The 111,203-nt window shown below is 70.6% G+C and carries 113 protein-coding genes (2 of these 113 only partly in view); 63 read left to right on the forward strand and 50 right to left on the reverse strand.

The window, feature by feature from the left end; genetic code table 11:
• A protein-coding gene (locus tag ABFJ78_RS29270) for an MFS transporter (protein ID WP_436389795.1) crosses the window boundary here: on the forward strand, positions 1-1,048 show its 3' portion. The gene continues 119 nt to the left of window position 1, outside the view; the window shows 1,048 of its 1,167 coding nt (coding positions 120-1,167); its start codon lies beyond the left edge, outside the window; its stop codon occupies positions 1,046-1,048.
• On the opposite strand, the gene ABFJ78_RS29275 is transcribed toward ABFJ78_RS29270, so the two are convergent.
• A complete protein-coding gene (locus ABFJ78_RS29275; protein WP_034285998.1) occupies positions 1,045-1,233 on the reverse strand; it encodes a DUF1918 domain-containing protein in 189 nt (62 codons plus the stop codon). The two genes, ABFJ78_RS29270 and ABFJ78_RS29275, sit on opposite strands and share 4 nt — an antisense overlap.
• 297 nt (positions 1,234-1,530) lie before the next feature.
• Between ABFJ78_RS29275 and ABFJ78_RS29280 the strand changes: the two genes are divergently transcribed.
• The 3 genes from ABFJ78_RS29280 to ABFJ78_RS29290 are packed head-to-tail and all read left to right on the forward strand — an operon-like array spanning position 1,531 to position 3,143.
• Positions 1,531-1,965, forward strand: coding sequence for a TrmH family RNA methyltransferase (locus tag ABFJ78_RS29280; RefSeq protein ID WP_436389796.1), 435 nt, complete (start codon positions 1,531-1,533; stop codon positions 1,963-1,965).
• A gap of 12 nt (positions 1,966-1,977) precedes the next feature.
• The gene (locus ABFJ78_RS29285; RefSeq protein WP_436389797.1) at positions 1,978-2,610 is read left to right on the forward strand and encodes a spermidine synthase; all 633 of its coding nucleotides are present in this window, start codon (positions 1,978-1,980) and stop codon (positions 2,608-2,610) included.
• Positions 2,592-3,143, forward strand: coding sequence for a hypothetical protein (locus ABFJ78_RS29290; protein WP_436389798.1), 552 nt, complete (start codon positions 2,592-2,594; stop codon positions 3,141-3,143). The genes ABFJ78_RS29285 and ABFJ78_RS29290 overlap by 19 nt, the downstream gene beginning before the upstream one ends.
• Here the strand turns inward: ABFJ78_RS29290 and ABFJ78_RS29295 are convergent.
• Together ABFJ78_RS29295 and ABFJ78_RS29300 are read right to left on the reverse strand one after the other, a co-directional pair.
• Complete coding sequence (locus tag ABFJ78_RS29295) at positions 3,140-3,721, reverse strand: HhH-GPD-type base excision DNA repair protein (protein ID WP_372672394.1); 582 nt, start codon at positions 3,719-3,721, stop codon at positions 3,140-3,142. The genes ABFJ78_RS29290 and ABFJ78_RS29295 overlap by 4 nt on opposite strands.
• Positions 3,722-3,751: 30 nt before the next feature.
• Positions 3,752-4,528 carry an AraC family transcriptional regulator gene (locus tag ABFJ78_RS29300; RefSeq protein WP_436389799.1) on the reverse strand — a complete coding sequence of 259 codons (777 nt, stop codon included), beginning with the start codon at positions 4,526-4,528 and terminating at the stop codon, positions 3,752-3,754.
• A 50-nt stretch (positions 4,529-4,578) separates the two neighbouring features.
• On the opposite strand from ABFJ78_RS29300, the gene ABFJ78_RS29305 reads away from it, so the two are divergent.
• Positions 4,579-4,992 carry a DUF2000 family protein gene (locus tag ABFJ78_RS29305; protein WP_436389800.1) on the forward strand — a complete coding sequence of 138 codons (414 nt, stop codon included), beginning with the start codon at positions 4,579-4,581 and terminating at the stop codon, positions 4,990-4,992.
• A gap of 84 nt (positions 4,993-5,076) precedes the next feature.
• Positions 5,077-5,586 carry a hypothetical protein gene (locus ABFJ78_RS29310; RefSeq protein WP_436389801.1) on the forward strand — a complete coding sequence of 170 codons (510 nt, stop codon included), beginning with the start codon at positions 5,077-5,079 and terminating at the stop codon, positions 5,584-5,586.
• A 1-nt stretch (position 5,587) separates the two neighbouring features.
• On the opposite strand, the gene ABFJ78_RS29315 is transcribed toward ABFJ78_RS29310, so the two are convergent.
• The 3 genes from ABFJ78_RS29315 to ABFJ78_RS29325 are packed head-to-tail and all read right to left on the reverse strand — an operon-like array spanning position 5,588 to position 7,130.
• A complete protein-coding gene (locus ABFJ78_RS29315; RefSeq protein ID WP_436389802.1) occupies positions 5,588-6,205 on the reverse strand; it encodes a class I SAM-dependent methyltransferase in 618 nt (205 codons plus the stop codon).
• Between the two features lie 9 nt (positions 6,206-6,214).
• Positions 6,215-6,595: a DUF2203 domain-containing protein gene (locus tag ABFJ78_RS29320; protein WP_436389803.1), complete on the reverse strand. Its 381-nt coding sequence runs from the start codon at positions 6,593-6,595 to the stop codon at positions 6,215-6,217.
• Between the two features lie 25 nt (positions 6,596-6,620).
• Positions 6,621-7,130, reverse strand: coding sequence for a hypothetical protein (locus ABFJ78_RS29325; RefSeq protein ID WP_372672400.1), 510 nt, complete (start codon positions 7,128-7,130; stop codon positions 6,621-6,623).
• A 255-nt stretch (positions 7,131-7,385) separates the two neighbouring features.
• Here ABFJ78_RS29325 and ABFJ78_RS29330 point away from each other — a divergent pair, with 255 nt between their 5' ends.
• Together ABFJ78_RS29330 and ABFJ78_RS29335 are read left to right on the forward strand one after the other, a co-directional pair.
• Complete coding sequence (locus tag ABFJ78_RS29330; protein ID WP_436389804.1) at positions 7,386-8,609, forward strand: NADP-dependent isocitrate dehydrogenase; 1,224 nt, start codon at positions 7,386-7,388, stop codon at positions 8,607-8,609.
• A gap of 182 nt (positions 8,610-8,791) precedes the next feature.
• Positions 8,792-9,088: an SH3 domain-containing protein gene (locus ABFJ78_RS29335; protein ID WP_436389805.1), complete on the forward strand. Its 297-nt coding sequence runs from the start codon at positions 8,792-8,794 to the stop codon at positions 9,086-9,088.
• Between the two features lie 4 nt (positions 9,089-9,092).
• On the opposite strand, the gene ABFJ78_RS29340 is transcribed toward ABFJ78_RS29335, so the two are convergent.
• From ABFJ78_RS29340 to ABFJ78_RS29350, 3 genes are all read right to left on the reverse strand, one after another.
• Positions 9,093-9,704 (reverse strand): permease, encoded by a 612-nt coding sequence (locus tag ABFJ78_RS29340; RefSeq protein WP_436389806.1) that lies wholly within the window; start codon positions 9,702-9,704, stop codon positions 9,093-9,095.
• A gap of 79 nt (positions 9,705-9,783) precedes the next feature.
• On the reverse strand, positions 9,784-10,365 hold the full coding sequence (locus ABFJ78_RS29345; RefSeq protein ID WP_436389807.1) for a TetR/AcrR family transcriptional regulator: 582 nt from the start codon (positions 10,363-10,365) through the stop codon (positions 9,784-9,786).
• Between the two features lie 383 nt (positions 10,366-10,748).
• Entirely contained in the window at positions 10,749-11,471 is a 723-nt protein-coding gene (locus ABFJ78_RS29350) for an MBL fold metallo-hydrolase (protein WP_436389808.1), read from the reverse strand.
• A 31-nt stretch (positions 11,472-11,502) separates the two neighbouring features.
• Between ABFJ78_RS29350 and ABFJ78_RS29355 the strand changes: the two genes are divergently transcribed.
• Positions 11,503-12,309 carry an exodeoxyribonuclease III gene (locus tag ABFJ78_RS29355; protein ID WP_436389809.1) on the forward strand — a complete coding sequence of 269 codons (807 nt, stop codon included), beginning with the start codon at positions 11,503-11,505 and terminating at the stop codon, positions 12,307-12,309.
• Here ABFJ78_RS29355 and ABFJ78_RS29360 read toward each other — a convergent pair.
• Positions 12,306-12,779 carry a cupin domain-containing protein gene (locus ABFJ78_RS29360; RefSeq protein ID WP_436389810.1) on the reverse strand — a complete coding sequence of 158 codons (474 nt, stop codon included), beginning with the start codon at positions 12,777-12,779 and terminating at the stop codon, positions 12,306-12,308. The two genes, ABFJ78_RS29355 and ABFJ78_RS29360, sit on opposite strands and share 4 nt — an antisense overlap.
• An 81-nt stretch (positions 12,780-12,860) precedes the next feature.
• Between ABFJ78_RS29360 and ABFJ78_RS29365 the strand changes: the two genes are divergently transcribed.
• Entirely contained in the window at positions 12,861-13,361 is a 501-nt protein-coding gene (locus ABFJ78_RS29365) for a MarR family winged helix-turn-helix transcriptional regulator (RefSeq protein WP_436389811.1), read from the forward strand.
• 54 nt (positions 13,362-13,415) lie between these two features.
• Here the strand turns inward: ABFJ78_RS29365 and ABFJ78_RS29370 are convergent, their stop codons facing one another.
• Positions 13,416-14,144, reverse strand: a complete 729-nt coding sequence (locus ABFJ78_RS29370; RefSeq protein WP_436389812.1) for a chitinase — start codon at positions 14,142-14,144, stop codon at positions 13,416-13,418.
• A gap of 455 nt (positions 14,145-14,599) precedes the next feature.
• Here ABFJ78_RS29370 and ABFJ78_RS29375 point away from each other — a divergent pair, with 455 nt between their 5' ends.
• The 6 genes from ABFJ78_RS29375 to ABFJ78_RS29400 all read left to right on the forward strand — a co-directional run bounded on the left by ABFJ78_RS29375 (position 14,600) and on the right by ABFJ78_RS29400 (position 19,869).
• Positions 14,600-14,950, forward strand: coding sequence for a hypothetical protein (locus ABFJ78_RS29375; RefSeq protein WP_436389813.1), 351 nt, complete (start codon positions 14,600-14,602; stop codon positions 14,948-14,950).
• 505 nt (positions 14,951-15,455) lie between these two features.
• Positions 15,456-16,490, forward strand: a complete 1,035-nt coding sequence (trpS, locus tag ABFJ78_RS29380; protein WP_436389814.1) for a tryptophan--tRNA ligase — start codon at positions 15,456-15,458, stop codon at positions 16,488-16,490.
• On the forward strand, positions 16,487-16,990 hold the full coding sequence (locus ABFJ78_RS29385; RefSeq protein ID WP_436389815.1) for an AAA family ATPase: 504 nt from the start codon (positions 16,487-16,489) through the stop codon (positions 16,988-16,990). The genes trpS and ABFJ78_RS29385 overlap by 4 nt, the downstream gene beginning before the upstream one ends.
• A 45-nt stretch (positions 16,991-17,035) precedes the next feature.
• Positions 17,036-18,049 (forward strand): inner membrane protein YhjD, encoded by a 1,014-nt coding sequence (yhjD, locus tag ABFJ78_RS29390; RefSeq protein WP_436389816.1) that lies wholly within the window; start codon positions 17,036-17,038, stop codon positions 18,047-18,049.
• Positions 18,050-18,439: 390 nt separating this feature from the next.
• Positions 18,440-19,435 carry an acyl-CoA dehydrogenase family protein gene (locus ABFJ78_RS29395; RefSeq protein WP_436389817.1) on the forward strand — a complete coding sequence of 332 codons (996 nt, stop codon included), beginning with the start codon at positions 18,440-18,442 and terminating at the stop codon, positions 19,433-19,435.
• Positions 19,432-19,869 carry a winged helix-turn-helix transcriptional regulator gene (locus tag ABFJ78_RS29400; protein WP_436389818.1) on the forward strand — a complete coding sequence of 146 codons (438 nt, stop codon included), beginning with the start codon at positions 19,432-19,434 and terminating at the stop codon, positions 19,867-19,869. Before ABFJ78_RS29395 ends, ABFJ78_RS29400 begins: the two co-directional genes overlap by 4 nt.
• On the opposite strand, the gene ABFJ78_RS29405 is transcribed toward ABFJ78_RS29400, so the two are convergent.
• Entirely contained in the window at positions 19,866-21,110 is a 1,245-nt protein-coding gene (locus tag ABFJ78_RS29405) for a D-alanyl-D-alanine carboxypeptidase family protein (RefSeq protein ID WP_436389819.1), read from the reverse strand. The genes ABFJ78_RS29400 and ABFJ78_RS29405 overlap by 4 nt on opposite strands.
• A gap of 43 nt (positions 21,111-21,153) precedes the next feature.
• On the opposite strand from ABFJ78_RS29405, the gene ABFJ78_RS29410 reads away from it, so the two are divergent.
• Both ABFJ78_RS29410 and ABFJ78_RS29415 read left to right on the forward strand, forming a co-directional pair.
• Positions 21,154-21,393, forward strand: a complete 240-nt coding sequence (locus ABFJ78_RS29410) for an SCO4848 family membrane protein (RefSeq protein ID WP_436389820.1) — start codon at positions 21,154-21,156, stop codon at positions 21,391-21,393.
• A 63-nt stretch (positions 21,394-21,456) separates the two neighbouring features.
• Complete coding sequence (locus ABFJ78_RS29415) at positions 21,457-22,851, forward strand: S8 family peptidase (protein ID WP_436389821.1); 1,395 nt, start codon at positions 21,457-21,459, stop codon at positions 22,849-22,851.
• 411 nt (positions 22,852-23,262) lie between these two features.
• Here ABFJ78_RS29415 and ABFJ78_RS29420 read toward each other — a convergent pair whose 3' ends face one another.
• Genes ABFJ78_RS29420 through sdhC form a run of 4 tightly spaced genes read right to left on the reverse strand, consistent with a single transcriptional unit; the run spans position 23,263 to position 26,666 of the window.
• Positions 23,263-24,033: a succinate dehydrogenase iron-sulfur subunit gene (locus ABFJ78_RS29420; protein ID WP_436389822.1), complete on the reverse strand. Its 771-nt coding sequence runs from the start codon at positions 24,031-24,033 to the stop codon at positions 23,263-23,265.
• Positions 24,033-25,787, reverse strand: coding sequence for a succinate dehydrogenase flavoprotein subunit (gene sdhA / locus ABFJ78_RS29425; RefSeq protein WP_436389823.1), 1,755 nt, complete (start codon positions 25,785-25,787; stop codon positions 24,033-24,035). Before sdhA ends, ABFJ78_RS29420 begins: the two co-directional genes overlap by 1 nt.
• Positions 25,788-25,807: 20 nt before the next feature.
• Entirely contained in the window at positions 25,808-26,221 is a 414-nt protein-coding gene (locus tag ABFJ78_RS29430) for a succinate dehydrogenase hydrophobic membrane anchor subunit (protein WP_372672138.1), read from the reverse strand.
• A 1-nt stretch (position 26,222) separates the two neighbouring features.
• On the reverse strand, positions 26,223-26,666 hold the full coding sequence (gene sdhC, locus ABFJ78_RS29435; RefSeq protein WP_436389824.1) for a succinate dehydrogenase, cytochrome b556 subunit: 444 nt from the start codon (positions 26,664-26,666) through the stop codon (positions 26,223-26,225).
• Between the two features lie 394 nt (positions 26,667-27,060).
• Here sdhC and ABFJ78_RS29440 point away from each other — a divergent pair, with 394 nt between their 5' ends.
• The 7 genes from ABFJ78_RS29440 (at position 27,061) to ABFJ78_RS29470 (ending at position 36,227) form a co-directional block, all read left to right on the forward strand.
• Positions 27,061-29,052: an NPCBM/NEW2 domain-containing protein gene (locus ABFJ78_RS29440; protein ID WP_436389825.1), complete on the forward strand. Its 1,992-nt coding sequence runs from the start codon at positions 27,061-27,063 to the stop codon at positions 29,050-29,052.
• 320 nt (positions 29,053-29,372) lie between these two features.
• A complete protein-coding gene (locus ABFJ78_RS29445) occupies positions 29,373-30,518 on the forward strand; it encodes a BMP family lipoprotein (protein ID WP_436389826.1) in 1,146 nt (381 codons plus the stop codon).
• 78 nt (positions 30,519-30,596) lie between these two features.
• The gene (locus ABFJ78_RS29450; RefSeq protein WP_436389827.1) at positions 30,597-32,180 is read left to right on the forward strand and encodes an ABC transporter ATP-binding protein; all 1,584 of its coding nucleotides are present in this window, start codon (positions 30,597-30,599) and stop codon (positions 32,178-32,180) included.
• Positions 32,177-33,268 (forward strand): ABC transporter permease, encoded by a 1,092-nt coding sequence (locus ABFJ78_RS29455; RefSeq protein ID WP_436389828.1) that lies wholly within the window; start codon positions 32,177-32,179, stop codon positions 33,266-33,268. Before ABFJ78_RS29450 ends, ABFJ78_RS29455 begins: the two co-directional genes overlap by 4 nt.
• Before the next feature lie 32 nt (positions 33,269-33,300).
• The gene (locus ABFJ78_RS29460; RefSeq protein ID WP_436390153.1) at positions 33,301-34,533 is read left to right on the forward strand and encodes an ABC transporter permease; all 1,233 of its coding nucleotides are present in this window, start codon (positions 33,301-33,303) and stop codon (positions 34,531-34,533) included.
• Positions 34,534-34,923, forward strand: a complete 390-nt coding sequence (locus tag ABFJ78_RS29465; protein ID WP_033261417.1) for a cytidine deaminase — start codon at positions 34,534-34,536, stop codon at positions 34,921-34,923. It abuts the gene before it with no gap.
• A 26-nt stretch (positions 34,924-34,949) separates the two neighbouring features.
• Positions 34,950-36,227, forward strand: coding sequence for a thymidine phosphorylase (locus ABFJ78_RS29470; RefSeq protein ID WP_436390154.1), 1,278 nt, complete (start codon positions 34,950-34,952; stop codon positions 36,225-36,227).
• Here ABFJ78_RS29470 and ABFJ78_RS29475 read toward each other — a convergent pair.
• Positions 36,224-36,721: a hypothetical protein gene (locus tag ABFJ78_RS29475; RefSeq protein ID WP_436389829.1), complete on the reverse strand. Its 498-nt coding sequence runs from the start codon at positions 36,719-36,721 to the stop codon at positions 36,224-36,226. The two genes, ABFJ78_RS29470 and ABFJ78_RS29475, sit on opposite strands and share 4 nt — an antisense overlap.
• A 266-nt stretch (positions 36,722-36,987) precedes the next feature.
• The gene (locus ABFJ78_RS29480) at positions 36,988-38,079 is read right to left on the reverse strand and encodes a PA containing protein (RefSeq protein ID WP_436389830.1); all 1,092 of its coding nucleotides are present in this window, start codon (positions 38,077-38,079) and stop codon (positions 36,988-36,990) included.
• Positions 38,080-38,292: 213 nt separating this feature from the next.
• Here ABFJ78_RS29480 and ABFJ78_RS29485 point away from each other — a divergent pair, with 213 nt between their 5' ends.
• Both ABFJ78_RS29485 and ABFJ78_RS29490 read left to right on the forward strand, forming a co-directional pair.
• Complete coding sequence (locus tag ABFJ78_RS29485; protein ID WP_436389831.1) at positions 38,293-39,387, forward strand: adenosine deaminase; 1,095 nt, start codon at positions 38,293-38,295, stop codon at positions 39,385-39,387.
• A gap of 91 nt (positions 39,388-39,478) precedes the next feature.
• On the forward strand, positions 39,479-40,690 hold the full coding sequence (locus tag ABFJ78_RS29490; RefSeq protein WP_436389832.1) for an MFS transporter: 1,212 nt from the start codon (positions 39,479-39,481) through the stop codon (positions 40,688-40,690).
• 475 nt (positions 40,691-41,165) lie between these two features.
• Here ABFJ78_RS29490 and ABFJ78_RS29495 read toward each other — a convergent pair whose 3' ends face one another.
• Positions 41,166-42,422 carry a primosomal protein gene (locus tag ABFJ78_RS29495; RefSeq protein ID WP_436389833.1) on the reverse strand — a complete coding sequence of 419 codons (1,257 nt, stop codon included), beginning with the start codon at positions 42,420-42,422 and terminating at the stop codon, positions 41,166-41,168.
• A gap of 147 nt (positions 42,423-42,569) precedes the next feature.
• Here ABFJ78_RS29495 and ABFJ78_RS29500 point away from each other — a divergent pair, with 147 nt between their 5' ends.
• Together ABFJ78_RS29500 and ABFJ78_RS29505 are read left to right on the forward strand one after the other, a co-directional pair.
• Positions 42,570-45,086 carry a DEAD/DEAH box helicase gene (locus tag ABFJ78_RS29500; RefSeq protein WP_436389834.1) on the forward strand — a complete coding sequence of 839 codons (2,517 nt, stop codon included), beginning with the start codon at positions 42,570-42,572 and terminating at the stop codon, positions 45,084-45,086.
• Positions 45,087-45,124: 38 nt separating this feature from the next.
• Positions 45,125-46,162 (forward strand): C45 family autoproteolytic acyltransferase/hydolase, encoded by a 1,038-nt coding sequence (locus ABFJ78_RS29505; protein WP_436389835.1) that lies wholly within the window; start codon positions 45,125-45,127, stop codon positions 46,160-46,162.
• 223 nt (positions 46,163-46,385) lie between these two features.
• On the opposite strand, the gene ABFJ78_RS29510 is transcribed toward ABFJ78_RS29505, so the two are convergent.
• Positions 46,386-46,931, reverse strand: coding sequence for an NADPH-dependent F420 reductase (locus ABFJ78_RS29510; RefSeq protein WP_436389836.1), 546 nt, complete (start codon positions 46,929-46,931; stop codon positions 46,386-46,388).
• A gap of 66 nt (positions 46,932-46,997) precedes the next feature.
• Here ABFJ78_RS29510 and ABFJ78_RS29515 point away from each other — a divergent pair, with 66 nt between their 5' ends.
• Positions 46,998-47,321 carry a winged helix-turn-helix transcriptional regulator gene (locus tag ABFJ78_RS29515; protein ID WP_436389837.1) on the forward strand — a complete coding sequence of 108 codons (324 nt, stop codon included), beginning with the start codon at positions 46,998-47,000 and terminating at the stop codon, positions 47,319-47,321.
• Here the strand turns inward: ABFJ78_RS29515 and ABFJ78_RS29520 are convergent.
• Entirely contained in the window at positions 47,212-47,862 is a 651-nt protein-coding gene (locus ABFJ78_RS29520) for a hypothetical protein (RefSeq protein ID WP_436389838.1), read from the reverse strand. The genes ABFJ78_RS29515 and ABFJ78_RS29520 overlap by 110 nt on opposite strands.
• A gap of 248 nt (positions 47,863-48,110) precedes the next feature.
• Positions 48,111-49,100 carry a sugar-binding transcriptional regulator gene (locus ABFJ78_RS29525; RefSeq protein WP_436389839.1) on the reverse strand — a complete coding sequence of 330 codons (990 nt, stop codon included), beginning with the start codon at positions 49,098-49,100 and terminating at the stop codon, positions 48,111-48,113.
• A 128-nt stretch (positions 49,101-49,228) separates the two neighbouring features.
• Between ABFJ78_RS29525 and ABFJ78_RS29530 the strand changes: the two genes are divergently transcribed.
• The 5 genes from ABFJ78_RS29530 to ABFJ78_RS29550 are packed head-to-tail and all read left to right on the forward strand — an operon-like array spanning position 49,229 to position 54,398.
• Positions 49,229-50,233, forward strand: coding sequence for a zinc-dependent alcohol dehydrogenase family protein (locus tag ABFJ78_RS29530; RefSeq protein WP_372672119.1), 1,005 nt, complete (start codon positions 49,229-49,231; stop codon positions 50,231-50,233).
• Complete coding sequence (locus ABFJ78_RS29535; RefSeq protein WP_436389840.1) at positions 50,226-51,560, forward strand: ABC transporter substrate-binding protein; 1,335 nt, start codon at positions 50,226-50,228, stop codon at positions 51,558-51,560. The genes ABFJ78_RS29530 and ABFJ78_RS29535 overlap by 8 nt, the downstream gene beginning before the upstream one ends.
• Complete coding sequence (locus ABFJ78_RS29540) at positions 51,560-52,492, forward strand: carbohydrate ABC transporter permease (protein WP_436389841.1); 933 nt, start codon at positions 51,560-51,562, stop codon at positions 52,490-52,492. Before ABFJ78_RS29535 ends, ABFJ78_RS29540 begins: the two co-directional genes overlap by 1 nt.
• Positions 52,489-53,322, forward strand: a complete 834-nt coding sequence (locus ABFJ78_RS29545) for a carbohydrate ABC transporter permease (RefSeq protein WP_436389842.1) — start codon at positions 52,489-52,491, stop codon at positions 53,320-53,322. Before ABFJ78_RS29540 ends, ABFJ78_RS29545 begins: the two co-directional genes overlap by 4 nt.
• 2 nt (positions 53,323-53,324) lie before the next feature.
• Positions 53,325-54,398 (forward strand): ABC transporter ATP-binding protein, encoded by a 1,074-nt coding sequence (locus ABFJ78_RS29550; RefSeq protein WP_436389843.1) that lies wholly within the window; start codon positions 53,325-53,327, stop codon positions 54,396-54,398.
• A gap of 60 nt (positions 54,399-54,458) precedes the next feature.
• Here the strand turns inward: ABFJ78_RS29550 and ABFJ78_RS29555 are convergent, their stop codons facing one another.
• The 3 genes from ABFJ78_RS29555 to ABFJ78_RS29565 are packed head-to-tail and all read right to left on the reverse strand — an operon-like array spanning position 54,459 to position 57,121.
• The gene (locus tag ABFJ78_RS29555; RefSeq protein WP_290056061.1) at positions 54,459-54,653 is read right to left on the reverse strand and encodes a ferredoxin; all 195 of its coding nucleotides are present in this window, start codon (positions 54,651-54,653) and stop codon (positions 54,459-54,461) included.
• A 37-nt stretch (positions 54,654-54,690) separates the two neighbouring features.
• Positions 54,691-55,890: a cytochrome P450 gene (locus ABFJ78_RS29560; RefSeq protein ID WP_436389844.1), complete on the reverse strand. Its 1,200-nt coding sequence runs from the start codon at positions 55,888-55,890 to the stop codon at positions 54,691-54,693.
• Between the two features lie 10 nt (positions 55,891-55,900).
• Positions 55,901-57,121, reverse strand: a complete 1,221-nt coding sequence (locus ABFJ78_RS29565) for a cytochrome P450 (RefSeq protein WP_436389845.1) — start codon at positions 57,119-57,121, stop codon at positions 55,901-55,903.
• A gap of 178 nt (positions 57,122-57,299) precedes the next feature.
• Between ABFJ78_RS29565 and ABFJ78_RS29570 the strand changes: the two genes are divergently transcribed.
• Both ABFJ78_RS29570 and ABFJ78_RS29575 read left to right on the forward strand, forming a co-directional pair.
• Entirely contained in the window at positions 57,300-57,950 is a 651-nt protein-coding gene (locus ABFJ78_RS29570) for a TetR/AcrR family transcriptional regulator (protein ID WP_436389846.1), read from the forward strand.
• A 237-nt stretch (positions 57,951-58,187) separates the two neighbouring features.
• Positions 58,188-58,874, forward strand: coding sequence for a GH12 family glycosyl hydrolase domain-containing protein (locus ABFJ78_RS29575; protein ID WP_436389847.1), 687 nt, complete (start codon positions 58,188-58,190; stop codon positions 58,872-58,874).
• Here the strand turns inward: ABFJ78_RS29575 and ABFJ78_RS29580 are convergent.
• The 5 genes from ABFJ78_RS29580 to ABFJ78_RS29600 all read right to left on the reverse strand — a co-directional run bounded on the left by ABFJ78_RS29580 (position 58,871) and on the right by ABFJ78_RS29600 (position 63,478).
• A complete protein-coding gene (locus ABFJ78_RS29580; protein WP_436389848.1) occupies positions 58,871-59,407 on the reverse strand; it encodes a hypothetical protein in 537 nt (178 codons plus the stop codon). The genes ABFJ78_RS29575 and ABFJ78_RS29580 overlap by 4 nt on opposite strands.
• Positions 59,408-59,512: 105 nt before the next feature.
• Entirely contained in the window at positions 59,513-60,379 is an 867-nt protein-coding gene (locus tag ABFJ78_RS29585) for an aldehyde dehydrogenase family protein (protein ID WP_436389849.1), read from the reverse strand.
• A complete protein-coding gene (locus ABFJ78_RS29590; RefSeq protein ID WP_436389850.1) occupies positions 60,372-61,805 on the reverse strand; it encodes an aldehyde dehydrogenase family protein in 1,434 nt (477 codons plus the stop codon). The genes ABFJ78_RS29585 and ABFJ78_RS29590 overlap by 8 nt, the downstream gene beginning before the upstream one ends.
• Positions 61,805-62,779, reverse strand: a complete 975-nt coding sequence (deoC, locus tag ABFJ78_RS29595) for a deoxyribose-phosphate aldolase (RefSeq protein WP_436389851.1) — start codon at positions 62,777-62,779, stop codon at positions 61,805-61,807. Before deoC ends, ABFJ78_RS29590 begins: the two co-directional genes overlap by 1 nt.
• 84 nt (positions 62,780-62,863) lie before the next feature.
• Positions 62,864-63,478 (reverse strand): DUF1707 SHOCT-like domain-containing protein, encoded by a 615-nt coding sequence (locus tag ABFJ78_RS29600; RefSeq protein WP_436390155.1) that lies wholly within the window; start codon positions 63,476-63,478, stop codon positions 62,864-62,866.
• Between the two features lie 86 nt (positions 63,479-63,564).
• Between ABFJ78_RS29600 and ABFJ78_RS29605 the strand changes: the two genes are divergently transcribed.
• From ABFJ78_RS29605 to ABFJ78_RS29615, 3 genes are read left to right on the forward strand one after another with little or no spacing between them, the layout of a single operon-like run.
• Positions 63,565-63,987, forward strand: a complete 423-nt coding sequence (locus ABFJ78_RS29605; protein WP_436389852.1) for a protein-tyrosine phosphatase family protein — start codon at positions 63,565-63,567, stop codon at positions 63,985-63,987.
• Positions 63,988-63,992: 5 nt separating this feature from the next.
• A complete protein-coding gene (upp, locus tag ABFJ78_RS29610) occupies positions 63,993-64,616 on the forward strand; it encodes a uracil phosphoribosyltransferase (protein ID WP_285455977.1) in 624 nt (207 codons plus the stop codon).
• 3 nt (positions 64,617-64,619) lie between these two features.
• Positions 64,620-65,558: a pentapeptide repeat-containing protein gene (locus tag ABFJ78_RS29615; RefSeq protein WP_436389853.1), complete on the forward strand. Its 939-nt coding sequence runs from the start codon at positions 64,620-64,622 to the stop codon at positions 65,556-65,558.
• Here ABFJ78_RS29615 and ABFJ78_RS29620 read toward each other — a convergent pair.
• Positions 65,540-66,925, reverse strand: a complete 1,386-nt coding sequence (locus ABFJ78_RS29620; RefSeq protein ID WP_436389854.1) for a hypothetical protein — start codon at positions 66,923-66,925, stop codon at positions 65,540-65,542. The two genes, ABFJ78_RS29615 and ABFJ78_RS29620, sit on opposite strands and share 19 nt — an antisense overlap.
• Positions 66,926-66,995: 70 nt before the next feature.
• Between ABFJ78_RS29620 and ABFJ78_RS29625 the strand changes: the two genes are divergently transcribed.
• Together ABFJ78_RS29625 and ABFJ78_RS29630 are read left to right on the forward strand one after the other, a co-directional pair.
• Entirely contained in the window at positions 66,996-67,580 is a 585-nt protein-coding gene (locus tag ABFJ78_RS29625; RefSeq protein ID WP_436389855.1) for an RNA polymerase sigma factor, read from the forward strand.
• Positions 67,577-68,833: a hypothetical protein gene (locus ABFJ78_RS29630; protein WP_436389856.1), complete on the forward strand. Its 1,257-nt coding sequence runs from the start codon at positions 67,577-67,579 to the stop codon at positions 68,831-68,833. The genes ABFJ78_RS29625 and ABFJ78_RS29630 overlap by 4 nt, the downstream gene beginning before the upstream one ends.
• Here ABFJ78_RS29630 and ABFJ78_RS29635 read toward each other — a convergent pair.
• Positions 68,806-69,423 (reverse strand): TetR/AcrR family transcriptional regulator, encoded by a 618-nt coding sequence (locus ABFJ78_RS29635; RefSeq protein WP_436389857.1) that lies wholly within the window; start codon positions 69,421-69,423, stop codon positions 68,806-68,808. The genes ABFJ78_RS29630 and ABFJ78_RS29635 overlap by 28 nt on opposite strands.
• 83 nt (positions 69,424-69,506) lie before the next feature.
• Between ABFJ78_RS29635 and ABFJ78_RS29640 the strand changes: the two genes are divergently transcribed.
• From ABFJ78_RS29640 to ABFJ78_RS29675, 8 genes are all read left to right on the forward strand, one after another.
• Positions 69,507-69,908, forward strand: coding sequence for a MerR family transcriptional regulator (locus ABFJ78_RS29640; RefSeq protein ID WP_436389858.1), 402 nt, complete (start codon positions 69,507-69,509; stop codon positions 69,906-69,908).
• 50 nt (positions 69,909-69,958) lie between these two features.
• Entirely contained in the window at positions 69,959-70,882 is a 924-nt protein-coding gene (locus ABFJ78_RS29645; RefSeq protein WP_436390156.1) for an aldo/keto reductase, read from the forward strand.
• Positions 70,883-71,180: 298 nt separating this feature from the next.
• Entirely contained in the window at positions 71,181-72,722 is a 1,542-nt protein-coding gene (locus ABFJ78_RS29650; RefSeq protein WP_436389859.1) for an NAD(P)-binding domain-containing protein, read from the forward strand.
• The gene (locus tag ABFJ78_RS29655; protein WP_436389860.1) at positions 72,722-73,792 is read left to right on the forward strand and encodes an alpha-hydroxy acid oxidase; all 1,071 of its coding nucleotides are present in this window, start codon (positions 72,722-72,724) and stop codon (positions 73,790-73,792) included. Before ABFJ78_RS29650 ends, ABFJ78_RS29655 begins: the two co-directional genes overlap by 1 nt.
• 17 nt (positions 73,793-73,809) lie before the next feature.
• Positions 73,810-75,075, forward strand: a complete 1,266-nt coding sequence (locus ABFJ78_RS29660; protein WP_436389861.1) for a cytochrome P450 — start codon at positions 73,810-73,812, stop codon at positions 75,073-75,075.
• Positions 75,072-76,352, forward strand: coding sequence for a cation:proton antiporter (locus ABFJ78_RS29665; RefSeq protein ID WP_436389862.1), 1,281 nt, complete (start codon positions 75,072-75,074; stop codon positions 76,350-76,352). Before ABFJ78_RS29660 ends, ABFJ78_RS29665 begins: the two co-directional genes overlap by 4 nt.
• Before the next feature lie 64 nt (positions 76,353-76,416).
• Positions 76,417-77,064 carry a response regulator transcription factor gene (locus ABFJ78_RS29670; protein WP_436390157.1) on the forward strand — a complete coding sequence of 216 codons (648 nt, stop codon included), beginning with the start codon at positions 76,417-76,419 and terminating at the stop codon, positions 77,062-77,064.
• Positions 77,061-78,257 carry a sensor histidine kinase gene (locus ABFJ78_RS29675; RefSeq protein ID WP_436389863.1) on the forward strand — a complete coding sequence of 399 codons (1,197 nt, stop codon included), beginning with the start codon at positions 77,061-77,063 and terminating at the stop codon, positions 78,255-78,257. Before ABFJ78_RS29670 ends, ABFJ78_RS29675 begins: the two co-directional genes overlap by 4 nt.
• On the opposite strand, the gene ABFJ78_RS29680 is transcribed toward ABFJ78_RS29675, so the two are convergent.
• From ABFJ78_RS29680 to ABFJ78_RS29720, 9 genes are all read right to left on the reverse strand, one after another.
• Entirely contained in the window at positions 78,247-79,488 is a 1,242-nt protein-coding gene (locus tag ABFJ78_RS29680; RefSeq protein WP_436389864.1) for a HEAT repeat domain-containing protein, read from the reverse strand. The two genes, ABFJ78_RS29675 and ABFJ78_RS29680, sit on opposite strands and share 11 nt — an antisense overlap.
• Positions 79,489-79,520: 32 nt before the next feature.
• Entirely contained in the window at positions 79,521-80,810 is a 1,290-nt protein-coding gene (hisS, locus tag ABFJ78_RS29685) for a histidine--tRNA ligase (protein WP_436389865.1), read from the reverse strand.
• A 21-nt stretch (positions 80,811-80,831) separates the two neighbouring features.
• The gene (locus ABFJ78_RS29690; RefSeq protein ID WP_436389866.1) at positions 80,832-81,215 is read right to left on the reverse strand and encodes a hypothetical protein; all 384 of its coding nucleotides are present in this window, start codon (positions 81,213-81,215) and stop codon (positions 80,832-80,834) included.
• An 87-nt stretch (positions 81,216-81,302) separates the two neighbouring features.
• Positions 81,303-82,466, reverse strand: a complete 1,164-nt coding sequence (locus ABFJ78_RS29695) for an amidohydrolase family protein (protein ID WP_436389867.1) — start codon at positions 82,464-82,466, stop codon at positions 81,303-81,305.
• Position 82,467: 1 nt separating this feature from the next.
• Positions 82,468-83,589: an MAB_1171c family putative transporter gene (locus ABFJ78_RS29700; RefSeq protein ID WP_436389868.1), complete on the reverse strand. Its 1,122-nt coding sequence runs from the start codon at positions 83,587-83,589 to the stop codon at positions 82,468-82,470.
• A complete protein-coding gene (locus tag ABFJ78_RS29705) occupies positions 83,586-84,107 on the reverse strand; it encodes a hypothetical protein (RefSeq protein ID WP_364460348.1) in 522 nt (173 codons plus the stop codon). The genes ABFJ78_RS29700 and ABFJ78_RS29705 overlap by 4 nt, the downstream gene beginning before the upstream one ends.
• Positions 84,104-84,508, reverse strand: a complete 405-nt coding sequence (locus ABFJ78_RS29710) for an XRE family transcriptional regulator (RefSeq protein ID WP_284748016.1) — start codon at positions 84,506-84,508, stop codon at positions 84,104-84,106. The genes ABFJ78_RS29705 and ABFJ78_RS29710 overlap by 4 nt, the downstream gene beginning before the upstream one ends.
• 311 nt (positions 84,509-84,819) lie before the next feature.
• Positions 84,820-85,272: a flavodoxin family protein gene (locus ABFJ78_RS29715; protein ID WP_436389869.1), complete on the reverse strand. Its 453-nt coding sequence runs from the start codon at positions 85,270-85,272 to the stop codon at positions 84,820-84,822.
• On the reverse strand, positions 85,272-86,906 hold the full coding sequence (locus tag ABFJ78_RS29720; protein ID WP_436389870.1) for a phospho-sugar mutase: 1,635 nt from the start codon (positions 86,904-86,906) through the stop codon (positions 85,272-85,274). Before ABFJ78_RS29720 ends, ABFJ78_RS29715 begins: the two co-directional genes overlap by 1 nt.
• 30 nt (positions 86,907-86,936) lie before the next feature.
• Here ABFJ78_RS29720 and ABFJ78_RS29725 point away from each other — a divergent pair, with 30 nt between their 5' ends.
• Positions 86,937-88,097, forward strand: a complete 1,161-nt coding sequence (locus ABFJ78_RS29725; RefSeq protein ID WP_436389871.1) for a glycosyltransferase — start codon at positions 86,937-86,939, stop codon at positions 88,095-88,097.
• An 88-nt stretch (positions 88,098-88,185) separates the two neighbouring features.
• Here the strand turns inward: ABFJ78_RS29725 and ABFJ78_RS29730 are convergent, their stop codons facing one another.
• From ABFJ78_RS29730 to ABFJ78_RS29740, 3 genes are read right to left on the reverse strand one after another with little or no spacing between them, the layout of a single operon-like run.
• Entirely contained in the window at positions 88,186-88,965 is a 780-nt protein-coding gene (locus tag ABFJ78_RS29730) for a purine-nucleoside phosphorylase (RefSeq protein ID WP_436389872.1), read from the reverse strand.
• Positions 88,962-89,381: an ABA4-like family protein gene (locus tag ABFJ78_RS29735; protein WP_436389873.1), complete on the reverse strand. Its 420-nt coding sequence runs from the start codon at positions 89,379-89,381 to the stop codon at positions 88,962-88,964. The genes ABFJ78_RS29730 and ABFJ78_RS29735 overlap by 4 nt, the downstream gene beginning before the upstream one ends.
• Positions 89,378-90,313: a hypothetical protein gene (locus ABFJ78_RS29740; RefSeq protein WP_436389874.1), complete on the reverse strand. Its 936-nt coding sequence runs from the start codon at positions 90,311-90,313 to the stop codon at positions 89,378-89,380. Before ABFJ78_RS29740 ends, ABFJ78_RS29735 begins: the two co-directional genes overlap by 4 nt.
• Positions 90,314-90,420: 107 nt before the next feature.
• Between ABFJ78_RS29740 and ABFJ78_RS29745 the strand changes: the two genes are divergently transcribed.
• A complete protein-coding gene (locus tag ABFJ78_RS29745; protein WP_436389875.1) occupies positions 90,421-91,059 on the forward strand; it encodes a MerR family transcriptional regulator in 639 nt (212 codons plus the stop codon).
• On the opposite strand, the gene ABFJ78_RS29750 is transcribed toward ABFJ78_RS29745, so the two are convergent.
• Positions 91,056-92,798, reverse strand: a complete 1,743-nt coding sequence (locus ABFJ78_RS29750) for a serine/threonine-protein kinase (protein WP_436390158.1) — start codon at positions 92,796-92,798, stop codon at positions 91,056-91,058. The two genes, ABFJ78_RS29745 and ABFJ78_RS29750, sit on opposite strands and share 4 nt — an antisense overlap.
• 123 nt (positions 92,799-92,921) lie before the next feature.
• On the opposite strand from ABFJ78_RS29750, the gene ABFJ78_RS29755 reads away from it, so the two are divergent.
• The 5 genes from ABFJ78_RS29755 (at position 92,922) to ABFJ78_RS29775 (ending at position 99,781) form a co-directional block, all read left to right on the forward strand.
• On the forward strand, positions 92,922-94,757 hold the full coding sequence (locus ABFJ78_RS29755) for a methylmalonyl-CoA mutase family protein (RefSeq protein ID WP_436389876.1): 1,836 nt from the start codon (positions 92,922-92,924) through the stop codon (positions 94,755-94,757).
• Complete coding sequence (gene scpA / locus ABFJ78_RS29760; RefSeq protein WP_436389877.1) at positions 94,754-96,922, forward strand: methylmalonyl-CoA mutase; 2,169 nt, start codon at positions 94,754-94,756, stop codon at positions 96,920-96,922. Before ABFJ78_RS29755 ends, scpA begins: the two co-directional genes overlap by 4 nt.
• Before the next feature lie 3 nt (positions 96,923-96,925).
• Complete coding sequence (meaB, locus tag ABFJ78_RS29765; RefSeq protein WP_436389878.1) at positions 96,926-97,921, forward strand: methylmalonyl Co-A mutase-associated GTPase MeaB; 996 nt, start codon at positions 96,926-96,928, stop codon at positions 97,919-97,921.
• A 49-nt stretch (positions 97,922-97,970) separates the two neighbouring features.
• Positions 97,971-98,282, forward strand: coding sequence for a hypothetical protein (locus tag ABFJ78_RS29770; protein ID WP_436389879.1), 312 nt, complete (start codon positions 97,971-97,973; stop codon positions 98,280-98,282).
• A gap of 197 nt (positions 98,283-98,479) precedes the next feature.
• The gene (locus ABFJ78_RS29775) at positions 98,480-99,781 is read left to right on the forward strand and encodes an amidohydrolase (RefSeq protein WP_436389880.1); all 1,302 of its coding nucleotides are present in this window, start codon (positions 98,480-98,482) and stop codon (positions 99,779-99,781) included.
• A gap of 436 nt (positions 99,782-100,217) precedes the next feature.
• Here ABFJ78_RS29775 and ABFJ78_RS29780 read toward each other — a convergent pair whose 3' ends face one another.
• Entirely contained in the window at positions 100,218-100,670 is a 453-nt protein-coding gene (locus ABFJ78_RS29780; protein WP_372672076.1) for a gamma-glutamylcyclotransferase, read from the reverse strand.
• Between the two features lie 127 nt (positions 100,671-100,797).
• On the opposite strand from ABFJ78_RS29780, the gene ABFJ78_RS29785 reads away from it, so the two are divergent.
• The 5 genes from ABFJ78_RS29785 (at position 100,798) to ABFJ78_RS29805 (ending at position 105,092) form a co-directional block, all read left to right on the forward strand.
• Positions 100,798-102,198, forward strand: a complete 1,401-nt coding sequence (locus tag ABFJ78_RS29785) for an NAD(P)H-quinone dehydrogenase (protein ID WP_436389881.1) — start codon at positions 100,798-100,800, stop codon at positions 102,196-102,198.
• Between the two features lie 72 nt (positions 102,199-102,270).
• On the forward strand, positions 102,271-102,729 hold the full coding sequence (locus ABFJ78_RS29790; RefSeq protein ID WP_436389882.1) for a hypothetical protein: 459 nt from the start codon (positions 102,271-102,273) through the stop codon (positions 102,727-102,729).
• 185 nt (positions 102,730-102,914) lie between these two features.
• Complete coding sequence (locus ABFJ78_RS29795) at positions 102,915-103,475, forward strand: hypothetical protein (protein WP_436389883.1); 561 nt, start codon at positions 102,915-102,917, stop codon at positions 103,473-103,475.
• A gap of 76 nt (positions 103,476-103,551) precedes the next feature.
• The gene (locus ABFJ78_RS29800) at positions 103,552-104,199 is read left to right on the forward strand and encodes a class F sortase (RefSeq protein WP_436389884.1); all 648 of its coding nucleotides are present in this window, start codon (positions 103,552-103,554) and stop codon (positions 104,197-104,199) included.
• A gap of 89 nt (positions 104,200-104,288) precedes the next feature.
• The gene (locus ABFJ78_RS29805) at positions 104,289-105,092 is read left to right on the forward strand and encodes a VOC family protein (protein ID WP_436389885.1); all 804 of its coding nucleotides are present in this window, start codon (positions 104,289-104,291) and stop codon (positions 105,090-105,092) included.
• A 409-nt stretch (positions 105,093-105,501) separates the two neighbouring features.
• Here ABFJ78_RS29805 and glpK read toward each other — a convergent pair whose 3' ends face one another.
• Positions 105,502-107,016, reverse strand: coding sequence for a glycerol kinase GlpK (gene glpK / locus ABFJ78_RS29810; protein ID WP_436389886.1), 1,515 nt, complete (start codon positions 107,014-107,016; stop codon positions 105,502-105,504).
• Positions 107,017-107,050: 34 nt separating this feature from the next.
• A complete protein-coding gene (locus tag ABFJ78_RS29815) occupies positions 107,051-107,800 on the reverse strand; it encodes an MIP/aquaporin family protein (RefSeq protein WP_436389887.1) in 750 nt (249 codons plus the stop codon).
• Positions 107,801-108,035: 235 nt separating this feature from the next.
• On the opposite strand from ABFJ78_RS29815, the gene ABFJ78_RS29820 reads away from it, so the two are divergent.
• Positions 108,036-109,769 carry a glycerol-3-phosphate dehydrogenase/oxidase gene (locus ABFJ78_RS29820; RefSeq protein ID WP_400863870.1) on the forward strand — a complete coding sequence of 578 codons (1,734 nt, stop codon included), beginning with the start codon at positions 108,036-108,038 and terminating at the stop codon, positions 109,767-109,769.
• A 451-nt stretch (positions 109,770-110,220) separates the two neighbouring features.
• On the opposite strand, the gene ABFJ78_RS29825 is transcribed toward ABFJ78_RS29820, so the two are convergent.
• Together ABFJ78_RS29825 and ABFJ78_RS29830 are read right to left on the reverse strand one after the other, a co-directional pair.
• Entirely contained in the window at positions 110,221-110,751 is a 531-nt protein-coding gene (locus ABFJ78_RS29825; protein WP_436389888.1) for a GNAT family N-acetyltransferase, read from the reverse strand.
• 59 nt (positions 110,752-110,810) lie between these two features.
• On the reverse strand, positions 110,811-111,203 hold the 3' end of the coding sequence (locus ABFJ78_RS29830) for a hypothetical protein (protein WP_436389889.1). 603 nt of this gene lie beyond the right edge of the window; the window shows 393 of its 996 coding nt (coding positions 604-996); its start codon lies off the right edge, out of view; it ends in the stop codon at positions 110,811-110,813.

Below are 111,203 nucleotides of genomic sequence, written 5' to 3' on the forward strand. Positions count from 1 at the left end.
GGCGACCGCCGCGGCGCAGCTCGTCACGGCCTTCGCCATCGCGTACGCGATCGGCTCCCCGATCTTCGCCGCCGTCACCGGCACGTGGGAGCGCCGGACGCTGCTGGTCGCCGCGCTCGTCGTCACCGCCGCCGGCAACTTGTTCGCCGCGCTCGCGCCCGGCTACGGCACGCTCCTGGTGGCCCGGGTGGTGACCGCGATCGGCGCCGCGGTGTTCACCCCCGCGGCGAGCGCCGTCGCGGCGCAGCTGACCGCCCCGGAACGCCGGGGCCGCGCGATCGCGCTCGTGTTCGGCGGCCTGACCGTCGCGCTCATCTTCGGCGTCCCGCTGGGCAGCCTGATCTCGCAGCACCTCGGCTACCGGACGGCGTTCGCGCTGGTCGCGGCGTTCTCGCTGGCGAGCGCGCTGGCCGTGCGGCTGGCACTGCCGTCGGTCGCCGCGCCGCCGCGGGTCACCCTGGCCGAACGGTTCGCCGCCGGCCGCGACCCGCGCGTGCTCGTCATGCTGGCCGTGACGGTCCTCGGCTGCGTCGCCGCGTTCATGGTCTACACGTTCGTGTCGCCGCTGCTGGCCGCGACCGCGGGTCTGCACGGCACGGCGGTCACGATCCTGCTCTTCTGCTACGGCGTCGGCGGCGCGGTCGGCAACTTCGCCGGCGGCCGGGCGGCCGACCGCTGGGGTTCGCGCGCGCCGCTGCTCGTGGTGACGGCCTCGATCACCGTCGTCATGGCGCTGCTGCCGATCGCGACCGCGACTCCGATCGCGGCCGGCGTCGCGCTGTTCGTGTGGGGCATGGCGACGTGGTCGTTCAGCCCGCCGGTGCAGCACCGGCTGATCGAGCTGGCCCCGGGCCACGCCGGTCTGGTGCTCTCGCTCAACGCGTCGGCGATCTACCTCGGCGTCGGCCTGTCCGGCGTGGTCGGGGGCGCGGTGCTCGACTCCGGCGGCCCGCTGGTCCTGCCCGAGGTCGCGGCCGCCCTGACGCTGCTCGCGCTGCTGCTCGTCGGGGCGGCGTGGGGGCGGGTCCGCGAGCCGGTCGCCGCTTAGTCGGCGTGGGCCTGGACTTCGCAGTCGGGCCCGGGGTAGACGAGTCCTTCGTGCCCGTCGGCGAACCGCACCAGGTAGGGCGGGGCGCCGTCGGGCCCGCGGACTTCGAGGATCTCGCCGCGCTGTTCGGCCGATCCGACGGTACGGCCGTGTACCTGGATTTCGTCTCCCACTCCTGCGTGCATGGCCTTCACCTCCGTGTCCAGGGTAAGAGCGCGAATCGCCCGGTGAACCCGGCGAACGGGTTACTAATCCGGCCAAAAGTAGGCCGACCCCCGAGCGGCACGTGACCATGGCTACGAAGTCATTCGGCCGTAACTGTGGTCGGATTAGTAACCGGCGGCACAGTAGAATCCCCGCATGATCGACGAAATCGGAGGCGCCGCGCCTCGGCGCCGGTGAGCCCCGCGGTCCGGGTCCGCACGCCGAGTGAGCTGCGGAAGTCCCGGCGGAGCAAGAAACATCCCTGCTGGGGCCACCTGGTGGCCGCCCCCCTTTGGCCGTTGCACGGCGCGAACCTCGGCACGTTGCTGCGCACGTGCGACGCGGTCGGGGCGTGCCTCGCGGTGCCGCGGTTCCCCTGGGTGCCCGAGGCGTTGCGGCGCGGGAACACGTTGCGGCGTCCCGCGTGTGTCCATTGGGTGCACGACCCGCCGGGCTGGCTGGCGCGGGAACGCGCGGCCGGTACGCGGGTGGTCGGAGTCGAGCTGGCGGAGGAAGCCGTGCGGCTGGGGGACCTCCCGGCTGCCCGCGGCCGCACGATCGCCGTGCTCGGCCACGAGCAGACCGGCATCCCGCCGGAGGTCCTCGACCTTCTCGACACGGTCGTCGAAATCCCGATGGTGGGCACGGGCGCGAGCCTCAACGTCGCGGTGGCGGGGAGCCTGGTCCTGTACAAACTTGCCGGCCTGCTGTGAGAAGGTCGGACCGTGGTCGAAGTGGTGGAGACGATCGCGGGCCGCGGCGGCGAGCTGGTCCTGCGGCGCGACGGCGAAGCGTTCGAAGTGATCGAGAACGGCGTGTTCCTGATGGACACCCGCAACGGCGAGTCCGAGCGCCTCCTGGTGACCGGCGCGCTGACACCGGGAGCGTCGGTGCTGATCGGCGGCCTCGGCGTCGGGTTTTCGCTGCGCGCGGCGCTCGACGCGGGCGCGCGTTCGGTCGTGGTCGTCGAACGCGAGCAGGCGGTGATCGCGTGGAACCGCTCAGGTCCACTTCGGACAGTCCACGGCGACGCGCTCACCGACCCGCGCGTGACGGTGGTGGAGGCGGACCTCGTGTCGTGGCTGGCTTCGACGTCGGACCGCTTCGACGCGCTGTGCCTCGACATCGATAACGGTCCCGAGTGGACGGTCACGGAAGGCAACGCGGAACTGTACTCGTCATCGGGCCTGACGCGGCTGGCGTCGTTGCTGAACCCGGGTGGCGTGCTGGCGGTGTGGAGCGCGGGCGCGGCCCCGTCGTTCGCCGCGCGGCTGCGGGAGCACTTCGCATCGGTGCGCGAGGTGGCGGTGGAAGTCCCGCGCGGGGAGCCGGACGTGCTGTGGTTCGCGCGGAACTAGCGGTCGCGGAGAACGCGGCCTGGTGCGACCTGGTCTGCGGCGGCCGGTTCGGCCGGCGGGCCTGGACGAGCCGCACGCGAACGCCGGAGTACTACCCGGACGCCGTGACGCTCACCCCGGACGCCATGGCCGCCGACGTCCTCCCGTTCGTCGACGGCTCGGCGGGCTGCTCGGTGAAGGACAGCTTCGCGACGCTGGAGCTGCCGGGGTTCTCGCTGCTGTTCGAGGCGACGTGGCTGGCGTGCGGCCCCGGCGTCCCCGAGCCGGGCTGGCAGCGCGCCGCTTCGCCGCTGGGCGAGTCGGTGGCGTTGCTGTCCCACGGCGAGAACGCGGTCGTGGCCCATCGCGGCGACGGCGTCGTCGGGCTGTCGAACTTCGAAGGCCCGGACGCCGGCTGGCCGGGCGCGGTCGCGGCGGTGGCGGCGGCGTTCCCCAGGCACCCGGTGGTCGGCTACGAACACGGCGACGTCCTGCGCGTCGCCTTGGCCCACGGCGCCGAGCCGCTGGGCCCGCTGCGCGTCTGGGTGCGCTAACCCGCCTTGGCCGCGGCCTTCGCCGCCTTCTTGAATGCCCGCACCTCGGCGAGCGTCTCGGCGCTGGTGACGTCGGCGATCGACCGCCGTGACCCGCGATCGCCGTACGCGCCCGCCGCCTCGCGCCAGCCCTTCGGCTGGATGCCGCGCTGCTTGCCCAGCAGCGCCAGGAAGATCTTCGCCTTCTGCTCGCCGAAGCCCGGTAGGGCCCGCAGGCGCTTGAGCACCTCGGGGCCGTCGGGCTTCGGGCGCCCGTCGAGCCAGAGCCCTTCGGTGCGGCCGTCGTAGTTTTCGATGATGTGCTGCGCGAGCGCGTGGACGCGGCGGGCCATCGAGCCGCCGTACCGATGGATGGCGGGCGGCACCACGCACATCTCGACGAACTTCTCGACGTCGGTCGCGGCGATCTTCGCGAGCGAGAAGCCGTCCATCCGGTCGGCGATCTTCCGCGGCCCGGCGAAGGCGTGCTCCATCGGGAACTGCTGGTCGAGAAGCATGCCGACGAGCAGGGCGAACGGATCGTCGTTGAGCAGCTTGTCGGCGGCCGGGTCGCCGGTCAGGTGCAGTTCGCGCAGCATGCGGTCATCTTGACACAACCGGCCGGCAGGTCAACGAGCCTTCGAGTACCGCGACGGCGTCGTCCCGAGGTACCGCTTGAAGTGCCGCGTCAGGTGGGCCTGGTCGGTGAACCCGGTGACCGCCGCGACCTCCGCCGCCGGGGCGCCGGCCAGCAGCAGCCGGCGCGCGCGGTCGACGCGGCGGCCGGTCAGGTAGCGGTGCGGCGGCAACCCGAACCGCGCGCCGAAACTGCGCACGAGGTACGCCGGATGCGCCCCCAGCGTCGACGCCGCTTCGGCGAGGGTCAGGGCGTCGGGCAGGCGGGCGTCGAGGAGGTCCCGCAGGTCGTCGGCCAGGCCGCGCTTCGGCTCGTGGCGGGCCGGCCGGCCCAGGTGGGTGCGCAGCCGGTCGGCGACCAGCGCGAGCCGGCTCTCCGCCTCCAGCGCGTCACCCGGGTGGGCGAGCGACTCGTGCAGCTGGTGGATCCGGGTGCGCAGCACGCCGTCGGCGACGCTCGGCTGGTCGACCGCCGCGCCGATCAGGTCCTCGCCCAGCACCGACGTGTCCAGGTAGAGCACACGCTTGCGGAAGCCGTGGCTCGTGGCTGCCCGCCCGTCGTGCGCGACGTTCGGCGGCAGCAGCGTCACGGCCGGGCCGAGCGCGCCGTGGTGGTGGCGGTCGAGGTCGTAGCGGATGACGCCGTCGTCGACGATCAGCAGCGTCCACGTGTCGTGCGTGTGGAGCGGGTAGGCGTGGGTGGTGAAGCGCGCGTGGAAGACCTCGGCGATCCCCGGGACCGCCGGCCGCCAAGCTTCGACGTGCGCCATGTCAAGAACGTACAAGACGCGCGGGTGGCGGGCGGGTGAGTCTGTCCGGCATGAGTTCCTTCGACACGAAGATCGCCGTTCTGCTCCGCGACGACCTGGCGTCCTGGCAGCGGCTCAACGTCACCGCGTTCCTGGTGAGCGGAATCGCCCACGTGACGCCGGAGCTGATGGGCGCGCCCTACGCGGACGCCGACGGCACCGAGTACCTGCCGATGTTCGGCCAGCCGGTGATGGTGTTCAGCGGTACCGGCGACGTCCTGACGGCGGCGCACGCGCGGGCACTGGGCCGCGGTCTGCGGTTCTCGATCTTCACCGACGAGCTGTTCCACACGGGCAACGACGACGACAACCGGGCGGCGGTCCGCGCGGTGCCGGGGGAGAAGCTGGCGCTGGCCGGGCTGGCGGTGCACGGTCCGAAGAACGCGGTGGACAAGATCCTCAAGGGCGCGTCGCTGCACCGCTGAGCAGAAACCCCCTGTCCGGCCCGCGCCGGCGCCGGCAGCATGATCGGCAGTGCCGCGGAGAGCGGCTCGGACTGGGGAGGTTCCGTGAATTCACTTCGTCGTGCGTGCGTGGTCCTGACGGCGGCGGCCGGGCTGGGCGTGGCGCTCGTGCCGGTCGCGTCGGCGGACCCGGTGCAGACGGTGAGCTACACCTCGGAGGACGGCGCCTGGCCGCTGCAGGGCAGTGCCCACTACGCGGCTCCAGGCGACGAGATCGCCGTCTTCGAGTCCACCAGCGGCAGACTCTGGATCGACGTCTCGTCGGGGCTGAAGTACCTGACCGTCGAGCTGAGCGCACCGGCGGGGGAGACCCTGCACACCGGCACGTACACCGGCGCGCGGTTCCGCGGGCAGAGCGATGAGGCGCAGACCACGCCGGGGATCTTCGTCTACACCATGGGCAACGTCTGCAGTGAGGCGTACGCCGACTTCACGATCGACCGGCTCGACCTGAACGCGGACGGCTGGGCGACCGACGTCGACCTGACGTTCGTCCAGCACTGCGGCAGCCCGGACGGCCCCGCCACCCGCGGCGAGGTCCACTTCCACGTCTGAGTCACGGCGCCGTGGCGTGCACCAGGAAGACGCTCCGGACCCGGTCGCCGCCGTCGACGGTGAACGTCCGGGCCGACACGTCCACGAACCCCGCCGCCGAGGCCAGCGCCCCCGCTCCGGCCTCGTCCAGCGGGAACGACAGGTCCGCCGGCACGAACTCCGCGAACGGGCCGGACGGCTTGAACCGCGAGCCCGACACGACCGAAAACGCCAGCCGCCCACCCGGCCGGAGCACGCGCAGCCAATCCGCGAACGCGACCGCGCCCAGGAAGTGCAGCGAAGACGCGCACAGCACGACGTCGGCCGACCCGTCCGGTGCAGGCATCGGCACCGCCGGCCCGACCCGCCACTCGATGACCCCCGACGGGTCCTGCGAAGCCGCCTTCGCCGTGGCCCGCTCGACCATCGCGGGCGACAAGTCGACAGCCAGCACGCGCGCAGGCTTCAGCCGCAAAGCCGCGTACGCCGCGAAGCCCGTCCCGGTGGCGACGTCGAGAACGAGCCCCGGCCCGGACGGCAGTGGCGAAACCAGCGCGTCGGCCACCAAAGCGTGAAATTCGTCTTCGTCGTAGTGCTCGGCCGTGCTGTCGAAGAGGGCTGCCCTCGAGTCGTGGTCCACAGACCCAACCTAGCCGGGCCGCCCAGCGGTTTTCAGCGGCCGGCGGCCGGCGAAGCCCAGGTCGGCGCGGTGGTACCAGCCCAGCTCGTGGTCGCCTTCGAGCCAGCACAGCAGCACGCCGGTGCCGTCGAGCTCGGCCGGGAAGTCGACCAGCAGTGGCGCGAACCCCTTGAGCTCGGCGCCGGTGTGCTGGACCGTCGTCATCAGGTCGTCGAGCCGCGCCTGCGCGGCCTTCCACTCCGGCAACCCGCCCAGCTCGGTGGCCCGGCCGCCGGGGCGCAGCGACGCCGCGAGCTCGGCCGCGTCGGCGCGGACGCGCACCAGTTCGTCGAGGACCGGCCGCAGCCGCGCCAGTTCGTCGCGTGCCTCCGCGACGGTGAACAAACCCATCGCCCGATGATCCCACCGGCCCGGTTCAGGCCTCGCGGCGCCGCCGGACCAGCGCGTTGGCCAGCCCGCTGCCGACCAGCAGGAAGCCCACGCCGAGCAGGCCGCCGATGAAGAGGAAGTCCATGACGCCGTACGCGATGTCGCTCTTCGGCATCAGGTTGACCAGCTTGAAGCCCCACTCCGGCACGGCCATCGCGGCCACCCCGGGCAGCACGCCGTAGATCAGGCCGCCGAGGATCGGGCCCGCCGCCGACAGCGCCCCGAGCGCGGCGACGACCAGCAGCAGGATCGCCCCGCCGGCCAGCAGCGCGATGCCCAGCGGGTCGCGGTTGGTGCTCAGCGTCGCCTGGATCAGCTGCTGCTGGCGCAGCCCGCCCCAGCTCAGCAGCCCCAGCGCGACCGGGGTGAGCAGCAGCCCGCCCAGCGCGCTGACCAGGTGGGCGACGCCGCGGCGCGGCCGTTCGTCGAGCGCTTCCGTCGTGTCGTCGTAGTCCTCGTAGTCGTCTTCGTACTCGGCGTACCGATGGGTCGACATGGCCGTCACCTCCCGCATGATGAGTTCACGGGTGGCATCGTGCCTTGGTTCACCCCGTAGCGCGACGGTCGCTCGGCGAGCGGTCGAATCGGGCGAACGGCGGTACCGCCCAGTGAGCCGCACCACAACGGGCGGGTGGAGACTTGATACCGGCCACTACTGGAACCATCCAGCTCGGTCAAGCAGTACGCTTGTACCGCTACCGGCGAGACTTAAAGAAGAACGCGAAGATCCGCGGAAGGAGCACCGCTGCTCATGGCCAAGATCAAGGTCCAGGGCACCGTCGTCGAACTCGACGGCGATGAGATGACCCGCATCATCTGGCAGTTCATCAAGGACAAGCTGATCCACCCGTACCTGGACGTGAACCTGGACTACTACGACCTGGGCATCGAGGAGCGGGACCGCACCGACGACCAGGTCACCATCGACTCCGCCAACGCCATCAAGAAGCACGGCGTCGGCGTCAAGTGCGCCACGATCACCCCGGACGAGGCGCGCGTCGAGGAGTTCGGCCTCAAGAAGATGTGGCTGTCCCCGAACGGGACCATCCGCAACATCCTCGGCGGCGTGATCTTCCGCGAGCCCATCGTCATCCAGAACATCCCGCGGCTGGTGCCGACGTGGACCAAGCCGATCATCATCGGCCGCCACGCCCACGGCGACCAGTACCGCGCGACCAACTTCAAGGTGCCGGGCCCGGGCAAGCTGACCGTCACCTACACGCCCGACGACGGCTCCGAGCCGATGGAGTTCCAGGTCGCGCAGTTCCCCGAGGGCGGCGGCGTCGCCATGGGGATGTACAACTTCAAGAAGTCCATCGAGGATTTCGCGCGCGCGTCGCTGCAGTACGGCCTCGACCGCGAGCTGCCGGTGTACCTCTCCACCAAGAACACCATCCTCAAGGCCTACGACGGCCAGTTCAAGGACGTGTTCGAGGAGATCTACCAGAACGAGTTCAAGGCCGACTTCGACGCCAAGGGCATCTCCTACGAGCACCGCCTGATCGACGACATGGTCGCCGCGGCGATGAAGTGGGAGGGCGGCTACGTCTGGGCGTGCAAGAACTACGACGGTGACGTCCAGTCCGACACGGTCGCGCAGGGCTTCGGCTCGCTCGGCCTGATGACGTCGGTGCTGCGCACGCCGGACGGCAAGACCGTCGAGGCCGAGGCCGCGCACGGCACGGTCACCCGGCACTACCGCCAGCACCAGCAGGGCAAGCCGACGTCGACGAACCCGATCGCGTCGATCTACGCCTGGACCCGCGGCCTCGAGCACCGCGGCAAGCTGGACGGCAACCAGGAGCTGATCGGCTTCGCCAACAAGCTGGAGCAGGTCGTCGTCGAGACGGTCGAGGCCGGCCAGATGACGAAGGACCTGGCGCTGCTCATCAGCAAGGACCAGCCGTTCCAGACGACCGAGGAGTTCCTCGCGACGCTGGACGACAACCTGGCGAAGAAGATCGCCCAGGGCTGAGTGGTTGTTCGAAAGGGCCCTCTTCCCGGTTCGCCGGGAAGAGGGCCTTTTTCGTACACCGTGCGTCACCGGTGGGTGATGCGGACTGGCGCCTCCGGGTGGTTGCTGCGTCCGGCGCTGTCCGGGTGGGTAAAGGATTGCCTACCCTTGGCGGGGGACGGGGCTCGCGGTTGGAGGAAGGCATGTCGAAGAAGACTCTGATCATCTTGGGCGCCATCGTCCTGGTCGTCATCGTCTACGTGATGAACACGGACAAGCAGGCCGCCGGGGCCTCGGCCACGGGGTGCAAGGTGACCGTGACCGCGGACGTCCTCAACGCCCGCGAGACGGCCGACGGCAACGCGAAGATCGTCGGCAAGTACCTGCGCGACGCCCAGTTCGACGCGCTGCCGGGCGTGCAGAACGGCTTCCGGAAGGTGGCCGACGACAAGTGGGTGGCCGCCGCGTTCACCGAGCCGGTCGCCGGGTCCGCCTGCTGATCCGTCACACGCCGAGCAGGTCCGCCGCGAGGGTGACGACGCCGAAGGCCGCGGCCGACAGGCCGAGCGTCCGGGCGCGCTTCGGGTCGCGTTTCGCGGCGGCCCGCCAGTAGAGGCCGATGCCGACCGCCAGCATCAGCAGTTCGACGACGGCCGAGACGGCGGACAGCCGCCACAGCCCGAATCCGAAGGTGGGCAGGTCACCGGCGTTGCCGGGCAGGATCGGCAGGTCGGCGCGGTGCACGACGAGGTCGAGCAGCCAGTGCGAGAAGACGACCCCGCTCAGGACCAGCCCGATTTCTTTTCGGGGGTTCCGGGTGGCGGAGCCCCCGGCCTCGGGCGAAGCCCGGGATGTCACAGCTTCGCGGCCGAGCCAGTGTGCGGCGACCGCCCCGAAGAGCGCGGCGAGGACGAGTGCGCCGACGAGGGAGTGCGTGTAGTCGGCGTGGATGACGCCGCCGCCATACCCCTCGCCATCGACGGTTTCGATGCCGCTGAGGTAGAGCGGCACGAAGACGACGTCGAGCCAGGCGGTGGCGAGCATGAGCGTCCAAACGGGAATCGCGGGCCGGCCGGCCTTGACGGCGGCGGCGAGCCCGAAGTGCCCGGCGATCATCTGCGGGCCTCCGTCCAGGGGAAGCGGGCGTCGAGCACGCCGAGCCCGACGGTGAAGAGGAGGACGGCGAGGATGAAGCTCATTTCTGCTCCTGCTCCGAGTAGGTGGCCAGGCCTTGGACGAGCATGGTTTTGAGGACTTCGAAGCTCTGGTCGACGTCCTCGGGGCGCCCGAAGCCGCCGGAGGCTTCGAGCCCGGCGAACCCGTGCACGGCGGCGCGGAGGGAGCGGGTGGCGTGCACGGCTCGGGCGTGATCGAAGCCGTAGGGGCGCAGGACGGCGAAGACGACTTCGGCGACGGCGTGGGTGGCTTTGCTGAGTTCGGTGTCGGTTTCGTCGGGGGCGGTGACGAGTGCGTGGGCGCGGTGCGGATGGTGTCGCAGGTAGCCCCGGTAGGCATCGGCGACGGCCCGCACGGCGTCGGCACCTTCGCGCCCGGTGGCGGCTTTCGTCAGGGCCTCGGCCATTTCCCGCACGACCCGGAGGTCGATCAGGCGTCGCAGGTCGGCGAGGTTCTTGACGTGCTTGTAGAGGGAGGGCGCGGCGACGTTGGCGCGTTCGGCGACCTTGGCGAGGGTCAGGGCTTCGGGGCCGGACGCGTCGATTTCGGTCAGGGCCAGGTCGACCACGGCGTCCGTGGTCAGGCCGGCTCTAGGAGACATGGTGGCTACTTGGCATAGCTTTAAAGCTAATGGTCGTAGCTTCGGGGGTCAAGGGCCGGTTTTTGTCGGTGGTGGGTGTTAGAACTTCGGTAGGTCGAAGATCGGAGGTGAGCCGACGCCCGGGGCCGGGCGACAACTGAATGCGGCATGGGTTTCGAGGTGTGCGTCCGCGGGGTCTCCAGGGGGAGTTCCGCGGGCAGGGGCTTCGGGGCTGTGCGGCGGGGCCGGAGGGGTCGAGCCTGGGGAACGCGCTTGGACGGGGGTCCGGGTGCGAGGTGAAGGTCCCTTCGGACCCGCTGGACGGCGGCCTGTGAGGCGAAGGCGGTTGAGGCTTCGGGCCGGGCCGGGCCGCGCCGGCGGCACCCCGCGGGCCGAGCCGGGCGTCACAGCTCGATCGTGAGGCCTTCCTCCGCGACCAGCACCTCGCCGCCGAACTCCGCGCGTGCCTCCGCGGCCGCCGCCGAGCGATCGGTGGCCGGCCAAAAGTGCGTCAGCAGCAACCGGCGCGCTCCGGCCGCGGCCGCCCACTCGCCCGCCTCCGCGGCCGTCATCAAGTACCGCGGTTCGTCCCCCGGGGGCGGCGTCCGGTAGGTGGCGTCGCAGATGAGCAGGTCGGCATCGCGCCCCAACTCGGCCAGCACCGGCGAGGGCCCCGTGTCACCTGTGTAAGCCACGGTCAGCCCGGGCGCGGCCAATCGCACGCCGAAGTTCGGCACGTGGTGCGGCAACGCGAACGTCGTCAGCCGGAACGGCCCGACCGAGGTCGCCGACTCGAGGTCGCGCACCTCGAACACCTCCGTCGGGTGCGGCCGCGGCTCCATCGCCGCGAGCCGGCCGACCGTGCCGGGCGTGCAGTACAACGGCAGCCGCGGACCGTCGCCGTAGTACGAGGCCCGCCCGAGCGCGCTCACGTCCGCGCAGTGGTCCGGGTGCTCGTGCGTCACCACCACCGCGTCCGGCAGCCCGTGGCCGAACAGGCGTGAGGCGGCGCCGTACCCGAGGTCGAGGACCACACGGAACCCGTTGTGCGACAACAGGAACCCGGCACACGCCCGCCCGGCCTCGGGGAACGCGCCGCAACTCCCGAGCACCGTCAGCTCACCCATGCCCGGCAGTCTGGCAGAGCGAACCGGTAGCGTGCGGGACGTGCTGACCGTCTCCACCGTGAACGTCAACGGACTCCGCGCCGCCGCCAAGAAGGGCTTCGTCGAGTGGCTCGCCACCACGAAGGCCGACGTCGTCGCCTGCCAGGAGGTGCGCGCCGAGGCGAGCCAGCTCCCCGCGAACGTCGTCGAGCCCGACGGCTGGTTCTCGGTGCACGCCCCCTCGGCCGTCAAGGGACGCAACGGCGTCGCCATCTACAGCCGCGAAGAGCCCGAAGAAGTCCGGATCGGCTTCGGCGAACCCGAGTTCGAAGACAGCGGCCGCTACCTCGAAGTCCACTTCGCGAAGGTCGTCGTCGCCAGCCTCTACCTCCCCAGCGGCGACGTCGGCACCGAGCGCCAGGACGAGAAGGAACGCTTCATGGCCGCGTTCCTGCCCTACCTCGTCGAGCTGCGGGCCAAGGCCGCCGCGGCCGGGCGCGAGGTCGTCGTCGTGGGAGACTGGAACATCGCCTACGACACCGTCGACCTCAAGAACTGGCGCGGCAACCGCAAGAACTCGGGCTTCCTGCCCGAAGAGCGCGCCTGGCTCGGCCGCGTCTACACCGAGGCCGGCTACACCGACGTCCAGCGCCGCCTCGATCCCGAAGGCCCCGGCCCCTACACCTGGTGGTCCTACCGCGGCCAGGCCTTCGACAACGACTCCGGCTGGCGCATCGACTGCCAGCTCGCCACCCCGGGCCTCGCCGAGAAGGTCGTCGACGTGGTCGTCGAGCGCGCCGCCGCCTACGACCAGCGCTGGTCCGACCACGCGCCGGTCACCGCCACCTACGACATCTAGGCCGCGCGGGCCGCGCGCCAGGCCGCGCTGTCCACGAAGTGGTTGTCGAACCGGTCCTGCGACGCCAGGATCTCCGCCGGCGACGCCTCGCCCCGCCGGATCCGGTCGATCATCCGGAAGTACTCGAAGCGCTCGACGCCGGGCGTGAACACGATCAGCACGTCCGCGCCGGAACGCGAAGTCGCCCCGAACGCGTGATTCGTGTGCGGTGGCACGAACAGCATGTCACCCGTCCGGACCGTCACGACGTCGTCGCCGTTCAGGACCTCGAGCTCGCCGTCCAGCATGAAGAACATCTCGGCCGACGAGGTGTGGAAGTGGGGCGTCGCGCCGTCGCGCCCGCGGCCCAGTGAGGCGCGGTTCGTGCTCAGGTGCCCGCCGGTCTGGGAGACGTCGGCGAGCAGGGTCATCGTGTCGGGGGTCGAGCCGAGCTGCTCGGCTTCGTCGTGGCGTACCAGCAATGTCGTCATGCCCAGGATGGTTCCACGCCTGATAGTTCGTTGTCAAACTATCAAGCGGCGAATAGTGCTGGCGTCGAATAGGGTGACGCGGTGACTGATGAAGACGCCGTCGACGCCGTCGTGTCGGCGTGGCACCGCGAACGCCCCGACCTCGACCTGACCGCCATCGGCGTCGCCGGCCGGATGGGGCGGCTCGCGCTCGTGCTCGGCCCGGCGCAGGAGCGGGTGTTCGGGAAGTTCGGCCTGCAGCGCGGGGAGTTCGACGTCCTGGCCGCGCTCCGCCGGTCCGGGCGGCCCTACACGCTGATCCCGTCGGAGCTGTCCGCGACGCTGATGATGTCCCGCGCCGGCATGACGAGCCGCCTCGACCGGCTGGAGAAGGCCGGGTTCGTCGAGCGCACGCTGGACCCGAACGACCGCCGCAGCTTCCGCATCCGCCTGACGGCCAGTGGTTTCGACGCCGTCGACGCCGCGATGACCGAGCACACCGCGAACGTCTCCGAGCTGCTGTCGGGGTTGTCCAAAAAGGAACTGGGGCTGCTCGACGACGTCCTGCGCAAGCTGCTCGGCCACCTCGATCCCCAGGCGTAGCACCAAAAAGGGCCTCCCCGAGTGGCCGGGGAGGCCCTTCTCGCCGCGCCCGGCTCAGCAGGACAGGTTGTCTCCGGTGGGAACGCCGAGGATCCCGGTGATCTGCGTGTACTTGTCGATCCGGCTCTGCACCTGGGCGGGGTTGCCGCCGTTGCACTCGATCGAGCCGTTGATGCTGCGGATCGTCTCGCCGAAGCCGCGCTGGTTGACCATCGCGTCGTGCGGCGTCATCGTGCCCGGGCCGGTCTGGGTGTTCCAGTACCAGAGGCCGGTCTTCCAGGCCACGGCGGCGTTCTGCTCGACCTGGTAGGGGTTGCCGAGCAGGTCGATGCCGAGCGCGTCGCCGGCGGCCTTGTAGTTGAAGTTCCAGCTGAGCTGGATCGGGCCGCGGCCGTAGTAGGCGGCCTGGCCGGCCGGGCAGCCGTAGGGCTGGCTCGCGTCGCAGTAGTGCGGGTAGTTCGCGGTGTTCTGCTCGACGATGTAGACGAGGCCGCCGGTTTCGTGGTTGACGTTCGCGAGGAACGCGGCGGCTTCCTGCTTCTTCACGGTGTCGTCGCCGGTGTTCGCGAAGCCGGGGTACGCGGAGAGCGCGTCGGTCAGGCCGCTGTAGGTGTAGAAACTGTTGCGGCCGGGGAAGATCTGGTCGAACTGGGCTTCGCTGACGACGAAGGAGGCGTCCGCGGCGGCGGACGCGGTGGTGGCCGGCAGCACGACGGCGGCGCTCGCCGCGGCGAGCGCGCTCACCGCCACTCCGGCGCGCTTCAGGAACCGGGCAATCGACATTCGGGACTCCTCTTGATCACGCCGGTCGTGCGCGGTCCGACCGAGCCGAATGGGCTACTCCAAGAGGTATAGACCAATCACTATCGAGTGAAAAGTTTTCCGAATAAGACGACGCGATCGGACCAGTCCGTGCTGCGACGAATGGCAGAGCGTGAGCCGAATTTGCGATGAACGAGTGATGACCAGCCGGACACGGATCGGTCACGCTCTACTTTGGGTATGAGCGTTCCGCTCTGCGCAACACCCGCTTGGGCGGTTGGAGTGAACCGTGGGGGTGGCCGGAACGTGTTCTCGGTTGGGCGCTAGTCTCGGCCCCCGAGTTGATCGGGACGACAGGTCTTGACACGCTCGGTAGTTTTTTGACCAGTAGCACGCAGCGTCTCACTCGGATGGGTGAGCATTTAGGTGAGTCACTCGCGGGAGGCACTCCGGTGCGCAACCCAGGTCAAACCCTGATGCGATCCACACTGCGCGGATTCCGCGCGGCGGCGGTGGTCGCGCTCGTCCCGGCGGCCCTGCTGCTGGCCGGCGGCGCAAGCGCGTTCGCCGACGTGACGACGGCGCAGGCCGAGACGAACGCGGAGAGCTTCGGCGTCCTCGGCCCGGTCGGCCTGGTCGCGGTGGCGCTCGGCATCGTCGGGATGACGCTCGGTGTGCTGCGCCAGCGCCGCAAGGCCCGGGTGGCGGAGGCGGCTCCGGCGGTCCCCGAGGCCCCGGGCCCGATGACGGCGATGGCCGAAGCGGTGCTCGGTGAGCCCGACGCCACGCCGACCCGCCCGTTTTTGACGCAGCACCCGCACGCCTGAGCCCACGCAGCGCGGGTGGCTGGTTTCCCGCGTCGGCTCGCCCCGCTCCCACGCTCTGAATCGTCCGCGCCGGCCATAGCCGATCCAGCGGCGGTTCGCCCCAGCCCCTCACACCTGTGTCCCCAGTGTGGCCCGGAGCCGAAGGCTCCCCGGCCACCCTGGCACGTGAGCCCGCGCGGCGCCGGCGGCGGCCGATACCGCGCCGGCTTGCCCCGCTGCCTGGGCGGCCTGCCCCGGGCCCGGCTGTGGCCGAAGCCGCGGCCGCCCCGGCCACGCAAGCTTGAGCCTGCCGTGTGGCCGGAGCCGAAGGATCCAGGCTGCCTGCGCGCGTGAGCCCCGCGCCCGCCGGGGCGCCGTTCCGCCCTCAGCACCGCAAGCCTGAGCCGTCCCGTCGCCTGGGAAGCCCGCGTCCCGGCGCCCACCTCGCTAGCCCGCGGCCTGGAAGAATCCCCAGCTCCAACCCCCTCCGCGCCCACCACGGGGCCCGGCCTGGAAGAATCCTCCCGTGTCCGAAGAGCAGACCGTCGCCGCTGAACGTCGTCCGCGGGTCCTTTCCGGGATCCAGCCCACCGCCGACTCGTTCCACCTCGGCAACTACCTCGGTGCGCTGCGCCAGTGGGTGCGGCTGCAGGACACGCACGAGCCGTTCTACTGCGTCGTCGACCTGCACGCCATCACCGTCGAGCAGGACCCGAAGGTGCTCCGGCAGCGCACCCGCGTCTCGGCCGCGCAGCTGCTCGCCATCGGCATCGACCCCGAGCGCAGCGCCCTGTTCGTGCAGAGCCACGTCCCGGAGCACGCCCAGCTGAGCTGGGTCCTCGAATGCCAGACCGGCTTCGGCGAGGCCGGCCGGATGACGCAGTTCAAGGACAAGTCGGCCAAGCAGGGCTCCGACCGCTCCAGCGTCGGCCTCTTCACCTACCCGATTCTGCAGGCCGCCGACATCCTGCTCTACCGCGCGGACGCCGTCCCGGTCGGCGAGGACCAGCGCCAGCACCTGGAGCTCACGCGCGACCTCGCGCAGCGCTTCAACAACCGGCTCGGCAAGACGTTCGTCGTGCCCGAGCCGTACATCATCAAGGACACGGCCAAGATCTACGACCTGCAGGAACCGACGGCCAAGATGAGCAAGTCGGCCTCCAGCGCCAACGGCATCGTCGAGCTGCTCGAAGACCCGAAGCGTTCGGCGAAGAAGATCCGTTCGGCGGTCACCGACACCGGCCGCGAGGTCAAGTTCGACGCGGAGAACAAGGCCGGCGTCTCGAACCTGCTGACCATCTACTCGGCTCTGACCGAACGCACGATCCCGGACCTCGAAGCGGCGTACGAGGGCAAGGGCTACGGCGATCTGAAGAAGGACCTCGGCGAGGTGTTCGTCGAATGGGTCACGCCGATCCAGGAGCGGGCGAAGTCCTATTTGGACGACGTCGCCGAGCTGGACAAGATCCTCGCCGCGGGCGCGGAGCGGGCGCGCGAGGTGGCGTCGAAGACGCTGGCCAAGACGTACCAGCGGATCGGGTTCCTGCCGCCGGTGCGGTGAAGCTGATCCTGCTGAACGGCCCGCCGGGCAGCGGCAAGTCGACGCTGGCCCGCCGCTACGCCGACGACCACCCGCCGGCGCTGGCTTTGGACGTCGACCGGGTCCGGGCGATGATCGGCGGCTGGCGAACGGAGCCGGGCCAGGCGGGGTTGCTGGCGCGAGAGATAGCGTTGGCGGCAGCGCGTACCCACCTGTCGGCGGGGCATGACGTCGTCGTGCCGCAGCTCCTGGCCCGCCCGGGTTTCGCCGAGCGGCTGGAGGCGCTGGCCGGCGAGACCGGCGCGAGCTTCCACGAGGTCGTGCTGCTGCCGGGCATCGAGGAGACGTGCCGGCGCTTCGCCGGGCGCGGGGAATCGGAAGTCGAGACGGCGCGACCGCTCACCGAGGAAGACCTGGCCACGGCATACGAGCGAGTCGCCGAGTACGCGTCGACGCGGCCCCGGGCGTCGATCCTCGGCGGGACCGCCGCTTACCAGGACTTCCTCGCCTCCCTCACCTGAGCCGCTCGCGTTGCGGGAGTCACTGGGCGTGGTTAGCGTTTCACGGTGGCGAACGAAGAAACGAAGGAAAAGCTCCTGCCGCGGCTGCGGCGGAAGTACCCGTGGCTCGATCACCTGATCCGCGCCAACGACGCCTTCACCGAGCGGTACGGCAACCACTACGCCGCCGCCATCACCTACTTCAGCGTGCTGTCCGTCTTCCCGCTCTTCATGGTCGCCTTCGCCGTGGTCGGGCTCGTCGTCAACCACGACCAGACCATCATCACCAAGATCACCGACGGCATCAACAACTCCGTGCCCGAGGGCCTCAAGGACCTCGTCAACGGCATCGTCAAGGGCGCGCTCGACTCCGGGGGCGGCATCGGGGTCTTCGGTCTGCTCATCGCCCTCTACTCCGGCATCGGCTGGATGTCGAACCTCCGCGACGCGCTCACCGCGCAGTGGGGCCAGGAAAAGCAGTCGCAGCCGATCGTCAAGCAGACGCTCAAGGACCTCGTCGCGCTGATCGGACTCGGGGTCGCGCTCGTCGTCTCCTTCGCGCTGACCGCCGTCGGCGGTGGGGTCGGGCAGTTCCTGCTCGAGCTCGTCGGGCTCGAACACGAGACCTGGGCGATCGTCCTGCTGCGCGGGGCGACCATCGTGCTCGGGCTGGCCGCGAACACCCTCGTCTTCATCTGGGTCATCGCGCGGCTGCCGCGGGAGAGGGTCGCGCTGCGCAGCGCCGTCAAGGGGGCCATCGTCGCCGCCATCGGGTTCGTCATCCTGCAGCAGGTCGGCTCGATCTACCTCGCCAGCGTCACGAAGTCGCCGTCGGCCGCACTGTTCGGGCCGGTCATCGGGCTGCTCGTGTTCGCCAACCTCGTCTCGCGCTTCCTCCTGCTCATCACGGCGTGGACCGCGACGGCCAAGGAGAACGAGCGCAAGGTCGTCGCGCCCCCGCCGCCGGTCCGGCTCGAGCAGAGCGTCACCGTGCAGCGCGGGCCCGGGCTCGGCGCCGTCGCGGGTGCCTTCGGCGCCGGGGCGCTGCTCGCGTGGCTCGGGGGCCGCCGCAAGCCTTGACACCGATCCGCCCAGTAAAGAAACTGAACCGGTAAGAAATCTGAACCGGAGGTTTCATGCTGGACGCCGCCCGCGAGTGCGCCGACCTCGCCAAGTCGCTCGCGCCCGTCACCGAACGGCACCGCGCGCTACCGGCCGAGCTGGTCGCCAAGCTGACCGACGCCCAGCTCCTGCGCAGCGGCGTCCCGCGCCACCTGGGCGGCCCCGAAGCACCGCCCGCGCTCAGCCTCGAAACCGCGGAGACGGTCGCACGCGGGGACGCCTCGGCCGGCTGGTGCGTCTCGATCGCCGTGACGAGCAGCCTGCTCTCGGCCTACGCCCCGCGGAAGTGCGCGGAAGAGGTCTTCGGCGACCCGAGGACCGTCGCCGCCGGAGTCTGGGCGCCGCGCGGTGTCGGTCAGAAGGTCGACGGCGGCTACGTCGTGTCCGGCCGCTGGGCCTTCTGCAGCGGCATCCCGCACTGCGACTGGCTCTTCGCCGGGTTCGTGCACGAAAGCGCTCTCTACGTCGGAGCGTTCCCGAAGACCGAGATCCAAGTACTCGACACCTGGCACACGAACGGCCTGCGCGGCACCGGCAGCCACGACTGCGTGGCCGACGAGCTGTTCGTCCCCGAGCACCGCGTCTTCTCGGTCATGGGCGGCCCGCCCGCGGACGCCGTCGCGCTGCACCGCTTCCCGCTCTTCGGCTACTTCGCGCTGTCGGTCGCGGCCGCGGCGCTGGGCAACGCGCGCGGCGCGATCGACGACCTCGTCGAGCTCGCTTCGACGCGCAAGCCGCTCGGCTCCAGCCGGTCGCGGGCCGCCCGCGCGGCAGCCCAGGCCCCCCCGCGCGCGGCGCGATCCACGACCTCTTCGAGCTCGCTTCGACGCGCAAGCCGCTCGGCTCCCGCCGGTCGCTCGCCGAGCGCTCGGCGACGCCGGCCGCCCGCGCGGCAGCCCAGGCCCCCCCGCGCGCGGCGCGATCGCCGACCTCGTCGAGCTCGCTTCGACGCGCAAGCCGCTCGGCTCCAGCCGGTCGCTCGCCGAGCGCTCGGCGACGCAGGCCGCCGTCGCGGAAGCCGAGGCCGCCCTGCGCGCGGCGCGGCTGCTCTACTACACGAGCATCGACGACGCCTGGCAGGCCGCGCAGGGCACCGAGCCGGTGCCGGACGCGCTCAAGCTGGGCCTGCGGCTGGCCGCCACGCACGTCACGCGCACCGCCGCGAAGGTCGCCGAAAGCATGTACGACCTGGGCGGCGGCGCGGCGATCTACGAGACTTCGCCGCTGCAGCGCCGGTTCCGCGACGCCCACACCGCGACCGCCCACTTCCAGGTCAACCCGGCCAGCTTCGAGCTGCCCGGGAAGCTCCTGCTGGGCGTCCCGGCTCGCACGGAGCAGCTGTGACCGACCTGACGCACCGGTTCACGAACGACTCGGTCGGCCGCGCGCTCGACCTGGTCGGGGAGCGGTGGAGCCTGCTCATCCTGCGCGAAGCCTTCTTCGGCGTGCGCCGCTACGGCGAGTTCGCGCGCAACCTCTCGATCCCGCGCCCGACGTTGTCCGCGCGGCTCAAGACCCTCGTCGACGCCCGCGTGCTCGACCGCGTCGACCCGGTGCCCGAGTACGTGCTGACCCAGGCCGGACGGGACCTCTTCGGTGCCGTCGTCACGCTGATGCAGTGGGGCGACGAGCACCTCGCCGGGCCGGACGGGCCGCCGATCCGGTTGCGGCACAACGACTGCGGCGAGATCGGTGGCACGTTCGTCGCTTGTGGACACTGCGGCGGCGAGATCGCCACCGGCAACGTGACCCCGGAGCCCGGACCCGGGTTCCGCTAGCTCGCGGCCTTCTTGCGCTGGTGCCCGACGACGAACGCGCCGACGATGATGAGGAACACGACGAGCGTGATGATCCAGCCGGTGACGCCGAACGGGTCTTCCTTGGCGCCGGCCGCGGCCGAGGACGTCCCGCTGTTGCCGGTGCCGCCGTCGGCGAGCACGGACGGGTCGGTGCCCGACGGCGTGGCCGCCGGCGCCTGGTAGCTGATCTGGCCGACCGGCGCGGCGCGGTCGGCCTCCAGCGCGAAGCCGTAGTCGAGCAGCTTCGCCGCCTGGTCGACGACCTTCGTCGGCTTCTGCTCGGCACGCAGCATCACGACCGCGAGCCGCTTGCCCTTCTGCTGCGCCGCGCCGACGTAGGTGTGGCGGGCGTCGTCGGTGAAGCCGGTCTTGCCGCCGAGGAAGCCCGGGTAGACGCCGAGCAGCTTGTTGTCGTTGTAGATCGGGATGACCGGTTTGCCGCCGGTCGCCGGGATCTCGAAGTTCTTCGTCGAGACGACCCGCGCGAACTCCGGCTGCTTCATCGCGTAGTGGAAGATCAGGCTGAGGTCGTAGGCCGAGGTCGACATGCCCGGCCCGTCGAGCCCCGACGGCGTCGCGGCGCGCGTGTCCTCCGCGCCGATGCGGGCCGCCAGCGCGTTCATCTTGGCCACCGCGGCGTCGACACCGCCGAGCGCCGTGGCGAACGCGTGCGCGACGTCGTTGCCCGAGTGCATCAGCAGGCCGTGCAGCAGCTGGTCGACGGTGTACTGGCCGCCCGCGACCAGGCCGACGCAGGTGCACTCCTGCTCGGCGTCCTCCTTCGTCGCGACGATCACCTGCTGCGGGTTCAGCTGGGTGACGACGACGAGCGCGAGCAGCGTCTTGATCAGCGACGCGGGCCGCTGGCGGGCGTGCGGGTCCTTCGCCGCGATCACCGCGCCGGTGTCGAGGTCCTGCACCAGCCACGACGCCGCGGTGTTGCCCTCCGGCGGGTTCAGCGCGCCGTCCGGGGTGATCAGGCCGCACTCGGCCATCCGCGGGCCGCCGACCGGGTCGGCGGGCACGGCCAGCGGCGGCGGGGCCGGCTTGCCGGGCGCGGGCTTCTCCGACGTGTCGACCGGGGCCGGCGGGGCCTGGCGGTTCGCGCACTGGCCCTGCTGCGGCGCCGCGGCCGCGAGGGCCGGGGTGCTCAGGGCCAGGAGGGCGGCGGCGAGCGTCGTCGTGAAGACCTTGAGCGACCGGGAGACAGCGGAGTGCACCCACGCAATCTAGCGCCGAGGCGCGCGTCGCATACTCAGGGGCATGCGCATTTCGCGAGGCACCTCGCTGTTCCTGCTGGCCTTCGGCGTCTGGTCGTGGATCATCTGGATCACGTTCGCCAAGAACCTGTGGGACAGCGACCGCGCCTGGGCCCCCGACGGCTCGCCGACGGCGTACTTCATCGTGCACGCGGTGCTGACGGTCGTGTCGTTCGTGCTGGGCACGATCATCGGCGTGCTGGGGTGGCGCGGGGTACGCGCCTCTTCGCGGGTCTCCTCCTGACTTTGGTCGGTGGCGCGGTCTTCCGGGCCGGTTTAGGTTGACGCCACCGACTCTGGAGGTGGAATGTCCCGTTTACGCCGAATGGCGGCCCCGCTCGTGCTGGCCGTCGGGGGCGGCCTGTTCGCCGCGGCCCCGGCCGCCGAGGCCGCGCCGGTCACGTGCGACACGACGAGCACGCCGTACACGTACGTGGTGACGTACCAGCCGGGCACGCGCGCGTCGGCCGTCGACCGCGAGCTGGCGGCCAAATGCGGCACGAAGGTGGCGTACTACGGCGAGATCGGCGTCGCGATCGCCAGCTCGCGCAACGCGGACTTCCAGCAGAAGATCGGCGTCTACCGGGCGTATTCGGGCGGCAAGGACGTGGCTTCCGCGGCTTCGGCCCGCTCTTCGCTGGGTGCGGTGAAGACGCTGGAGGACACGCGGACGTTCGCCGCTTCCGGTGATCTTTCGGCGCAGCAGTGGGACATGAAGGCGATCCACGCGCCCGAGGCGAACAAGATCTCCCAGGGCAGCCGCGCGGTGACGGTCGGCGTGCTCGACTCGGGCATCGACGCGACGCACCCGGCCCTTCGCGCGGCCGTTTCTCCCGCTTCCTCGGCGGGCTGCGTCACGGGCGCGCCGGATCTGACGCCGGCGTCGTGGGCGCCGACGACGTCCGACCACGGGACGCACGTGGCGGGCACGATCGCGGGCAAGGACCCGGCGGCGGGCTTCACGGGCATCGCGCCGGGCGTGCGGCTGGCCTCGGTGAAGGTCGTCAACGACGACGGCTACATCTTCCCGGAGTCGGCGGTGTGCGGGTTCGTCTGGGCGGCCAAGCACGGCTTCCAGGTGACGAACAACAGCTACTACGTCGACCCGGGGATGTTCTTCTGCTCCCGCGAGCCGGGCGACGCGGCGGCGTACGAGGCGGTCCGCCGCGCGATCGAGTTCTCGACGCGCCACGGAGTGCTGAACGTGTCGGCGGCGGGCAACTCGGGCTTCGACACGACGACGCAGACAACGGACCCGAACCGCCCGCACCCGGTGGACTCGTCGTGCGGCATCCTCCCGAAGGCGATCGACGGCGTGGTGACGGTGTCGTCGGTGGGCTACGCGGGCACGAAGTCGTCGTTCAGCAACTACGGCGCAATCGACGTGACGGCCCCGGGTGGCGACTTCTCGCAGCTGCCGCCGTCCGGCGAGGGCCCGTCGTGCCCGCTGTCGACAACGGTGTTCGGCGGGCAGTACGGGTCGAAGTGCGGAACGTCGATGGCATCCCCGCACGCGGCGGGCGTCGCGGCGCTGCTGGCTTCGCGGTTCCGGGGAGCACCGCCGTCGTTCATCGCGCGGCTGCTCGAGGGCGAGGCCGACGTGGTGAAGTGCGCGTCGGCGGAGACGGAGTGCACGGGCCCGGCGAAGAACAACTCGTACTACGGCCACGGCCTGGTCAACGCCCTGGACGCGGTCCGCTGACCCCAGCAAAAGGAGCTGGGTGGTCATCCCGTCGCCTGAGGCCGTGAAATCACTTTGAGCCGGGCCCGCAACGGACTGCCCAAGGTAAGGGAGCATGCCAGGCTTGCGGGCCCGGCTCAAAGTGATAGGCCTCGTTCAGGCGACGGGATGACCACCCAGCGACCCACCCGAGAAGGCGAGACGAAGAGCAGAACTCAAGGCCATCCCGGAGCCTGCCCGTCCGGCGAGGACAGTCTTTTGCTTTTTGCCGCAGCAGCGGTCTGTCGCGACTGGGGTGCCATCGCTCTCCCGCGGCTTGGCGGGTCTGGTGACGCCGTGCTCTCGTTGCGCTGCCGGCCGGCGGTTGCTTACCCTTGCACCACAAAAGGGCCCCCGCTCAGCTGAGCGGGGGCCCTTTTGTCGTTGCGAACGTCAGACGCGCTTGAAGAGCAGTGCGCGCTTCACTTCCTGGATCGCCTTCGTCACCTGGATGCCTCGCGGGCAGGCGTCCGTGCAGTTGAACGTCGTGCGGCAGCGCCACACGCCCTCGCCGTCGTTCAGGATGTCCAGCCGCTCCTCCGCTCCCTCGTCGCGGGAGTCGAAGATGAACCGGTGGGCGTTCACGATTGCCGCCGGGCCGAAGTACGAGCCGTCGTTCCAGTACACCGGGCACGACGACGTGCAGCACGCGCACAGGATGCACTTCGTCGTGTCGTCGAACCGGTCGCGGTCCGCCTGGGACTGGATCCGCTCGCGCGTCGGCTCGTTGCCGTACGTGATCAGGTACGGCTTGATCGCGCGGTACGCCTCGAAGAACGGGTCCATGTCGACGTACAGGTCCTTCAACGTCGTCAGGCCCTTGATCGGCGCGATCGTGATCACCGTCTTCTTGCCGCCCGACTCGAGGAGGTCCTTCATCAGGACCTTGCACGCCAGGCGGTTGATGCCGTTGATCTGCATCGCGTCGGACCCGCACACGCCGTGCGCGCACGAACGGCGGAACGAGAACGTCCCGTCGATGTAGTCCTTCACGTAGAACAGCAGGTTCAGCAGCCGGTCGGTGCGCTGCGCCGGGACGTCGTAGGACTCCCAGTGCGGCTCCGAATCCACCTCCGGGTTGAACCGGAGGATCTTCAGCGTGACCGTGATCGGGGTGTGCTCGTCCGAAGCGGCGGTGGCCGAATCGGCAGTAGCCGTAGTCATCAGTACTTCCGCTCCATCGGCTCGTAGCGGGTGAAGGTGACCGGCTTGTAGTCCAGCCGGATGTCGGACGACAGACCCGAGCCCTGCTTGTAGGCCATGGTGTGCCGCATGAAGTTCGTGTCGTCGCGGGTCGGGTAGTCCTCGCGCGCGTGGCCGCCGCGGGACTCCTTGCGCGCCAGCGCGCCCACGACCAGGACCTCGGCCAGCTCCAGCAGGAAGCCCAGCTCGACGGCCTCGAGCAGGTCGGTGTTGTACCGTTTGCCCTTGTCCGCCACCGTGATCCGCTGGTACCGCGCCTTCAGCGCCTGGACGTCGGTCAGCGCCTGCTTCAGCGTGTCCTCGGTCCGGTACACCGACGCGTGCGAGTCCATCGTCTGCTGCATTTCCTTGCGGATGTCGGCGACGCGCTCGTCGCCGTGCTCCGACAGCAGGCCCGCCAGCTGGTCCTCGACCAGCTTGGTCGGGTTCTCCGGCAGCTCGACGTGCTCGTGCGCCAGCGCGTACTCCGCCGCGGCGATGCCGGCGCGGCGGCCGAACACGTTGATGTCCAGCAGCGAGTTCGTGCCCAGGCGGTTCGACCCGTGCACGGACACGCACGCGACCTCGCCCGCCGCGTACAGGCCGGGGATGACGTTCTCGTTGTCGCGCAACGCTTCGCCGTGCACGTTGGTCGGGATCCCGCCCATCACGTAGTGGCACGTCGGGAACACCGGCACCGGCTCCTTCACCGGGTCGACGCCCAGGTAGGTGCGCGAGAACTCGGTGATGTCCGGCAGCTTGGTCTCGAGGACCTCGACCGGCAGGTGCGTGACGTCGAGGACGACGTAGTCCTTGTTCGGGCCGCAACCCCGGCCTTGCAGCACTTCCTGCACCATCGAGCGCGCCACGATGTCGCGCGGCGCGAGGTCCTTGATGGTGGGGGCGTAGCGCTCCATGAACCGCTCGCCGTCGGCGTTGCGCAGGATCCCGCCCTCGCCGCGGACGGCTTCGGAAATGAGAATCCCCAGGCCCGCGAGGCCGGTCGGGTGGAACTGGAAGAACTCCATGTCCTCCAGCGGGAGGCCCTTGCGGAAGATGATGCCGAGGCCGTCACCGGTGAGGGTGTGCGCGTTCGACGTCGTCTTGAAGATCTTGCCCGCGCCGCCGGTGGCGAACACGATCGACTTCGCCTGGAAGACGTGCAGCTCGCCGGTGGCCAGCTCGTAGGCGACGACGCCCGACGCGACGGGGTTCCCGCTCTCGTCCTCGGACAGGATCAGGTCGAGCACGTAGAACTCGTTGAAGAACTCCGTGCCGTACTTGACGCAGTTCTGGTACAGCGTCTGCAGGATCATGTGGCCGGTGCGGTCCGCGGCGTAGCAGGCGCGGCGCACCGCTGCCTTGCCGTGGTCACGCGTGTGCCCGCCGAAGCGGCGCTGGTCGATCTTGCCTTCGGGCGTCCGGTTGAACGGCAGGCCCATCTTCTCCAGGTCGAGCACCGCGTCGATGGCCTCCTTGGCCATGATCTCCGCGGCGTCCTGGTCGACGAGGTAGTCGCCGCCCTTGACCGTGTCGAAGGTGTGCCACTCCCAGTTGTCCTCTTCGACGTTCGCCAGCGCGGCGCACATGCCGCCCTGGGCCGCGCCGGTGTGGGACCGGGTCGGGTAGAGCTTGGTGAGGACCGCGGTGCGGGCGCGCTGGCCGGACTCGATGGCCGCGCGCATGCCGGCGCCGCCGGCGCCGACGATCACCACGTCGTACTTGTGGAACTGCATGGTGGGAGAACTCCGTGGCGTTAGTTCGCGGGCATGTTCGGGTCGAACGTGAAGATCACCATCGTGCCGACGGCCAGGATCAGCACCATCGAGACGTACAGCAGGATCTTCAGCCAGAACCGCGTGCTGTCCTTGCGCGCGTAGTCGTCGATGATGGTGCGCAGGCCGTTCCCGCCGTGGATCTCGGCGAGCCAGAGCATGGCCAGGTCCCAGAACTGCCAGAACGGCGAGGCCCAGCGGCCGGCGACGAAGCCCCAGTTGATCCGGTGCACGCCGCCGTCGAGGATGTTCATGATCAACAGGTGGCCGAGCACCAGGATGATCAGCGCGAGGCCGGAGATCCGCATGAACAGCCAGCTGTAGAGCTCGAAGTTGCTGCGGCGGGCGGCGGGGCGCTTGGGCGTGCGGGGGTTCGCGAGCGCGAGGTCGGCCATGTCAGTTACCCCCGAAGAGCGTCTCGGCGGTGCGCTTCAGCATGAAGAACGCACCGGGGACCATCACGACGACCCAGACCACGCCGATGACCCACAGCATCGCCTTCTGCAGCTTCGGGCCCTTCGACCAGAAGTCGACCAGCATGACGCGGATGCCGTTGAGCGCGTGGAACAGCACCGCGCCGACGAGGCCGACCTCCAGCAGGTTCACGATCGGCGTCTTGTAGGTCTCGATGACCTGGTCGTACGTGTTCGGCGACACGCGCACCAGCGCGGTGTCGAGCACGTGCACGAACAGGAAGAAGAATGTGAGCACGCCGGTGATGCGGTGCAGCACCCAGGACCACATGCCGGGGTCACCCCGGTAGAAGGTCCCTTGCCGGCGTGAGGCACCCGCCCGATCGCTCGCGCCTGCCTCGGGGGCAGTGCTCGCCGTGGTGGACATCGGTGAACGGCCTCCAACGTCTGACTGTGCGCCCGGTGGCCGTGAGGTCCGCTGTCGCCGCGGGAACGGCGGCTGTGCCGAGATCAACGTCATCGAGCCTGGATGAATCGGATGCTAGACCCGCACCCGGCACCCGGCTCACCTCCGGGTTCCTGTCTGTGATGGACCAGACACCGGTACCGGCGCACCGCCACCCGGTGGTGTGGCGCAGCGCACTCGGCGGCGCGGCGGTCCCGATCACCGGAAAGCTGTGAGGTCTGACCTCTGAGAAATCTGATATCTGATGCACTACGCCAAAAGGCTGGCGAAGTCCGTCAATTATTGACCATCCTTCATGCTGTTCTTACTGTCGCTCGCACAGACATCGGACCTTTCACGATGGGGTGACGTTCTGGTGAGACGACTCGGCCTGGTGATCGCCGTCGCGGCGCTGCTGCCCGTGGTGGCGGTCACTCCCGCGCAGGCGCTGCCCGACGGACTGGCGCTGACGCCGCCGATGGGCTTCAACAACTGGAACACGACCGGCTGCGCCGTCGACGAGCAGCTCATCCGCGACACCGCAGACCTCTTCGTCGACAAAGGACTCAAGGCGGCCGGCTACCAGTACGTGAACGTCGACGACTGCTGGGCCGAGCCGGCCCGGGACGCCGACGGCCGGATGCAGGCGAACAAGGCGCGCTTCCCCAGCGGGATCAAGGCGCTGGCCGACTACGTCCATTCGAAGGGCCTGAAGTTCGGCATCTACACGAGCGCGGGCACGCTGACCTGCGCGAAGACCATGCCCGGCGCCCTCGATCACGAAGACGTCGACGCGCAGACGTTCGCGGACTGGGGCGTCGACTACCTCAAGTACGACAACTGCAACAACCAGGGCCGCCCCGCGCTCGAGCGCTACACGAAGATGCGTGACGCGCTGAAGAAGACCGGTCGCCCGATCGTGTACTCGCTCTGCGAGTGGGGCGAGAACAAGCCGTGGGAGTGGGGCGCGGACGTCGGGCACCTGTGGCGGACCACCGGCGACATCAAGGACAACTGGGCGAAGGTCGTCCAGATCCTCAAGGCGAACGCGCCGCTCGCGCCGTACGCCGGGCCCGGCCACTGGAACGATCCCGACATGCTCGAAGTCGGCAACGGCGGGATGACGACCGACGAATACAAGTCGCACTTCTCGCTGTGGGCGATGATGGCCGCGCCGCTGCTCATCGGCGCCGATCTGCGCAAGGTGTCGCCGGAGAACTTCGACGTCCTGCGCAACACCGAGGTCATCGCGCTCGACCAGGACCGGCGCGGGGTCCAGGCGCGCGTGCTGTCCAACCAGGACGGTCACTGGGTCTTCGCCAAGCCGCTCGCGAACGGCGACGTCGCGGTCGCCCTCTTCAACGAGACGACGTCGAGCGCCTCGATCGGCACCACCGCGGCCGCCGCCGGCCTGCCGAAGGCCGCCGGCTACACAGCGCGCGACCTCTGGGCCCACCGCGACCTGCAGACCGCCGGCCGGCTCTCCGCGGTCGTCCCGCCGCACTCGACGACGGTCTACCGGGTCCACGCGGGTGGCGCGTGGCTGCGGGCCGAACCCCTGGTGAGCACCGGCCTCGAGCTGGCCGCGCCCGTCCCCGGCGTGCCGGGGGAGATCACCCCGGCCGGGAAACCCTTCGAGGTGACGGTGTCCGCGACCGACGAGGCCCGCGTCCCGGTGTTCGACCCGCGCGTCACGCTGACCGCGCCCGCCGGCTGGCGGGTCGAGGAACTGGCCCGGCCCCGGGAGTTCGTGCTGGGGACCGGTGACACCGCGGCCGGGCGCTGGCGCGTGACACCGCCGGCCGGCACCGAAGGCACGACGGCCGTCCTGCGTGGCGGCGTCACCTACCGGGCGCTCGGGTTCGGGCAGCGGAGCTGGGCCGGCTCCCAGCAGCTGACGGTCCCGTCGGCCCCGCCCACGGCCCCGGCGTGGGCGAGCGATCTGCGCTGGGCGGCGGAGAAGAACGGTTACGGCCCGGTCGAGCGCGACATGTCCAACGGCAGCATCCCGGCGGGCGACGGCAAGCCGCTGACGATCAACGGCGTCGGCTACCCGAAGGGGCTCGGCGCCCACGCGCCCAGCGAAGTCGTCTTCTACCTGGGCGGCCGCTGCACGGCGTTCAGCGCCGACGTCGGCGTCGACGACGAACGCGAGGCGACGAACAAGCAGGGCTCGACGACGTTCGAGGTCTACGCCGACGGCGCGAAGGCGGCCTCGACGGGCCTGCGGACCTGGCAGGACCCGGCACTGCCCCTGAACGCCGACCTGCACGGGGCCCAGTACCTGCGGCTGGTCGTCACCGACGGCGGCGACGGCAACTCCTACGACCGCGCCGACTGGGCCGCCGCGCGGCTCACCTGCGCCTGAACGGCCGTCATCTCACAGAGTGACCGGGCTGGCCCAACCTTCGGTCAGCCCGGCACACTCCGTGACACGCCACGGCCGTTCGGGTGCACGTCACTCGCACTGAATCAGGGAAAGTGCCGTGGAGTCACCGTGATGATCACGTTCGGTGTCCAGTTCGTCGCGCGCAAGACTGCTGAGTAAACGTTTGTGTTACGTAGCGTGCCTTTCCTATGGCGCATTCCTGTCCGGCGGGTACGGTCTGGCGGTCGACCCGGCAGTGGGCCGGGTCGTGCCCTGATCGTCCGCTGGATCAGCGGGGAGGGAGAAACACGTTGCGTCGCATGCGTGGAACCGCGCTGGCCGCCGCGGCCATGGCCGGGGTGCTCGTCCTGGCCGGGTGCGCCAAGGACTCCGGCGGTGGTAACAGCTCGAACAACACCGCGGCCTCGTCGGGTGGCGGCTCGGACTGCGTCACCGCGCAGAAGCCGCCCGCGGCGCCCGCCGCGTCGAGCAGCACGGCCGCCGCCGGTGGCAAGGTCGACGGCAGCAAGCTGAAGATCGGCCTGGCCTTCGACGTCGGCGGCCGGGGTGACGCGTCGTTCAACGACGCCGCCGCCGCGGGTACCGACAAGGCGAAGAGCGAGCTCGGCGTCACGACGGTCAACGAGAGCACCGCCAGCGCCAGCGAGGCCGAGTCGGCCAAGCAGCAGCGCCTCGACCAGATGGCCTCCTCGGGCCTGAACCCGATCGTCGCGGTCGGGTTCGCCTACGCGGACTCGGTCAAGGCCGTCGCCGCCAAGTACCCGAACACCAAGTTCGCGATCGTCGACGACGACTCGATCACGCTGCCGAACGTCACGCCGCTGGTGTTCGCCGAGGAGCAGGGTTCGTTCCTGGCCGGCGTCGCCGCCGCGTACAAGAGCAAGAACTGCCACATCGGCTTCGTCGGCGGTGTCAACACCCCGCTGATCCAGAAGTTCGAGGCCGGCTTCCTGCAGGGCGCGAAGACCGTTTCGTCCAAGATCAAGATCGAGGACGAGTACCTCACCCCGGCCGGTGACTTCTCCGGGTTCCAGGACCCGCCGAAGGGCAACGCGAAGGCCGCGGCCGAGATCGCCAAGGGCGCGGACGTGATCTACCACGCCGCCGGCGCCTCGGGCAAGGGCGTGTTCGACGCGGCGAAGGCGGGCAACGCGCTGGCCATCGGCGTCGACTCCGACCAGTACAACCAGAAGACCGTCGCCGCCGACAAGGACGTCATCATCACGTCCATGCTCAAGCGCGTCGACGTGGCGGTGTTCGACTACATCCAGGCCGTCGCCAAGGGTGACCTGACGGTCCTGCCGAAGCGGTTCGACCTCAAGGTCGACGGCGTCGGCTACGCCACCTCCGGCGGCAAGGTCGACGACATCAAGGACGTCCTCGACGGCTACAAGGCCCAGATCATCTCGGGCGCGATCACCGTTTCGGACAAGCCGCAGAAGTAGCTCACAACGTGTTCGGGGCTCGGAGGAATTTTCCTCCGGGCCCCTCACGCGTTCCAGAGATATGGAATCCTCCCGCCCATGAGCACTGCCGAGGCCCCGGCCGAGGCCGTCCCCGACCGGGGCGCGCCCGCCGTCCAGCTGACCGGGATCACCAAACGGTTCCCGGGTGTGGTGGCCAACTCCGACGTCAACCTCACCGTCGCCGCCGGCGAGGTGCACGCCATCTGTGGCGAGAACGGCGCCGGCAAGTCCACCCTGATGAAGATCCTCTACGGCATGCAGCCGCCGGACGAGGGCACGATCGCTATCAACGGCGAAGAGGTGAAGCTGCGCAACCCGCAGGACGCCATCCGCGCCGGGATCGGCATGGTGCACCAGCACTTCATGCTGGCCGACAACCTCACGGTCGGCGAGAACGTGTTCCTCGGCGCCGAGGCCCTGCACGGCATCGGCCGCGCGGCCCGCGCGCGGCTGGCCGAGCTCGCCGAACGGACCGGCCTGCACGCCAAGCCGGAGACGCTGCTGGAGGAGCTCGGCGTCGCCGACCGCCAGCGCGTCGAGATCGTCAAGGTGCTCTACCGCGGGGCGAAGATCATCATCCTGGACGAGCCGACCGCGGTCCTCGTGCCGCAGGAGGTCGACGCGCTCTTCGCGACCGTCCGGGAGATGAAGGCCGACGGCTACACGTTCCTCTTCATCTCGCACAAGCTCGACGAGGTGCGCGCGATCGCCGACACCGTCACGGTGATCCGGCGCGGCACCACCGTCGGCACCGCCGACCCGAAGACCATCACCTCGCGCCAGCTCGCGGAGATGATGGTCGGCTCGGAGCTGCCCAGCCCGGAGACCCGCGAGTCCACGGTCACCGACCGGGACGTGCTGCGGCTGACCGGGCTGACGCTCGGCGCCGAGGGCTCGGACCGCAACGCGCTCGACGACATCTCCTTCACCGTGCACGCGGGCGAGGTGCTCGGCGTCGCCGGCGTCGAGGGCAACGGCCAGACCGAACTGGTCGAGACCATCATGGGCATGCGCAAGCCGTCCGGCGGCACCATCGAGCTCATTCATGAAACTGGCACAGGCGCCAGCAAGGCGCGCGACATCACCAAGGCCGGCACGCTGGCGCGCCGCGAAGCCGGCATCGGCTACATCGCCGAGGACCGCACCCGGCACAGCCTGCTGCTCACGCAACCGTTGTGGGTCAACCGGATGCTCGGGTACCAGACCCGCGAACCGGTCTCCAAAGGACAGTTGCTCGACATCGCGGGCGCCCGCGCCGACACCGAGCGGATCGTGCGCGACTACGACGTCCGCACGCCCGGCATCGACGTCCCGGCCGCGGCGCTCTCGGGTGGCAACCAGCAGAAGCTGATCGTCGGGCGCGAGCTGTCGGGCGACCCGGTGCTGCTCATCGCGTCGCACCCCACGCGCGGGGTCGACGTCGGTGCGCAGGCGCTGATCTGGGAGAACATCCGCCAGGCCCGGGCGGCCGGCCTCGCCGTGCTGCTCATCTCCGCCGACCTCGACGAGCTGATCGGCCTGTCGGACACGATCCGCGTCATGCTGCGCGGGCGGCTCGTCACCGAGGCCGACCCCGCCACCGTGACGCCGCAGGAACTGGGCTCGGCGATGACCGGCGCCGGAGAGGGTGACGACGAATGACCTCCTGGCGCACGAAACTGCTGCCACCGCTGCTGGCGATCGTCTTCGCCGTGCTGCTGTCGGCGATCGCGCTGATCATCTCCGGCGCCGACCCGCTGCAGGCGTACGGCACGATGGTCGGCCAGATGTTCAAGGGCTCGACCGCGGTCGACACCGTGAACCTCGCGACCGTGTACTACCTGTCCGGGCTCGCCGTCGCCATCGGCTTCCAGATGAACCTGTTCAACATCGGGGTCGAGGGCCAGTACCGCTTCGCCGCCGTCGTCGCCGCCATCGCGGGCGGCGCGATGAAGCTGCCGCCGGTCATCCACGTGCTCGCGATCCTGGTGGTCGCGGTCGTGGCGGGCATGGCCTACGCGGCGGTCCCGGCGATCCTCAAGGTGACCCGCGGGGTCAGCGAGGTCATCTCGACGATCATGCTCAACGCGATCGTCGCCGGGATCATCGCGTTCCTCATCAACGCCGACCAGTTCGGCGTGCAGCGGGGCAACAACATCGGCACCCGCGTGATCGAGCCATCGGGCCGGATCCCCGGCATCCCGCTCGGCTCCGGCACGCTGTTCGGGTTCGTCTTCATCGCCGCGATCGTCGGCGGGGCCTACTGGTTCATGCTCAACCGCACGCGGTTCGGCTTCGAGCTGAAGGCGTCCGGCGAATCCACCACGGCCGCGGCCGCCGGTGGCGTCAACGCCAAGAAGATGACGCTCATCGCGATGCTGCTCTCCGGTGGCGTGGCCGGCCTGGTCGCCATGCCGGAGCTGCTCGGCCGCGACTACAGCTACGGCATCACCGCGACCCAGATGTACGGCTTCACCGGCATCGCGGTCGCGCTGCTGGGCCGCAACCACCCCGGCGGCATCGCGCTCGGCGCGCTGCTGTGGGCGTTCCTCGACACCTCCGCGGTGTCGCTGGAGCAGATCAACGTGTCCAAGGAGATCGCGACGATCATGCAGGGCATCATCGTGCTTTCGGTCGTCGTGGCGTACGAGGTCGTGCGCCGGGCCGACCTCGCGGCCGAACAACGGAGGGTGGGCCGCGCGCTCGCCGGCCGCAAGGGTTCCTCGGTCAGCGAAGGGGGTGCGGTGTGATCACCGACGTCGCTCCCGAATCCGGCTCGACGATGCCGGTCCAGCGCCGGCGCCGGGGCCGGGTCCCCGGCTGGCTGCGCGGCGTGATCTGGGCCGTGATCGCCATCGCCGTCATCTCGACGGCGTCGTACTCCACCGGCGTCGCCGCGCTGACGTCGTCCAACACCGCGCAGACGGCGCTGCGGCTCGCGCTGCCGATCCTGCTTTGTGCTTTGGGTGGTCTGTGGGCCGAACGCGCGGGCGTGGTCAACATCGGCCTCGAGGGCATGATGATCCTCGGGACCTGGGGCGCCGCTTGGGGTTCCTTCTACGGTGGCGTGTGGTCCGGCCTGCTGGCCGCGCTCGCGTTCGGCGCGCTGGGCGGGCTGCTGCACGCGGTCGCGACGGTGACGTTCAACGTCAACCACATCGTCTCCGGTGTCGCGATCAACCTGCTCGGCCTCGGCGTCACGAAGTACCTGGCGAACCTGATCTTCGCGCCGATCTCCGGCAACCCGCGGCAGTCGCCGGTGGTGCCGAAGTTCGACACCTACTCGGCGACGTTCCTCTCGGACTGGCTGGGCGACCTGGAGAAGGAGCAGCGCGTCGGGATCTCCGACGTCGCCGGCATCCTGCGCGGGCTGGTCACCGAGGTGGCGCCGCTGACGATGATCGCGATCATCCTCGTCCCGGTGAGCTTCTGGGTGCTCTGGCGGACCCGGTTCGGCCTGCGGCTGCGCTCGTGCGGCGAGAACCCGGTCGCGGCGGAGTCCCTGGGCGTCAACGTGTACCTGCACAAGTACGTCGCCGTCGTGATCTCCGGCGCGTTCGCCGGCATGGGTGGCGCGTCCCTGGTGCTGCTGCGCGGCGGCGCGGACTATCTGGAGAACCAGACGAACGGCCGCGGGTACATCGGCCTCGCGGCGATGATCTTCGGCAACTGGCGGCCGGGCGGCCTGCTCGGCGGCGCGGCGCTGTTCGGCTACGCGGACGGCCTGCAGCTGGCCGGCGGCGGCGAAGCGGTGCTCGCGCTGCTGTACGGCGCGGTGATCCTGGTCGCCGTGATCGTCGTCGTGCAGCTGTTCCGGCGGCAGTGGATCGCGGCCGGGCTCGGCGTCGTCGGCGCGGGCGTGCTGTACGCGATCTACTGGGCGAACGACACGCTACCGTCCGACCTGATCCCGTACACCGCGCACTTCGTGACGCTGATCGTGCTGGCGGTGGCTTCGCAGCGGCTGCGGCCGCCGAAGGCCGACGGGCAGCCGTACCGGCGGGGTGAGGACTGAGTGTCTACTGTGGATTGGGACGCGCTGCGTTCCCAGGCGATCGAAGCCGCTTCCCATGCGTACGCGCCTTATTCGGGCCTGCACGTGGGAGTCGCCGGGATCGTCGACGACGGCCGGGTCGTGACCGGGTGCAACGTCGAAAACGCTTCCTACGGGCTCGGGCTGTGCGCGGAGTGCACGATGGCCGGGCAGCTGCGGCTGTCCGGCGGCGGTCGCCTGGTCGCGGTGGCCTGCCGGTCCGGCGCCGGTGACCTGCTGATGCCGTGCGGGCGCTGCCGGCAGATCCTGTTCGAACTGGGCGGGTCTTCGTGCCTGGTGGACACGCCCAGCGGGATCCTGCCGATGTCGGACGTCCTGCCGGACGCGTTCGGCCCGGACGACCTGCCGTGAGCGAGCTTGCGAGCGAACCATCGGCACTGCGCGGGTTCGCGGCAGTAGACGTCATCCGGGTGAAGCGGGACGGCGGAACGCTTTCCGACGAGCAGATCGACTGGGTCGTCGACGCGTACACCCGCGGTGTCGTCGCCGAAGAGCAGATGTCGGCGCTGGCCATGGCGATCTTCCTGCGGGGGATGACCGCGGCCGAAATCTCCCGCTGGACGCACGCGATGATCGCGTCGGGGGAGCGGCTGTCTTTGGACGTCTCGCGGCCGACGGTCGACAAGCACTCGACGGGCGGGGTCGGCGACAAGATCACGCTGCCGCTGGCGCCCCTGGTGGCGGCGTGCGGGGCGGCGGTGCCGCAGCTGTCCGGGCGCGGGCTCGGGCACACCGGCGGGACGCTCGACAAGCTGGAGTCGATCCCCGGCTGGCGGGCTTCCCTTTCCACCGCCGAGATCGCCCGTCAACTGGAGGACGTCGGCGCGGTGGTCTGCGCGGCGACGTCCGGGCTCGCGCCGGCGGACAAGAAGCTGTACGCGCTGCGGGACGTCACGTCCACTGTGGAGTCGATTCCGCTGATCGCCAGCTCGATCATGAGCAAGAAGATCGCCGAAGGGGCGTCAGGGCTGGTCCTGGACGTGAAGTTCGGGTCGGGCGCGTTCATGAAGACGCTTTCGCAGGCGCGTGAACTGGCTTCGACGTTGACGTCGATCGGCCGCGACCACGGCGTTCCGACGACGGCGTTGCTGACCGACATGAACGTCCCGCTGGGCCGGGCGGTCGGCAACGCGGTGGAGGTCGCGGAGTCGGTTTCCGTGCTCCAGGGCGGCGGGCCGGCGGACGTCGTTTCGCTGACGGTGGCGTTGGCCCGGGAGATGCTGTCCTTGGCGGGGATCTCGGCCGACCCGGCGGCGGTGCTGGCTTCGGGTGAGGCGTACGAGACGTGGTGCCGGATGATCTCCGCCCAAGGTGGTGACCCTTCGGCGCCGCTGCCGACGCCGTCCCACGTCCACACGGTCGTCGCTCCGGCTTCGGGTGTGCTGGCTTCGCTGGACGCGTACGCGGTGGGCGTCGCGGCTTGGCGGCTCGGCGCGGGCCGGGCGCGGAAGGAAGACCCGGTCCAGGCGGCAGCCGGCATCCTGTGCCTGGCGAAGCCCGGCTCCTCGGTGACCGAGGGCGAGCCGCTGCTGGAACTGCACACGGACACCCCGGACGCGGTCCCGTCGGCGTTGGCGGCGCTCGAAGGCGGGTTCTCGATCGCCGCCGAAGCGCCCGAGCCGGGACCGATCGTCCGGGAGACGATCCGCGGCTAGGACACCTGCGTGGTGGCGGCGACCGGCGTCGCGCCGCCACCGCAGGAGAACCACATCCCGGACGGGGCGAACTGGACGTAGCCCGTCGTCGCGAAGGTGACCTGACCGGCGGCGGGCAGCGTGACTTGTGCGGTGCCGCCGGTCATCCGGAACGGCGCGCCGGCGTCGATCGCGGGGTTGGTCAGGCCGGTGGCGTCGACGTGGCCCGACGCGGCCCCGCCGAGGTCGAGCCCGACCCGGCCGGTGTACTTCCCGGCGGGTTCGGCGGGCCCCCACGGCGTCACGAAGGTGACGTCGGTGTGCACCGTGACAGCCTGCCCGGCGGCGGCGGTCGCGGGCGCGGTCACGGTGATCTCGAAGGTCTTGATCCCGGCGGGACCGCCGAAGGTGCCGCAACCCCAGGTGACGGAGACGGTCTCGGCCTCGGCGACGCCGGGGCCGAGCAGCCCCAGCCCGGCGGCGGCCACGACGACAACGGTCTTCTTGAGCTTCATCCCGGTTCCCCCTCTGATCGGTCCTCCGAGGGTGGCGCGGGCAGCAGGCGGCGAACGTCTCCCAGAATGCGCGCTCGGTTGTGACGACCGTCGCGAAGATGATCACCCGTCCGAGTGACCCACCCTCATCTTTCTCGGCGAAAGCTCAGCCCCGGGGGCCCTCGAAGCCGAACTTTCGCCGAGAAAGTGTTGTGGAGTGGTCACTCCGAAACATGGAGGAGGCCCCCATCGGTGTGGTGATGGGGGCCTCCTTCGTGCGGGGCTGCTTACTCCGTGGCTTCTTCCGAGCCTTCGCCCGTCTTGGCCTTGGCGTCGGCCGGCTTCGGGGCGCGGCCGTTGCGGGAGCTGCGGCGCGGCTGGCGCGGGGCCGGCGGGGGCGGGGCGATCTGCTGGACCGTCGGGCCGCCGCCGAGCATCAGCTCCGCGAACGTCGCCATCGCCTCGTCGAGCTGGCCGCCGATGCGGCGGACGCTCTCGTCGTTGCTCTTGCGGACCAGCGAGTCCACCGAGTCGGAGTCCGGCTGCTTGGCCAGCGTGTCCTCGACCTTCGACAGGCCGCTCTTGAGCGCGCCGTCGAGGTCGCCGATGCTCGAGAGGAAGCCGTCCTCCACCTTGTCGAGGCGGCCGGCCAGCTCGTCGAGGCGGGTGGTGACCGTTTCGAGCCGGTTGCCCAGGTTCTCCAGGCGGTCCGAGGCGTCGATCATCTCGCCGGTCTCGGTCAGCGCCGTCTTGAGCGCCTCGGTGTTCGCGCCGATCCGCTCCTTGGTGGCGCGGTCCAGCTCGTCGACCTTCGCGCGCAGCTCGTGGTCGGCGGTGTCGACGCGCTCGCGCAGCGTCGACTCGGCCTGCTCGATCCGCTCGCGGACCGGGCCGTGCACCGCCTGCGGCAGCGAGTCGAGCTTGCCGTCCTGCTTGTCGAGGTGCCCGCCCAGCTCGTCGAGCCGGCGGTGGATGTTCTGGAGCTTGTCCTCGAGCCCGTCCATCCGCCCGGCGACGCCTTCGAAGCGCGCGGCGACCCCGTCGAGGCGGCCGTCGAGCTGCGCGAAGGGCTTGGCGAGCTTGTCGACGATGCTCTCGACGGCGCGGGTCAGCGCGGCGATCGCGTTGTCCTGGGCCTCCAGGCGCGCCATCGTCTCGTCGAGGCGCTCGGCCAGCACGCTCGTCTCGGTGCGGTCGGGCATCTCGGACAGCCGCTTGCGGACCGCGCCCAGCGAGTCCACCGGCGCGAGGCGGGCGTAGATGTCGTCGAGCGCGTCGAAGATCTGCTGCTGCTCGCTCTCACGCACTTCGGCCGCGCGCACCAGCATGTTGCGCATCCGGTCGAAGGACGGGGCGGCAATGTGGTTGTCAGTGGTCACTGCTGTGTGTCCTTCGTCGGCGGGGAAATGGAGGGACGTGCCACGAAGCTTATCGATTGCAAAAATTGCTGTCTGTATGGCCCCCGTGAAGAGCCTATTGCGGAGGCTGCCCCCGGATGGCCGATTCGTCGCATGATCGTCAACGCTGAGGGTTAGCCCGAGCCTGAGACTTACGGCCATGTAGGGGAATGACAACGAGGTTACCGTTGGGGGATGCCTGACGAAAGCCCTGTTCTGACCAGCGAGACACTCCGCCGCGCGCCCAAGGTCCTCCTGCACGACCACCTGGACGGCGGCCTCCGCCCGGCCACCGTCGCCGAGCTCGCCGAAGCCACCGGTTATGCCGGTCTGCCCACCACCGACCCGGCCGAGCTGGGCACCTGGTTCCGCCGGGCGGCCGACTCCGGCTCACTCGTTTCCTACCTCGAGACGTTCGCGCACACGTGCGGCGTGATGCAAACGGAGGAATCGCTGGTCAGGGTCGCCGCGGAGGCGGTCGAGGACCTGGCCGCCGACGGGGTCGTCTACGCCGAGGTGCGCTACGCACCGGAGTTGTTCGTCGAACGCGGTCTGTCACTCGATGCGGTGGTTGAGGCCGTCCAAGCGGGGTTCACGGAGGGCGCACGCCGGGTGGCCGCGAACGGCGGCAGCATCCGGGTCGGGACGTTGCTCTGCGCGATGCGCCAGCACGCCCGCGCCCTCGAGATCGCGAACCTGGCCGTCCGCTACCGCGACGCCGGCGTCGTCGGCTTCGACATCGCCGGTCCCGAAGACGGATTCCCGCCGACCCGCAATCTCGACGCTTTCGAGTATTTGCGGCAGAACAATGCGCATTTCACCATTCACGCCGGAGAAGCGTTCGGGCTGCCGTCCATTTGGGAGGCGATTCAGCATTGCGGCGCCGAGCGGCTCGGGCACGGCGTGCGGATCGTCGAGGACGTCAAGACCGACGCGGACGGCACGGTCCACCTTGGACGGTTGGCCGCGTACGTCCGCGACCGCCGCATCCCCCTGGAGATCTGCCCGACGTCGAACGTCCAAACAGGCGCGGCGCGCTCGATCGCCGAGCACCCGATCGGCCTGCTCAAGCGGCTGCGCTTCCGGGTGACCGTGAACACGGACAACCGGCTGATGAGCGGATGCACGATGACCAGCGAATTCACCACTCTGCACGAGACCTTCGGGTACGGCCTCGACGACTTCCGGTGGTTCACGATCAACGCGATGAAATCCGCGTTCATCGATTTCGACGCCCGGCTCGCGCTGATCGACGACGTCATCAAGCCCGGGTACGCCGCGCTGGCCTGACGTCCGCCCCGGGGTCCTTGCGGTCCTTAGCCATGCCAACTATCGTTCAATATATAGGAAGTGGTTCTCAAAATATGAGACGGTGAGGACGATGGCGCAGGTCGCGAAGGGGTCAGTCGAGCAGCTTCAGGCGAGTTCGCGGCGGTGGCTCATCCTCGCGCTCGGCCTCGCCGCGCAGACCGCGAGCTGCTCGTTCCTCTACGGCATCCCGTTCCTGGTCCCGGCCATGCGCGAGGCGGAGGGGCTGACGCTGGCCGAGGCCGGGACGGTCGTCGCGGCGCCGAGCATCGGGCTCCTGTTCACCCTGATCGTGTGGGGCGCGGCTGCGGACCGTTACGGAGAGCGCCTGATCATGGCCCTCGGACTGGGGGCCTCAGGGTTACTCCTGGTGTACGCCGGGGTCGGAACTCACCCGGTCGGGCTGCTCTTTGGGGTGTTCTTGGCGGCCGGTGCGTGTACGGCTTCGGTGAACGCGGCGAGCGGTCGCGTCGTGATGGGCTGGTTCGCGAAGTCCGAGCGCGGCGTGGCGATGGGGATCCGCCAGACGGCCCAGCCGCTCGGCGTGGGCGTCGCGGCGCTGGGGCTGCCGCCGCTGGCCGCGCACTTCGGGTTCCGCGCGGCGGTGCTGCTGCCGGCCGGGCTGGCGATCCTCGTCGCGTTGCTGGTGGCGTGGCTGGTGACGGACCCACCGCGGCCGCCTCGGCCGGCAACGGGGGAGAAGCCGCCCTCGCCGTACCGGCACGCGACGCTGTGGCGGGTCCACGGCGCGAGCGCGCTGCTGGTGGTGCCGCAGTTCGCGGTGTCGGCGTTCGCGCCGGTGTACCTGGTGGCGGTGCAGCACTGGAGCCCGTTGTCGGCGGGCTGGTACCTGGCGGTGGTCCAGGTGCTGGGCGCGCTGGGGCGGCTGGGGTCGGGCTGGTGGTCGGACCGGGTGGGCAGCCGGTTGCGGCCGATGCGCCAGCTGGCGGTGGCGAGCTGCCTGGTGATGCTGCTGGTGGCGGTGGGCGACGCGTCCTGGCCGTGGCTGGTGCTGCTGGCGTTGGCGCTGGCGGGGGTGATCACGGTGGCGGACAACGGGCTGGGCTTCACGGCCTCGGCGGAGCTGGCGGGCCTGGCCTGGTCGGGGCGCGCGATGGGGACGCAGAACACGGGCCAGAACATCGCGGCGTCGCTGACACCGCCGTTGCTGGGGTTGGTGATCGGGGACAGCCGGTACGCGCTGGCGTTCTGCGTGGCGGCGGTGTTCCCGGCGCTGGCGGTGCTGGTGGTGCCGGTCCGCGCGGAGGGGGCTTCGGAGGACTGACGCCGACCTGGAGTCGGATGGCCCGGGCTCACGGTGGCCCGCTGCCCAGTTGCCGGAGCGGTACCGGGCACTGTTCGCCGAGGGGATCGCTCACGCGGCGCGCGGCGGGCGGCCGCTCGACCGTGCCGGGGTGGCGCCTCGGCCGTGCCGGGGTGGCGGCTGAGAACGCCAGGCTGACTGCCGTCGCCCGGACAGCTCCTCGGTGCCCATGCCGCCCGCGGGGGCGCCCCCCGTCTCCAGCGTATCGGCTGCCTACGACACGAACCGGCCGCCGCGGAGGCGGACGGGCCGAGTTGTCCACAACCGGCCCCCGGGCTGTGGACCGATGCTCCCGGCCCCGGGCGGCGACGACATGAATGAGTCATTCATGTCGCCACACGACATGAATGACTCATTCATGTCATCTGGCGCACCCCCGGACACGACGGAGGCCGCCTCCCCAACCCGCGGGGAGGCGGCCTCCGAAAGCTGAAACTCAGGCGACCGTCAAGCGGTTCTCGAAGCCCTCGACGAGCTTCCGCCAAGCGCTCTGCTCCGCGTCGAACGGCGCCGACGGCTCCAAGCGCGTCGGGTCCGGGCGGAGCACGAACGACACCAGCCAGCCCAGGCTCTCGTTGCTCGCCAGCGCCGTCTCGGCCGAGTCGTCGCCCGCCCAGTCCGCCGCGTCCGTGATCAGCTCGACCGCCAGCTCCAGCTGCGTCGGGTCGATCGACTCCGGGCCCTCCGCGATGTCCGCGTCCAGGCCCGTCAGCACGTACGTGTTCTCCGGGTCGACCTCGATCTCCAGCTCGCCGGCCGTCGCCTTGGCCAGGACCTCGTCCCACGTGGACACGTCCGCGAGGTCCGTGTCGGCCAGGTCCTTGCCGTCGGCCAGCGCGCGGGCCAGGGCCTTCTCCGACGTGAACACGTCGATCTCGCCCTCGCTGCCCAGGAACACCGGGGCGTCGTCCAGGTAGCAGCGCAGCGTGTAGTACTCCGCGCCGGACGTGATGATCTTGATCGGGTCGATGCCCACCTCGGCCCAGAAGCCGACCGGGCCCTCTTCTTCTTCCTCGTCGTCTTCGTCATCCGAGGAAATCGCTTCGAGGTCCTCTTCGCCCTCGGCGCCGGCCTCGGCCTCCGCGGACTCCTCGTGGAACGCCGCCAGCTCCTCGGCCGTCTGCTCGAGGACCTTCTCGTCGACGTCCGGCACCGTCACCAGGCCGTCGATCGCGTCCAGCACGGTGTCCCACTTCGTCGACACCGTCTCGGACAGGTCGTTCCACACCTGGACGCCGACGCTCCCGGTGAACGGGAGGGTGCCCTGGTCCAGCAGCGAGAAGCCCTCGGTCGAGTCGAGGATCTCGTGCACCTCTTCGAGGTCGCAGACGTCGGCGAGCGACCGCACGATGCCGACGATCTCCGCCAGCTCGGCGATGTGCCAGACGTCCGGCTCCTCGGCGACGAGCTCCGGCACGCCGACGAGGTCGTACGTGTGGTCCTCGTCCGGGATCAGCTCGGGCACGTTCAGCGACGGCACCGCGTCCCACGCCGGGTGGTCGATCAGGTCGTGCCGCTCCGACGTGCGGACGAAAGCGGCCAGGTGCGCGGCGTCCGGGAAGGCGTACAGGTCGTCCTCGTCGCCGAGGAACGCTTCCCACTCCTCGCCGTCTTCCCGCCAGCGCGGGGCCCACAGGGTGACGACGTCGCCCTGCGGCAGCCCGAGTTCGATCGGGATGATGTCCTGTGCCATTCCTAAGCCCTCCGGTGTACCGCCCGTGTGCGCGCGACACCGTATCTCCCGGTCGAAGCGCGGTAACGCGAAGCCTACGGGTTTACCACGCGCGATGCGATCGCCCCTGCCGACTTTGCGACGAGCGGATGGCACGATGGACGTCTGATGACTCTCACAGACCTCCTGCCTGCGGATCCCGACCCCGACGCCCTCTTCGAAGCGTTCACGACCTGGACGGCCGATCGGGGCATCGAGCTGTACCCGGCGCAGGAGGAGGCGGTGATGGAGGTCGTCTCCGGATCGAACGTCATCCTCTCGACGCCGACCGGCTCCGGGAAGAGCCTCGTCGCCGTCGGCGCGCACTTCACCGCGCTCGCCCAGGGCCGCCGCAGCTACTACACCGCGCCCATCAAAGCCCTCGTCTCGGAGAAGTTCTTCCAGCTCATCGAGATCTTCGGGGCCGACAACGTCGGGATGATGACGGGTGACTCCAGCGTCAACCCGGACGCCCCGATCATCTGCTGCACGGCCGAAATCCTGGCGAACATCGCGTTGCGGTTCGGTGCCGAGGCGCCCGTCGGGCAGGTCGTCGCCGACGAGTTCCACTTCTACTCCGAGCCCGACCGCGGCTGGGCGTGGCAGGTGCCGCTGCTCGAACTGCCGAAGGCCCAGTTCGTCCTGATGTCGGCGACGTTGGGCGACGTGTCCTTCTTCGAGAAGGACCTCACCCGCCGCACCGGCAAGCCGACCGCCGTCGTGACGTCGGCGCAGCGCCCGGTGCCGCTGACCTTCCGGTACGCGCTCACGCCGCTGCACGAGACGATGTCCGAGCTGCTCAACGGCGGTCAGGCGCCCGTCTACGTCGTGCACTTCTCGCAGGCCGCGGCCATCGAGCGGGCGCAGACGCTGATGAGCATCAACGTCACGACGAAGGCCGAGAAGGAGTCCATCGCCGAGCTGATCGGCGACTTCCGGTTCTCCGCCGGCTTCGGCAAGACGCTCTCGCGGCTGGTCCGCCACGGCATCGGCGTGCACCACGCCGGCATGCTGCCCAAGTACCGCCGATTGGTCGAGACCTTGGCGCAGTCCGGGCTGCTCAAGGTGATCTGCGGGACCGACACCCTCGGTGTCGGCATCAACGTGCCGATCCGGACGGTCGTGTTCTCCGCGCTGACCAAGTACGACGGCGTCCGCCAGCGCCACCTCAAGGCGCGCGAGTTCCACCAGATCGCCGGCCGCGCCGGGCGGGCGGGCTACGACACCGACGGCTACGTCGTCGTCCAGGCGCCCGACCACGTCGTCGAGAACGCGAAGGCGCTGGAGAAGGCGGGCGACGACCCGAAGAAGAAAAAGAAGATCGTCCGGAAGAAGGCGCCCGAGGGGTTCGTCAACTGGACCGAGAGCACGTTCGACCGGCTCATCGCGGCCGAGCCCGAGCCGCTGACGTCGAGCTTCAAGGTCACGCACTCGATGCTGCTGAACGTGATTTCGCGGCCGGGCAACGCGTTCGACTCGATGCGCCACCTCCTGGAGGACAACCACGAGGACCGCGCGTCGCAGCGCAAGCTGATCCTGCGCGCCATCGCGATCTACCGCGCGCTGCTCGCCGCCGGCGTCGTCGAGCGGTTGTCCGAACCGGACGAGCAGGGCCGGATCATCCGGCTCACCGTCGACCTGCAGTTCGACTTCGCGCTCAACCAGCCGCTTTCGCCGTTCGCGCTGGCCGCGATCGAGCTGTTCGACCTGGAGTCGCCGAGCTACCCGCTCGACGTCGTGTCCACTGTGGAGGCCACGGTGGACAATCCGCGGCCGGTGCTGTCGCAGCAGCAGTTCAAGGCGCGCGGCGAGGCCGTGAACGCGATGAAGGCCGAGGGCATCGAGTACGACGAGCGGATGGAGCTGCTCGAGAACATCACGTACCCGAAGCCCCTGGAAGAGCTGCTGCAGGGCGCGTTCCACAGCTACCGGCAGGGTCACCCGTGGGTCGACGACTACGAGCTGTCGCCCAAGTCCGTCGTGCGCGACATGTACGAGCGCGCGATGAACTTCGTGGAGTACATCGGGTTCTACCAGCTGGCGCGGTCGGAAGGCCTGGTGCTGCGCTACCTCGCCGACGTCTACGACGCGCTGCGCCACACGGTGCCCGACGAGGCCAAGACCGAGCCGCTGCAGGACCTCATCGAGTGGCTCGGCGAGCTGGTCCGGCAGGTCGACTCGAGCCTCCTGGACGAGTGGGAGGCGCTGCGGCACCCCGAGAACGTCACAGCGGAAGGGCCGGTACCGTCGTCCCGCCCGCCGGAACTGCCGCCCGCGGTCACCCGCAACGAGCGCGCGTTCCGCGTCCTGGTGCGCAACGAGCTGTTCCGCCGGGTCGAGCTGTTCGCGCGGCGGGCGTGGAACGTGCTGGGCGAGCTCGACGCGGCGTCCGGCTGGGACGCCGAGGCGTGGCAAGACGCGATCGAGGACTACTTCGAGGAGTACGACTCGCTCGGCACCGGCCCGGACGCGCGCGGCCCGAAGCTGCTGATGATCGACCAGCAGCCGGACGTCTGGAAGGTCCGCCAGATCTTCGACGACCCGGCGGGCGACCACGACTGGGGCATCAGCGCGGAGGTCGACCTGGCGGCGTCCGACGAGGCGGGGATGGCCGTGGTGCGCGTGACCGAGGTGGGCGCGCACTGATCATTGCGAATTCCTGACTGGTCAGTCATCGTGATCCCATGGTGGCGACAGTGCGGGAGCACCGGATCGGCGACGTGCGCTGGACGATCGTCCGAGGTCCCCGGGAAGCCGCTTTCCACGCGTTGGGTGCGTACGCGGCGGCCGACATCCGGACCGTCTTGGCCGGACTGCCGTCGTGGCCGGTCGCGTCGCGGGCCCGGCGGTCGCCGGTGCTGTTCCGGGCGATCGAGTCGGCGTCCCAGGTCGAGCACCCGGACGCGTACGCCGAGCTGACGGCGCTGGCCGCGGGGGCGGGAGTGCCGTTCGACGACCTGCTGCTGGCCAACTTGCGCGGCGACTTGGGCGCGGGCGACGGGACGGGCTGCACGGACCTGGCGTGGGCGCCTTCTCTGCTGGGCCACAACGAAGACGGCGCGCCGGTGTTCGACGGCATCGGCCGCCTGCTGACGCTGCTGATCGACGGCGAGCCGGGTGTGTGCGTGTGGTGGTACCCGGGGTTCCTGCCGTCGAACACGTTCACGCTGACCACGCACGGGCTGGTGTGGGGGATCGACAGCGTGAACGTGGTGACGCCGTCGCCGTGCGCGGGCCGGCACTTCGTGGCGCGCACGGCCCAGCGCGCGTCCGGGTTGGCCGAGGCGGTGTCGGTGTTGCGTTCGCGTCCTTCGGCGGGTGGGTTCGCTTACACGATGGGGCAGGTCGGGTCGCCTTCGTTGACGGTGGTCGAGAAGGCGGGGCACGAGACCGCGGTGACCACTGTGGATAGTGGATTTGCCTGGCACACCAACCACTTTCGGCGGTTGTCGCCCTCGTTGGATTCGGCTTCCGAGGAGAGCTTGGCTCGCGCTGAGGTGTGCGCGCATCTGGATCCGGTCGCTCCGGACGCGAAGTGGCTGGTTTCGGTGTTGACCGGTGCCGTCCATCGGAATGCCATCGGTGGTGACGACCTGATGACGTTGAGCACGCTGGTGACGGATTTGGCTTCGGGTGAGGTGACTTTGGTTCCGCGTGGTGGCGGGCCGGTGCGCGCCCGGGCGGCGGATCTGGCGTCGGGAAAGGTCGAAGCGGTGAGCTGAATCGGCCGGAGCCTGTCTCGCCAGAGTTATCCACATCGGGTTCGGTTGTCCACAGATTCGGCTGATCACCCTTTTGTGCAGGTCAGGGCCGATAGACTGGACTAGGGACGTCCCCCCGGAGGAGGGCGGGGGCGCGCTCGTGCGGGGCGTTGGCGGCATCGATGGAGGCGGGTCCTGCTGGCCGGCCCGAACGCGACCGCCATCGAGTACGGCCTCTGATCGCTCAGCCCATCGGCGTCAGGATCGCCTGGGCGTCCTCGCCCGCGAACCACAGCCCGATGGCGAACGCCGCCGTCGCTTCCAGCAGCGCCGCGCGGTCCAAGCCGCCCGCGATCACCGGCTTCGCGCCGATGTCGTGGACCAGCGTGCTCACCTTCTCCAGCGCCGCCGGGTCGTCGCCGCACAGCGGGACCGACAGCGGGCGGCCGGCGAACACCGGTGGCCTCATCCGCCAGACGTCCACGTGCGCCAAGTTGAACCCCTTCACCACGTGGGCCTCCGTTGCGATCCGCGAAGCCACCGGGGCGCCGGTCAGTGCCGGGTCGTTGGTGCAGTCCACCAGGACCTTCCCACCCAGGGGCCCGGCCTTCGCGAGGACCTCCCCGATGGCCATCGACGGGATGGCGAGCAGGACCACCTCGGCGAACGCGGCCACCTCGCGCCACGTTCCCGTCTTGCGGCCCGCCGCCCTGATTTCGTGGCCCGCGCGCTCCCACTGCGTGCCGAGCGCGTCCGCCATTCCGCCCGTGCCGAAGATCCCGATCCGCATGCCGCCTCCTTGTGCTTGGCTGTCCAGCACGACGGTAGGAACCCGGAAAGGAACCGAACGGTAACCATGGACTTCCTCGCCGACTGCCGGACGCGGCTCGCGTTCGACCTGGTCGCCAACACGTGGCACCCGGTGGTGCTCTGGGCGTTGCGCGACGGCCCGCGCCGGCACGTCGACCTGCGGCGCACGATCGGCGGCATCAGTGCCAAGGTGCTCACGGGAGCCTTGCGGCGCCTGGAATCCGACGGTCTCGTCGAGCGCCGCGAAGGCGCCTACGCGCTCACGGCGCTGGGTTCAAGCTTCCTGGAGCCGATCGAGGGCTTCGGGCGGTGGGCCGCTGAGCACGGCGACGACGTCGTCGCCGCTCAAAACCGAGCACGATCAGCGTGACCAGCGACAACGCTGGGAGCGGGTAGCCGAGCAGCAGCCCGGCGGTGACGTCGAACGCGGGTGCGCCGATTCCGGCCATGAAGACCCAGGTCGGCGCGGTCGGTGGCTTGGCGGTGGGGGACCACGGCGTCTTGCGGCCCGGTTTCGCGACCGATAGCCAGGCCTGGAACGCCAGCGCGCTCGCCATCAGCGACGCTCCGGCGATCTGCGGCCAGGCGACGGCGCCGGTGTCGGCGGAGTCGCGCAACGCGGGGGAGAGCAGGAAGATCCCGGCGTAGAGCTGGATCAGCGTCAGGGCGAACTTCGTCAGCACCCACCAGTGCCGGAAGTAGCCCCACGCGGTCGCCCCGGCGAGGAGGAGGCCGGTGAACGCGGAGACGTTCGCCATCGGGGCGAGCAGGACGGAGTCGAGGCGGTCGGCCGGCACCGGTGCGCCCGACGACATCAGCACGACGAGCGCGAGGGCCTGGCTCATCCAGGCGACGGACGAGACGACGTGCAGCCAGACGACGGCTTGGCGCCAGCGAGGGGAAGTTTTCACGCCTCCCAGGCTCGCGAAACCGGGGCGCGGGCACATCGGGCGCGACCCGGGTTTCGCCCCGGAGCCGGGAGGGAGCGAAGTGCGCCAGAGGAAGTACGCGGATGGGGAGGGGATACTCCCGGGGGAGTAGACCGGTCGCGCGGGTGGGCTCGCCCGGCATGGCCGGGCGGGCGAGCCGTGCCGCCGTTGGGGTAAGCCGTCGTGGTCGGCTGTGCGGTGCGGTGATGCGTGCGGGCAGGCCGCCGCGCTCAGCCGCGCGGCGCCGGCGGGTTCTTCGCCGCCAAGGCCAGCAACGGCACCGCTGCCGCCGCGTCGGTGATCAGCGTCGACACCATCCCGGACCGCAGCACCGCGTCCACCGCCGCCGCCTTCGGCCTGCTGTACCCGAGCGCGATCACCTCCGGCACCGCCATCAGCTCCTCATGACTGATCGCCAGCACATGATGAGCCAACCCTGTCGACAAAGCGTTCCCGGACGCGTCGAACAACCGCGCCGCCACTTCCGCCGTCGCCCCGCGAGCCGCGATCGCCGCCCGTTCGGCCTCGTCCAGCGCGTCGTACACCGTCGACTCGCCCGGTTGCCACGCGCCGATGCTGACCACCGCCTTCGTCAGATTCCGGAACTGCCCGAACGTCTCCGCGATCCCCGGCTGCCGCCGCAGCGTCTCCGTCGTGCGGCGGTCCGGCAGCACCAACGGCCCGAAGATCGGGTACGCGTCGCCGCCGGATACCGAGGTCACACGGCTGACCGTCTCCACCGAGCGGCCGCGCATGTCCATCCCCGCCTGGACCCCGCACAGCTGGACGATCGGGCACCGCGGCAACGACCGGATCGCCTCCGTCATCGCGTTCACCGACCGCGCCCACGACAGGCCGATCACGTCCGACGGGGTCGCGATCTCCTCCAGCAGCCGGGCCGCCAGCGTCCCGATCTTGGCCCGGACGACCTCCCGCGGCTCGCGCTCGGTTGAGCGTTCGAGGACCAACGCCTGCTTCAGGCCGTACGTCGAGCGCACCTCGTCCGACAGTGCCAGGTCCACCGGGGCCGGCAGCGAGAACTCCACCCTGACCAGGCCGGACTCCATGGCCGTGTCGAGCATCCGGGCCACCTTGAACCGGCTGACGCCGAACTCGTCGGCGATCTCCAGCTTGGAACGTCCCTGCACGTAGAAGCGCCGGGCGACGGTGGCGAGCAGCATCGCTTCCGAGAGCGAAGCACCCTTGCGAGAAGCGCTCATCTGAGCACTATAGCGCGAAATCCGCCCGAAAGGTTGACGTAACACCGACGTCAGACCTCTAATGCCTTCACATGTTCTCGACGCCATAGGTCAACGCTGCTCATATGAGCGCGAGGAAGGGGCTAGGCATGCGTGCCGCCATCGTCGACCGGCCCGGTGAGATCAGGGTCGGCGAGGTGCCCGATCCGAAACCCGGGGAACGTCAGGTCGTCGTCAAGGTCGGAGCGTGCGGGATCTGCGGGACCGACCTGCACATCGCGGACGGGCACTTCCCGCCCACCCCGTACCCCATCGTCCCCGGGCACGAGTTCGCCGGGGAGATCGTCGAGCTCGGCGCGGACGTGCCGGGCGAGTGGAAGGTCGGCGACCGCGTCGCCGTCGACCCGTCCCTGTTCTGCGGCTACTGCGGCCCGTGCCGCGCCGGCCACGGAAACCTCTGCGCGAACTGGGGCGCCACCGGCGACACCGTCAACGGCGCCTTCGCCGAGTACGTCGCCGTCCCGTCGTCCACCTGCTACCGCATGCCCGACTCGATGACCTGGGAACAGGGCGCGCTGGTCGAACCCGTCTCCTGCGCGGTGCACGGCGTGCGCCGCGTCGGCGTCGAAGCCGGAGAGCGCTTCCTCGTCGTCGGCGCCGGGACCATGGGCCTGATCATGCAGCAGTTGCTGCAGCGCTCCGGCGCGCAGGTCACGGTCGTCGACCGCAACGAAGCCCGCCTGCCACGAGCGAAAAGCCTCGGTGCCGTCGCCACCGCGAAGGACGTCAGCGACCTGAACGGCGAGAAGTTCGACGTCGCCGTCGACGCCACCGGCGCCGCGCCCGCCATCGAAGCGGCCTTCGACTCGATCCGCCGCGGCGGCCGGTTGCTCGTCTTCGGCGTCGCGCCGGCGGAAGCCCGCGTCGCGCTCTCGCCGTTCCGCATCTACAACGACGAGATCACCATCGTCGGCTCGATGGCCGTGCTGCACAGCTTCGGCACGGCGCTCGACCTCGTCGCGAATGGTGCGATCGACACCGATTCGCTGCTCACGGACAGGTTGCCGCTTGAGCAGTACCCCGAGGCGCTGGCCAAGATGCGCAGCGGCTCGGGCCTCAAGGTGCAGGTACTCCCGGGAGGCGGCCGTGCGTAAGCTCCTCACCCTCTTCGCCGCGACGTCGCTGCTGGTCACCGGCTGCGCGGGCGCGGGCTCGATCGGCCAGGGAAACAGCACGCTCGTCATCGCGATCGTGTCCAACCCGCAGATGAAGGACGCGATCTCGCTCGCGCCGGAGTTCGAGAAGGCCACCGGCATCAACCTGAAGTTCGTTTCGCTGCCGGAAAACCAGGCCCGCGCGAAGATCACGGCGTCGACCGCCACCGAGGGCGGCGAGTTCGACGTCGTCATGATCAGCAACTACGAGGCACCGCAGTGGGCGGCCAACGGCTGGCTCGAGAACCTCGAGCCGCACATGGCGTCGACCCCGGGCTACGACGAAGGCGACTTCATCCCCAGCATCAAGCAGTCGCTGTCGTACCAGAACCAGATGTACGCGGTGCCCTTCTACGGCGAGTCGTCGTTCCTGGCCTACCGCAAGGACCTCTTCGACAAGGCCGGGCTCACCATGCCGGCCAAGCCGACGTGGCAGCAGATCGCCGACTTCGCCGCGAAGCTCGACGACAAGGCCGCCGGCGTCAGCGGTATCTGCCTGCGCGGCAAGCCCGGCTGGGGCGAAAGCCTCGCGCCGTTCACGACCGTGGCCAACACTTTCGGCGCGCAATGGTTCGACAAGGACTGGAACGCCAAGCTGACGTCGCCGGAGTTCACCGAGGCCGCGAACTTCTACGTCAACCTCATCCGCGAGCACGGCGAAGTCGGCGCCTCCAGCGCCGGGTTCTCCGAGTGCGGCACGCGCTACACCCAGGGCCAGGCCGCCATGTGGTACGACGCGACGGTCATGGCGGGCACCAACGAGGACCCGTCGAGCAGCAAGATCGTCGGCAAGTCCGGGTACGCGCCGGCGCCGGTCGTCAAGACGCAGGCCAGCGGCTGGCTCTACACCTGGGCGCTCGGCATCCCGAAGGTCGCCAAGGACAAGGACGCGGCCTGGAAGTTCATGGCCTGGATGACCGACAAGGCGTACGTGCAGAAGGTCGGGGCGACCTACGGCTGGAATCGCGTCCCGCCGGGTGTCCGCCAGTCGACGTACGCGATCCCCGACTACGCCAAGGCCGCGGCGGCCTACGCCAAGCCCACTTTGGACGGTATCGCCGACGCGAACCAGCAGAAGGCCATGGCGAGCCCGGTGCCCTACCCCGGCATCCAGTTCGTCGGCATCCCCGAGTTCCAGGACCTGGGCACCCGGGTGAGCCAGCAGTTGTCGGCGGCGATCGCCGGCCGCGAGTCCGTCGAAGACGCCCTGAAGCAGTCCCAGGACTACGCCCAGACGGTGGGCGACTCCTACAAGGCGGTGCAGTGATGTCCACGCTCTCCGTAGAAACCCCCACCTCCCAGACGCACGCGAAGGTCGAGGAGAAGAAAGGCCTGAGCACCGCGGCCAAGCGGCGGCTGCCACTGCTGCCCGCGCTGCTCTTCGTCGTCGCGGTGACGCAGCTGCCGTTCCTGCTCACCGTGTTCTACTCGTTCCAGTCGTGGAACCTGGTCCGGCCGGGTTCGCGGCACTTCGTCGGCCTCGACAACTACATCGACGTCTTCAGCGACACGACGTTCCTGGTCGCGCTGCTCAACACCGTGCTGCTGACGGTGGTGTGCGTGCTCGTCGCGCTGCTGCTCGGCCTCGGCCTGGCGATCCTGCTCGACCGGAAGTTCTTCGGCCGCGGCGTCGTCCGGACGCTGCTGATCACGCCGTTCCTCATCCTGCCCGCGGCCGGCGCGCTGCTGTGGAAGACGACGGTGTTCGACCCGACGTACGGGCTGCTGCACTTCGTCTTCGGCACCGACGTCGACTGGCTGTCGGAGTTCCCGCTGGCCGCGGTGATGGCGCAGATCGTGTGGCAGTGGACGCCGTTCATGATGCTGCTCATCCTGGCCGGCCTGCAGAGCCAGTCCAAAGAGGTCCTGGAAGCGGCCTCTGTGGACGGTGCGAGCCGGTGGCGGACGTTCGTCTCCATCACGCTGCCGCACCTGGCCCGGTTCCTGCAGCTGGCGACGCTGCTGGGCGCGATCTACATCGTGAACAGCTTCGACGCGATCTTCCTGATGACGCAGGGCGGGCCGGGCACGGCCAGCACCAACCTGCCGTACTACATCTACCAGCGCGCGTTCGAAGGCTTCGACGTCGGCCAGTCGTCGGCGATGGGCGTGATCGTCGTGATCCTGACGATGATCGTCGCGACCTTCGCGCTGCGCTTGATGTTCCGCACCTTCTCCGTGAGCGGAGGGATCAAATGACCACCGTTGCTCCCCGCAAACGTGCTTATGGCAAGGGTTCGCTGACCCTGGCGACCTGGGTGCTGGCCATCCTGTTCGTCTTCCCGCTGCTGTGGATGATCCTCACGGCGTTCAAGCAAGAGGCGGACGCCTACACCGACCCGCCGAAGCTGTTCTTCACGCCGACGTTCGACCAGATCTCGAACGTCCTGAACGGCGGGTTCCTCCCGTACGTGTCGAACTCGGCGTTCGTCACGATCCTGTCGACGCTCCTGGTGCTGCTCTTCGGCGTCCCGGCGGCGTATGCGCTGTCTCTGGCGCCGGTGAAGGGCACGTCGAACGCGCTGGGCTTCTTCCTCTCGACGAAGATGCTGCCGATCGTCGCGGCGATCATCCCGCTGTACATCATCTCCCAGAACACCGAGCTGCTGGACACGGTGTGGGCGCTGGTCATCCTGTACACCTCGATGAACCTGCCGCTGGCCATCTGGATGATGCGGTCGTTCTTCCTCGAAGTGCCGCACGAGATGATCGAGGCGGGCCGGATCGACGGCGCGAACCTGCCGACGCTGCTGCGGAAGATCATCATGCCGGTGGTGGCGCCCGGGATCGCGGCGACCGCGCTGATCTGCGTCATCTTCTCCTGGACCGAGTTCTTCTACGCGGTCAACCTGACGGCGGCGCGGGCCGGCACCGTGCCGGTGTTCCTCGTCGGGTTCATCACCAGTGAGGGCCTGTACTGGGCCCAGCTTTCCGCCGCCGCGCTGCTGGCCTCGCTGCCGGTGATGATCGTCGGCTGGATCGCGCAGAACCACCTCGTCCGCGGGCTGTCGATGGGAGCGGTGAAGTAGCCATGGCCGGAGTCGTTTACGAACACGCGTCGCGGATCTACCCGGGTGCCCAGGCGGTTCGCGCCGTCGACAAGTTCGACCTCGCGGTGCCGGACGGGGAGTTCCTGGTGCTGGTCGGGCCGTCGGGGTCCGGCAAGTCGACGGCGCTGCGGATGCTCGCGGGGCTGGAGGACGTCGACGAGGGCGCCATCCACATCGGCGACCGCGATGTCACCCACCTGCCGCCGAAGGACCGGGACATCGCGATGGTGTTCCAGTCCTACGCGCTGTACCCGCACATGACGGTGGCCGAGAACATGGGCTTTGCGCTGAAACTGCGTGGACTGTCCAAAGCGGACATCGACGCGAAGGTGGCCGAGGCCGCCGCGCTGCTGGACCTTTCGAAGTTCCTGGACCGCAAGCCGAAGGCATTGTCCGGCGGGCAGCGGCAGCGCGTCGCGATGGGCCGGGCGATCGTGCGCGAGCCGAGCGTGTTCCTGATGGACGAGCCACTGTCCAATCTGGACGCGAAGCTGCGGGTGGAGACGCGCGCGAACATCGCTCAGCTGCAACAGCGTCTCGGGACGACGACGATCTACGTCACCCACGACCAGGTCGAGGCGATGACGATGGGCGACCGGGTGGCGGTGCTCCGCGATGGGGTACTGCAGCAGTGCGCGTCGCCGCGGGAGCTGTACGAGAACCCGCTGAATTCGTTCGTGGCGGGCTTCATCGGTTCCCCGGCGATGAACCTCGCGACGCTGCCGCTGACCGAGGGCGGCGTCCGGCTGGGCGACGTCGTGCTGCCGCTGCCGCGGTCGGTTCTTTCGGCCGCCGGCGACCTGCGCGAGGTGGTCTTCGGCGTCCGGCCGGAGTCACTGGAGCTGGTTTCCGAAGGCGGCTTCGAGCTGGTGGTGGAGCTGGTGGAGGAGCTGGGCGCGGACGCGTACCTGCACGGCAAGGTGGGCGACGACCGGTTCGTCGTCCGGGTGGACGGCCGCACGCCGCCCCGGATGGGCGACAACGTCCGGGTCGCGTTGCGCGGCGAAGGCGAGACGCACGCCTTCCACCCGGAGACGACGCTGCGCCTTTCCTGAAGAGGTCAGGCCACGGCCACCTCGCGGGAACCCCTTACCCGCGAGGTGGCCGTTCCCTTGTCACTCCTGCAGGGAAAGGGCCTGGCTGGGGCACACGTGCACCGCTTCGCGGGCCTTCTCGACCAGCTCGCCCTCGGGCGTCTCGTTCAGGACGATGACCGTGCCGTCGTCCTCGCTCTGGTCGAACAGCGCGGGCTCGGTGAGCACGCACTGCCCGGCGCCGACGCACTTGCCGGTGTCCGCGATGATCTTCATGGTCCTTCTTTCCTGTGGTGGGATGGCAGTCCGATCTCTACCAGGTCACCGGCAGCCGGTACAGGCCGTAGATGTTCGCGTCGTCCTTGAACGGCAGGTCGTCCACCGAAGCGGCCAGCTCCAGCGAAGGAACGCGCCGGAAGAGCGTGTCGAACACGATCTGCAGTTCCATCCGGGCCAGGTTCTGGCCGAGGCACTGGTGCGGGCCGAAGCCGAACGCGACGTGGTGGCGGGCGCCGCGCTCGATGTCCAGCTCGTCCGGGTTCTCGAACGCGCGCGGGTCGCGGTTGGCCGAGTAGCCCAGCGCCAGCACGCCCTCGCCGGCGCGGATCAGCTGCCCGCCGACCTCGACGTCCTCGACGCACAGGCGCGCCGTGGCCGCGTCGACGATCGTCCAGTAGCGCAGCATCTCCTCGACCGCGTCGAGCGTCTTGCCCGGGTCCGCCTTGATCGCCGCGAGCTGCTCCGGGTTGCGCAGGAACGCCACCGTGGACAGCGAAATCATGTTCGCCGTCGTCTCGTGCCCGGCGACGAGCAGCAGGAAGCCCGTAGCGGCCAGCGAAGCCCGCCGGTAGGTGCCGTCCTCGCGGAGCTTGACGATCTGCCGGCCGAGCAGGTCGTCCGGCGGGTTGTCCTCCTTCTGCGCGATGAGGTCTTCCATGTAGCCGCGGATGGTGTCGAACGCCGCCCGCCGCTCCTCCGGCGTCGTCGAGCGCTTGATCAGCTTCGCCGTGTGGGTCTGGAAGAAGTCGTGGTCGGCGTACGGGACGCCCAGCATCTCGCAGATCACCAGCGACGGGATCGGCAGCGACAGCGTTTCGACGAGGTCACCCGGCTTGGGCCCGGCCAGCAGCGCGTCGATCTGGCCGTCGACGATCTCCTGGATCCGCGGCCGCAGCGCCTCCATCCGGCGGACGGTGAACTCGCCGAGCACGGCCTTGCGGGCCGGCCCGTGCTCGGGCGCGTCCATGGTGATCATGGTGCGCTCGTCGCCCTGCCGCCGGAACCCGCCCTTGACCAGCTGCGGGAAGTCCGGGTGCTGGCGGTCGGCGCTGAACCGGCGGTCGTTCAGCACGGTCCGGACGTCCTCGTGCCGGGTGACCACCCAGGCCCAGCCGCCGTCGGGCAGCCCCACCTTCGAGACCGCTTCCGCCTCGCGGATCTCCTCGTAGGCCGGCGGCGGCGCGAACGGGCAGGTCCGGGTCATCGGGAACTCGTGCTTTTCGACGGTGGTCATGGCGTCCCCTTCACCAGGTCACGGGCAGGCAGTAGAGGCCGAAGATCTGTGCGTCGTGCTTGAACGGCAGCTGGTCGACCGGCGCGGCCAGCTTCAGCTCCGGGATGCGGCGGAAGAGCGTGTCGAAGACGATCTGCAGTTCCATCCGGGCCAGGTTCTGGCCGAGGCACTGGTGCGGGCCGAAGCCGAACGCGACGTGGTGGCGGGCGCCGCGCTCGAGGTCGAGCTTGTCGGCGTCCTCGAACGCGCTTTCGTCGCGGTTGCCGGAGTAGCTCAGGCCGAGCACGCCCTCGCCCTCGCGGATCAGCTGGCCGCCGATCTCGACGTCCGCCGTGGCGACGCGCGAGGTCGCGAACTCCGCGATCGTGAAGTACCGCAGCAGCTCTTCGACGGCGTCGAGCGTCTTGCCGGGGTCGTTCTTGATGATCTCGAGCTGGTCCGGGTTCTCCAGCAGCGCGACCGTGCCGAGCGAAATCATGTTCGCCGTCGTCTCGTGCCCGGCGAGGAGCAGGAGGAACGCCAGCGAGACCAGCGAGTCGTGGTCGACGTCGCCGTGCTCTTCGCGCTGCTTGAGGATCTGGCGGCCGAGCAGGTCGTCGGTCGGGTCGGCCTCCTTGGCGCTGACCAGCTGGTCGAGGTAGCCCTGCATCTCCTCGACGGCCTGCATCCGCGCTTCCTGCGTCACCTCCCGGTTCAGCAGGGTGGAGCTGCGCGACTGGAAGAAGTCGTGGTCGGCGTACGGGACGCCGAGCTGCTCGCAGATGACCAGCGACGGCACCGGCAGGCTCAGCGCGGAGACGAGGTCGGCGGGCTTCGGGCCGGCCAGCATCGCGTCGATGTGCTCGTCGACGATCTGCTGGATCCGCGGCTGCAGCGCCTTCATGCGCTTGACGGTGAACTCGCCGACGACCTCGCGGCGGGCGGTGGTGTGCTCCGGCGGGTCCATGTTGATCAGCGACGCGGTGAAGCGGCGGCGCTGCGGCCGGCCCTGCTTCGTCAGGATCGGGAAGCCCGGGTTGAACCGGTTCGAGCTGAACCGCGGGTCGGTCAGCATCTGCCGGACCTCTTCGAGGCGGGTGATGGCCCAGGCCTCCGAGCCGTCGGGCAGGCCGACGCGCTGGACCGGGCCCGCTTCGCGCAGCTTCTCGTACGCCGGCGGCGGGGCGAACGGGCAGCTGCGGGCGAGCGGGAAGACGTCGCCCTGAGTGGTGGGTTCGGCGACTTCGGTCATTTCGGGCCCCCTAAAGCGGACGTAAAGTATGCGGAGGATTACATTCCGGTTCTAGGCCCAAGGTACCGAAGCGGAAGGAAGTCGTCCACTAGCTAACGGGTGACCCGATGCGGATCCGGTGTGTGGCCGCTTGACCATGCGAGAATCAGCCCGCGCGATTCAGCGGAAGGCGAACGGCATGACGGCAGACCCCGAGACCACCCTGCGGGCGGACGCGCGCCGCAACCGCGACCAGATCCTGGCCGCCGCGAAGACGATCTTCGCCGTCTCCGGTCCCGAGGTGCCGATGGAGGAGATCGCCCGCGCGGCCGGCGTCGGCGTCGGGACGCTCTACCGCCGGTTCCCGGACCGGGACGCGCTGGTGCGCGCGGTCGCGATGGACAACTTCGAGCGGGTGCTGATCGACGCCCGGGCCATCGCCGCCGAGGAGACGTCGGCGTGGAGCGCGCTGTCGCGGCTGCTGCGGCAGTCGGTGGAGCTGCAGCTGAGCGTTCAGCTGGCGATGGTGTCGCCGCGGGCGCTGGTGATCCTGAAGAACGACCCCGAGGTCCGCCGGCTGCGGGACGAGATCCTCGAGGTCCTCGACGAGTTCGTCGACGGCGCGAAGGCCGAGGGCAGGCTGCGGCTCGACGTCGGGTCGGGCGACATCGCGATCCTGTTCGCGACGCTGCTGCGGCAGGTGCGCGCGAAGTCCCCGGACGTGGCGGAGATGGCCGCGCGCCGGTGCGTCGGCATCATGATCGACGGCCTCAGTGCCCGGCCGGGCACCGAGCTGCCGGGCCGCCCGATCACGTCGCACGATCTGGACCCCGCGGACGACCACGCCTGATTCCGCGTTTTTCGTGTTAGGGTTCCGGCTCGTTCTGCCGAATTGTGGCTTGCGGGCGGGAAAATGCGACGAAGAATACCGGCCTGGTTGTTGGCGATTCCCTTTCTGGTGGTGATGGGCTGCGGAGCCGGCCCGGCAGCTCCTGTTTCTTTGCCTTCGTCGTCGTCTTTGCCTTCGTCGAGTGTCGCCGTCGCGCCGCCGACGTCGGTGGCTTCTCCTTCGGTGGTACCTCCTGCGGTGGTACCGACTCCGACGCCGCCGTCGACGACCCCGGTGCGCGGTTGCCGCAGCCCGGAGTTCACGACATCGGAGCCCGACGGCGGCTGGTCGGACGGCGGCTACTACGTCCACAACAACATGTGGAACACGGACGAGGCGGGCCCGGAAACGCTGCGGGCGTGCGCGTACGACAACTGGTACGTCGATTCCAGCCAACCCGACTCGACGTCGGTGAAAACCTATCCGAACGTCCACAAGGACATAAACGACCTGAACGGCAAACCGTTCAACGACTATTCGGTGATCCGCTCGACGTTCGCCGGCCGCGGCCCGGGCGTGGGCATCTACGACGTGGCGTACGACCTGTGGCTCAACGGCGTGGGCGACGGGGCGGGCGTCAGCGAGCTGATGGTGTGGACGGAGAACCTGAAGCAGCAGCCATCGGGCGACAAGCTGGCAACGTACACGGCGGGCGGTTTCACGTACGACGTGTGGGCCGACGACGGGTACGTGGCGTTCGTGTCCAGGTCGACTCAGTACTCGGGGAGCATCGACCTGAAGGCGATGATCGCGTGGGCGATCGGGAAGGGACTGATCCCGCCGAACCCGACGGTGAACCAGATCGGGTACGGGATCGAGTTCTGTTCAACCGGTGGGGGCAAGGCGCGGTTCACGCTGACGGACTTCTCGGTGACGATGAGCTAGCGCGCGTACCGCTGGAAGGTTCGTGGGGAGGGTCGGAACAGGGGCCAGCCGACCAGGAGATTCACTGCGCACAGGCCGACGGCGACGGCGGGGAGGCAGAGGTAGGCCGCGATGCCCGGCGTCACCAGGTGGACGATGCTGGTGGTGTCCTCGGCCGACCACGTGAAGCGGCCCATGAAGGTCACGTAGAAGAACAACGATGTGAAGAGGCCGGCGCCGACCGGCACCGCGAGCGGGTAGAGCGCCGTGGCCGACTTCCGCCGGTCCAGCAAGCAGCCCTGGGGGAGGGTGGTGACCCAGCCGCGGGCCAGGGTCATCGTCACGCCGGAGACCAGCATGTACAGGCCGAGGAACAAGCCCGTGATGACCGTCGAGAGGAGCATCGGGCCCGGCTTGCCGGGGAGCAGGACGCCGCCGATCGCGATGCCGAACCCGAGCAGCACCCCTCCGCTCACCGTGAGCACGCCCAAAGCCAGGCAAGGCCCGCGGAAACGCGCGGCCATGCGAGGCGGGATCCAGATCGGCTCGTTCACCATCGCCCCCTCAGCACTCTGTGTACCTGCTCGAAAGCCTAGCGTCATCGAATGCGATGGAGGCCACCACCCGACTCGGGTGATGGCCTCCATCGATTGAAAATCTCAGACGCCCAGCGGGTGCCAGACCGTCTTCGCCTCCAGGTACCTCCGCAGGCGGGTGATGTCCGGCGCCGCCGTCCAGTCCGGCTCTGTTGCCGGGACCGTCAGCACCCTCTTCACCGTGTTCGCCGCTTCGCGCGCCAACCCCACGCGGTCTTCCGGAGACGCTCCTGTCGGGTCCAGCGCGTTCACGTCACCGTGCGACGCCAGCCACGGGCCCAGTTCCGACGCCCGCCCCGTCAGGATGTTCGCCACTCCGCCCGGGACGTCCGAGGTCGCCAGCACCTCCGACAGCGTGATCGCCGGCAACGGCCGCTCCGCGCTCGATACCACCACCGCCGTCGAGCCCGTTGCCAGGACCGGGGCCAGCACCTCGACCAAGCCCAACAGGGATGACTGCTGGGGCGCCAATACACCCACCACGCCCGTCGGCTCCGGGACCGTGAACGAGAAGTACGGGCCCGCCACCGGATTGGCCGCGCCGAGGACCGTGGCGATCTTGTCCGTCCAGCCCGCGTACCAGACCCAGCGGTCGATCGCCGCGTCCACAATGGACTCGGCCTTCTTCGTCGCCAGACCCTCCGAAGCGGACACCTCCGCGACGAACTGGTCGCGGCGGCCCTCCAGGACCTCGGCCACCCGGTAAAGCACTTGGCCGCGGTTGTAGGCCGTGGCGGAAGACCAGCCCGGGAATGCCTTGCGGGCCGCGACCACCGCGTCGCGGACGTCCTTGCGGGACGCGTGCGCCGCGTTCGCCAGGAACTTGCCCTTGCCGTCCGTCACCGGGTACACCCGGCCGGACTCCGAACGCGGGAACTTGCCGCCGATGTACAGCTTGTACGTCTTCGCGACGGAAATCCGGTCAGACATTCAGGTACGCCTCCAGCCCGGTGCGGCCGCCTTCGCGCCCGAAGCCGGATTCCTGGTAGCCGCCGAACGGTGCGGCGGGGTCGAAGCGGTTGAAGGTGTTGGCCCAGACCACGCCGGCGCGCAGCTGGTTCGCCATCCACAGGATCCGGGAGCCCTTTTCGGTCCAGATGCCCGCCGAAAGCCCGTACGGCGTGTTGTTCGCCTTCGCGACGGCCTCGTCCGGCGTGCGGAACGTCAGCACCGACAGCACCGGGCCGAAGATCTCCTCGCGCGCGATCCGCATCGACTGGTGGACGTTCGCGAACACCGTCGGGGCGAAGAAGAATCCTCGGTCCGGCACCGGGCACGGGCTCGTCCAGCGTTCCGCGCCTTCGGCGTCACCCGACTCGACCAGCCCGCGGATCTTGGCGAGCTGCTCGGCGGAGTTGATCGCGCCGATGTCCGTGTTCTTGTCCAGGGGGTCGCCGATGCGCAGCGTCGAGACGCGGTAATGCAGCTTCTCCAGCACCTCTTCGGCGATGGACTCCTGGACCAGCAGCCGGGAGCCCGCGCAGCAGACGTGGCCCTGGTTGAAGAAGATGCCGTTGACGATGCCCTCGACGGCCTGGTCGAGCGGCGCGTCCTCGAACACGACGTTCGCCGCCTTGCCGCCCAGTTCGAGGGTCAGCTTCTTCGGCGTGCCCGCGACCTGGCGCTGGATCGCCTTGCCGACCTCGGTCGAGCCGGTGAAGGCGATCTTGTCGATGTCGGCGTGCTCCACAATGGACGCGCCGATGTCGCCCGCCCCCGGCAGGATGTTCACCACGCCCGGCGGCAGCTCGGCCTGCCGGCAGATCTCCGCGAAGACCAGCGCGGTCAACGGCGTCGTTTCGGCCGGCTTCAGCACGACCGTGTTGCCGGTGGCCAGCGCGGGTGCGATCTTCCAGGCCAGCATCAGCAGCGGGAAGTTCCACGGGATGATCTGCCCCGCGACACCCAGGGGCCGCGGGTTGGGGCCGTAGCCCGCGTACTCCAGCTTGTCCGCCCAGCCGGCGTGGTAGAAGAAGTGCGCCGCCGCCGTCGGGACGTCGGAGTCGCGCGACTCCTTGATCGGCTTGCCGTTGTCGAGGCTCTCGAGAACCGCCAGCTCGCGCGAGCGCTCCTGGATCAGCCGCGCGATGCGGAAGAGGTACTTCGCGCGCTCGGTGCCCGGCATCTTCGACCACACCGAGTCGTACGCCTTGCGCGCGGCCTTGACCGCGGTGTCCACATCGGACTTCGACGCGGTGCCGACCTCGGCCAGGACCTCTTCGGTGGCGGGGTTGATCGTCTTGAGCGGCTCACCCGAGCCGTCGACGAATTCGCCGTTGACGAAGGGCTTGTAGGAGTCCTTGAGGTTCGCGATGGCGCGCGACTCCGGCGCCGGTGCGTACTCGAAAACAGGCATCAGTCCACCGTCACGTAGTCGGGGCCGCTGTAGTGGCCGTCCACCTGGGTGCGGCGCTGCAGCAGCAGGTCGTTGAGCAGGCTGGACGCGCCGAAGCGGAACAGGTCCGGGGTCAGCCACGCTTCGCCGGCGACCTCGTGCACGGCGACCAGGTACTTGATCGCGTCCTTCGTGGTCCGGATGCCGCCCGCGGGCTTGACGCCGCGCAGCTCGCCGGTGCGGACGTGCCAGTCGCGGACCGCCTGCAGCATGATGTGCGTGACCGGCAGCGTCGCGGCGGGGGAGACCTTGCCGGTGGACGTCTTGATGAAGTCCCCGCCGGCCAGCAGCGCCAGCCACGACGCGCGGCGCACGTTGTCGTAGGTCGCCAGCTCGCCGGTTTCGAGGATGACCTTCAGGTGGGCGTCGCCGCAGGCTTCCTTCACCGCGCGGATCTCTTCGAAGACGTCCATGTAGCGGCCTTCGAGGAAGGCGCCGCGGTCGATCACCATGTCGACTTCGTGCGCGCCCGCGTCGACGGCGATCTTCGTGTCGGCCAGCTTGATTTCCCGCGAAGTGCGACCGGCGGGGAAGCCGGTGGCGACGCTCGCGACGTGAACGCCGCTGCCCTTGAGCGCCTCGACGGCCGTGGCGACCATGTCCGGGTACACGCAGACGGCGGCGACGCGCGGGGTGTCCTGCCGCTCGGGGTCCGGGCGGACGGCCTTCGCGGCGAGCGCCCGGACCTTGCCCCGGGTGTCGGCGCCCTCCAGCGTGGTCAGGTCGACCATGGAGATGGCGGTGTCGATGGCCCACCGCTTGGCGTCCTTCTTGATGCTGCGCGTGCCGAGGCCCGCCGCGCGCTGCTCGACGCCGACCTGGTCGACACCGGGCAGCCCGAGCAGGAAGCGGCGCAGGCTCGCGTCGTCGCGAGTCGCGTCCACCAGCGGTGCCGGGGTGGCCGGCGCCGCTGACGTGCTGGTCGTGGCTGTCATGCGCCTGAGTCTAGGCGGCGGGTCCGGCAGTGCGAGCCCCCATTGGTTGTGACGCCGGGTGCGTGACGCGTCACAACGCCGAGGTCAAGCCCCTTCGATCTGCGGCGGCTCGTCCCGCTTCGCCGGCTTCCGGTACACGACCACCCCACCCCAGAACCCCAGCCCGTTGATCTTCACGGTCGGCGCCGTCGGCGGGGCCGGCGGTGCCCCCGACTTGTCCTCCAGCATGAACCCGCCCATGAACCCGATGCCCGTCACGTCGACGTTGATGTCGTCCGGGACCGTGATCGTGATGCCGCCCATGATCGCCACCGCCGTGATCGTGCACTGGCGGTCGGCGAACCGGGCCTGGCGCAGGTCGATCTCCGTGCCGCCCCAGAACGCGAAGCTCGTGTGCTGCGGGGGCAGGACCCAGCTGCCCTTGCGGACCGCGCCGGACATCACGCCGATCGACACCGGCGAACCCGGGTGGCCGCCGATGCGCTGGTCGGGGAAGCCCAGGGCCCGCGTGGTCGCCGGCTGGATCGCCCCGGACGTCGACGGCAGGTCCTCCGTCACCGGTTTGAGCTCGCCGACCGTCTTCGCCGCGTACACCGTCGAAAGGCGTTCTTCCAGCTCGTTGACCGTGATCCGCCCTTCCGCGAGGGCGTTGTGCAGCACCTGGGCGACGCGTTCGCGGTCCGCGTCGGAAGCCCGCATCTGGTCGGGCGTCAGTTCGCTCACCCGGCGGAGCTTAGCGGCGAAAACCACCCACCGTGTCCATCTTCAGGAGGACACTGACCCCTATGGTCGAGTTTCCGGACGGCACCCGTATCCGAGGGCGCGGCCTCGCCCGCCCGCGACCCGCCGAGCCCGAGCCGGATTTCGGGCTCTACCTGGGGACGAGCCGGCTGCGGCGCAAGCACGGCGGGGGCATCAGCTGGCCGCACGAGTGGGTGACCTGGCCCGACTTCCTGCTGCCGGTGGACCCCCGAGACGCCCGCGAAAAAATCAAGGCCCTCCACGAACGAGCCAAGACCGAGACCGTCGAAGTCGCCTGCTACGGCGGCGCCGGCCGGACCGGCACGGTCATGGCCTGCCTCGCGATCCTCTCCGGCGTTCCCGCGGACCAGGCCGTCGCCTGGACCAGAGAGCACTACCACGAACGCGCCGTCGAAACTCCTTGGCAGCGCGGCTGGGTGAAGAGCTTCGCGAAACGGCTAGATTGACCCGCATGGATGTGCACGTCGTCGATCACCCACTGGCGAAGGCCCGGCTCTCCACGATGCGCGACGCGCGCACCGACAGTGCCGCGTTCCGGGCCGCGCTGCACGAGCTGACCGTCATGCTGGTCTACGAAGCCACGCGCGACGTGCCGGTCAAGACCGAGCGGATCCACACGCCGGTCGCGCGCACCGAGGGCTACACGCTGGCCAAGCCGCCGCTGCTCGTCCCGGTGCTGCGCGCCGGGCTGGGCATGGCCGACCAGGCGCACAAGCTGATCCCGGACGCGCAGATGGGCTTCGTCGGCCTCGCGCGCGACGAGGAGACGCTGAAGCCGACGCCGTACCTCGAATCGCTGCCGGAGTCGCTCGCCGACCGGCCGGTGATGGTGCTCGACCCGATGCTCGCCACCGGCGGCTCGATGGAGTACACGATCCGGCTGCTCACCGACCGCGGCGCCGACGACGTCACGGCCATCTGCGCGCTCGCCGCGCCGGAAGGCCTGGCGCACCTGGAAAAGACCGGCCTGCCGGTCCGCGTCGTCACCGCGAGCATCGACGAGCGCCTCAACGACTCGGGCTTCATCGTCCCGGGCCTCGGCGACGCCGGTGACCGCCAGTACGGCGCCGTCTGAGCCTTGCCGGTCCTCAAGTGGCGGTGGGTCGCCGTGGCCGGCGGGGCCGTCGCGCTCGTCACGGCCGGGCTGCTCTGGCTGCTGCTGGGCTGGTCCGCCGCGCCGGACGCTTCGGTGCGCATCGACGCCGTCAAGACGGCGTTCGGCATCGGCGCCGGCGCGGGCGGGGTCTTCGCGCTGTGGCTGGCGACCCGCCGCCAGCGCACGATGGAGCTGCAGCTCGCCGAGACGACCCGCGTCGCGGGCGTGACCGAACGCGACCTCGAGGAGCGGCGGGTCACGGAGCTGTACACGAAGGCCGTCGAGCAGCTCGGCAGCGACAAGGCGCCGGTCCGGCTCGGCGGGCTCTACGCGCTGGAGCGGCTCGGGCAGGACAACCCGAAGCAGCGCCAGACGATCGTGAACGTGCTCTGCGCCTACCTGCGGATGCCGGTCAAGGCCCCGCCCACGGGGTTCAAGGGCACTGCGGCCCGCGACCGGTCCGAAGACCCCGAGGAGGGCGAACTCCTCGTCCGGCTGGCCGCGCAGGAGCTGCTCAAGACGCACCTGAGCCACGACGCGGCGGGCTACTGGCCGGAGATGTCGATCGACCTGCAGCGCGCCACTCTCGTCGACTTCCGGCTGAGCGGCTGCACCCTCGCCGCCGCCGACTTCAGCCGCGCCCGGTTCGTCGGGCAGCTCCACATCCGCGGCACGCGCTTCACCGGCCAGGTGGGGTTCTACGGCACGGAGTTCCTCGACATCGTGAACTTCGACCGGTCGGTCTTCGAGGAAGGCGCTTTCTTCTCCCGGGCGCACTTCAGCAGCAACGTCAGGTTCACCCGGGTTCGCTCCGGAGGCCGGTTCGAGTTCTCGCGCACGGTCTTCGAAGAGGGAGCCGACTTCGACGGCGGCGAACACGCGGAACTCGATCTCGCGGACGCTCAGTTCGGTACCAGGTAGAGGTCCTGCTTCCCGAGCGTCGGCGCGTCGAGCGTCCAGTGGGCGAGCGCGTCCGGCGGTGGCTTCGGCAGCCGGCGCAGGACGAGGTCGGGACGCCGCGGCCGGACGTCGAAGTCGAAGAACGCGTAGTCGACGCGCAGGGCCGCGCGGATCCAGCGGTTCCCCGCTCCACGGGCGTCGATGGCCGCGGGGAGCAGGCCGCGGTCGGCGAAGACGTCGACGATCGCGCACTCGCAGGTGTACGCCAGGACGCCGATCTCGCCGGCGCTGCCGACCACCCGGCCACCGGCCAGAGCACGCAGATCGCGGCCGATCTCCTCGTAACGAGCGGTCGAGGCGTAGTTCGACGTCAGCGGCGCGAACTCTCGTGACGAGCCCGCGTACCCGGCCACGGAAGCGGCCACCACCGCGAGGACGGCTCCGGTCGCGACGCGGTGAGAAGCCGCCCACGCGCAGGCGCACACCGTCGCCGCGGTGATCACCGGCCCGTAGTACCAGTGGTAAGGCGGAACGTTCAGCAGCACATATGCGCCGTAGTAGAGCGCGCCGCCCAAGGCCAGCGAGTTGACCGGCCGCAGCCGGAACGCGAGGGGCAGCGACGCGAGCGGCAGGAACGACAGCACAGCCGGCCACCAAGCGGTCCGGGCGTAGAAGAGCGGGCCGTTGGCGAAGGTCCAGTCGCCCCACGCCCGTTGCGCGCCCTGCAGCGTCTTGATCACGACCGTGTCGGGCACCGCCGCACCCAGCACGACCCAGCTGAACACGAACCACGGCAGCGCTACCAAGGCGGCGCCGACCACCGCCCGCCCGGACCGCACCGAGAGGCCCAAGACGACGGCGAAGATCAGCAGGTCGAGGCGGACGAGCGCGAGCGCGCCCGCGGTGAGCCCGAAGGCGAGGGGCCGCCGTTCGACGGCGAACACCGTCACCCACCCGAGCACCGCCGAACCCAGCGCGACCTCCAGTCCGATCGACGACAGCAGCAGCGGGTTCGCGGTCAGCGCCGCGAACGTGAGCGCGGGGAACCAGCGCGGCAACGCCGTGCCGAGCCGCCGCAGGGCCAGGACGAGCGCGACCTGGCTCAGCACGTACACCACTCCGGCCGCGAAGACGGCGTCCCGGACCACGAACGTCACCACCGCCAAGGCCAGGACGTTCGCCGGGGACGTCGCGGAGTTCGACGTCGCGTCGGCGAGCAGCCCCCAGTGGCCGTGGAACGCGAGGTTGCGCGCGTAGGCGAGCGTGATGAACGTGTCGTCGACGAGGTGCGGGCGGGCCAGGAGGAACACCGCGGCCGACACGCACGCGACGGCAGCGGGCAGCCGCAGGCGATGCTTGTCCGTCGTCCGGACCTGTTCGATGATCACGACCGGAAGTGGCCGTCCGGTTCGCGGGAGTTGCGCGCAACATCCCGGCGGCTGCCGGCCACTGAAGGGTGTGACCAGCCATGCGACGGGGGCGCCGGTGGGTGATCGGGCCCAGGGGGATCGGGCGCTGTGGGACCGGGCGGCCGTAGGCGACGAGGCGGCCTTCAGCGAGCTCTTCGAACGGCACGTCGAGGCCGTCTGGAACCACGCCTACCGGCTGACCGGCTCGTGGTCGGGCGCCGAAGACCTGACGTCCACGACGTTCCTGACCGCGTGGCGCCGCCGCGCCGACGTGACGCTGGTGCGCGACAGCGCCCTGCCGTGGCTCTACACGGTGGCCGGCAACGCCGCCCGCGACGAGCACCGCGGCGCCGGCCGGCGGCTGCGGCTGCTCCGGAAGCTCCCGGACCCGCCGGTGGTGTCCGACCACGCCGACGCGGTGGCCGAGCGGCTCGACGGCGAGCAGCGGCTGCGCGAGATCGTCGACGCCGTGCGGACGCTGCCGAAGGCGCAGCGGGCGGTCGTCGAGCTGTGCCTGCTCGGCGACCTGAGCGTCGCCGACGCGGCCGCGGCGCTGGCCGTCGCCGAGGTCACCGTCCGCGCCCACCTGTCCCGGGCCCGCGCCCGCCTGCGCACGCTGCTGGAGGAGAAATGAGCGACGACCTCGGTCTCCCGCCGCGACGCGCCCTGCCGGACGACGTCCGCGACCGGCTGCGCGCCGAAGTCCGCGCCGGGATCGGGAAACCGCGGCGGGCCAAGCACGTCTGGTATGCCGCGGCGGCCGCGGTGCTCGTCCTGGCCGCGGGCGCGGTCGTCGCGACGCAGACGTTCCGGCAGCAGCCGGTCGCCGGCCCGCCACCGGACCCGGGCAACCGGCTCACCCTCGACCCGAAGGTGGCGACGGCCGCGCTGGACCGCTGCTGGGCGGCCGTCCAAGCGGCGGGCAAGACGGACCGCGTGCCGCCGCGCGGCGAGTGGGTTCCCCTGTTCACGGAGGTGCTGGAGGCGGACGCGGTGGTCGCCGCGACCGCGGCGGGCAAGCCGATGTTCTGCGAGACCACCGAGACGACCGTGACGTTGTCGGATCCGGCGGCCACGCCCGCGTACGCGCCGGGCACGCGCACGGGGCTGCTGCTGCACAGCCCGACCGGCACCGTCGCCGGGATCGTGGACTCCGGGCCGGCGCCCGCGTTCCTCGGGTCGCGGACCGAGGGCGGGGACAGCATGTCGCAGTCGATCCGCCCGTCCCCGGTCAGCGGGCAGTTCGTCGCGATGACCCGGACCGCCTTGTGGACGACGACGCTCACCGTCGAAAACCCGTCGGCACCCGGCGCGTCCGTGCTGCCCCAGCCGCCGCCGTGGCTGGTCATGGCGGTCGACCGGCCGGTCACCGCCGAGCGGACGTCCCCCGCGGGCCGGGCGCTGGACGAGTGCCTGAACACCTCGGAGGAGGTGGTCCCGGACGCGGCCGCGTACGCGCCGGGGCCGCTGCTCGAAACCGGGGACTTCCACGTGGTCATGGGCCGCCGGGGCGACCGGGTCGTGGTGTGCGAGACCCAGCCCGACTACCAGCGGCCGGGGAAGACGAAATCCCGTGCGTACCCCGACTTCACCGGGCCGCGGACGAAGCCGGCGCGCACCCTGACCGTGGACACCCTGGGCGCGGTCGAGTCCGGCGCCCCGCGGGGACAGTCGCGGCACCCGTTCGTCGCGGCGCTGCCGCTGACGGCGACGAAGGCGACGATCGACTTCGGCATCGGGACGAGCGTCGAGGCCGACGTCGTCGACGGGATGGTCGCCGCGTGGGTCCCGGAGAACATCGACCTCGCACCGGAGGCGACAGCCCACGTCCAGGCCCGCGACGCGCAGGGCAAGGTCGTCTACGACGGGCCGTTGCGGCTGATGTGAGGCCGCAGCCAGCCGGAGGCGTTCGCGCGCAGAGCCGCCTCGTACGAGCCCGTGACGTCGAACTCCTCCGGCAGGTTGCCGGTCAGCTCGAGGGAGACGAGGCCGTGCACGACGGCCCAGCAGCCGACCGCGATGGTTTCCGTCGGGACGTCGAGGAAGATGCCGTCGGCGATGGCGCGGCGGATGATCGCTTCCAGGGGCTCCAGGGTCTTGCGGGCGAGTTTTTCGGCGTCTTCGTTGGGCTCGAACCCGGGTACCGACCTGGTGAACATGATCCCGTAGAGGTTCGGGTCGGCCAGCGCGCTGGCGCGGTAGGCGCTGCCGAGCGCGACGAGGTCCTCGACCGGGTCGCCGGTCAGCGCGGTGCCGGCCATGCGGGCGCCGAAGCGGCGGAAGCCTTCGGTGTAGAGCGCGTTCACCAGGTCGGGTTTGCTGCCGAAGAGGGAGTACACGGCGGTGGTCGACGTCCCGGCGTCGGCGGCCAGCTTCCGCAGGGAAAGCGCCTTCGGCCCGTCGGCGGCGATGAGCTCGCCGGCGCGGTCGAGGAGCTTCAACCGGAGGGCTTCGTCATGCGTGCGTGGCCGGGCCATCCACAGAGCGTAGTGCAACAGTGTTATTTTTGGCTAGGGTGAAGAGTTGACCTGGAGTGCACTCCAGGTCGTAGTGTCGGCTCATGAGCTACTCGATAGCGGAAGCCGCTCGACGTAGCGGACTGTCCATCGACACCCTCCGGTACTACGAGCGCATCAAACTGCTCGACCCGCCCGCCCGGGACGCCGCGGGCCGGCGGGCGTACTCCGACGAGGACCTCAACTGGCTGGGGTTCCTGACCAAGCTGCGCACCACCGGGATGCCCATCAAGAGCATGCGCGAGTACGCGTCGCTGCGCCGCCACGGCGTGGCCAGCGCGGGCCGCCGCAAGGCCCTGCTGGTGGAGCAGCGCCGGTCGGTCGCCGAGCGGATCGCCGAGCTGCAGGGGTGCCTCGACATCCTCGACTACAAGATCGACAACTACGCCCAGGTCGAGCGCAACGTGCTCGGCGTGGAACCCGGCAGGGAGGAGATTTCCGCGTGAAGACCAGGAAGCTCGGCGGTCTGGAGGTCGGCGCCCAGGGGCTCGGCTGCATGGGGATGAGCCAGGCCTACGGCGTCCGCGACAACGACGACGAGTCGGTCGCGACGATCCACCGGGCTCTCGACCTCGGCGTCACGCTGCTCGACACCGCGAACGTCTACGGCAACGGCGTCAACGAGGAGCTGGTCGGCCGCGCGATCGCCGGCCGCCGCGACGAGGTCGTGCTCGCGACGAAGTTCGGCATCGTGTGGACCGACGGCGCGATGGGCGCCCGCGGGGACGCCGCCTACGTGAAGCAGTGCTGTGACGAGTCGCTGCGCCGGCTCGGCGTCGACCACATCGACCTGTACTACCAGCACCGCGTCGACCCGGCCACGCCGATCGAGGAGACCTGGGGCGCGCTGGGCGAGCTGGTGGAAGCCGGGAAGATCCGGTACGCCGGGATTTCCGAGGCGAGCGCGGCCACGATCCGCGCCGCGCACGCCGTGCACCCGGTGACGGCGCTGCAGAGCGAGTGGTCGCTGTGGACGCGGGGCATCGAGGGCGAAATCCTGGACACGTGCCGGGAGCTCGGCATCGGCGTCGTGCCGTTCTCGCCGCTGGGCCGCGGGTTCCTGACGGGCGCGGTGAAGTCGGTCGCGGACCTGCCCGAGGACGACATGCGCCGCGGCCTGCCCCGGTTCGCCGAGGACAACTTCGCGCGCAACATGGCGATCGTCGACGCGCTGCGCAAGCTGGCGGAGGAGAAGGGCGTGACGGCGGGGCAGCTGGCGCTCGCGTGGGTGCAGTCCCACGGCGAGGACGTCGTGCCGATCCCGGGGACCAAGCGCCGCAAGTACCTGGAGGAGAACGTCGCGGCGGCTTCCCTCGAACTCACGTCGGACGACCTGGCGGCCATCGAAGCGGCGGCTCCCGCGGACGCGATCGCGGGGGAGCGCTACCCCGAACGGCTGGCCCGCGCGGCCGGCAAGTAAAGCGCACTTTCACGTGAAAGTGCGCACCAGGGGCCCGCACTTTCACGTGAGAGTGCGGGCCCCTGGTGCGCACGTTCACGTGAAAGTGCGCGTTACGTGCCGGCCGCGCGGGCCAGCCGTTCGGGGGAGCGCTCCCCCGAACGGCTGGCCCGCGCGGCCGCCAAGTAACGCCCACTTCAACGTGAACGTGCGCACCAGGGGCCCGCACTTTCACGTGAAAGTGCGGCTCTGAGCCTTTTCTGAGATCTCCGGAGCAGGCTCGGCGCCGATCAAGGTCGGTGCCGAGCCTCAGGAGGTCGTGGTGGAGGAAGTGCTCGATTATCTGGTCGTCGGGGCGGGGCCCGCGGGGTTGCAGCTGGGGCAGCACCTCGGCCACGCCGGGCACCGGTACCTCGTGCTGGAGGGCGGGTCCGCGCCCGGCCACTTCTTCGAGACCTTCCCCCGGCACCGGACCCTCATCTCCATCAACAAGAAGCACACCGGGTACGCCGACCCGGAGCTGCGCATGCGGATGGACTGGAACTCGATCCTGGCCGACGGCGACGACGACCAGCTCGTCTTCACCGACTACAGCGAGAAACTCTTCCCGGACGCACCGGACTTCCTCCGCTACGTCGCCGATTACGCGGCGAAGCACGAAGTCAACGTCCGCTACGACACCCGGGTGACGCGCATCCGCCGCGACCCGGAAAGCGCTGTCTTCATCCTCACCGCCGGTGACGAAGAATTCCGAGCGCGCAGGCTGGTCATGGCCTCCGGCGTCACCAAGCCGTACATCCCGCAGTTCCCCGGCGTCGAGCTGATCGACCAGTACGTGGACGTCGACGTCGACCCGAAGAGCTTCACCGACCAGCGCGTTCTCGTGCTGGGCAAGGGGAACTCGGCGTTCGAGACCGCGGACAACCTCATCGAGACCGCCGCGGTCGTGCACGTCGGCGGCCCGCGGCCGGTGAAGCTCGCCTGGCGTACGCACTTCGTCGGCCACCTGCGCGCCTACAACGCCGGCATCCTCGACATGTACCAGCTGAAGCTCCAGCACGCGATCCTCGACGGCGACGTCCGCGAGATCCGCAAGGACGCCGACGGCTACCACGTCAAGTTCGCCTTCGCCCGCGCCGACGAGGTCATCAAGGAGATCCGCTACGACCGCGTGATCGGCTGCACCGGCTTCCGCTTCGACGCGTCGCTGTTCGACGAGGACTGCCGCCCGCAGCTCACCATCAACGACCGCTTCCCCGCGCAGACGCCGGACTGGGAGTCGGTCAACGTGCCCGGCCTCTACTTCGCCGGCACGATCACGCAGGTCCGCGACTTCAAGAAGGCCACCAGCGCGTTCATCCACGGCTTCCGCTACGGCGTCCGCGCGCTGGCCAAGGTCCTGAACGAGCGCCACCACGACACGCCGTGGCCGAGCACCGAGCTGCCCGCCAAACCGGACGCGCTGACCGACGCCGTGATCACCCGGATCAACCGGACTTCCGCGCTGTACCAGCAGTTCGGCTTCCTGGGCGACGTCCTCGTCGTCGACGGCGACACCGCCCGCTACCTCGAAGAGGTGCCGGTCGACCGGGTGCTCGCGAATCCGCCGGACGATGCCTACGTCGTCACCCTCGACTACGGCCCCGACCACGACAAGATCGACCCGTTCGACTTCGTCGCGCGCGCCGCCCAGGACAAGGCGAACGACCACGGCGAGGGCCACTACCTGCACCCGATCGTCCGGCACTACCGCCGCGGCGAGCTCGTCGCGACCCACCACGTCACCGAGAACCTCGAAAACGAGTGGGACAAAGAGGTGCACGTCGAGCCGCTGACCGCGTTCTTCACGCGGGAGCTCTGATGCGCACGATCGCGGAGTTCGAGGCGGCGGCCCGGCAGCGCCTCGACCCGGTGCACTACGACTACTTCGCGGGCGGCGCGCAGGACGAGATCACCGTGGCGGAGAACGAATCGGCTTATCGGAAGCTGCGGCTGCTGCCCCGCGTCCTGCGCGGCAGCGACAAGCGCGACCTCAGTATCGACCTGCTCGGGACGCCGTCGTCGATGCCGATCCTCGTCGCGCCCACGGCGTTCCACCGGCTCGCGCACGCCGACGGCGAACTGGCCACGGCCCGGGCGGCAGCCCGCGCGGGCACGATCATGATCGTGAGCATGGCCGCCACCACGGCGATCGAGGACATCGCCGCGGCGGCCCGCGAAGTGACGCCGGACCCGGGCCTGTGGTTCCAGCTCTACCTGCAGCCGGACCTGGAGTTCACCGAGGCGATCGTGCGCCGCGCCGAGAACGCCGGGGTCAAGGCGTTCGTGGTGACCGTCGACTCGCCGGTGCTCGGCCGCCGCGAGCGCGACGACCGCAACGACTTCCACGACCTGCCGCCGGGGCTGGTCGTGGAAAACCTCCGCAACATCGGGGAAAACCGCAGCGGTGGCAACACCAGCCATGTCCGCGAGATCGTCATGTCGGCCGGGCTGAACTGGGACCACATCGCGTGGCTGCGGGGCAAGACGAAGCTGCCGGTGCTGATCAAGGGCGTGCTGCACGCCGAGGACGCGCGGCTGGCGGTGCACCACGGCGTCGCCGGGATCGTCGTGTCCAACCACGGCGGGCGCCAGCTCGACACCGTGCCCGCGACCATCGACGTCCTGCCGGAGATCGCGGCGGCGGTCGGCGGGGCGATCCCGGTGCTGCTCGACGGCGGGATCCGCCGCGGCACCGACGTCGTCAAGGCCCTGGCCCTCGGCGCGGACGCGGTCGGCGTCGGCCGGCCGGTCGTGTGGGGGCTGGCCGCGGGCGGCCGCGAAGGCGTCACGCAGGTCCTGGACCTGCTGCGCGACGACTTCGACCAGGCCCTCGCGATGTGCGGCGGCCGGCACCCGGCCGATCTCACCCCGGACCAGGTGCGGCGATGATCGGGAAAACTGTGTCCATGAAAGCAGTAGCGGCCGCCATGGTGGCCGCGCTGACCGCGCCCGCGTGGCTGCCCGCCCGGGTCGTCGCCCTGCGGATGAAGATCTTCGCGCTGGTCAACGGCCAGGACACGGTGACGATCCCGGGCGAGCAGGTCGGCGCCGCGGACTTCAAGCGCGTCTACGCCGACCCGGCGGCGAACGGCCGCAGCCGCGGCGCCGCGCTGTCCGACCTGTTCTGGTACTGGCTCGCGCCCGGCCCCCAGGTGCACCAGGAGCACCTCGAAGCCGGGCCGCGCTACGACGAGGTCGCCAAGTGCACGCGGCACATCCTCGTCCGGTCCAAAAAGGACTCCGAGGAGCTGGCCCGCCGGGTGGCGGCGCACGTCCTCGAGGACGTCCGGCCCGGGCTCGTCCGGTTCCGCGACGCGATGATGCCGATCTGGGCCGAGCTGTACTACGAGCTGGTGTTCGAGGAGCCGTGCCCGCCCGAAGCGCGGGACCTCATCGTCGGGCACGCCGACGACGTCGTCTCGGCCCTGAAGTGCGTGCGGCCGCGCAACATGCGCCGCCGCGCCAAGCTGACGAAGTACCTGCGGCGGCGCCTCGCCGACGTCCCGCACCCGCTGCCGGAGTCCCTGACCCCGGAGGAGCGGGCCTACTACCTGCAGGGGACGTTCTTCAACACCGCCGTCGTCCAGATGTCCGAGGCGATGGCCCACCTGCTGATGATCATCGCCCAGCGCCCGGAGGTCCAGCGCCGGCTCGCCGGAAACCCGGACGACGACGCCTACCTGGACCGCGTCATCGACGACGGCCTGCGCGAGTACCCGCTGTTCGGCATCGCGCACCGGATCTCCACCGCGGACATCGAACTGGAGCACCTGACGATCCCGGCGGGGACGGTGCTGTGCTTCAGCTACCCGGGCTACGCCGCACAGTCCGAAAAGGACGCGTTCGTCCCGTTCGGCGTCGCGCAGAACCGCGCCTGCCCGGCCCGCGGACTGGCCCCGCCGACCATGCGCGTCGTGACGCGCGAGGTGCTGCGCCGGTTCAGCCTCGCCTCGACGGCAGGCCACACGCGCTCGATCCCGAACCGCGGCCCGGCGCTGCTCACCCCGCGCGGCGCGCGCACCCGGCGAGCGCCACTGGTGTGGCTCGCGGTGCGCGACCGCTGGGAAGACGTCTGGCGCAGCTTCGCCCAGCTCGTGTTCGGCACCTACATGGTCCTCGACGCCCGTCGCCAAGCCCTCTGCACCACTTACTTCGCCGGAGGTAATCGATGAGCCCGTCCGAAGCGGCACCGGTGTTCTTCCTCGCCGTCGTGGTCATCCTGGTGGTCGTCCGCGTGGTCTGCGCGATCGCGGTCAAGCTCGGCCAGCCACCGGTGGTCGGCGAGATGGTCGCCGGCGTGCTGCTCGGGCCCTCGTTGTTCGGGCTGCTGCTGCCGGACGTCCAGGCGGCGTTGTTCCCCGACGCGATCCGCTCGCTGCTCTACGTCGGCGGTCAGATCGGCCTGGTCATCTACATGTTCGGGGCCGGCTACGAGTTCAACCTGAACAGCATCCGGAAGTCGCGGAAGTCGGTCGCGGCGATCTCGTCGGCCGGGACGCTGGTGCCCCTGGCGCTCGGGGTCGGGGTCGCGGTCCTGGGCACGTCCTGGGTCGGCATCGGCAAGGAGGGCGTCTCGCTGGTGACGTCGGCGGCGTTCGTCGGGGTCGCGGTGGCGATCACGGCGTTCCCGATGATGGTCCGGATCATCACCGAACGCGGGATCGGCTCGACGAAGTTCGGCTCGCTGGCCCTGGCCTGCGGCGCGCTCGACGACGTCCTCGCCTGGCTGCTGCTGGCCGTCGTGCTGGGGATGCACGCCGGGTCGCTGGGGCCGATCGCGCTCGCCCTCGGCGGCGGGCTGCTGTTCGCGTTGCTGGTGTTCATCGTCGGACGCCGGCTGCTGACCCGGGTGCTGGGCAGCGACCGGGTGAGCGTCGACCAGCGCGTGCTCATCACCGCGATGACGCTGTTCGCCGCCGCCTGGTTCACCGACACGATCGGGCTGTACGCGGTGTTCGGCGCGTTCACCGTCGGAGTGGCGTTCCCGCGCGGCAAGAACTCCGACGCCGTGCTCGCGAAGATCATGCCGGTCGGGTCGATCGTGTTCGTCCCGCTGTTCTTCACCTACTCCGGCCTCAACACCCGGTTCGCCTTGCTCGCCGACCCGAAGCTGCTCGCGTTCGCGCTGGTGACGGTGGCGGTCGCGATCGTCGGCAAGCTCGGTGCCTCCTGGGGCGCGGCCCGGCTGGCGGGGGAGCCGCCGGCGATCGCGACCCGGGTCGGCGTGCTCGTCAACGCCCGCGGGCTGATGCAGCTGATCGCGCTCAACGTCGGGCTCGCGGCGGGGATCGTCTCGCCGGCGTTGTTCACGGTGCTGGTGCTCGTCGCGCTGGTCACCACGATCATGACCGCGCCGGTGCTCAGCTGGCTCGACCGGCGCGATGCCCGCAAGGGGAGCACCGAAGTGCTCCTGATGGCCGAACCGGTTCCGGTCACCGGGAAAAGTTGACAGTTCAATTTCGGAAAATAACTGCCAGTATGGACGCGTGCACGATGGGGCTGCGAAACCGCGGGTGCTCCTGGTCGAGGACGACCGGGAACTGGCGGGCATGCTCAGCGAGCTGCTCGCGGAAGAAGGCTACGAAACCGACGCGGCGCACGACGGGCAACGGGGGCTGCACCTCGGGCTCACCGGGCACTACGACGTGATGATCATCGACCGCCGGCTCCCGGTGCTGGACGGCCTGGAGCTGCTGCGGCGGTTGCGGGCCCGGGCGGTGACCACGCGCGTGCTCGTGCTCTCGGCGCTGGGCGAGCTGGCCGACCGGGTGGGCGGGCTCGACGCCGGCGCCGACGACTACCTCGTCAAGCCGTTCGAGGCCGACGAGCTGCTGGCCCGCCTGCGCGCGCTCGGCCGCCGCGACCTCGAAGGCGCGGAGTGCCTGCCGCTGGGCGCGGCGGCGCTCGACCTGCTGCGGCACGAGGTCGTGCTCCCGCGCGGGGAACGGATCACGCTGTCCGGGCGGGAGTTCGAGCTGCTGCGGACGCTGGCGCAGCGGCCGAAGGCGATCCACCCGCGGGCGGCGCTGCGGACGAACGTATTCGCCGACTCGACCGGGGAGTCCATTGTGGACACGTACGTCTACTACCTGCGGCGCAAGCTCGGCCGCGACGTCGTCCGGACCGTGCACGGCCTCGGCTACCAGATCGGCGCGGTATGAGAGCCGACCCCGAGGAGCGGGCCCTGCGGCGCGCGCGGTGGGCGATCACCGCGCAGATCGCCGTCGTCGTGTCGTTGCTGGTCGCCGTCGCGGGCGGCATCGCCTACGGGATCCTGCTGTCCCGCCAGCACGCCGAGGCCGACCGCACGCTGGCCAGGACGGTCGAGCTGGGCCCGGCCGAGACCCCGCCCGGCTGCGTCTGGCTGTTCACCCCGGTCCTGCACGCGCCCGCATCCCGGCCGCCGGCCGGGATGCCGATCGCGGCGCTGGACGCGACGGTGCCCGTGGCCGGGAACGTCCACACGGAACGGCGTTCGATCGGCGGCATGACGTACACGATCCGCGTGGAGAACCGCGGCGGCGTCGTCTCGCAGGCGTTCTTCGAGGAGCTGTACCAGATCCAGGACCGCTCGTCGCTGGTGTCGGGGCTGGTGGTGGCCGAGGTGCTCGCGCTGCTGGCCGCCGTGCTGTGCGGCCGGGTGCTGGCGTGCCGGGCGATCCGCCCGCTGGCCGACGCGCTGCGCCGGCAGCGGACGTTCGTCGCGGACGCGTCCCACGAACTGCGCGCCCCGCTGACCCGCCTGCACACGCGGGCGCAGCTGCTGGCCCGGCGCGCGTCCGGCCGCGACGCGGCCGACCTCGACCAGCTGGTGCGCGGCACGCGTGAGCTCGGCGACGTCGTCGAGGACCTGCTGCTGTCCGCGCGGGCGTGCGACCGGCAATCGCTGGAGCTGGTGGAACTGGGATCGCTCGCGGAAGAAGCGGTTGCGGCGGAGGCGGTCCGCGCGGGGGAGGGCCAGGTCCGGCTCGCGGTGTCGAAGGAGCGGCGGCCGTACGTGGTCCAGGGCGTGCCGACGGCGTTGCGGCGCGTGCTGTCGGCGTTGCTGGACAACGCATTGGGCCACACCCCGCCGGGCGGGTCGATCGAGGTGTGGCTGGGGGTGCCGGATGAGGGACACGTGGAGCTGCGGGTCCGCGACACGGGAGTCGGCTTCCCGGCAGCCGACGCGGACCGGATCTTCGAGCGGTTCGCCCGCGGATCCGACGGCGACGGCCGCCGGTTCGGCTTGGGGCTGGCGTTGGTCCGCGAAGTGGTGACGGGCCACGGAGGCACGATCGCGGCGGCGGGCCGCCCGGGCGCGGGCGCGACGTTCACCCTGCGGCTGCGCCGCGCCGGCGAGGTCAGCCCGTGATGCCCAGCGCGAAGCGGATTTCCCGCGCCAGCGCCGGTTCGAGCTGATCGCAGAGGACCTCCATTTCCGCTCGCCAGCCGACCGGCGGTGGGGTGTACACGCCGGTCACGTGGTTGTGCCAGGCGTGGATGTCCTGGTGGGCCTCGGCGGCCAGCTCCGGGTCCGCCAGCAGGACGAGGTCGGTGCGCAGCCGCGTCCAGCTGTCGCGGGCGCGGAGGATGGCCGCGGCCGCGCGCCGGGTGTGGCGCGGCCGATCGGTGGCGAGGAGGTCTTGGAGCGTCGCCGGGTCGACGAACTTGCCGCGCAGGAACGCCACGACCTCGCGGGTCACGGCGGGGGAGGGGTCGGTCAGCAGTGGCAGCACCGCGGTCGATTCCGGCGCGATCCGGCGCAGGCCGCGCACGGCCACCCGCCGGATCCGGGGGCGGTCGTCGGTCAGCTGGTCTTCCAGCAGGCGGGCGTCGTCGGCTGTGCCGGTCTCACCGAGTCCGGCCAGCATGCCGAACGAGACGGGCATCGCGCGGTAGTGCGCGGCCGGGTCGCCGCCCGCCTTGAGCACCAAGGCCTGGGCCATCGACCGCACGGCCGAAGCCGGGTCGGTCAAGTACTCCTCGGCCCGGCCGGCCAGGGTGAGGGCGCGCATCCGGACCTTCGGTGCCCCGGCCGCGAGGAGTTCCTCGACGCACTCGCCGCGGTCCAGCAGCGCGGTGCCGGTGATCGCGCGCACGACGAAGTCCTCGTCGTGCGTCGCGATGTCGAGCAGCCGCTCGCGCGAGAGGAGATCGAGCGCCTCGCGGTGGGCCCAGCGGCGGGTCTCCCGGTCTTCGACCGCCAGCGCGACGTCGAGCAGCCCGGGCAGGTTTTCGCGGAACAGCGCGATCATCCAGTCGTCGACCTGCCGGCGCCGCAAGACGCCGAGGAGCGGGAGCATCGCGCCCAGCGACGATTCGTCCAGTTTGGACACCGCGGCCCGGCGCGCCGCCTCGCGGACCGGCGCCACCCAGTCGACGCAGCGGATCAGCAGCAGCGGCAGCGCCTCGGGGTCCGGGCTGACCGCGAGCCGCCGGACCGCGGCTTCCCGCAGGTAGCCGTCGGCCGAGCAGGCGGCGACGACCAGCGCTTGCCGCGGGGTGCAGCGGGTGCCGGCGGGCCAGTACGTCCGCCGCAGGGACACGTCGAACTCCGCCCAGTTCCGCACGTCGCCGGCGGTGAGGAGGTCGAGGTCGAACACCCCCTCAGCGTGCCAGGGGCGTCGAGCCCTTTTCAGCTCAGCAGCGCCTGGACCGCCGCGGGGGCGTCGGCGATCGCGACCGGGTTCTGCTCCCGGGTCGCGAGGCTGCGGACCGTCACGTTGCCCGCCGCCCAGTCCTCCTGGCCGACGATCACCACCGCGGCCGCGCCCGCCTTGTCCGCGCGGGTGAGCTCCTTGCCCAGCTTGCGGTGCTCGATCGGCGTCGACGTCCGCAGGCCCGCGCCGCGCAGGGACGCCGCCACCGAGCGGGCCGCGTCCGAGAGGTCCTCGGTCACCGGGATCACCATGACGTCGACCTCGCTGCGTGGGGCCGGGGTCAGGCCGTGCGTGTCGAGGAAGTCGATCAGCGTGACGTCGCCCATGCCGAACCCGATGCCCGGGATCTGCTGCGGCGTGAACATCGACGCGAGGTCGCTGTACCGCCCGCCGCCGAACAGCGCGCGGCGGTTCTCCGGCGAGGTGTCGAAGACCTCGAACACCGTCGACGTGTAGTACGCCAGCCCGCGCACGATCATCGGCTCGTACTTCACCAGGTCCTTGGCGCCGCTGCCCAGCACCTTCACCAGGTTCGACTGCTCGCGCACCTCGGCCGGGATCTCGTCCAGCAGCGCGTCGCCCATGGCGAGCGTCTCGGCCAGCTTCTCGAACTGCTTGTCCGACAAGCCGATCTCGCCGGCGCTCTCGGCCAGCTTCTCGCGCGGGTACTTCTCCCAGCGGTCGACGAGCGCGAACACCTGGGCCAGGTGGTCTTCGGAGACCCCGGCGACGTCGGTCAGCGCCGACGTCAGCAGGTTCCGGTCGTTGACGCGCAGCACGAACATGTCCGGCGTCGCGCCCAGCGCGGCCATCATGTCGTGCACCAGCTCGAAGATCTCGATCTCGCAGTTGGCGCTGTCCGAGCCGAAGATGTCGGCGTTGATCTGCCAGTGCTCGCGGACGCGGCCGCGCTGCGGCGCCTCGTACCGGTGGCAGTTCGGGTGGCTGTACCACCGGACGGGGAACGACAGCGACTTCGCGCTCCCGGCGATCATCCGCGCGACCGACGGCGTCATCTCCGGGCGCAGCGCCAGCCGCCGGCCGCCCTTGTCGGTGAGGGTGTAGAGCTGCTTGTCGGCGAGCTCCTGCCCCGATTTGCGCTCGTAGATCTCGGCGGATTCGAGGATCGGGCCGTCGTAGCGGAGGAAGCCGCGGCGCTCCAGGACGTCGTAGAGATGACCGAACACCTGGGTACGCACGGACATTTCGGCGGGCAGGAAGTCCCGGGTCCCCTTGTAGGGCGCGGTCGGCAGGTATTCAGGCACGTCACCAGCTTAACGACCGGTTCAGACGACCCCGTAAGCGGTGACGAGCACGGCGGCGGCGAGCAGCACGGCGCCGACGCTGGTGACGCGCCCGCCGAGCTTGCCCCGGTTCGGGAGCAGGTGCAGGAAGAAGCCGCCGGACTGGGCGAGGATCCCGAAGAGCAGCAGGAAGCAGGTGATCCACAGTGTGGTGTCCGACAGCGACGTGCGGCTGAGGATCTGCAGCACGACCAGGGCGAGGACCAGCAGGACGCCGGCGTGGGCGTGGCCGGCGCGGAACATCGCGCGCTGGTGTTCGGTGAGTTCGCGGTCTCGCAGGATACCCATCAGGGCGTAGCCGCCGTACATGACGGTGGGCAGCGAGACCAGGGCGATCACGGTGAAGAGCTGGGCGGGTCCGTGCATCGGGGGACTCCTTCTCGGGGTGGTGGAAGCTACGATAACACCGTTTTAAAACGGTGTCACCAAACCAGGCATTCCCCGATCGGGGAACTAGGCTTCGCGGCCCTGGGCCAGGACAAGCAGCGGGTTCCGGAGCGCGGCGAGGGACGCCAGCGGGTCACCCTCGACGACGAGTACGTCCGCGGCGAGCCCGGGTTCGAGCCGTCCGGTCACGTCGGTCAGCCCCAGTCCTGCCGCGGAATCACAAGTGGCGATCTCCAAGATCCGCCGCCGGGAGAACCCGAGCCACTCGTACAGCTCCAACGCCCCCACCGGATCGTCGAACACCGACCCCGGCAACCCCGCGTCCGTCCCCGCCAGCAGCCGTACGCCGTGCTCCTCCAGCCACGGCAGGCGGCCGTACATCGCCTGGGCCACTTCGTCGCCGAGCTTCTCGACGATCGTCCGCCAGTTGCGGCTGCTCGTCGAACACGCCGAAATCCCCGCGGCCGCCATCCGCGACGCCACCGCGTCGCGCCGGTCGAACGACCGCGGCCCGGTCAGGAAGCTGCAGTGCTCGATCGTCGACACGCCGGCTTCGACCGCGGCCTCGATGGCGTCCGCGCCGTGGGCGTGGGCCGCCACCGGCAACCCGTGCGACGCCGCGTGCGAAACGACCACCGAAAGCTGCCGCGCGTCGAACTGCGACTCCCACATGTCCGCGCCGCCCTCGGTGATCTGGCCGCCGCTGGCCATCACCTTGATCACGTCCGCGCCCGCTTCCGCGTTCGCGTCGATCAACGCGCGGATCGCGTCGTCGGTCGTCACCGCGCCGCCGAAGAAGTGGCAGTGCCCGTCCGGCACCGTGATCGGCGGGCCCGACACCAGCAACCTCGGTGCCACCTCGTCCGAGAACGACTCGCGGACCGAAGCGCCCAGGTGGCCGCGGTCGCCGAGGTCCCGCACCGTCGTCACGCCGGTGCGCAGCATCGACGACAGCCGCGATCGCGCGTCCGCCACGGACGTACCGGCCTGGAAGTGGTCCAGCATTTCCCGGGAAGCGTCGAAAGCCAGGTGCACGTGGACGTTGAACAGCCCGGCCAACGCGGTCCCGGTCGGGAAGTCGTGCCGGACCGCGTCCGGCGCGGCCAGCGGCAGCACCTCCGCGCGCGGGCCGGCCGCCACGATCACGCCGTCACGCACCAGCACCGCGCCGTCGAGGACAGGTGCCGACGGCCGCGGCAGCACCCGGCCGGCGGTGATCACCGTGTCCACGTCACGACCCCATCGCGGCCGACAGCGCCAGCAGCGGCCGGACGTCGGATTCGATGTCGTCCGCCGGTGCGGGCAGGACCTGCTTGGCGTGGCCGTCGCTCTCCTCGCCCGCCGCGTGCCGCGCCAGCGCCGCCTTCAACGCGGCCGCCGCGGCACGGGGATCGGCCGCGACGACGTCGCCGAACCCTTCGTCCAGGTACGGCGACAGCTGCACCAGGCCGTCCCGGATCTCGATCACCCGGCGGTAGTACACGCGGTGGATGCTGCGCGGCGACAGCCGTTCGCCGCGACGGCGGGGCGGGGTCCGCAGCACGATGCTGGGGAACGCCTGCACCAGGACCGTCCACAACGGACCGAGCGCGTCGTGCTCGCGGCGGTGCTGGCGCCGCCGCCGCAACGCCGAAATCCGCGCCCGCACGCCGGGGTAGGTGACGCCGAGCAGGAACAGCATTCCGCCGACGATCACGAACGGCACCCCGAGCAGCAGCAGGACCTTGACGACCGGGCCGAAGACCCACGCCACCACGATGTACAGCGCGCGGCAGATGCTGCCGATCGCCGCGCTGGCCATGCCGACCGCGCCCATCCGCAGGCCGATCCGCAGGTCGCGGTCGGCCACCCGCAGGTAGCGCACGATCCACGCCGTGCACGCGACCAGGCCGTAGATCAGGTACAGCCCGGCGCCGAGGTAGAACACCGCGATCCCGCTGTCGTGGATCGTCGCCGGCCCGAGCGCCTGCCCGCGCAGCTCCGGCTTGGTCAGGGCCATCGCGACGACCATCAGCGTGATCGCCGCGGCCAGCGGCACCAGCTCGACCGCGACCCGCCGGTAGCGCCGCGGGCCCAGCGCCGAGCCGAGGAAGAAGATGACCAGCGCGCAGACCGCGCACGCCAGCAGCGCGTTGTTGGCGACGCGCGCGGCACCGCGGCCGAACACCGCGTCGATTTCGTCGGACACGGCCTGCTGCTGCAGCAGGAACGCCGCGGCGAACCCGGCGACGCACGCGGTGACGGCCCAGTTCGGCACCGTCGGCGCGCGCTGCACCTGGTAGATCCGCCACGCCAGGGCAGCGGCGAACAGCACCATCGCAACAACGTTGACCGGGCTGAAAAGTGTGCTCACAACCACCCTTGGTGATCGCCGAGCGTCCCCTGGATCCGGCGCAGATCCCGGTCCGCAGCACGCCGCGGGATCGTGTAGTTCAGGACCGACGCCCACTCGAGGATGATGGTCGCGACGGTCTCGGCTTCCCACTCGTGCGCGTCATCGTAGGACGACCGGCGCAGTGCGCGGTGTACTGCATCCGGGTCAAGATCCGGAACCGGTCCGCGCAGGAAGTCGGCCGGCTCGGCGTCGCCGTGCGGGTGGTGGTCGGCGAGCATGTGGCCGAGCTCGTGCAGGATGATGTGGTCCTGGTGGGATTTCGTGGTTTCGGCCTGGTAGAAGATGTAATCCGCGGAGGAAGTGGCGATCCAGCAACCGAACGGCCCGGGCACCTCCAGCGGGTAGGCCATCAGCCGGATCGGCTTGCCCCGTTGTTCGCCCAGCCGCGCGCAGAGCACCTCGACGTCGAGCGGCGGGCCGATGTCGAGCTGCTTCAGCAGCTTGCGGCAGCGGCGGCGCAGCTCCCGTTCCTTCATCGCGCGGCGTCCTCCGGGTTCCGGCCCTCGCGTTCGGCCCGCTCGTAGCGCTCCACCAGCTCCAGCAGGTCCATCACCTGCCGTCGCCCCTGCGGGGAGAGCTCCTGCGCCCGCATCGCCATCAGCTGCGCTTCCCCGGCCGGGGGCGCGGCTGCCTCTTCGTCGAAGAAGTACGTGACGGGCACGCCGAACAGTCTCGCCAAGGCCTCAACATAGTGGATCTTCGGGTTGACGCGCTTGCCCGTGGCCAGCTGCTGCAGGTAGGCGGGCGACATCGCCGGCCCACCCGCCCGCTCGACCGCCGCCGAGATCTCCCGGTAGCTGTGCGGCGCGCGACCGTCCACCCGAGCCGCCTCGATCAGGGCGCTCAGCCGTTCCGCGAAAGTGCGTTCCCGTGCCATACCCGCCCCCTAGGTTTCCACCGTGAAAATTCTAGCCGGGAAACCACTGTACGCACATGTTGACAGCTATCGTATGCAGTGGTTTACAGTTGGCATGCCTCTCGTCTTGCTCTCCGTACCCTGGGGGTGTACGGAACCGCAAGACGAGAGGCTGTCGTGTCTTCTCGACTCGTCATGATCGCCCCGGTGTAGTACGCTTCAGCTGCCAAGGTCGAACGCTTCGCGGCGATCCCTTGGCCACGGCCTGTTGCCGGAGGTCGACCCCCAGGGCTTCCGGTGACAGGCCCCTTACTTTTTCAGAACCTCGAGCTTCAGGACATCAGCGTGGCGGCCACGGTGCCGCCGAGTTCCGTGCAGGCTTCCAGGATCTTCTTGTCCGGCTCGCCCGTGCTGATCACCGGGTCCGCCACCTTCTCCCACGCCAAGCCCGTGGTGATGGACAGCAGCTGTCGTTCCGTCCCCGACGTGTCGCTGTTCCCGTGGATCCAATAGCCGAACGGGCGACCCCGCGTCTCGTCGAGGCACGGGTAGTAGACGGTGTCGAAGAAGTGCTTCAGCGCCCCGCTCATGCTGCCGAGGTTCGCCGGCGTGCCCAGCAGGTAGCCGTCCGCCTCGAGGACGTCGGGGACGGTCGCCGCCAGCGCCGCGCGGCGGACCACCTCCACGCCCTCGATGTCCGGGTGCGTCGCGCCCGCCAGCACCGCCTCGAACAGCGCCTGCGTCGACGGCGACGGCGTGTGGTGCACGATCAGCAGCCGCGGCATCAGGCGAGCAGCTCCTCGACCGCCGTCCGCAATGCGCCCAGCTTCGCGGTCGCCGCCTCGCGCGCTTCGTCGAGCGAACCCGTCACCGGCGCCACGACCTGCAGGTACGCCTTCAGCTTCGGTTCCGTCCCGGACGGGCGGACGACCACGCGCACGCCGTCCCCGGTGAGGCGCAGCACATCCGCGTCCGGCAGCAGGTCTTCGAGCGCGACGGCCACCCCGCCCAGCTCGGCCGGCGGCGCCTGGCGCACCTTCGCCATCAGCTGCCCGCGGACGGAGAGGTCGGTCACCCGCAGGGAAACCTGGTCGGTGAGGTGGACTCCGTGGCGTTCGGCCAGCTCGTCCAGGACGTCCAGCGGCGTGCGGCCCTCGGCCTTGAGCCGCGCGGTGTAGCCGGCGGCCAGCGTCGCGGCGGCGATGCCGTCCTTGTCGCGCACGAAACCCGGGTTCACGCACAGGCCGAGCGCTTCTTCGTAGGCGAAGACCAGGCCTTCGCCCGCGCGGACCAGCCACTTGAAGCCGGTCAACGTCTCGGCGTAGCGGGCGCCTTCGGCCTTCGCGATTTCGCCGAGCATCGACGACGACACGATGGTCGTCGCGACCAGCGGGTCCGGCAGGACCGTGCGGTCCACTGTGGACAGGACGTACGAGCCGAGCAGCACGCCGGTCTCGTCGCCGCGCAGCATCCGCCACTCGCCGTCCCGGTCGCGGACGCCCAGCGCGCAGCGGTCGGCGTCCGGGTCGAGCGCGATCGCCAGGTCGGCGTCCACTTCGGACGCCAGCGCCAGCAGCAGGTCGGTCGCGCCGGGTTCTTCCGGGTTCGGGAACGACACGGTCGGGAAGTCGGGGTCGGGCGCGGCCTGGTCGCCGACCAGGTGCAGGTCGGTGAACCCGGCCCGCTCGAACGCCGCCTGCAGCGTGTCGGCGCCGACGCCGTGCAACGCCGTCGCGGCCACGCGCACCGCGCGCTCGGCGCCCATCGGCAGCGTCGCGACCTCGTCGAGGTACCGGTCGAGCAGGTCGACCACCTCGGCGCCGGGCGCGCGCGGCACGCTCACCGCGGCGGGCGCGGCCTGGATGGCCCGCTCGATCTCGCCGTCGGACGGCGGGACGATCTGGCCGCCGGTCGCGTCGTAGAGCTTGTACCCGTTGTCGGCGGGCGGGTTGTGCGACGCGGTGATCTGGATGCCGGCCACCGCGCCGAGCCGGCCGACGGCGAAGGCGAGCACCGGCGTCGGCAGCGGCTTCGGGAACACCTTGACGTCGAACCCGGCCGCGGTCATGACCTCGGCGGCCGCGGTCGCGAAGGCTTCCGAGCCGTGCCGCGCGTCCCGGCCGACGACGACCAGCGCGCCGGCGTGCCCGTGTGCCTTCAGCCACTCCGCGACACCGGCGGTGGTCCGCGTGACGACGGCGACGTTCATCCCGTTCGGCCCGGCGCGCACCGGCCCGCGCAGCCCGGCGGTGCCGAACTCGAGCGGCCCGGCCATCCGGTCGGCCAGTTCGTCGGCCGCACCGGTGTCGCCGCCCATCGCCTTCGCGAGGACGTTCTGCAGCTCGGCGCGAGCGTCGTCGTCCGGGTCGTCGGCGATCCAGCGGAAGGCGGCGTCGCGCAAGGTCGAATCGATCGTCACCGCGCCAGCCTACGGGCTAGGGTCGGGGGAGTGCGCTTGCTCTTCACCTCACTGGGGTCCTTCGGTCACACGTTCCCGCTCGTCCCGCTGGCGGTCGCCGCGCGGGACGCGGGCCACGACGTCGTCTTCGCCACTTCGGAAGACTTCCTGCCACAGCTGACGAAAGCCGGTCTGGAGACGGCGGCCGCCGGGCTCGCCATCAAGGACGCGTTCGGCCAGGCGTTCGCCGAGGCCGGGCCGCCCGGGCCGCGGCGCCCGCCGGGCGAGGTCCCGCCGGAGGTGCTCGGCCCGATCGTCGCGAAGGTCTTCGGCGAGCTGATGCCGAAGACGTTCGTCGCCGACCTGCTGCCGCTGTTCTCGCGGCTCCGGCCCGACCTCGTCGTGAGCGAGGCCGGCAACTCCGGTGGCGCGTTCGCCGCGATGAAGGCCGGGATTCCCGTGGTGGCACACGGGTTCGGCCGCGTGTCGAGCGACGACCCGATGGTGACGAAGATCCGCGACGCGATCCGCGCGCACGCCTCGGAACTGGGCATCACCGTGGGCGAGGACCTGGCTTTCGGCGGCCCGTTCGTCGACATCTGCCCGGAATCGGTGCAGGACCCGGGTTTCCTGGCGCGCACGACGCGCGTCCCGCTGCGGCCGGTGGGCTGGAGCGAGCCGGGCGAGCTGCCTTCGGGGGTCCTGGACCGGTCGCGGCCGTTGGTGTACTTGACGCTCGGCACGGCGATGGGCCACGCGGGAGTGCTGGGCGCGGCGATCGCCGGTCTGTCCGGTTTGGACGTCGACGTCCTGGTCGCGACGGGCCCGACGGTCGACCCGGCGGCACTCGGCGAGGTTCCGGCCAACGTCCGGCTCGAGGCGTGGGTCCCGCAGGCGGCCCTGCTCCCGCACGTCGACCTGGTGGTCCACCACGGCGGCAGCGGCACGACGCTCGGCGCGTTCGGCGCGGGCCTCCCGCAGTTGCTGCTGCCGCAGGGAGCGGACCAGTTCAGCAACGCGGAGGCGGTGGTGGCGGCCGGCGTCGGCTCCCGCCTGCTCGCGGCGGAGGTCACCGCGGAGGCGGTCGCCTCCGAAGCCCGCCGCCTGCTCACCGACACCTCAGTCCGCGACGCCACCCGCACCTTGGCGGCCGAGGTCGCGGCGATGCCGTCCCCGGCCGAGGTGGCGGCCCAGCTCCCGACCCTGGCCTGAGACGTCCCAAGCGTCACTTTCTCCGAGAAAGTGTTGTGGAGAGCCCACCTCCGGAACACTTTCGCGGAGAAAGTGACGTCTTGAGGGGTCAGGCGCGGGTGACCAGCTCGCGCAGCAGGGAGCCCATCTGGGTGGCCGCCGCGCGGCCCGCCTCCAGGACTTCCTGGTGGTTCAGCGGCTCGCCCGTCATGCCGGCCGCGAGGTTCGTGACCAGGGAGAGGCCGAACACCTCGACGCCGGCCGCACGGGCCGCGACCGCCTCCAGGACCGTCGACATGCCGACCAGGTCCGCGCCCAGCGTGCGCAGCATGTGGATTTCGGCCGGCGTCTCGAAGTGCGGTCCGGTCAGGCCCGCGTAGACGCCCTCCTCCAGCGACGGGTCGATTTCCCGCGCGAGCTTCCGCAGCCGCGCCGAGTACAGGTCGGTCAGGTCGACGAAGTTCGCGCCGACGATCGGCGAGCGCGCGGTCAGGTTCAGGTGGTCGGAGATCAGCACCGGCTGACCCACCTTGAACCCCTGGCGCAGCCCGCCCGCCGCGTTCGTCAGCAGCACCGTCCGGACGCCGGCCGCCGCCGCGGTGCGCACGTTGTGCACTACCGGGTCGATGCCCTTGCCCTCGTAGAAGTGCGTCCGCCCGAGCAGTACCAGGACGTTCTTGCCGCCGATCTTCAGCGAGCGGATGGTGCCGCCGTGCCCCACCGCGCCGGGCGTGGTGAAGCCGGGCAGCTCGGCGAACGGGATCTCCGTCTCGCACTCCCCGATGACGTCCGCCGCCGGGCGCCAGCCCGACCCCAGGACCACCGCGATGTCGTGCGCGTCCACGCCGGTGCGGTGGGCGATGGCGCTCGCGGCCTCGTGTTCACTCATGCGAGGGAGCGTAACCGGACACTTCGCGCCACCAGGAACACGACCAGCCCGAACGGCGACAGGAAGATCGTCAGGACCAGGATCGGGCTCACGATCCACGGCGAAAGCCCCGCCGAGCGCCCCTCGAAGTACATCCACCGCGCGACGAACAGGTCGAACGCGATCAGGTGCGCCCAGACGAGCCCGGCACCCCACGGCGTGGCCAGCAGTGTCTGCAGCACGCCGAGGTCCGGCGAGAGCATCGCCCGCCCCCACTCGCCGAAGTGCGGCAGCACGAGCGCGAAGTAGCAGGCCAGCGGCAGCAACGGCACCCACGGCGACGCCATGACCCGCGGCGTCCACCGCCAGTTCGGCGCCAGGATCATCACTGCCCAGAACGGCACGGCCAGCGGGAACGCGAGGTCGAAGAGGGTCATCGGGCCACGGCCCACGAGCCGAGTCCGACGGCCGCGACCAGCACCGCGAACGCCCCCAGTGTCGTCGCGTCCGGGTGGACGATCGACTGCGCCCGCAGCGCCTGCCACGTCACCAGCGCGGTCAGCCCCGCGTACCCGGCCGCGCCGACCAGGACGAGCCGCGCGCGGACGGCGTCGTCGCGCAGCCGGGCGAACCGCGGGGCCAGCGCCGCGAGCGCGATGGCCAGCAGCGGCAGCGCCTGCAGCGCGTGCATCCCGACGAAGTGCGGGATCCGCAGGTCGCCGGCCACCGTGCTCCAGCCGAGGATCGGCAGGCCGGGACCGCCGTCGGCGAGCCCGACGGTGTGCGCGCCGACCATGTCGGGCGTGCCGCCGGCCTGCCACCGCGCGAGCTGCTGCGCGGTCGGGTTCGTCATCAGGATGCCCAGCGAGATCCCGATCAGGGACAGCGCGGCGCCGGCGCGCACGGCCCAGAAGCTCGCCCGGTCGGGCACCTTCGTGAACAGCACCAGCACGGTCAGCACGAGCGTGGCGACCCACAAGCCCATGATCATCTTGCCCATGACGTTGTAGATCAGCGCGTCCTGCGGCGTCGCGATGTTGAAGTGGCTGGCCCGGCCGCGCGCCGCTTGGAAGACCAGCAGGACGTACTCGGCGGCGAAGATCAGGACCAGGAAGTCCGTCAGCCAGGACGCCGTGCGCCGGAACCGCGGCAGCAGCGAGACGAGCCAGCTCCAAGTAGCGAAGTAGAGGGCACCGGACACCGCGAACTTGAACGGCTTCGCCCAGATCGGCGCGCCGGCCAACGTTCGCTGGTCCACGAGCAAAGCGGCGACGCAGAGCACCGCCAGCACCCCCAGGGCGGCGGCCGCGATCGCGGACGGCCGGTGCCACCCGCGCGTCCTGCTCCGGACGTCGGCAAGGATGGTCATGGTTCCTCCCAGAATGGATAGTCAAACTCTCCGTTATGGGAAGCTAAACTATCCATGCTGAGCTGTCTTCAGGGTTCCCCCGGAGACCGACCCGGGGATCGGAGCGGATGCGCATGCGGATGGCGGAACTGAGCGCGGAGTCGGGGGTGCCGGTCGCGACCGTCAAGTACTACCTGCGGGAAGGCCTGCTCTTCCCGGGCGAGCGCACCAGCCCCAACCAGGCCCGCTACTCCGCGGCCCACGTCCAGCGGCTCCGGCTGGTCAAGGCGCTCACCGAGGTCGGCGGGCTGCCGCTGGCGTCGGTGGGAGCCGTCCTCGCCGCGATCGAGGGCGACGCGACCCCGCACGAGACGATGGGCGTCGTCCAGCAGGAGCTGGCCGGGACGCCGCCGAAGGTGTCGGACGAGGCCGCCGAGTGGGCGGCCGAGCTGCTCCACGGCCTGGCCGACCGCCACGGCTGGGTCTGGCACGGGACCGAGGACCACACGATCGGCAACCTGATCGCCGCGCTGGCCACGGCGAAGGAGCTGGGGCACGAGAAGCTCGCCGACCGCCTCGACGAGTACTTCGCGCTGGCGATGCGCGTCGCCGAGCTCGACGTGGAAGTCGTGACGGGCCTGACGTCGTTCGACAAGATCATTGAGGCCGGCCTGGTCGCGACGGTCCTCGGCGACCGGATCTTCACCGGCCTGCGCCACCTCGCGCAGGAGTTCGTGTCCCGCGAGGTGCTGAACCGGGCGCCCTAGTCGCTGACCTGCAGCGTCCCCGCGACGCGCTCGAAGACGTCCTCCTGGCCCGAGCGTTCCTGCTCGGCCGGGACGGTGACCGACAGGAGCCACAGGCTCGTCCTGGCCTGCACGAGCTTCATGAAGGTCACGCGGGTGCCCCCGCTGCCGTCCTGCTGGGGCAGCGCGCCGCCCTCGGCCAGGCGGTAGGTCAGCGTCACGCTCTTGTCCGGCTGGGGCCAGGGGCCGTACAGCTCGAACGAATTGCCCAGGTAGGACGACCGCAGCCAGGCGATGTAGTCGTCGTAGCCCTCGGTCTGGTCGAAGTACCTGGCCAGCCGCTCCAGGCGCAGCGACCGGCGCCCGTCCGGCGAGACGTACTGGACGACCAGGCTCAGCCCGAACTTCGTGTTGTGCGGGGCGACGAACTTCTGCCAGCCCTCCGGCACGTCGAGGGCGTACTGGCCGCCGTCGTTGTTGAGGTAGCTGCCGTTGCCGGTCAGGTGGACCAGGGTCGGCGGCGGTACCTGCGTCGGCCCGTTCGACGTGGCCGCCGGCTCGGCCGCCGGGGGCAGCAGCGACTGCCCGCCGACCGTCCTGGCCAGCGCGAACCCGCCGCCCGCGGCCAGCAGGAAGAGCAGGATCGCCACGGCGACGAGCACGGCCGTCGCCCGCGCGGTGCGCCGCCCGGCCCGCGGCGGCGCGACGAACAGCGTCGCCGGCTCCGGCGAAGGCGACGGTGAAGTCGTCGGCGAAGGGGCCGGCGGCGGCGTGGGCGGCCGCAGGAACGGCAGCGGACCGGGGTCGGTGGCGAGCTCGCTGCTCGACTCCTCGGACTTCTTCTCCGCCTTCTCGGGCAGGACGGTCTTGATCACCTGGGTGTCGGTCGCGTCCGGCTGCGCGGACGTCTTCTTCCCGTCCGGGGTGCGGAACAGCTCGGGCCCGAAGAGGTCGAGCGGCGTCTTCGTCTGCAGCGGGTAGAGCCGGTGCCGGACCTCGCGCAGGGTGATCCGGTCGCCCGGCTCCTTCTTCATCAGCGCCGTGATGACGGCGGCCAGCGGGCCGGCCTTCGGCTTGGGCACCTTGCCGTTGACGACCTTGCCGACGGTCTCCAGGGGGTCGCCGTCGGCGTCGTACGGCGGCGCGCCCTCGACCGCGGCGAACAGCGTCGCGCCGAGGCCCCAGAGGTCGGCGGCCGGGACGACCGCGCCGCCCGAGGCGACCTCGGGCGCGATGTAGGCGGGGGAGCCGAGCATGATCCCGGTGCGGGTCATGGTCGCCTCGGAGACGTTGCGGGCGATGCCGAAGTCGGTCAGCTTGATCCGGCCGTCGCTGGCGACCAGGACGTTGCCCGGCTTGACGTCGCGGTGGGTGATGCCGGCGGCGTGCGCGGCCTCCAGCGCGGAGGCGACGGCGATGCCGACCGCGGCGGCCTGCTCGACGGTCAGCGGCCCGTGGTCGCGCAGGATGTGCGCGAGGCTGCGCGAGGGCAGCAGCTCCATGACCACGAACGGCTGGTCGTTCTCGCGGGCGACGTCGTGCAGGATGATCACGTTCGGGTGGGACAGGACGGCGATCGCGCGGGCCTCGCGCAGCGTCCGCTCCCGCAGTTCGTCCGCTTGGGACGCCGGGATGCCCGGCGGCACCTTCATCTCCTTGACGGCCACCTGCCGGTGCAGGAACTCGTCGTAGGCGGACCAGACGGTGCCCATCGACCCGGAGCCGAGCACCGAACGCAGCCGGTAGCGACCGGCGACCACTCGTGTCTCTTCGCTGGAGGGGGGCACCCCCTGATTGTGTCGTACCCGAATCACCCCTGACCGCATAGGGGCGCGACTAGAGTCACAGGTCGGACGCGGCCCGTGCCTCTACCATCACTGGGTATGACTGAAGTGGCCGGTCCGGAGTCAGTGCCGATCTCCGAACTCGACCTGGCGGCCGAGTTCCCCCAGGCGACGCGCGAGCAGTGGCAGGAGCTCGTCGCCGGTGTCCTGCGCAAGAGCGGCAGGCTGCCGGAGGACTTCACGGGCGCCCCGGAGAGCAAGCTCGTCACGCGGACCTACGACGGGATCGAGATCCAGCCGCTGTACACGGCCGAGGACGTGCCGGGCGACGCCGGCTTCCCCGGGTTGCCGCCCTACGTGCGCGGCGCGCGGCCGGAAGGCCAGGTCAGCACCGGCTGGGACGTCCGGGCCCGGTTCGCCGGCGACGACGCCCGCGCGGTCAACCAAGCGATCCTCGCCGACCTCGAAGGCGGCGTGACGTCGATCTGGCTGTCCGTCCCGCCCGCGTCGCTCGCCGACGCGCTCAACGAGGTCTACCTCGACCTGGCGCCGGTCGTCCTGGACGCGGGCGCCGACTTCGAAGCCGCCGCGGACGCGCTGTTCGAGCTGTTCGCCGAGCGCGAGATCCCGGCGAGCGAGGCCACCGCGGTGCTGGGCGCCGACCCGATCGGGCTCGCGGCGCGCACCGGCTCGGCCGCCGACCTCGGACCGGCCGCCGCGCTCGCCGCGCGTGTCGCCGGGAAGTACCCGAAGGTGCGCACGATCGTCGCCGACGGCCTGCCGTTCCACGAAGCGGGCGGGTCGGACGCGCAGGAGCTGGGCGCGCTGGCCGCCGCCGGCGTCGCCTACCTGCGGGCGTTGACCGACGCGGGGCTCGACGTCGAAGCCGCGGCCGGGCAGCTCGAGTTCCGGCTCGCCGCGACCGCCGACCAGTTCTCCACCATCGCCAAGCTGCGCGCGGCCCGCCGCTTGTGGGCGCGCGTCGCCGAGGTGTGCGGCTTCTCCTCGCCGATGCGCCAGCACGCCGTGACGTCGCCGGCGATGCTGACCCAGCGCGACCCCTGGGTGAACATGCTCCGCACGACCGTCGCGTGCTTCGGCGCCGGGGTCGGCGGCGCGGACGCGGTCACCGTGCTGCCGTTCGACGCCGCGATCGGCAAGCCGGACGCGTTCTCCGCGCGGATCGCCCGCAACACCCACGCGGTGCTGCTGGAGGAGTCCAAACTGGCCGGCGTGGTCGACCCGGCGGGCGGCTCCTGGTACGTCGAGAAGCTCACCGACGACCTCGCGCACGCGGCCTGGGCCGAGTTCACCGCCATCGAGGGCGCGGGCGGCCTGGTCGAGGAACTCGCTTCGGGGGCACTCGCCGGCCGGCTCGCCGAGACGTGGGAGAAGCGGTCGAAGCGGATCGCCACCCGCCGCGACCCGCTCACCGGCGTCAGCGAGTTCCCGAACCTGACCGAGAAACCGGTGGTCCGGACGCCGCTCGAGTCCCCTGTGGACGGTGGGCTGCCGCGGCACCGGTACGCCGAGGGCTTCGAAGCCCTGAGGGACGCGTCGGACGCGTACCTCGCCGAGCACGGGGAACGGCCGAAGATCTTCCTGGCCACGCTGGGCCCGGTCGCCGCGCACACCGCGCGGGCCGGCTTCGCCGCCAACCTCTTCCAGGCGGGCGGGATCGAGGCCGTCAACCCGGGCGCGACCGACGACCTGCCCGGCGCGTTCCGCGCGTCCGGCGCGAAGGTCGCCTGCCTCTGCGGCACCGACGACGCCTACGCGGCCCAGGCGGCCGAAGTGGCCAAGTCGCTCGGCGCCGAACACGTACTGCTGGCGGGCAAGGGCACCTACGACGGCGTGGACGGCAACGTCTTCGCCGGCTGCGACGCCCTCGACGTCCTGAACGGCCTCCACGCCAAGCTGGGAGTCACGCGATGAGCATCCCGAACTTCGCCGGTCTCGACCTCGGCACGCCGTCGCCGGCCGACCGCGACGCCTGGGCCAAGGCCGTCCAGGAAGCCACCGGCAAGGGCCCGGACGCCCTGGCCTGGGAGACGCCCGAAGGCATCGGCGTCAAGCCGGTCTACACCGCCGACGACCTGTCCGATGTGGACTTCCTGAGCACGTACCCCGGGATCGCGCCGTTCCTGCGCGGGCCGTACCCGACGATGTACGTCAACCAGCCCTGGACCATCCGCCAGTACGCCGGGTTCTCCACCGCCGAGGAGTCCAACGCCTTCTACCGGCGCAACCTCGCCGCCGGCCAGAAGGGCCTGTCGGTCGCCTTCGACCTGGCCACCCACCGCGGCTACGACTCCGACCACCCGCGCGTCTCCGGCGACGTCGGCATGGCGGGCGTCGCGATCGACTCCATCTACGACATGCGCCAGCTCTTCGACGGCATCCCGCTCGACAAGATGTCGGTGTCGATGACGATGAACGGCGCGGTGCTGCCGGTTCTCGCGCTCTACGTCGTCGCGGCCGAGGAGCAGGGGGTGAAGCCGGAGCAGCTCGCGGGGACCATCCAGAACGACATCCTCAAGGAGTTCATGGTCCGCAACACCTACATCTACCCGCCGCAGCCGTCGATGCGGATCATCTCCGACATCTTCTCCTTCACTTCGCAGCACATGCCGAAGTACAACTCGATCTCCATCTCCGGCTACCACATGCAGGAAGCCGGGGCGACCGCCGACCTGGAGCTGGCGTACACGCTCGCCGACGGCGTCGAGTACATCCGCTCGGGCGTCGACGCGGGGCTCAGCGTCGACAAGTTCGCGCCGCGGCTGTCGTTCTTCTGGGCGATCGGCATGAACTTCTTCATGGAGGTCGCGAAGCTGCGCGCGGCGCGCCTGCTGTGGGCGAAGCTCGTGAAGGGCTTCGACCCGAAGTCGCAGAAGTCCTTGTCGCTGCGGACGCACTCGCAGACGTCGGGCTGGTCGCTGACCGCGCAGGACGTCTACAACAACGTCGTCCGCACCTGCGTCGAGGCGATGGCCGCGACCCAGGGGCACACGCAGTCGCTGCACACCAACGCCCTCGACGAGGCACTGGCGCTGCCGACCGACTTCTCCGCGCGGATCGCCCGCAACACGCAGCTGCTGCTGCAGCAGGAATCCGGCACCACCCGCGTGATCGACCCGTGGGGCGGCAGCGCGTTCGTCGAGAAGCTGACCTACGACCTCGCGCGCAAGGCGTGGGGCCACATCAGCGAGGTCGAGCAGGCCGGCGGCATGGCCAAGGCGATCGACGCGGGCATCCCCAAGCTGCGCATCGAAGAGGCCGCCGCCCGCACCCAGGCGCGCATCGACTCCGGCCGCCAGCCCGTCATCGGCGTGAACAAGTACCAGGTCACGAGCGACGAGGACATCGAAGTCCTCAAGGTCGACAACGCCGGCGTCCGCACCCAGCAGCTCGAGAAGCTGCGCCGGCTGCGTGACGAGCGGGACGGCCAGGCGACCGAGGACGCGCTGCGGCGGCTCACCGAAGGCGCCGGCAACGGCGGCAACCTCCTGGAGCTGGCGATCGACGCGGCCCGCGCGAAGGCCACGGTCGGCGAGATCTCCGACGCGCTGGAGAAGATCTGGGGCCGGCACTCCGGGCAGATCCGGACGATTTCCGGCGTCTACCGCGAAGAGGTGGGTAAGTCGCAGAACGTCGAGAAGGCCCGCGCGCTGGTCGAAGAGTTCGCCGCGGAGGAGGGCCGCCGGCCGCGGATCCTCGTCGCGAAGATGGGCCAGGACGGCCACGACCGGGGCCAGAAGGTGATCGCCACCGGCTTCGCCGACATCGGCTTCGACGTCGACGTCGGCCCGCTGTTCTCCACCCCGGCCGAGGTCGCGCGGCAGGCGATCGAGGCGGACGTGCACGTCGTCGGCGTCTCGTCGCTGGCCGCCGGCCACCTCTCGCTGGTGCCCGCGCTGCGCCACGAGCTCGCCGAGCTGGGCCGCGAGGACATCATGGTCGTCGTCGGCGGGGTCATCCCGCCGCAGGACTACCCGGCGCTGCGCGAGGCCGGCGCGGCCGCGATCTTCGGGCCCGGCACGGTGCTCGCGGACGCCGCCATCGACCTGCTCGGCCAGCTGACGGCGCAGGAGTCCTGACCCTTGCCGCGCAGGATCGACGTCACCGCCTACGCCAAGGGCGTGCTGGCGGGGGACCGCGGGACGCTCTCGAAGGCGATCACGCTCGTCGAGTCGCAGCGGGAGGACCACCGGGCGCTGGCGCAGGAGCTGCTGGTCGAGCTGCTGCCGTCTTCCGGCGGCGCGCGGCGCATCGGCATCACCGGCGTCCCCGGTGTCGGCAAGTCGACATTCATCGACCAGCTGGGCACCGACCTGACCTCGGCCGGGCACCGCGTGGCCGTGCTCGCGGTCGACCCGTCGTCGACGCGCACCGGCGGCTCGATCCTCGGCGACAAGACCCGGATGGCGCGCCTGGCGGTCGACGAACGGGCGTTCATCCGCCCGTCGCCGACGTCCGGGACGCTCGGCGGCGTCGCCCGGGCGACCCGCGAGACGATCGTGCTGATGGAAGCGGCCGGCTACGACACCGTCCTGGTCGAGACCGTCGGGGTCGGACAGTCCGAAGTGACCGTCGCGAACATGGTCGACTGCTTCCTGTTCCTGACGCTCGCGCGGACGGGCGACCAGCTCCAGGGCATCAAGAAGGGCGTGCTGGAGCTCGCCGACGTCATCGCCGTCAACAAGGCCGACGGTGACCACGAACGGGACGCCAAACGCGCGGCCCGGGAGCTGTCCGGCGCCCTGCGGATGATCTACGGGCCCGAAGCGTCGTGGACGCCGCCCGTGCTCACCTGCAGCGGCCTGCACAACCTGCGGCTGGACGAGGTCTGGGGCGCGATCGAGCGGCACCGCGACACGCTCACGGCGTCCGGCGAACTGGCCGCGCGCCGCCGGCAGCAGCAGGTCGACTGGACGTGGGCGATGGTTCGCGAACAGCTGCTGAGTCGCCTGGCGGCGCATCCGGACGTGCGAACGGTCGTTCCCGACGTCGAACGGGCGGTGCGGGACGGTGAACTGACGGCTACCCTCGGTGCTCAGCGGATCCTCGACGCGTTCAATCCACCCGCTGGTGGCTGACGCCCGGGCGGTCCGCGGGCAGAATGCCTGGTCGTGGCGAAGGGATGACATGGCGAAGGTGCGGGGTCTGGTCCTGGCCGGTGTGCTGGGCGCGGTGCTGTTCACCGCGTCGCCGGCGGCCGCCGAACCGGTGCGTTCGGACAACGCGGTGGCAGTGGCGGTGGCGCACGCGGCCGTCGGGCCGGTCCTGGCGCAGACGCAGACCCAGCCGCCGGGCCCGGTCCTCGACCCGGCCCAGACCGACAAGGCGAACACCGAGAAGACGAAGAACAAGCTGATCGCGGGCGTCGTCGCCGTCGCTTTGCTCGGCATCGTCATCTGGGGACGGCGGATCCGTTCGAAGAAGGCCAAGAGCTCCTGATGCGTTCGGGTGTGCCGAAGTACTGCACGCCGTTCAACGCAGATCCGGTACCGGCCATCTAGGACGGCCGTTTTCGAGGCGCGCGTTGCCGCCTGCATGGTGCACGATCGTCTGCAAATGCGTACGACAGATCGATCGGCACGTTGCGTGACCCCAGCCGCTGCCCGGGTTACCCGTGTTGCGGGAGGAGGTGCGGCGTGACGGTGTTGGACTCACGACCGGACGTTCCAGGCGACCCCCATGGGCGCATCATCAACCCCATGGAGGGGTCCGAAGCGCTCATTTCCGAAGCCGGCGTAAGCATGGCTCCCGTGGAGGACCTTGGTGCGGGCCGCGGCCCGTTCTGGCTCGACGACTGGCTGCGCGCCAACGCGACCGACGTGCTCGCCTGGCGCCGGCACATCCACGCGCACCCGGAGCTGTCGCGGCACGAGTTCGCGACCACGGAACTGGTCGTCACGCTGCTGCGCTCGGTCGGGCTCAAGCCGTGGGTGCTGCCCGGCGGCACCGGCGTCGTCTGCGACATCGGCAGCGGCGAGCGGTGCGTGGCGCTGCGGGCGGACATGGACGCGCTGCCGCTCACCGAGGCGACCGGGCTGCCCTACGCGTCGACCGTCGAGGGCGCGGCCCACATGTGCGGCCACGACGCCCACACGGCGATCCTGCTGGGCGCGGCCCGCGCGCTGGCCGGCGCGCCGGAGCTGCCCGGCCGCGTCCGGCTGGTCTTCCAGCACGCCGAGGAGGTCATGCCCGGCGGCGCGCTGGACATGATCGCGGCCGGCGCGCTGGACGGCGTCGAGCGGATCTACGGCCTGCACGTCGACCCGCGGCTCGAGGTCGGCAAGATCGGCATGCGCGTCGGCGCCCTGACGTCGGCGGCGGACCTGATCGAGCTGCGCCTGACCTCGCCGGGCGGGCACACGTCCCGGCCGCACCTGACGGCCGACCTGGTCCACGCGCTGGGCACGGTGATCACCGGGCTGCCCGCGCTGCTCTCGCGGCGGGTCGACCCGCGCTCGGGCACGGTCCTGGTGTGGGGCGCGGTCCACGCGGGCCAGGCGGCCAACGCCGTCCCGCAGGACGGCGTCCTGCGCGGCACCCTGCGGACCGCCGACCACGAGGTCTGGACGGCCCTGGAGCCGCTGGTGGCGTCGTCGGTGGAGTCCCTGCTGGCGCCCACCGGCGTCGGCTTCTCGCTCGACTACCGCCGCGGCGTGCCGCCGGTGGTGTCCGATGCGGACTCGACGGCCCTGATGCGCGCGGGCGCGGAAGCGGCGCTGGGCGAGGGCGCGGTGGCGCCGACGGAGCAGTCTTCCGGCGGCGAGGACTTCGGCTGGTACCTGGAGCACGTCGACGGCGCTTTCGCCCGATTGGGTGTCTGGCCCGGCGCGCCGGACCCCCAGTCCGACATCCACCGCCCGACCTTCGTGCTCGACGAGCGAGCCCTGCTGTGCGGGGTCCGGGCCCTGGTCCACACCGCTTTGACGTCCCTCGCCTGAGCGGCGGCCCCGCCGAGTGTCTTGAATGACTCATTCATGTCGTCAGACGACATGAATGAGTCATTCAAGACGTTTGCTGCGCGCGGGGGTGGCGGGGTCCCGCGTCTTGCCGGCGCGACCTGCCGGGCTCTGCGCCTGAGCGGGGTTGTCCACAGCTTTTCGTAGTTGTCCACAGGCCGTGAACCGGCCCTTCCCCTGATCGGGTGAGGGCCGTTTTGCGCGCCCGCGATCATGGCGGCAGACTGAACGGCGGCCTGGCTCGAAGAGGCCGGTCTACCTGCGGTTTTCCTTGTGCGGCAACGTGAATCGGGTTCGCGTGGCGGCAGCGGGAAATCGGCGCGACGGACCGGGTGGGCGTGGTCGCGGGGGTGCCGGTGCCGGCCGGCCGGGGGCCGTGGTAGCGCTCAGGCGGCCGAGTTGTCCACAGGGTGTGGAGTCAGCCGGTGATGCCGGAACAGGGGCGGGTCCGCAGGTCGTCGACGTAGTCCGCGGGCGCCCCGGCGGCCTCCGCGGCGTCGGCCAGCACGCCCAGGTACCGCGCCGACGGCAGGCCGCCCTCGTAGGCGTCCAGGACGTACAGCCAGGCCAGCGCCGAGCCGTCCATCGTCTGCACCCGCAGCCGGATCTTCGAGTGGATCCCGAGCTCGCCGCCTTCCCAGCGGTCCAGCCCGGTCTCGTCCAGCGGCGTCACGTCGTACAACACGACGAAGACCCGGGAACCCGGGTCCTCGACGATCGTCGCCAGGGCACCTTCCCAGCCGAGGTCCTCGCCGCCGAAGGTCAGGCGCCACCCCTCCAGCCAGCCGGTGCCGGCCATCGGAGAGTGCGGCGCGCGCTCCAGCATCTGGGCGGGCTCCATGTTCGATCCGTACGCGGCATACAACGGCACGCCGACAGCGTAGCGACACCTGGCCGACCCGAGTGGACGCACTCGCCGTGTTCGCCCACTTCAGTGTCCGGACACCTGCGCCGCGTACGGTGAGAGCACCGCACGGACAGCCACGAGGAGGACCCAGGTGACCAGGATCGTGATCATGGGCGGGGGCCCGGCCGGCTACGAAGCCGCGCTGGTCGCGGCTCAGCACGGAGCCGACGTCACGATCGTCGAGCGGGACGGCCTGGGCGGCGCGTGCGTCCTCTACGACTGCGTCCCCTCGAAGACGTTCATCGCCAGCTCCGGCGCGCTGGCGAAGATGCACGACCTCGGCGAGCTCGGCATCAACACCGACCTGGCCGACACGAGCGTCGACCTCCCGACCGTGCACGGCCGGGTGAAGGGCCTCGCGCTCGCCCAGTCCGCCGACATCCGCGCCCGCGTCCAGCGCGAAGGCGTCCGCGTCCTCATCGGCGAAGCCCGCTTCTGCGACGAAGAGCCCGGCCTCGCGACCCACAAGGTCGCCGTGACGACGTCCGAGGGCACCGAGAAGCTGCCCGCCGACGTCGTGCTGATCGCCACCGGGGCCACCCCGCGCGTCCTGCCCGGCGCGGTGCCCGACGGCGAGCGCATCCTCGACTGGCGCCAGCTCTACGAGCTCCAGGAGCTGCCCGAGCACCTCGCCGTGATCGGCTCGGGCGTGACCGGCGCCGAGTTCGCGTCCGCCTACACCGAGATGGGCGTCAAGGTCACCGTCGTGTCCAGCCGCGACCGCGTCCTCCCGCACGAAGACGCCGACGCCGCTGCCGTGCTCGAGGAGGTCTTCTCGCAGCGCGGCACGACCGTCGCGAAGCAGGCGCGCGCCGACCGCGTCGAGCGCACCGAAAAGGGCGTCGAGATCTTCCTCGCCGACGGCCGCGTGATCGAAGCCAGCCACGCGCTGATGACGGTCGGGTCGGTCCCGAACACCAAGGACATCGGCCTCGACAAGGTCGGCATCTCGCCCGGCCCCGGCGGGTTCATCACCGTCGACCGCGTTTCGCGCACCTCCGTTCCCGGGATCTACGCCGCCGGCGACTGCACCGGCGTGCTCATGCTCGCCTCGGTGGCGAGCATGCAGGGCCGCATCGCGATGTGGCACGCGCTGGGCGAGGGCGTCGCGCCGATCAAGCTCAAGACCGTCGCCGCCAACGTGTTCACCCACCCGGAGATCGCCACCGTCGGCATCAGCCAGCAGGCGATCGACTCCGGCGAGGTGCCCGCGCGCACCATCATGCTGCCCTTGGCCACCAACGCGCGCGCGAAGATGGAGGGCCTCCGCCGAGGCTTCGTGAAGCTGTTCTGCCGCCCCGCCACCGGCGTGGTCGTCGGTGGCGTCGTCGTGGCGCCGCAGGCGAGCGAGCTCATCCTCCCCATCGCGCTCGCCGTCCAGAACCAGCTCACCGTGGACCACCTGGCACTGACGTTTTCGGTCTACCCTTCGCTGTCGGGCTCGATCACCGAGGCCGGGCGCCAGCTCATGCGCCACGACGATCTGGACTGAATCAGTAGGCAACCCGTCGCGCCCCGTCGCGTCTTGTCGGTTGTACGGCTGAAGGACGCGAAGGGTGCGAAGGTGCGCAAGACGGTGGTTTTCGTTGTGGCAGCGGTGATCGGGGCGACGACGCTGGCGGGGCCTGCCTCGGCGCAGCAGAGCACGGCTCCGGCGCCGAGCGGCGCTCCGGCCAAGGGCAGCGTCCAGCTCAACGTCAACACCGCGATCAACCAGACCCTCGTGGACAAGTACGTCCGCGACGCGCCGAACGTCGCGCTCGCGAAGTGTGAAGGCGCCTCGCCCGCGTTCTCCTCGCCCGCGCTGACGTTCTCCAACTACACGCCGGGCCCGTTCATGGGCACCGACGCGAACATCAGCGCCGACGCCGCCCTCAAGCCGGGTATCGGAGCCGGGACGTACCCGCTGACCGTCACCTGCGGCGACCAGACCTACCGCACGCAGTTCACCGTGCCCGCGCCGCAGGTTTCGAAAGTGCCGTCCGGCGCCGCGAAAGCCGGCGACGGCAGCATGGCCGGCTGATTGTCCTTTCGCGCGGAATCGCCCCGGAGCTTCGGCTCCGGGGCGGTTTTGTTTCCGCGGGCGCAACCTGTCGCAGGTAGGGACGTCTTAGGGGGTATAGGCAAGCGGACGACGCCGAGGCAGGGGGAACTGCGACCGGCGCCGGAGGAATTGCCGTGCCGAATCATTCCACAGGGGAGAAAAGAATGAAGAAGACCGCTGTCGTCGCGGGTGCCGCCGCGGCTTTCCTCGTCCTCGCGCCCGGTGCGGCGCTCGCGAGCACGACGCCGTCCGCGACGCCGGAACCCGCCTCGGAGCAGGCGGGGGTGCCGAAGGCGTACCTCCGCGTGCTGCCGAAGGTCGCACGCCCGGGCGGGAAGGTGGAGATCCGCCTCGGCTGCGCCGCCGAGAGCACGCAGGGCCTGACGTCGCCGGCGCTCACGATCGGCACATTGCGCCGCACCGGCCCGCAGAACGACCCCGCGGTCGCGCCGGCCGCCGTCACGACGGCCGTCGTGAAGCAGGTCAAGCCGGGCGTGTACCCGGTGTCGTTCTCCTGCGGTGGCGCGGAGATCACCGCGAAGTTCACCGTGCTGGGTGCCTCGGCCGCGAAGCAGGTCACCAAGGTGCCGGCGGGCGCGCCGCAGACCGGCGGCACCGACGGGCCGTCCGACGGCTCCGGCCCGCTGGCGGCCGCGGCGGCCATGGGCGTGCTCGCGGTCGGCGGCGGTGGTCTCGTGCTGGCCCGGCGGGCCCGGCGCCGCTGACCCGGGGAGGGGGTAGCGTCCGGGCGGCCCAACCGATCGGGCCGCCCGGACGTGTACCAGCACGAGGGGGGAGCACATGACCACGAGGACCACCGGTAGCCGGGGTTACCTGATCGCGCTGATCGTGGCGTTGCTGGCCGCGTTGGTGGTGCTGGCGCTGACGCTCGGCGGCGGCCCCGAGCCGACGACCGCGCAACCACCGCCCGCGCAGCCGGTCGCGGTGAACCCGGAGCCCGCTTCGGCCGGCGCCGGCGCCGTTGCCGCGCTGCCCAAGTCCGACCCGGTGTCGATCGACATCCCGAAGATCGGCGCGCACTCGTCGCTGGTCCCGCTGGGCGTCAACGCGGACAACACGATCCAGGTGCCGCCGGTGACGACGCCGCTGCAGGCGGGCTGGTACACGTACGCGCCGACGCCGGGCGAGGTCGGCCCGGCGATCGTGCTCGGGCACGTCGACGGCAACCACCAGAAGGGCATCTTCTTCCGGCTCAAGGAACTGACCGCGGGCGACCGCGTCTCGATCGCCCGTGCGGACGGCACGACGGCGCTGTTCGAGGTGACGAAGGTGCACCAGGTGCCGAAGCAGGAGTTCGAGAAGGAAGGCGTCTACGACGACACCGCCGGCCCCGAACTGCGGCTGATCACCTGCGGCGGCGTCTTCGACCGGAGCGCGCACAACTACGTCGACAACATCGTGGTGTACGCCCACCTCATCGGGCGTTGAGAGTCCTTCGGCCCTGGTTTTGTCGGTGGTGGGTGCCAGACTGTGTCGGCCGTCACCCGAGGCGGCGCGGACGAGGGTTGGGAGTCGACATGTTGTTCCGGGACGAGCGGTGGCCTGACGGCACGCCCAGCTGGGTGGACCTGATGGTGCCCGATCAGGCGAAAGCGGTCGCGTTCTACAGCGGCCTGTTCGGCTGGGACGTGCGGACGGGCGGTGAGGAGACCGGCTTCTACGGCATGGCGGAGCTGCGCGGCCGGCCGGTCGCCGGCATCGGCCAGATCCCGCCGGGACAGAACCTGCCTCCGGTGTGGACGACGTACCTGTCGGTGTCCGACGTGGACAAGACGGCCGCGTCGATCACCGAAGCGGGCGGCCAGATCGTGATGCCGGTCATGGAAGTGCTGAAGGAAGGCCGGATGGCGGTGGCGGCCGACCCCGCGGGCGCGGTGTTCGGGCTGTGGGAGCCGGGCCACCACCTGGGCACGCAGGTGACGGCGGCCCCGGGCACGCTGGCGTGGAACGAGTGCATGAGCCGCGACTACCCGGCGGCGAAGGCGTTCTACGAGCAGGTGTTCGGCTACGGCTTCCAGGACCTGTCGAACGACGACTTCACGTACGCGGTCCTGCTGGTCGACGGCCGCCCGGTCGGCGGATTGGGCGCGCTGCCGGACTCGGTACCGGCGGAGGTCCCGTCGAACTGGTCGACGTACTTCTCGGTGGCGGACGCGGACGCGAGCGCGGCGAAGGTGGCCGAGCTGGGTGGGCGTGTGCTGGACCAGCCGTTCGATTCGCCTTACGGGCGGCAGGTGCGGGTAATGGATGACCAGGGGGTGCCGTTCTTGGTCATCGCGCCCAACGAGCAGTCCGGGAAGCCGGAGGGCTGGGAGGACTGAGGGGCGGGACAGGCCGGAGGGGAGGCCGGAGGCGGGCCCGGTTGGGGTGGGCCGGTGGGGAAGTGCGGTGGGTGGCTTGGCACTCGGGCCGCCGGAAGCTGGGCCACCAGCGCGCCCGCTGTCCGCGTCGCGTTGCCGCGCGCGAGGTAGCGGGCCGGAACGCCGCTGCACGCCGACGCCCCCGGCCATGCCGGGCAGCGCGGCGGGTGCGGCCGCGCTTGCCGCCTGCGTCGGCCGGGCGCGCCAAGTGCGCGGCCGCCCGCGCCAGCCGGGCGAGTCAAGTGCGCGGCCGCCCGCGCCGGCCGGGCGAGTCAAGTGCGCGGCCGCCCGCGCCGGACAAGCGAGCCAATTGCGCGGCGGAGCACGAGCGGGCCGGAGGCGCCCACCGGCGCCCCCGACCCACTCGCCGTCAGTCCTCGTCCTCGACCCAGTCGAAGGTCTTCGTCACGGCCTTCTTCCAGTTGCGGTACTCGCGCTCGCGGCGGGAGTCGTCCATCGACGGGTCCCACTGCTTGTCCTGGGCCCAGTTGTTGCGGATGTCGTCCTCGGACTCCCAGAACCCGACCGCCAGCCCGGCCGCGTACGCCGCGCCGAGGGCCGTGGTCTCGTTGACCACCGGGCGGATCACCGGCACGCCGAGGATGTCGGCCTGGAACTGCATCAGCAGCTCGTTGACCACCATGCCGCCGTCCACCTTCAGCGACTTCAGCGGGACACCCGAGTCGGCGTTCATCGCGTCGATCACCTCGCGGGACTGGAACGCCGTCGCCTCCAGGACCGCGCGGGCCAGGTGCCCCTTGTTCACGAACCGGGTGAGCCCGACGATCGCGCCGCGCGCGTCGGATCGCCAGTAAGGAGCGAACAACCCCGAGAACGCCGGGACGAAGTACGCGCCGCCGTTGTCCTCGACGCTGCGCGCGTGCTCCTCGATCTCGGCCGCCGTCGTGATCATGCCCAGGTTGTCGCGCAGCCACTGCACCAGCGACCCCGTCACCGCGATGGAACCTTCCAGCGCGTACACCGTGTCGTTCGAGCCGATCTTGTAGCAGACCGTCGTGAGCAGGCCGTTCTGCGACATCACCTTCTCGGTGCCCGTGTTGAGCAGCATGAAGTTGCCGGTGCCGTAGGTGTTCTTGGCCTCGCCGGGAGACAGGCAGGCCTGGCCGAACGTCGCGGCCTGCTGGTCGCCCAGGATGCCCGCGATCGGCACGCCGGCCAGCGCGCCCTTCTCGCGGACCTTGCCGTACTCCTCGGACGACGACCGGATCTCCGGCAGCATCGACAGCGGGATGCCCATCTCGCCGGCGATGCCCTCGTCCCACCGCAGGGTGTCGAGGTCCATCAGCATCGTGCGCGACGCGTTGGTCGGGTCCGTGACGTGCACGCCGCCGTCGGCGCCGCCCGTCATGTTCCACAGCACCCAGGTGTCCATGTTGCCGAAGATCAGGTCACCGGCTTCGGCCTTCTCGCGCGCGCCTTCGACGTTGTCGAGGACCCACTTGATCTTCGGCCCCGAAAAGTACGTCGCGAGCGGGAGCCCGACCTTGTCGCGGTAGCGCTCCTGGCCGCCGCCGAGGTTGCCCAGCTCCGTCACGATCCGGTCGGTGCGGGTGTCCTGCCAGACGATCGCGTTGTACACCGGCTTGCCGGTCGTCTTGTCCCAGACGAGCGCGGTTTCGCGCTGGTTGGTGATGCCGACGGCGGCGATGTCCTTGGCGGTCAGGTCGGCCTTGGCGAGCGCGCCAGCGGCGACCCGGCGCGTGTTCTCCCAGATCTCCTCGGCGTTGTGCTCGACCCAGCCCGCCTTCGGGAAGATCTGCTCGTGCTCGCGCTGGTCGACCGAGACCACGCGGCCCTCGTGGTTGAAGATCATGCACCGGGTCGAGGTGGTGCCCTGGTCGATCGCGGCTACGTACGAAGTCATTTGTGTGCTCCCGGGATTCTTCTCGGACGGGCGATCACTTCAGGTTGTGGACGAGGAGGTAGACGAGCGCGGCGAGCGCGCCACCGGCCAGCGGGCCGGCGACCGGGATCCACGAGTACCCCCAGTTGGCGTTCGCCTTGTTCTTGATCGGCAGCAGGAACGCGTACGCGATGCGCGGGCCGAGGTCGCGCGCCGGGTTGATGGCGTAGCCCGTCGGCCCGCCGAGCGAAGTACCGATCACCAGCACGACGAACGACACGCCCGCGTAGCCGAGTGCGGAGTTGCCGAAGTTCGGGGTGCCGCCGTCGCCGGTCGCGAACACCGGGCTGAGCAGGATCCAGACCACCAGCACGAACGTGCCGATGACTTCGGTGACGAGGTTCCAGGCGGTGTTGGGGATCTGCGGTGCGGTGGAGAAGATGCCGAGCGTGTTCTCGGGCTCGGGGTGGTCGTCGAACTGCAGCTTGTAGGCGGCCCAGCAGAGGACGGCGCCGATGATCGCGCCGGCGAACTGCCCGATGAAGTAGAACGGCACGTCTTTCCACGGCGTCTTGTCCGCGATCGCGAGGCCCAGCGTCACGGCCGGGTTGAGGTGGGCCCCGCTCGGGGCGGCGATGCTGGCGCCGGTGAAGACGGCGAACGCCCAGCCGAAGTTGATGAACAGGAAGCCGGCTTGGTGCCCGTTGTTCTTGCGGAGCACGTGGTTCGCGACCACACCGTTGCCGAGCAGGATCAGCGCGGCCGTTCCCAGTAGTTCCCAGACGATTATTGCCCCAGCACTCACCGCTGCACCTCCACACTGGACACTCTGCGCAGGGTCGATCACGGCGTGCCACGGCACCGTTGCCGACCCACGTCCGCGCGACGTTACCGGTGTGCCGAAGATCATTCCAGGCACCGGGTAGCCGAATCTCGCCAAGATCGCGGAGGGTTACGCCACACGTGTCATCCGTGGACGGGCGGAGGATCACCGGGTCGTGCGATGCTGGAACCCTCGCCAGCACGAGGAGGACTGTCACGTGGCGCAGCACGCAGCGGAGACGAACCCGGCTCGACTGGGCCCGGCCAAGCGGGACGAGACCTGGCAGCGGCTCGGCAACGAGACGTTCGACCTCGTCGTCATCGGCGGCGGCGTGGTCGGCGCGGGCACGGCGCTCGACGCCGCGACACGCGGCCTGCGCGTCGCGCTCGTCGAAGCCCGGGATCTCGCTTCGGGGACCTCGAGCCGGTCGAGCAAGCTGTTCCACGGCGGCCTGCGGTACCTGGAGCAGCTCGAGTTCGGCCTGGTCCGGGAAGCGCTTCGCGAGCGCGAGCTGATGTTGACGACCATCGCGCCGCACCTCGTCAAGCCGGTCAGCTTCCTCTACCCGCTGACGCGCCGCGTGTGGGAACGGCCGTACACCGCGGCCGGCCTGCTGATGTACGACACGATGGGCGGCGCCCGCAGCGTCCCGGGCCAGAAGCACCTGACCCGCGCGGGCGCGCTGCGGATGGTGCCCGCGCTCAAGCGGTCGGCGCTGATCGGCGGGATCCGCTACTACGACGCGCAGTCCGACGACGCCCGCCACACCATGACGGTCGCGCGGACGGCGGCGCACTATGGCGCGGTCGTGCGGACGTCGACCCAGGTCGTCGGGTTCCTGCGCGAGGCCGACCGGGTGTCCGGCGTGCGCGTGCGCGACGTCGAGGACGGCCGCGAGACGGAGATCTCGGCGGCCGCGGTGATCAACTGCACCGGCGTCTGGACCGACGAGCTGCAGCGCCTGTCCGGCGGCCGCGGGCGGTTCCGCGTGCGCGCGAGCAAGGGCGTGCACATCGTCGTGCCGCGCGACCGGATCGTCTCGGAGTCGGGGATGATCCTGCGCACCGAGAAGTCGGTGCTGTTCGTCATTCCGTGGCGCAACCACTGGATCGTCGGGACGACGGACACGGACTGGAACCTGGACCTCGCGCACCCGGCGGCGACGAAGCACGACATCGACTACCTGCTGGAGCACGTCAACAGCGTCCTGGCGACGCCGCTGACGCACGACGACATCGAAGGCGTCTACGCGGGCCTTCGCCCGTTGCTGGCGGGGGAGAGCGAAGAGACGTCGAAGCTTTCGCGCGAGCACGCGGTGGCGCGGGTGGCCCCGGGCCTGGTCGCGATCGCGGGCGGCAAGTACACGACGTACCGGGTGATGGCGGCGGACGCCGTCGACGCGGCGGCGGTCGACCTGCCGGGCCGCTCGCAGCCGTCGATCACGGACAAGGTGCCGCTGCTCGGCGCGGACGGCTACCACGCGCTGGTCAACCAGGCCGACCACCTGGCCGCCGAGCACGGCCTGCACCCCTACCGGGTGCGGCACCTGCTGGACCGCTACGGCTCGCTGGTCAATGAGGTCCTGGCGACGGCGAGCGGCCGCCCGGAGCTGCTGAAGCCGATCGAGCACGCACCGGACTACCTGGGCGTCGAGGTGGTGTACGCGGCTTCGCACGAGGGCGCGCTGCACCTGGAGGACGTGCTGGCCCGCCGGACGCGCATTTCGATCGAGTACGCCCACCGCGGCGTCGACTGCGCCGAGCAGGTGGCGACCCTGGTGGGTGAAGTCCTCGGCTGGTCACCCGAAACGGTGAAGCGCGAGATCGAGGTCTACAACGCGCGGGTGGAGGCGGAGCGGGAGTCGCAGTCCCAGCCGAGCGACGAAGCCGCGGACGCCCTGCGGTCGGCGGCCCCGGAGGCCCGCGCGGGCATCGTGGAGCCGGTGAGCTGAGGAGGTTGTCCCCAGCCCCCACGGGTTGTGGACAACGACGGCTCCCGGACGGCCGGAAGCGAGGTCTTGTCCGGGGGCGCCGATAGACTGGCCAAGGGGACGCCCCCCGGGGAGCGGCAGGGTTCCGGCAAAGTCAGGTCAGCGCGGCCGATCCGGTCGCCCGTACGTCATGAACGGGTCGTTCACCTCGTCAGACGACATGAACGACCCTGTCATGACATCGCCGCGACGCCGGGCAGACCGCGGCCACGACTGTGCCGGGAGCCCCCCGGGGAGCGGCAGGGTTCCGGCAAAGTCAGGTCAGCGCGGCCGATCCGGTCGCCCGTACGTCATGAACGGGTCGTTCACCTCGTCAGACGACATGAACGACCCTTTCATGACATCGCCGCGACGCCGGGCAGACCGCGGCCACGACTTTGCCGGGACCCCCCCGGGGAGCGGCGGGGGCTGTTCAGCTCGTCCGGTGCCAGCGGATCAGCCGCTCACCGGTCGGGGCCCGCTCGGTCTCCGGGCCCACCAGCGTGAACCCGCAGCGCTCCGCGACGATCGCCGAGGCCGCGTTGCTCTCCTCGTACCGGTACGTCACCTCGGTGAGCCCCAGCCCGCCGAAGCCGAAGCGCAGGGCCGCGCTCAACGCCGTGGTCGCGATGCCCTTGCCGCGCTCGGCGGGGTGGACCCAGATCGTGGCTTCGGCGTAGTTCGCGTCCAGGTTCAGCTCGCGCAGCCCCACCTCGCCCAGCAGCCTGCCGGACGTCGGTTCCGCGATCGCCCACGAGCAGCGCTCGTCGCCGGCCCACTGGGCCGCCCGCAGCGCGACGTACTCGGTGGCCTCGTCGAGCGTGCGCAAGCGGTAGTTCAGCACGTACTTGCGGTGCGTCGGGTCGGCGAACGCCTCCATGAGCAGCGGGCGGTCGTCGATGTGCCGGTCGGCGCGCAGCTGGCGCAGGTAGTACGTGCCCGCGTTGATCTCCACCGGTTCCACTCCGCCCAGCCTAGCCAGGCCGGGAGCACGTCGCTCCCGGCCCGGTGATCAAGCCGGTTTCACGGCGTCAGGCGCCAGATGACCGGCACCCCGCTGCTCGGGGTCAGGTCGTTCGACGCGTAGCCCGCGAGCGTGCCGTCGTCGGCCGCGACCTCCGGCCTGAACCGCGAATAGCCGCTCGGGCCCTGCACGACGCCCGGGACCGTGCCGCGCCACACCACTCCGTTGCCGTAGATCTGCGGCTCCGAGGGCGTCGGCACCAGGCCCGCGGTCAACCCGGCCTTGTTGATGCTCGTGGCGATCCCGCCGCCCTCCAGGCCGACCCACCCGTCCGGCGCCGACCACCGGGCCGCCTGTCCTGTGCGCCACCCGACGACGATCCCGTTGCGGATCGCGGACCCTTGGGCCTGTGCCGACGGGCTCGGCGACAGGTACCGGACGACGCCGTCCTT

This window comes from Amycolatopsis sp. MEPSY49 (assembly GCF_051337345.1).
Taxonomy (GTDB): Bacteria; Actinomycetota; Actinomycetes; order Mycobacteriales; family Pseudonocardiaceae; genus Amycolatopsis.

Coding starts and splice junctions, on each gene's coding strand:
- ABFJ78_RS29275 (WP_034285998.1), bottom strand. CDS start 1,233: ATGCACGCAGGAGTGGGAGACGAAATCCAGGTACACGGCCGTACCGTC.
- ABFJ78_RS29295 (WP_372672394.1), bottom strand. CDS start 3,721: ATGCTGCGCGAACTGCACCTGACCGGCGACCCGGCCGCCGACAAGCTG.
- ABFJ78_RS29300 (WP_436389799.1), bottom strand. CDS start 4,528: ATGGCGCACGTCGAAGCTTGGCGGCCGGCGGTCCCGGGGATCGCCGAG.
- ABFJ78_RS29305 (WP_436389800.1), top strand. CDS start 4,579: ATGAGTTCCTTCGACACGAAGATCGCCGTTCTGCTCCGCGACGACCTG.
- ABFJ78_RS29320 (WP_436389803.1), bottom strand. CDS start 6,595: ATGGGTTTGTTCACCGTCGCGGAGGCACGCGACGAACTGGCGCGGCTG.
- ABFJ78_RS29325 (WP_372672400.1), bottom strand. CDS start 7,130: ATGTCGACCCATCGGTACGCCGAGTACGAAGACGACTACGAGGACTAC.
- ABFJ78_RS29330 (WP_436389804.1), top strand. CDS start 7,386: ATGGCCAAGATCAAGGTCCAGGGCACCGTCGTCGAACTCGACGGCGAT.
- ABFJ78_RS29335 (WP_436389805.1), top strand. CDS start 8,792: ATGTCGAAGAAGACTCTGATCATCTTGGGCGCCATCGTCCTGGTCGTC.
- ABFJ78_RS29340 (WP_436389806.1), bottom strand. CDS start 9,704: ATGATCGCCGGGCACTTCGGGCTCGCCGCCGCCGTCAAGGCCGGCCGG.
- ABFJ78_RS29345 (WP_436389807.1), bottom strand. CDS start 10,365: ATGTCTCCTAGAGCCGGCCTGACCACGGACGCCGTGGTCGACCTGGCC.
- ABFJ78_RS29350 (WP_436389808.1), bottom strand. CDS start 11,471: ATGGGTGAGCTGACGGTGCTCGGGAGTTGCGGCGCGTTCCCCGAGGCC.
- ABFJ78_RS29360 (WP_436389810.1), bottom strand. CDS start 12,779: ATGACGACATTGCTGGTACGCCACGACGAAGCCGAGCAGCTCGGCTCG.
- ABFJ78_RS29370 (WP_436389812.1), bottom strand. CDS start 14,144: ATGTCGATTGCCCGGTTCCTGAAGCGCGCCGGAGTGGCGGTGAGCGCG.
- ABFJ78_RS29375 (WP_436389813.1), top strand. CDS start 14,600: ATGCGATCCACACTGCGCGGATTCCGCGCGGCGGCGGTGGTCGCGCTC.
- ABFJ78_RS29410 (WP_436389820.1), top strand. CDS start 21,154: ATGCGCATTTCGCGAGGCACCTCGCTGTTCCTGCTGGCCTTCGGCGTC.
- ABFJ78_RS29415 (WP_436389821.1), top strand. CDS start 21,457: ATGTCCCGTTTACGCCGAATGGCGGCCCCGCTCGTGCTGGCCGTCGGG.
- ABFJ78_RS29420 (WP_436389822.1), bottom strand. CDS start 24,033: ATGACTACGGCTACTGCCGATTCGGCCACCGCCGCTTCGGACGAGCAC.
- sdhA (WP_436389823.1), bottom strand. CDS start 25,787: ATGCAGTTCCACAAGTACGACGTGGTGATCGTCGGCGCCGGCGGCGCC.
- ABFJ78_RS29430 (WP_372672138.1), bottom strand. CDS start 26,221: ATGGCCGACCTCGCGCTCGCGAACCCCCGCACGCCCAAGCGCCCCGCC.
- sdhC (WP_436389824.1), bottom strand. CDS start 26,666: ATGTCCACCACGGCGAGCACTGCCCCCGAGGCAGGCGCGAGCGATCGG.
- ABFJ78_RS29445 (WP_436389826.1), top strand. CDS start 29,373: ATGCGTGGAACCGCGCTGGCCGCCGCGGCCATGGCCGGGGTGCTCGTC.
- ABFJ78_RS29450 (WP_436389827.1), top strand. CDS start 30,597: ATGAGCACTGCCGAGGCCCCGGCCGAGGCCGTCCCCGACCGGGGCGCG.
- ABFJ78_RS29455 (WP_436389828.1), top strand. CDS start 32,177: ATGACCTCCTGGCGCACGAAACTGCTGCCACCGCTGCTGGCGATCGTC.
- ABFJ78_RS29460 (WP_436390153.1), top strand. CDS start 33,301: ATGCCGGTCCAGCGCCGGCGCCGGGGCCGGGTCCCCGGCTGGCTGCGC.
- ABFJ78_RS29475 (WP_436389829.1), bottom strand. CDS start 36,721: ATGAAGCTCAAGAAGACCGTTGTCGTCGTGGCCGCCGCCGGGCTGGGG.
- ABFJ78_RS29485 (WP_436389831.1), top strand. CDS start 38,293: ATGCCTGACGAAAGCCCTGTTCTGACCAGCGAGACACTCCGCCGCGCG.
- ABFJ78_RS29490 (WP_436389832.1), top strand. CDS start 39,479: ATGGCGCAGGTCGCGAAGGGGTCAGTCGAGCAGCTTCAGGCGAGTTCG.
- ABFJ78_RS29495 (WP_436389833.1), bottom strand. CDS start 42,422: ATGGCACAGGACATCATCCCGATCGAACTCGGGCTGCCGCAGGGCGAC.
- ABFJ78_RS29500 (WP_436389834.1), top strand. CDS start 42,570: ATGACTCTCACAGACCTCCTGCCTGCGGATCCCGACCCCGACGCCCTC.
- ABFJ78_RS29505 (WP_436389835.1), top strand. CDS start 45,125: ATGGTGGCGACAGTGCGGGAGCACCGGATCGGCGACGTGCGCTGGACG.
- ABFJ78_RS29510 (WP_436389836.1), bottom strand. CDS start 46,931: ATGCGGATCGGGATCTTCGGCACGGGCGGAATGGCGGACGCGCTCGGC.
- ABFJ78_RS29515 (WP_436389837.1), top strand. CDS start 46,998: ATGGACTTCCTCGCCGACTGCCGGACGCGGCTCGCGTTCGACCTGGTC.
- ABFJ78_RS29525 (WP_436389839.1), bottom strand. CDS start 49,100: ATGAGCGCTTCTCGCAAGGGTGCTTCGCTCTCGGAAGCGATGCTGCTC.
- ABFJ78_RS29530 (WP_372672119.1), top strand. CDS start 49,229: ATGCGTGCCGCCATCGTCGACCGGCCCGGTGAGATCAGGGTCGGCGAG.
- ABFJ78_RS29540 (WP_436389841.1), top strand. CDS start 51,560: ATGTCCACGCTCTCCGTAGAAACCCCCACCTCCCAGACGCACGCGAAG.
- ABFJ78_RS29545 (WP_436389842.1), top strand. CDS start 52,489: ATGACCACCGTTGCTCCCCGCAAACGTGCTTATGGCAAGGGTTCGCTG.
- ABFJ78_RS29550 (WP_436389843.1), top strand. CDS start 53,325: ATGGCCGGAGTCGTTTACGAACACGCGTCGCGGATCTACCCGGGTGCC.
- ABFJ78_RS29555 (WP_290056061.1), bottom strand. CDS start 54,653: ATGAAGATCATCGCGGACACCGGCAAGTGCGTCGGCGCCGGGCAGTGC.
- ABFJ78_RS29560 (WP_436389844.1), bottom strand. CDS start 55,890: ATGACCACCGTCGAAAAGCACGAGTTCCCGATGACCCGGACCTGCCCG.
- ABFJ78_RS29565 (WP_436389845.1), bottom strand. CDS start 57,121: ATGACCGAAGTCGCCGAACCCACCACTCAGGGCGACGTCTTCCCGCTC.
- ABFJ78_RS29570 (WP_436389846.1), top strand. CDS start 57,300: ATGACGGCAGACCCCGAGACCACCCTGCGGGCGGACGCGCGCCGCAAC.
- ABFJ78_RS29585 (WP_436389849.1), bottom strand. CDS start 60,379: ATGTCTGACCGGATTTCCGTCGCGAAGACGTACAAGCTGTACATCGGC.
- ABFJ78_RS29590 (WP_436389850.1), bottom strand. CDS start 61,805: ATGCCTGTTTTCGAGTACGCACCGGCGCCGGAGTCGCGCGCCATCGCG.
- deoC (WP_436389851.1), bottom strand. CDS start 62,779: ATGACAGCCACGACCAGCACGTCAGCGGCGCCGGCCACCCCGGCACCG.
- ABFJ78_RS29600 (WP_436390155.1), bottom strand. CDS start 63,478: ATGCGGGCTTCCGACGCGGACCGCGAACGCGTCGCCCAGGTGCTGCAC.
- ABFJ78_RS29605 (WP_436389852.1), top strand. CDS start 63,565: ATGGTCGAGTTTCCGGACGGCACCCGTATCCGAGGGCGCGGCCTCGCC.
- upp (WP_285455977.1), top strand. CDS start 63,993: ATGGATGTGCACGTCGTCGATCACCCACTGGCGAAGGCCCGGCTCTCC.
- ABFJ78_RS29630 (WP_436389856.1), top strand. CDS start 67,577: ATGAGCGACGACCTCGGTCTCCCGCCGCGACGCGCCCTGCCGGACGAC.
- ABFJ78_RS29635 (WP_436389857.1), bottom strand. CDS start 69,423: ATGGCCCGGCCACGCACGCATGACGAAGCCCTCCGGTTGAAGCTCCTC.
- ABFJ78_RS29640 (WP_436389858.1), top strand. CDS start 69,507: ATGAGCTACTCGATAGCGGAAGCCGCTCGACGTAGCGGACTGTCCATC.
- ABFJ78_RS29645 (WP_436390156.1), top strand. CDS start 69,959: ATGGGGATGAGCCAGGCCTACGGCGTCCGCGACAACGACGACGAGTCG.
- ABFJ78_RS29655 (WP_436389860.1), top strand. CDS start 72,722: ATGCGCACGATCGCGGAGTTCGAGGCGGCGGCCCGGCAGCGCCTCGAC.
- ABFJ78_RS29660 (WP_436389861.1), top strand. CDS start 73,810: ATGAAAGCAGTAGCGGCCGCCATGGTGGCCGCGCTGACCGCGCCCGCG.
- ABFJ78_RS29665 (WP_436389862.1), top strand. CDS start 75,072: ATGAGCCCGTCCGAAGCGGCACCGGTGTTCTTCCTCGCCGTCGTGGTC.
- ABFJ78_RS29675 (WP_436389863.1), top strand. CDS start 77,061: ATGAGAGCCGACCCCGAGGAGCGGGCCCTGCGGCGCGCGCGGTGGGCG.
- ABFJ78_RS29690 (WP_436389866.1), bottom strand. CDS start 81,215: ATGCACGGACCCGCCCAGCTCTTCACCGTGATCGCCCTGGTCTCGCTG.
- ABFJ78_RS29705 (WP_364460348.1), bottom strand. CDS start 84,107: ATGAAGGAACGGGAGCTGCGCCGCCGCTGCCGCAAGCTGCTGAAGCAG.
- ABFJ78_RS29710 (WP_284748016.1), bottom strand. CDS start 84,508: ATGGCACGGGAACGCACTTTCGCGGAACGGCTGAGCGCCCTGATCGAG.
- ABFJ78_RS29715 (WP_436389869.1), bottom strand. CDS start 85,272: ATGCCGCGGCTGCTGATCGTGCACCACACGCCGTCGCCGTCGACGCAG.
- ABFJ78_RS29730 (WP_436389872.1), bottom strand. CDS start 88,965: ATGAGTGAACACGAGGCCGCGAGCGCCATCGCCCACCGCACCGGCGTG.
- ABFJ78_RS29735 (WP_436389873.1), bottom strand. CDS start 89,381: ATGACCCTCTTCGACCTCGCGTTCCCGCTGGCCGTGCCGTTCTGGGCA.
- ABFJ78_RS29740 (WP_436389874.1), bottom strand. CDS start 90,313: ATGACCATCCTTGCCGACGTCCGGAGCAGGACGCGCGGGTGGCACCGG.
- ABFJ78_RS29745 (WP_436389875.1), top strand. CDS start 90,421: ATGCGCATGCGGATGGCGGAACTGAGCGCGGAGTCGGGGGTGCCGGTC.
- ABFJ78_RS29755 (WP_436389876.1), top strand. CDS start 92,922: ATGACTGAAGTGGCCGGTCCGGAGTCAGTGCCGATCTCCGAACTCGAC.
- scpA (WP_436389877.1), top strand. CDS start 94,754: ATGAGCATCCCGAACTTCGCCGGTCTCGACCTCGGCACGCCGTCGCCG.
- ABFJ78_RS29770 (WP_436389879.1), top strand. CDS start 97,971: ATGGCGAAGGTGCGGGGTCTGGTCCTGGCCGGTGTGCTGGGCGCGGTG.
- ABFJ78_RS29795 (WP_436389883.1), top strand. CDS start 102,915: ATGAAGAAGACCGCTGTCGTCGCGGGTGCCGCCGCGGCTTTCCTCGTC.
- ABFJ78_RS29800 (WP_436389884.1), top strand. CDS start 103,552: ATGACCACGAGGACCACCGGTAGCCGGGGTTACCTGATCGCGCTGATC.
- ABFJ78_RS29805 (WP_436389885.1), top strand. CDS start 104,289: ATGTTGTTCCGGGACGAGCGGTGGCCTGACGGCACGCCCAGCTGGGTG.
- glpK (WP_436389886.1), bottom strand. CDS start 107,016: ATGACTTCGTACGTAGCCGCGATCGACCAGGGCACCACCTCGACCCGG.